Origin of the sequence: Chryseobacterium sp. SIMBA_028 (assembly GCF_046535285.1) — a bacterium.
Taxonomy (GTDB): domain Bacteria; phylum Bacteroidota; class Bacteroidia; order Flavobacteriales; family Weeksellaceae; genus Chryseobacterium.
Genome location: NZ_JAWRWZ010000010.1, coordinates 1 through 115,343 on the forward strand (window position 1 = coordinate 1; position 115,343 = coordinate 115,343).

Sequence of the window (115,343 nt, forward strand, 5' to 3'; positions counted from 1 at the left end):
TTAGTAGCGGGAACCGGACTCGAACCGATGACCTTCGGGTTATGAGCCCGACGAGCTACCTACTGCTCCATCCCGCGATATTGGATTGCAAAGGTACAAATATTTTTTACAAATCCTAATTTTTCTTTTAAATAAAGGACTTTTACAGAAACTATTTTATTATTTGTATCTTTGTTCTATGGCAAAGATATTGAAAATTTACCCAGACAACCCTCAGGAAAATCTTGTGAATGAGGTTATTAAAACATTAAATAACGGCGGACTAATTATCTATCCTTCAGATACAATTTATGCGCTAGGCTGTAACATTTTTGATATAAAAGCCATGGAAAAACTGGCCCAATTAAAAAAATTAAAGCTGGAAAAGTCAAAATTCTCTATCATTTGTAATGATTTGAGCCATCTTTCTGACTTTACCAGGCCCATTGACACTTCCGTTTTTAGGTTTCTAAAAAGTCATCTTCCAGGTCCTTTTACATTTATTCTTGAAGCTAATAAAAGTTTACCATTGGCTTATAAAGGGCACAAAACAATTGGTATTCGTGTTCCCGATCATCCGATACCACAGCTTATCGTTGAAAAACTAGGCCACCCTATTGCATCAACATCTATTCATGATGATGATGAAATCATTGAATATTCTACAGACCCTGAGCTTATCGCTGAAAAATATGATCACCTTGTAGATATTGTCATTGATTCAGGATATGGAGATAACGTAGCTTCAACCATTGTAGACCTTACCTCTGGGGAACCAGAAATCATCCGTCAGGGAAAAGGAATTATTTAGTTTAGGAATTAGATTTCAAGGGTCGCGATAGACAGAATTAGGATTATGGGGCTTAACGGGAAATATTCTATAGGAATTTTACTCACTTTTATTCTTTTAGCTGCAGTAATGCTGTATGTCTTTCCTGTTATCAGAATGGTTACGGGAATAAAAAGTATTACGGCAAATAGTTTTTTTCTAAGCCGGCTAGGCATCTGGAGTGTTCTGTTCATCGTATTTTTGTATTCATACTTTATTGAAAAAGGATCTTTTCTACTAAAGGATGAAAAGAAATATTCCCTTGGGTTTTATATAAAGGCTATTATCTGCTTATACTTGATTTGTGCAATAGGAGGTGCATTCATAAATGTATTGCTTCAATTATTGTTACAGGAAAAAATCAGTAATAAGCTCCTCCAACTTACCTCAATTTTTAAGAATAATTATTTTTTAATTATTTTAACATGCCTTACAGCAGGCATTGTAGAAGAATTTCTGATGCGGGGCTACATACAGCCCAGAATTGAGAAAATATACAACAGTCCTCTTTGGGGAGTTGTTGTATCTGCATTACTATTTGGAATTCTTCACAGTACTTACGGAACAATAGGCCAGGTGGTCATACCTTTCTTTATTGGAGCCGTTTTTGCTATGTTTTATAAAAAATATTCAAATATTAAAATTCTGATCATCTGCCATTTTATGTTTGATCTGGTATCCCTGATGATTATGAACTTTATGGATTTTAAACACTTATCTGTATTTTAACATTATGAAAATTATAACATCTCCTGCAAAATTAATGAACGTAGAAAATTCAACAGATCTATTGAAATCTACTACTCCAAAATTCATTGAAGATGCAGCATTTATACATTCTTATTTAAAAGAAAAATCTCCAAAATATCTTTCCGAATTGATGGAAATATCGCCTAAACTGGCTGATGAAAACTGGGAAAGAAATCAAAGATGGAAATCTAAACCTACTGCAAAGGAGTCTGCACCGGCTATGTTTGCGTTCACGGGCGAAGTGTACAGAGGGTTGGATGCAAAGACACTTGACAAAAATGCTGTTGACTATTTACAGAAGAACTACAGAATGCTTTCCGGGTTGTACGGATTACTAAGACCATCTGATAAAGTAATGCTGTACCGATTGGAAATGGGTCGTCATTTTGAGTTTGAACAATATAAAAACCTGTATGAATTCTGGAGAGAAAAAATTACAGAACAGCTTAATTCTGAGATGAAAAAAGGAGAAATTCTGCTTCATCTGGCCAGCAATGAGTATGGAAAAGTAATCGACAGAAAAAAATTAAACCATAAGGTAATTGACTTTGATTTTTATGAGTTAAAGGAGGGCAAGCTGAAAACTATTGTTGTTTATACAAAGCATGCAAGAGGGCTTGTGGTAAGATTCTGTGCTGAAACCAATGCAAAAACACTGGATGATGTAAAAGCTTTCAATTACGAAAGATACAGAATTGATGAAGAGAAGTCTACTGATACAAAACTGGTTTTCACAAGATAATGACAATCTCAGCCTATAAAAAATATTTTAAAGCAGAACTTTCCGACCTTTATACTGAGTCGGAAAGCGCTTTTTTATCATCTTTGTTCATTCATAAAATTGTTGGTTTCGATAACTTTCAGCAGAGAAGATCCTCTGAACAGGAACTTTTAATGGATGATGAGAAACAACTTTATCATTTGGTTTCTGAATTAAAGACAGGAAAACCCTATCAGCAGATTCTGGGTGAAACTGAATTCTATGGAATGAAATTCTTCGTAGATGAAAATGTTCTGATTCCTCGCCCCGAAACTGAAGAACTGCTTGAAATAGCGATCCGTGAAATTCAGGGACTTGAAGTTAAGGCCCAAGAATTAAGAATTCTGGATATTGGAACCGGTAGCGGTGTGATTCCTTTAGTTTTAAAGAAACATTTCCCGAACGCTAAAGTTTCTTCAATAGATTTTTCTGAAAAAGCCCTGAAAACGGCTCAGCAAAATGCTGATTATCATCAATTGGAAATTCAATTCATTCATGGGGATTATCTTAGTTTTGAATTGACTGAAAATTATGATATTATCATTTCAAACCCTCCATATATAGGAATTGAGGAAGAAATTGAAATAGCAGATTCTGTGAAAGAATTTGAGCCTAAAATGGCCCTCTTCTCTCCTACTTCTGATGCTTTAATTTTTTACAGAAAAATTGCAGAAGATGCTAAGGATCACTTGAATAATGACGGACTTCTATTTTTAGAAATCAACCAAAAGCTTGGACCTGAAACCCTTGAATTGTATATGTATTTTTCCAATGCTCAATTAATAAAGGATTTATCTGAGAATGACAGATTTATCTACGGAAAGAAATAAGTACATTGATCTCCCATAAAACATAACCATTTCATTGAAACCATGATCATCAAATCACATAATATCAACAATATAAAAGTTGCAGAAGTAATTTCTGATGAAGTAATCATTCAATCGGTACAGGATGGGCTAAATCTAATGGGAGATATTTATTATCAGGGCTTTGACAAAATAATTGTCTATGAAAAAGATATTACCCCCGATTTCTTTGATTTAAAAACTAAAATGGCAGGAGAAATCCTGCAGAAGTTTTCCAATTACCGTATTGGATTAGCCATTATCGGTGATTTCAGCAAATATGAAAGTAAGAGCATGAAAGATTTTATTTATGAAAGCAATAAAACAAGACATGTCAACTTTCTAGAAACATTGGAAGATGCTTTAGAAAACTTTCTAAAATAAATATTTCTATAATATTAAGCTTTATTCTAAGTTTTATCTATGCTAGTCAGGCGCTCTTCTTACTGACCGACGTACACTCTGCCCATCTTATTTCTACAATATGGGCTAACTTCCTATAACAGAACAAAAAGTATTATTTTTTTGAAAAGCTAATGGTAAAACTTTTGAAAGAAAACTCAGTGAAATAGTCTTTCATCTTCACCAAATCCACACTTTGACATCGAAATTGCATCCAAATTTTCTTTAATAATTAAAAAAAACTATGCATTTAGTTCATTTGATAGATGCATTATATAAAAATAAAATCAACAAAATTACTATATGAATAAACAAAACCAAATAAAAATCAATTATTAATTAAAAAATAAGGTCAATGAAAATTTAATTGACAGAAAGTGATGAAATAATATAATTAATTCATATTTTTGCATAAACACAAGCATTATGAATATCATTATTTTAAATACTACAACTACGATTTCGACGTAGTTCACTATTTGCTAATCACATTTGAATTTCTTAGCAAAATCAGCATAACAAAAATAATATTATAACAATAAAAGCCTTTCTTTTTATTGCTGCTATTATTTTACGCTCACAATCTGACGATTCATTATTTTCAAAGAAGTTGATATGCCTATCAATTTCTAAGATGAATATGTGATCTGAAAATCAAAAAAAACAATATCCATTTTTAAAAAATTTAAAAGTACTACAGGTATTTTTAGTACTTAATATTGTTAGCAACTATTATTAACACACAAATAAATTCACAAGCAATGAAAATTTTTCTTTTACAAATTTCGATTTTTTTAGTTAGTATTTCTGCACATGCTCAGGTAGGGATAAATATTCCTAATCCGGACGAAAGTGCAGCTTTAGACGTTTATAGCCAAAATAAAGGAATGCTAATCCCCAGACTTACTACAGCGAAAAGAGATGCTATATCTAAGCCTGCTAATTCTCTTCTTATTTATGATACGGATAAAAAGTGCCTGAGCCAGAATATAGGAACTCCTACCGCTCCGGATTGGTTATGTATCAGTAATAATGCTGTTAAGATGTTTTATATGCCGAGTGTTTCTTTCGATACTTCCCAGAATGCTAATGCCCAAACAAAAGATTTATATACCCTTTATAAAAATCAATTTGGATCTCCGAAAGCAAAAAGTGCAAGCGCACCAACCTCAATTCCTTTTTTTCCATCAAACAAAGACCTTTATTATTATGTGACGGATGCAGATCCTAATGTATTCAGTAATATTTCGATTTCGGATTCTGGTGTAATGACCTATGATGTGAGAGCGGCAGCAACAGATTGTTCTTTTATTAATATTGTTTTTGTTGTAAAATAAGTAAGCTATGATAAAGAGCAACCTAATTATACAACATAAAAGATTTTTGTTTATTTTTTTACTGTTTATTTTTTCTCAACATATTTCAGCACAGAATGAACAAGGGACAGGTTATCCGTACTTCGTAAGCTTCACACAGGGCTTGCAGCCACAAGAGGCTTATAAAGTATCCACAAACGGAGTTCAGAATGATGCAACCTTTACTACTGATGGTTTACGATTAACCCGAAATGTAAACAATACATCCGGAGGAGTAATATTGGCTGACAAAATATTTAAAAGCAACCAGGGAATTAAGTTTGAATTTGAATATGCAATTTATGGCGGAGACTCTAATGGTGGAGATGGTATATCTATATTTTTAGTAGATGGGTCGATTCCTAAAGATCAACTTAATATTGGATACTTTGGAGGAGGTTTAGGCTATACCTTTGTTCTGAGAAACTCAAACCAAGGGGGAAATCTTGAGGGATTAAGAGGTGCCTATCTAGGAATTGGGCTGGATGAGTTTGGAAATTTTAAAACGAAATTCCGTCAGGGAGACCGGACGAGAAATGGACTTTCTGACGCATCAATAGCCAATTGGCGGAGTAATGTAACTTTAAGAGGAAAACGTGGCAATCAATATCTTTCGTCTTCTGAGCCTGCAGGATACAATGGTTATCCGTTACTTTACAGTACAGCAACCAATGCAGCTCCCTCAAGCAGTAATCGCTCAGTATACCTGGATGTTCAAACAGGAAAGCATATTGCTACTCAAAATTCAAATTTTAAGCAATTCACTATAGAGAGTGGCGGAAATACAATTCCTCAAAATGACAGTGATGTTAGATACCGTAAAGCGTTTGTAACATTAGTTCCGAACCCTTCCGGCGGTTATAATGTAACTCTAGAAATACAACATGGAGATGTTAAGGAAAAAGTTATTGATAATTACTATTATCCCACTTCTTTAAAATATACAGAGAATGCAACACAAACCAGTCAGGTTAGAACTCTGGATACTTCTCCACCTGCAACTTTTAGAATTGGTTTTGCTGCATCAACAGGAGCTGCCAAAAATATACATCTATTAAAAAACTTAGGGGTTAGCAAGCCTTATGCTGCTGAAGTAACAGATGATTTATTTGCGGGATGTCCAAAGATAAAATCCATGCATGCTCCCCTACTCAATGATGTTGCCTATTCTTCCATCAATGGTCAAAACCCGCCAACACCATCTTATAACAACATTGATTTTAATTCATTCCGATTTTTAGATATCAATGGTGCTGTGATTCCCAATATAGTGGGTGGTGTGTATACCAATAATGAAGGTACGTGGACGTATTACCCATCGACAGGAAAAGTTTCTTTCAAGCCAGCTAATGGATTTACCGGAACGGCTAAAATAAGATATGATATCAAAGGAGGTGGCAGAAATGGGACCGAAAGTCCTTACAATAATGAAGATTACAGATCAATGCCGGCACTCATACAGGTTAATGTATCAAGCTCCAATAACTGCAGCAAGGCTTGTGTTATTTCTAACAAAAATGTAACTCAAAAAATAGATTATCCTCGTTAAGACAAACCGGTTAATACTAAAATATAATAACTAAATGTAATAAAACCAGCTTTTTAAAGGCTGGTTTTTGCATTAGCAATTATTATTAAAAATCAATGGATATTCTTTTTAATAAAATATTGAATCGCTTCTTCTATGGCATTATCAAGGGCTCTATACTGAATACCCAGTTTCTCTACTGACTTTTGATTGGAATAATAATTATAGATCTGAAGTGCTTTCATATTGGAAGTGCTGAGCCCTGTTTTTATTTTTAACAGCCTCATGCTATCTCCTATCAAACCAAGAAAACTCAAAACTTTATTAGGAATTGGGATCATCATTGGATTCTGTCCTGTAATTCTGCTTACTTTTTCGAAAAAATCTTGATAGCTTAGATTTTCACCGGCTAAAAGATATCTTTCACCATTCTTTCCTTTATTTATAGCGTCTACTACTCCATTGGCAACATCTTCTACATGAACAAAGTTTTTCCCTCCTTTCGGATAGAAAACCAAATTCTTTTTCCAGGCCCAGAAGATCAGTTTTCCGGAGCTTGGCTTCGTATCGTAAGCACCAATCATGAAAGTGGGGTTCAGAATAATCACATCAACGTTCTTACGATTTTGTAAAAGAAAATTTTCAGCTTCAAGTTTACTTTGGGCGTAAAAGGTTTTTGTAAAAGGATACTTTTGTTCTTTTTCTTCGTTTCCTAACTGCTTTTCATCTCCATAGCCTAATGTATTGGCAGAACTTATGAACAGAAATTTTCTTACTCTGCAGGCTTCTGCCTGAATCAATAAATTCGCTGTCATTTCATAATTTACTTTTCTGTAATCATCATAACTGAGCAAATTTTGTCGTGTTTCTGCAGCAATATGAATCACGCAATCCGTTTCCTTAAGAAATATGGAAAGATCGGATGAAAAGTCTGCTTCTACCAGCTTCAGATTCTCATTTTTCTCGCCCACATAGTTGCTTTTCTTGCGCACCAGAGCAATAACAGTATAACCATCTTTTAATAATTTAATTATAACATTGGTTCCCAGAAGTCCTGTAGCTCCGGTTACAAAAATGTTTTTCATGCTTCGATCTCTCTTTTTATGGCCTGGGTCATCAATGGAAGCTTGATCCATATCGGAACGAGCTTCATCACCAACCAGCTTATTGGATTCACCATAATTACGGAATCTTTTTTAAATAACTGCTGAATACAGCGGGAAGCTACTTTATCAGGATTTAAAAGTGTCATTTTCCCCCAGAAGCCTTGTTTTTCAATTCTTTTGCAGACATCGGCATTGGTTTTCATAGCTCCGGGATTTACAACGCTTACAAAGACATTGGTATCTTTTAATTCTTCATGCAATCCTCTTGAGAATGAATGGATAAAGGTTTTTGTTGCCGGATAAACTGTCTTAAAGCCTATAGGAGAAAAGGCAGCCATGCTGGAGACGTTTAAAATATAAGCCTTGGGCTGTCTTAAAAGATTAGGCAGAAGTTGATGAGTAATGAGTGAGGTTGCCGCTACATTGACCTGAAGAATTGTATTGATATAATCTGAGCTTGCTTCTGTAAACCTTTTAGTTCCGCCAAGTCCTGCATTATTAATCAAAATATGGATATTGAAAGACGAATTAAGCCATTCTGTAAGTTTCAACACATTTTGATTGATGGAGAGATCTACTTCGTAATAATGTGCCTTTATTTGATATTTTTCTTCAAGCTGTTTGGCAAGTTCTTTTAGGTTCTGGTTGGGCAGACTCACCAATACGACATTAATGTTTTTCATTGCCAGATTTTCAGCAAATGCTTTTCCTAAGCCTTGGCTTGCTCCTGTAACTACTGCGTACGATTCCTTGGTATCCATAAGATTAAATTTTACAGTACAAAGCTATCGCAGAAATACCCCTTTAATGTTCCGAATTATCTGAACGAACCTATTTCCCAATCAAAAGACAACAAATACACAATTAATTAAAAACCAATTACTTAAACACAAGTAAAAGTAAAACTTTATAAACTTGAACCTATTTTTTGAACTCAGAAGGAGTTTGGCCGGTCAATTTTTTAAAAGTTGTATTAAATGAAGTTTTGGAATTGAATCCTGATTCATAGGCAATCCCTAAAATTGATAATTTGCTATCAGCTTCCTTTAAAAGCTTTTTAGCATACTCTACTCTAAATTCATTAATGTACTGGAAAAAGTTTTTTCCAAATCCGGTATTAATTACATAGGATAAATGATGAGTGGAAACGGATAGCATTTCTGCCAATTTAATCAAATTCAGTTCACTGTCAAGATAAGGTTTTTGGGTGTTCATTATCCTTTCCAGCTGGGTTTTAATCTTTAATAATTCTTCATCAGAAATCAGTTTTCTTTTTAGATCTTCTGAATCTGAATCTTCATTAATGGAAATGAGTTCCTCCCGTTGTTTTTCTTCCAGGGGATAAATCTCTTTTTCTTTCAGGGAATAGTAACCGACACAGTAAATAACAAGTAAAAAAACGGTGTTGATAAAGAAGTTTAATGATTTGGGATCATAAAATAGATTATAAATTACATAGATAATATTCACAGCAAAAAGCACCAGAATAATATACTCCAGCCAATTCAGATCAATACCTTCTGTATTGGAAGAAAACTGTTGGATTTTTCGTTGATGTTTTCTGATGGTAATATAGGAAAGTCCTGTATAAAATAATGCCTGAACTAAAATAAGAATGACAGCCAAAGATTCAAACGGATTCTTGTAGCCAAGTCTTACTAATATTAGACAGGCTAAAAATGCTGCTGGCAGCAGTAGAAATTTAAAATCTGTTATTTTAAACCTAAAGGACGGGTTGGTATAGAATAATACACTTAGGTAGAAAAAGATAGGGGTAAGATATTGTATAGACCTTATCACAAAAAGGGAATGAAATTCAATAACTGAACCTGTAATAAGGAAAAGCACCTCGTCCATCCAAAATGTGGACCACAGGAAAAGAAAGAGCCCAAACCAAAAGTTAGCTTTTTTATTAACTTTTAAAGGGTTAGCCAGCTTTAATAAAGAAAGCAAAACCAATGAACCATAGATAAGTATCACGATGAAACTATTAAATTCTGATGTGTTCATTGGTTTTGATATTTTAATTAAAAATAGCTTTTATCCTATTCGCTTCCTTACAAAGATCTGATAGCCCAGATAAATTAATGGAAGTGACATTACGCCAAGGTAGAACAAATTGCTCATTGCCAGCTGCGGATGCATTACTATAGAGTAAACAAGTCCGAAAAAGGCACCTCCTAAGTGAGCTGCATGCCCAAGGTTATCCCATTGCTTTGGATTCAGCATCATGTACACGGAATATCCGAAATACAGCGTTCCAAACAGCCATCCCGGTAAAAAGTTGACACTAATCTCATTCGGAGCCATTGCTATGGAAGCAAAAATAATACCTGAAACGGCTCCTGATGCTCCGATTGCGGAATACCAAGGCTGCTTTTGATAAATCTGTAAGCTAAATAGATTACCCAAAATCATTGATCCGAAATAAACGATTAAAAATCCTATTTCTCCAAAAAAATGGATCACCACTCCCTGGAAAAAATAGAGGGAAAGCATATTGAAAAACAAATGCATAAAGTCTGCATGTAAAAATGCAGAGCTGATTAATCTTATATATTCTTTTTTGTGGGCAATTGCACCAACATTGAATTTATATTTTTCAAATAAACTGGTATTGTTGAATCCCATGTAACTAAAAATACATGTGATTGCAATGATAATCAAAACTACTATACTCATCTGGTATTTTTTATTTTATTCTCTTGAAAATACGAAAACTGCTTTTCAATATATTCTATTCGGTTTCGTTATCTCCACCCCCCTGAAACAAATCTCCGATGATCCCTCCATCTTCATCTATGTCACCTGTTGGTTCCGGATCTTCATATACTTCCGGCTCTTCCTCTACCGGTTCCGGAATGGTAATATTAATGGCCTTTACCTTGAATTTTGTAAACTGGTTTCCGATGGCCTTTATCCCTTTTACAGCAATAAATTCATCGATATTTATGGTTTCCGGATCACGTTCCTTGCCCTTATCTTTTGCAAAAATGATTTCTGCAGTGACGTCATTGGCAATAATCACATTTTCTATGAATGATTTTGGATGTTCAGAAGGCATAAAGGTTTGTAAGTTAACCGTATTTTCCAACAGGAATCTCTTGATAAAGTAAATATCCTTTTCCCCATCATAGTAAATACAAGTAATAGGCTGTGAAGGTCGCCATTTTTCAAGTACCAGATATTCATCATCAAAACGGTTCCCCAAATCGAATGAAACCAGCTTCACTTCTCCATTGGTATTAATCGTCAGAATCTTGTCATCTCCTTTAAAGCTTCCCAATAATGTTCCCCTTGCATCAGCATTCAGTCTTCTTACGGTATCATCAAACCAGATTCTTCTTGGAGCGAGTGTAGAAACCCCCTCTTCTTTCATATCTACTTTCTTTACAGCATATTTGGTCACCAGATTTCCTTTAGAGTCACGTCCTTTGATGGCTAGCTCAGAGAAATTGATCTCCATTTTATTCTTTCTGATTCTTGGATTTGGCTTTAAAAGTACAGTTACCGTTTCCGCTTCTCCATTAGGATTGGCTGAAAAATACAGTGTTTCTGAACCTTTTTTATCGGAAGCCAAAGGATAATCTGTATTTCTGGTAACTCCTGTTACAGAGAAACGCTTCATATAGAACGGACCTTCTCTTCCTTCACGGTAGATCATATTGTAAACCGTTCTCTTATCGTTTTTCTTCCAAATAGCAACGTGAAGAATATCTTTTCCAATGAATGTTTTAGCCTCCACTTTTACCACTTTCATGCTGCCATCTTTTCTGAAAGTAATAATATCATCAATATCCGAACAATCGAATAAATATTGATCTTTTTTCAATGAGGTTCCAATAAAGCCTTCTTCAAAGTTCGCATAGAACTTCTCATTGGCAACAGCAACCTTAGTAGCATCAATGGTATCAAAAATTCTAAGCTCGGTTTTTCTTTGCTTGTCTTTTCCGTATTTCTTCTGAATATTTAAATAATAGTCAATGGCATACGTGATCAGGTTTGCAAGGTGGTGTTTTACCTGCTCTATTTTGCCTTCAAGAGAAGCAATGTTTTCTTTAAATTTATCTAAATCGAATCTTGAAATTCTCTTGATTCTGATTTCTGTTAATCTTAGAATGTCCTCTTCTGTAACCGCTCTTAAAAGATGTCCGGTATGAGGCTTCAGTCCGGCATCAATTGTTTTCAAGACATCTTCCCAGGTTTTCACCTCTTCGATATCATGATAGACTCTGTTTTCTATAAAGATCCTTTCCAAGGATGAGAAATGCCAGCTTTCCTGAAGTTCGTGAAGTTCTATTTCAAGCTCTTTTTTCAGCAATGAAACCGTGTGATCGGTATTCATTCTCAGAATCTCGGAAACGTTCAGGAACATAGGTTTATCGCCTACAATTACACAAGCATTGGGAGAAATGGTTACCTGACAGTCGGTAAATGCATATAAAGCATCAATCGTCTTATCTGGAGAAACATCATTATGAATATGAACCAGTATTTCTACTTTATCAGAAGTATTATCCTCAATCTTTTTGATCTTGATCTTTCCTCTCTCATTGGCCTTTAAAATAGAATCAATAAGATCACTTGTCGTCTTGGAATAAGGAAGTTCTGAAATCACCAGCAAATGTTTGTCTGTCTGGGTAATTTTTGCTCTTGCTCTTACTTTTCCTCCTCTGTGACCGTCATTATACTCAGAAACATCAAGATATCCGGCTGTTAAAAAATCCGGATACAACTCAAATTTCTTTCCTTTTAAATAGGCTACAGATGCGTTGATCAGTTCATTGAAGTTGTGTGGAAGTATCTTGGTGGAAAGCCCTACCCCAATTCCTTCTACCCCTTGAGTAAGAAGCAATGGAAACTTAACCGGAAGATCAATGGGTTCATTATTTCTTCCGTCATAGGACTTCGTCCAATCGGTTGTTTTAGGATTGAATACTACTTCCAGAGCGAAAGGCGTCAATCTGGCCTCAATATATCTTGCTGCTGCTGCGGAATCTCCTGTATAGATATTCCCCCAGTTTCCCTGAGTGTCTATCAGTAGTTCTTTCTGACCGATCTGTACCATGGCATCTGTAATGGAGGCATCACCATGAGGGTGATACTTCATGGTATTTCCCACGATATTAGCTACCTTATTGTAACGGCCATCCTCCAGTTCCCGCATAGAGTGCATGATTCTTCGCTGTACAGGCTTCAACCCGTCATATACGGAAGGAATAGCCCTATCCAGAATTACATAGGAAGCATAATCCAGAAACCAATCCTTATAAAGACCGGAGACTTTCTTTAAGCTTTCACCCTCATGCGAATATTCTTCTGTCGTCATCTGTTATATTAATCTTTTTTCTCTTTATTAGCTTTCACTACTTTATTCAGAGAGAGTTTTAAATCGTTTACTTCTTTTCTGCTCAAGTAAGAAATATGGTACTTCAGGATAGTGGAACCATTATTTTTACTTGAAAGTGTAATGTATAATCTTTTGATAAAGAAAATACTGACTACATCATATTTTATCAGTTTATATTTTGGAAATTCATCATGAAGGGGTTGATTAAAAAAAGGAATGATATTTCTATTTTTAAAATTCAATGCTTCTCCATCACTGTCATATTCGAAGATTTGTCTTCCACTAAGATAAAAAACAATCAGCATCAATACAGGAATAATAATGAGTAAATAACTCTCATTTCCTAATGTATTAAATCGATATTTATTAGCCAGAAACCCAAGTATTCCAAAGACCATTATCATGAGTAGTAGAGTACTTAAAGAATTATAAACTGATATTTTATTACGGTTACTTAGTCTCATTTGATTCTTATGTTGTTGCCAGTCTATAAACTGTCTACGTCATTCAAAATTTGTTTTTTATCAATATCCGTATCATCTTCTACCACTAGATTTTCAAGGATAAAAGCCTGTCTGTCCGGGGTATTTTTCCCCATATAAAACTCCAATAGCTGTTCTATGGTCTGATCTTTTCCCACTACCACTGGTTCCAAACGGATATCTTTACCAATGAAGTGTTTAAATTCATCCGGCGAAATCTCCCCTAATCCCTTAAATCGAGTAATTTCAGGGTTTTTACCCAGATCATTCAGTGCTTTTACTCTTTCTGCTTCTGAATAGCAATACCTTGTTTCTTTTTTATTTCTAACCCTGAATAAAGGAGTCTGAAGAATATAAAGGTGATTATTTTTGATCAGGTCAGGGAAAAACTGAAGGAAGAATGTGATCATCAATAGACGAATGTGCATTCCATCCACATCGGCATCGGTTGCAATAATTACCTGATTATATCTAAGGTCCTCCAAGCTTTCCTCAATATTTAAAGCAGCCTGAAGAAGGTTAAATTCTTCATTTTCATATACCACTTTCTTGGTAAGGCCATAGCAATTCAGAGGCTTACCTTTTAATGAAAATACAGCCTGTGTTTCTACATCCCTGGACTTTGTGATAGATCCTGATGCAGAATCTCCCTCGGTAATAAAGATCTGTGTATCTCCTTTTCTTTCGGCTTTCTGATCGTTATAATGCTGTCTGCAGTCACGAAGTTTTTTATTGTGCAGAGATACTTTTTTGGCCCTTTCCCTTGCCAGTTTCTGGATTCCGGAAAGTTCTTTTCTTTCTCTTTCTGAGATTAATATTTTTCTTTGAATTCCTTCTGCAATTTCTGGATTCTTGTGCAGGAAGTTATCTAGCTTGCTTTTAAGAAAATCAATGATGAAAGTTCTTACGGTAGGTCCATTAGGTCCCATATCGTTAGATCCCAACTTTGTTTTAGTCTGAGATTCAAATACAGGTTCTTCAACATTAATAGAAATTGCTGCAATGATAGATTTTCTAATATCGGAAGCATCAAAGCTTTTATTAAAAAACTCACGGATTGTCTTCACATAGGCTTCACGGAAAGCATTAAGGTGTGTTCCACCCTGTGTTGTATTCTGTCCATTTACGAATGAGAAGTACGTTTCTGTCTGAGATTTGTCAGAATGGGTAATTGCAACCTCAATATCTTCATCTTTCAAATGAATAATCGGATAAAGGATATCGCTTTCTAATTCTTCTTCTAACAAGTCCTTAAGACCATTTTCAGAAAAATAAGTTTCTCCGTTGAAAAGAATTTTCAGTCCCGGATTCAGATAAGCATAGTTACGCAGCATTCTTTCGATATACTCTTTTCTATACTTGAAATGCAAAAATATTTCACTATCGGGAATGAATGAAATTTCAGTTCCATTTCTGTCAGAAGTTTCCTTTTCATCAAAGTCTTCCTGGATCATACCGCGTGAAAACTCTGCTGCTTTCATCTTTCCATCACGGAAAGAGCGTACCTTGAAATACTCTGAAAGAGCATTTACGGCCTTGGTACCCACCCCATTCAGTCCGACAGATTTCTTGAACGCCTTGCTGTCGTATTTACCTCCGGTATTCATCTTGGAAACAGCATCTACCATTTTCCCCAGCGGGATTCCACGACCGAAGTCACGAATGGTAACCTTGCCATCGTCCAGTTTTATTTCAATTCTTTTTCCAGATCTCATTCTGAACTCATCGATCGAGTTGTCCAGAATTTCTTTAAGTAAAATGTAAATACCATCATCCGCGGAGGAACCATCACCGAGCTTCCCGATGTACATGCCGGGACGCAGACGGATATGTTCCTGCCAATCGAGGGTTCTGATATTATCTTCGGAGTAGGTTGGATTTATTTCTTGTGACATATATGATTTCAGCAAACATACAAAAGTACGAAATTGTACAAAATTATCCGAATTTTAAAGTTCATTTTTTTATCAACATTCATCCCAAAATTAGTATTGATCTATCAAAAAAGTGGACTTAAATAAATTAAGAATGACGAGCAAGCGTTCCTACTCTGATTTATTTTATTTTACAGCTTGCAAAGAATCGTAAAGACAATAGAGAAATTTATCAAAAAACTACTTCCTACTTTCCAATTGACCTATCATATTCTTCAGCATGGCAGGCACAATGAGCTTATGAAAAGGACGAACAGGCAGAAAATATAACATTCCCAGCCAGTTATGATATTTTACAGTCGTGGAGATGGTAAGAAGATCCACATTTCTCTGGTCCTTATTTTTATCGAACAAAAGGGAAATCCTGAAATCCAGATGTTTATCATCTTCTCCCAAAATAATCTCGTTATTTGTTTTATTAAATATTTTAAAAAGCCCGATACGTTCACCTACCTCATAGGTAAAACTTTCAGAAACTTTCGCAGAGTCAGCTTCCATACCGGTTTTCAATCCGAACAATGAAACAACCTTGTTTCTGAATGCAAACATCTTCTTTCCCCATTTTGGTCCGCTTGTAAAGAAAGCTTTACCCACTTCAGCAATGTCAATGCTATGGCCTGTATCTTCTAATTCTCCCTCAAAGCTATCGATATAATCAAAGTTTCCTTTTCCTTTGGATAACACTGATTTTGCAGGAAGTTCAATCTTTTTAATATTCATGTTCATTGGGTTTTAATTTGGTTATTTGTCTAACAAATGTAGGGATCCCTGCAGGTAATAAAAAGTAAAAACCACGCTTTTCTAAACAATTGTTTAAAAATCATATTTTCTGGATAATGGCTATTGAAAACCTTTACTGATTTTACAGATCAGTAAGACTCCCATCTTTTACACCTGTTTTTTATATTTTAATCTTAAAATATTCAATCTTTTTCTCAAATCTAGCCTCAAGCTTTCTTAAATTCTCCAATAAATTCAAAAATGTTTTAAATATTTCATTAAATTCGGCTTCATAAAATCGTTTTTATGATACAACTTCCTTTGTCTAAACTTTCCAATGTAGGAACTACTATTTTCAGTCAAATGACACAGCTGGCCAATGAAAATGAAGCCATTAATCTATCGCAGGGCTTTCCCGATTTCATGCCGGATCCTGAACTCCTGAATTACGTAGACCATTTTATCAAGAAGGGCTTCAACCAGTACGCCCCGTTGGGAGGAATGATTGCTTTGAAGGAGGAAATTGCAAGAAAGATTGAAAACAGCCATCAAACAACCTATCATCCGGATTCGGAAATAACCATTACCGCAGGAGGAACCCAGGCTATTTTCACCGCCATTGCCGCCTTCATCAAGAAAGAGGATGAAGTGATTATCTTTGAACCGGCCTATGATTGCTATGAACCCACCGTTGAGCTTTTCGGAGGTATTGTCAAACGATTTGAAATGAAAGCTCCGGATTATCAAATTGACTGGACCGCAGTAAAAGGGTTGATTAGTGACAAAACTAAAATGATCATCCTCAATAATCCAAACAATCCATCTGGAAAAATATTAACGGAAAAAGACATCCAAGAGCTGATTCAACTGGTAAAGGGAACTTCCATTCTCATTTTAAGTGATGAAGTCTATGAGAATATTGTTTTTGACGGAAAGCAGCATTTAAGTATCTGTAAATATCCCGAACTTAGAGAAAGAAGTCTACTCGTTGCCTCATTTGGCAAGCTTTTCCATGTCACAGGCTGGAAAGTTGGCTATTGTGCTGCTCCAAAAGCATTAACAGATGAATTTCGAAAGGTACACCAGTTCAATGTTTTCTGTGTGAATACGCCTATTCAGCTTGCGCTAGCGGAATATATGAAGAATGACGAGCATTATACTTATCTTAATCAATTTTTCCAAGAGAAAAGAGATTTTCTAAGAAAAGGACTGAGCGGAACATCCTTTGAACTGCTGGATTGTGAGGGAACTTATTTTCAGGCGTTGAAATACAATAAAATTTCAGATAAAAGTGATTTTGATTTTGCTACTGAATTAACGATCAATCATAAAGTAGCCAGTGTTCCATTCTCTTCTTTTTACAAGAATAAACTTAATGAAAATGTGATCCGACTATGTTTTGCTAAAAAACAGGAAACTTTGGAAAGAGCTATTGAAAATCTATCAAGGATTTAATTAAAAAGATAAACAATAATCGGGTATTATATTTACATTTTATCTTTAATAAGTGATTTACTATTAAAACTTTTCATATATTCGTGACACTAACTTATTAAAAATCAGAATTATGAAAAACAAGATTTCATTAATAGGAAAAAAACTGAATACAAAAGAGTTAAAAACAATTGCCGGAGGAATGCTGAACTGCATGCCTGCCCAGGTAATCTGCCCGCCTCACCTTGAACCTTGTGAGTCTCATGTTGACGCCAACGGCTGTTCTATGATTTCTCCTCATTGCGGACAAAAAATATGCAGACCATAATCATATCCGATTAACTTATTTAAAACTAAAAACCATGAAAAATTTAAACAAAGGAAAAAAATTAACAAAGAGTGAACTGAAAATAATCAGCGGGGGTAATGGCAATGTAAGATGTACAACCTCTTCCGGATACTGTAAGTTTATAGGGCCGGGATGTAAGGAAGATAAATGTCAGCTACCGGAACCTTTGGAGCCTATCGATCCTGATGGTCCTGTTATTTTTCCTGATCCCGTAAGTTTATAATAGACTACAATAAAAAGAACCAACCTGATACGGTTGGTTCTTTTATTTTTTAGGAAAGATAAAATCCATCGCCAGAAAAACCCTATAAAAACATCCCTCCTGAAACTTCTATCCTTTGTCCGTTGATCCAGCCTGCATCTTCAGTACATAAAAATGCCACTACTCCACCAATATCATCAGGAAGACCTACTCTTCCCAAGGCTGTAGCATTGGCTACCACGGTATTGATATCCTTATTATCCCTTACTCTTCCACCTCCGAAGTCAGTTTCAATCGCTCCCGGTGCTACTACATTTGCTTTAATCTTTCTAGGGCCTAGTTCTTTAGCCATATATTTGGTCAGCATTTCTACCCCCGCTTTAATGGAACCGTAAACAGAAGATCCCGGAGTCGCAAACCTTGCCAGTCCTGAGGAAACATTAACGATTCCACCGCCATCATTAATGAAAGGCAATAATTTTTGTGTCAAAAAAAACACTCCTTTGAAGTGAATATCCACCATATCATCAAGCTGTTCCTCGGTAACTTCGGGAATGGGTGAATACAAAGCCGTGCCTGCATTATTGACCAGGTAATCAATATTGGAACTTCCTGTTGTCTCTTGCAAGTGATTCGTAACATTTTTTACAAAGACATTAAAACTTTTATGATCTTTTGTATCCAGTTGAAACGCAACAGCATTTCTCCCCATGCCTTTGATTTCGTTAACAACAGCTTTAGCTTCTTCTTCATTCCCTCTATAGGTAATGATGACGTCTAATCCTTTCTCGGCAATTTTAAGGGCAGAATTTTTACCTAATCCACGATTAGCTCCGGTTATCAATGCAATTTTTGTTCTTGTGTCCATTTTTATTTTGATTATTTTGATGATACAAAGTTGGTGTATTTTCTATAGGACTTGTTTGCTTGAATCAATCTGAAATTTGCAAGATTCAAATCATGAACGAAATTCTAACGGGCTATATGAGGTTTTTCTTTTAAAGAAGTTTGAAAAATGGGCAATTTCTTCAAAACCCAGCGCATAGGATATCTCAGAAACGTTCCATTGGGTTTGTTTTAAAAGTATTTTCGCCTCCTGAATGATACGATCTCCAATAAATTCCGTTGTGGTTTTTCCTGTACTTTCTTTTAATCTTTTATTTAAATAATTAACATGTACAGCCAGTCTTTCTGCGTAGTCCTTGGCAGTTTTCAACTGAAGTCTCTGCTCCAGAGATTCAATGGGAGATTGCCTCTCCAACAATTCAATAAATAAAGAAACCACTCTGAGGGAAGCATCATTTGAAGTAGAAATTTTTGTCGCCGGCTGCAATTTTTGTCCATAATGGATCAATTCCAATACATAGTTTCTGATCAGATCATACTTGAATACATAGTCTGAATCAATTTCCTTTTTTATTTTTTTAAACAGCAAACTTATTTCATCCGCCAGCTCATCATCAATTTCAAATACAGGAATACCTCCAGGCTGGAAGATAGGCAAGTTCTCCAAGCCATTGTAAGACCTGTCCTTAATGAGAAAATCCTCTGTAAACACACAGAAACTTCCGGACTGTTCATTATCTTCAGGTATCCAGTGGTAAGGAACCTTTGGCGTAGCAAATAATAAGGCGTTCTGCTTGATGGATATTACTTTATCTGCATATTCTGCCCGATTGTTCCCTCTGATCAGACCAATCTTATAATATTTTCTTCTGTTATAAGGCATTTCTGAGGTAGTTTTTACCCTTTCAATAGTTTGTGCAATATCAAATACATTGAAGTGTCCGATATCCTTATGAAGACCTTTAGGAAAGATATCTTCAAGATTCTTACCCAACTTGGCAGTCATCTCCCTATAAAAGTCTTCCAATGAAGAATGGGCAATTTTTTCCATGACAGATGATTTGTAAAATTCAAATATACAAAGTTGATCTTTAATGAATGAAAATAAAAACTTCTTGTATTTTTTTCTATAGTAAGTGATGTATTAAAATATTTTCCTACTTTAGTAACCGTTAACACATTAAAAACCAAACCAATGAGAATTCAAATTTCACAGATCGGCAAAAAGCTAAACAAAAAAGAACTGAAAACCATTACCGGTGGATTAACCAGATGTATTGATCTCACCACAGGCCGATGCAGAATGACAGGGAGTAGTTGTGCAGAGCGAGAATGCAGATACGTTCCGGAACTTCCCTTTCCATTTGATTAATAATATCACAAATAGCTTTCTAATATTAGGAAGCTATTATATTAATCATCAAAAAGCATCAACTTACATACCTGTTCACCTATCACTAAAAGGCAAAAAACGCTCCCAAATTCATGGAAGCGCTTTTTTATAAACTAACTTTAATATTTTTTCTTTTATACGTTGAATCTGAAGTGCATGATGTCACCATCCTGAACGATATATTCTTTACCTTCTACAGAAAGTTTTCCAGCTTCTTTGATCTTTACTTCAGAACCATACGTCATATAATCATCATATTTGATAACTTCTGCACGGATGAATCCTTTTTCAAAGTCTGTATGGATTACACCAGCCGCCTGAGGAGCTGTCCAACCTTGTCCGATAGTCCAAGCTCTTACTTCTTTAACACCTGCTGTAAAGTAAGTCTGAAGTTTTAATAAATCGTAAGCTTTTCTGATCAAACGGTTTACTCCAGGCTCTGTAAGACCTAGTTCTTCAAGGAAAATCTCTCTTTCTTCGAAAGTTTCAAGTTCATTGATATCAGCTTCAATCTGAGCCGCTAAAACGACAACTTCAGCGCCTTCATTTTTAGCCATTTCCTCAATTTTCCCAATCCAGTCATTTCCGTTTTTAATAGAGTTTTCATCTACATTACAAACGTAAAGCACTGGTTTATTAGTTAAAAGCTGAACTTCGCCAATGATTGACTTTGCAAAGTCATCTACTGCAAATTCTCTTGCATTCTTCCCGTCTTCAAGGAATTTTTGCAGATTTTGAAGCGTCTCGTAAGTTAAAAGATCTTCTTTCTTACCGGACTTGATGAATTTTTTAGCTTTTTCAACTGCTTTCCCTACTGTTTCAAGGTCTTTCAGTTGTAATTCGATATCAATAATTTCTTTATCTCTTAGTGGATCTACTGAACCTTCAACGTGAATGATATTTCCGTTATCAAAACATCTTAAAACATGGATGATCGCTTCACACTCACGGATATTAGCTAAGAACTGGTTCCCCAATCCTTCTCCTTTGCTGGCTCCTTTTACAAGTCCTGCAATATCAACGATTTCAACTACAGCCGGTAAAACTCTTTCCGGTTTTACTATTTTTTCCAATTCAAATAATCTCTGATCTGGTACGGAAACCGTTCCAAGATTAGGTTCAATAGTACAGAAAGGATAGTTTGCTGATTGAGCTTTTGCGTTACTCAAACAGTTAAAAAGTGTTGATTTACCTACATTCGGCAGGCCTACGATTCCACATTTCATATTGTAAAATTCAAAGTTTAAGGTTTAGGGGCTAAAGTTCAATATTTAGAGTCTAAGGATATTGTTCCTTTTACTTAAAATTATTGAGCCTTTAACTTTCAGCGTGCAAAGATAGTGAAATTAAAGGGAGTTTCATAATAAAAAAATCTGCCCGTATTCTGACAGATTTTCAAATGGTTTTGGTTCTATGTATAAATTTTATGGACGATCTCCTGTAGCTTCCTGAGCCAGAGGAACGTCATTGGGTGCTTCCTGTAAAGTTTTATCCAGCGTAAATAAAGATTCGTCCGTTGCACGATCTCCACCTGCAATTTTTAATTTATCAATTAAGTTATGCGCAAGGGTTTCTTCTTCAATCTGTTCCTGAACGAACCATTGCATAAAATTCCATGTTGCCCAGTCTTTTTCCGCCATGGAAAGGTCTACTATTTTGTAGATTGCTGTTGTATTGTCTACTTCATGTTTAAAAACCCCATCAAAACAAGCGGTAAGTGATTCCGGATCAGCTGGAGGTGCAGGAATGGCATTAACTTTAGGCTTTCCACCTCTATTTAAAACATACTCCATAAACTTGATTGAATGATTTCTTTCTTCCTGAGCGTGTCTGTAAAGAAAATTGGCAATTCCCTGATAGCCTTTATCGTCAGCCCAAATTCCATAAGATAAAAAAACGTGGGATGCATGAATCTCCTTGTTCATTTGATCGCTAAGTGCTTTTTCCATTTTTGCGGAAAGTCTGTTAGTATTCATAATGTTATATTTTGGTGATTATGAGACTATTCATACAAAAATGGTTCCGCTAAGATTTCTGATTTACACAAAATGAAACGAGAATTAAATTTAATTTACTGATTTTAAGAAACTTAATGTAATAATTTATAGTTATTCTAAAATATTACACTTCTATATATTATTCTTTTTTGAGCAATAATAAAATACTATAAATAAATAATTTATATTTTTCAGCCATAAAAAAGGTTCAGCTTTATGCTAAACCTTTTTATTTATTTTAAAACTTTGATGGTGTCCAATTTTAAAACATCATCGCTATTTTAGTTTGATTCTATCTGATCTTTTTTGCCGTGTAATCACTTTCATTTCCTAATCTGTCAATAGCTTTAATGGCTACTCCATTTAATTTTTTACCATCTTTAGATTTGGGAACTTCTTTTGAAAGAGTATCCAGCGTTAAAATCTCTGTCTGCCATACTCCGTTATATTGGGTAAAAAGTACCCATTGGAAAACATCAGCTGCATTTTTTGTACTCCAACTTACCTGGGCAGAGCTTCCATTGTCTGTAATGAACAATGTTGGCGTTTGCAGAGGTACAGCCTTAATCCATGGGGATTTTGGAACTAATGCCTTTTCATTATACGGACCATTTTTCAAAGCAGGAAGCATACCTGGATTTTTTGTAAGCCCAGCAATACTCCAGTGAATTTCCCCGGCATCATTTTTTAGAATTTTTCTGGAAATTTCAATTTGGTTCTTAATTTCTGTAGGACGGTCAGATACTTTAATCTCAACTGTATTTAAGCCTGGCCATAGGTGTCTCTTCATTGTGTTTTCAGACTGCCACCAGCTTAATAATGACTCAAATGCCTGCCCTTTTGAATCAATAGGCCAGTACAATTGTGGAGAGAAATAATCTACCCATCCTTTGTTTAGCCATAATTTGGCATCTGCATATAGCTCATCATACTGTGAAGATCCTACAACCCCTGCAGGATAACCCGGCTTCCAGATTCCAAACGGACTAATTCCGAATCTTACATTATTTTTCTCCGCATGAATCTCTTTATAAATACGTTCTACAAATTTATTAACATTGTCTCTTCTCCAGTCTGCTCTTGATAAGCTCCCGCCATTGCTCACATACGTATTCCAACTTGCATGGTCAGGAAAATCGGCACCTCTGTTATAGGTTGCATATGGATAGAAATAATCATCAAAATGAATAGCGTCAATGTCATATCTTTTTACAATATCCTTTACAACATTGGAAACATGTCCTTGTGTTCTTGGATTTGCCGGATCAAACCAATACATTCCATTCTTTAATCTTACTACAATATCAGAAAGCGTATTGGCCATTGACAGTTTCGTCACTGAGCCTCCGTTGGTATGGTGAGCACGATAAGGGTTTAACCAAACATGCAGCTCCAAGCCTCTTTTATGTGCTTCTTCAATCCAAAACTGAAGTGGATCATAATTGGGGTAAGGTGGTTTTCCTGTTTCTCCTGTTAAAAAGTACGACCAAGGTTCAATATTACTTGTATATAAAGCATCTGCTGAGGGTCTGATCTGAAAGATAGCTGCATTGAAGTTATTGTTCTTCAACATATCCAGCATATTGATGGCTTCTGTTTTCTGCTGCTCTACGGTAAGATCATTTCTTGAAGGCCAATTAATATTGGCTACACTGGCAATCCATGCTCCACGGAATTCTCTTTTAATTTCCGGAAGATTGGTTCTAAAGTTTTCATCAGTGGGAGACACTGCAGTTACAGGTCTGTTCGGAGTAACCGGCTCTTTAGTTTTGGGTATATTGCTGTTTGGCTTTGCCGTATTTTTTGCCGGTATTGTTTTTACGGTATTGCTCTGTACGGAGCAACTGGTATATGATGCAAAAACTCCGGCCAAAACAGTAAGCTTAATAATATTCATTCTCATCGTGTACAAACTACTTTTAATTTATTTTTTTGGAGATTAAAATGCAAAACTAATGATATAAAGATAATTTATCCGAATTTGAAAAGTTATTTTTTTACTAAAAAAACAGTACAAATAAAAATATCTGTACTGTTAAAGACAGCTCTGTATTTTTTAAACCGTATCTGAATCTATCGTACGATGATGGGGATCATCTCCATTATCCTTATGATCATCTGTAAGATCCGTCTGGTAGGTTTCAGGAATAAACAGAATATTGACAATAAGTGCCAAACCTACAAGAAATATCGGATAAACCAACCCGATAAAAGGAGCCAGTACAGCACTTACTATGAAAGAGGTCTTAATAAATTCTGTTATGAATGTTGTGGCACCACCTATGAAACCATTTCCCATATTTTGAGCAAAGCCCATACTTGTGTATCTTATTTTTGTTGGAAAAATTTCAAGCATAAATGCTCCCAGCGGGCCATACGTAGCAGCGCCTGCTAACGAAAGCAGAAAACTTACCCCCATCATCTGTAAAACCGCAATATTACTTATCTTGTGTACTGTTGTAAGTCTATCCGGATTTCCTATTTCCATAAAAAGATAGAAAGAAAGTGGAATTAAGATGAGACTTGAAATTAGCCCGCCAATCAAAACTTTTTTCCGCCCAATTCTATCACTTAACGCCCCAAAATACTGATAAAAATAGGCACTAAAAAGAGTTACTACTCCCGTAATCATCAAAACAGTAGTTTCTTCCAACTTTACTGCACGCTGCATAAAAAACAACGTCACAAAAAGACTGGTCTGCATTACTGAACTTTGTGCAGCATTACCTCCAAAAATAGCTTTTAGCATTGTTTTCACATTCCCTTTTGTAGTAAAAGCCTCTTTTACAGGCGATTTGCTGGTTTTTCCAGCTTTTTTCAATTCTTCAAACACCGGACTTTCGTGAAGCTTTTTCCGTATGATATAACTTAAGATCACCAAAACAGAACTTAACAGGAATGGTATTCTCCAGCCATAGCGGGTAAAATCTTCTTCACTCATACTATTTCTTGTAAGGAAAATAACACTTAGGCAAATTAAAAGACCCATTGGAACAGTAGCCTGAATAAATCCTGTATAAAATCCCCTTTTATTTGTTGGCGCATGTTCAGCTACATAGATGACGGCCCCAGCATATTCACCACTGATTGCCAGCCCCTGCATCAACCTGCAAATCAACAAAAGAATTGGAGCAGCCCAACCAATACTTGAAAAGCCAGGAATACACCCAATCAAAAATGTGGAAGCTCCCATTAAAATTAATGAAATAAGAAAAGAATACTTCCTTCCTATTCTATCTCCAATATTCCCGAATATAAGGGAACCAATGGGTCTGAACATAAAAGATGATGCGACCACTGCAAGGGTTTCTAAAAAGTGTGATCCCTCTGTAGGAAATAAATTTACAGCGAGAGAGCTGGCAAGAATTATCGCAAGAAACATATCATACCATTCAATCAGAGTTCCAGCAGATGAAGCAATAATTACAGTCAGGATATTATTTTTTTGTTTTGCCTGTTTTGTATCCATATTATTTTTTACTTAAGTTTTTTTATTTATTTTAATTTCTAGAACATAAAAAAAGTCGCCAGATGAAATCGGTTATTTTTTGCAGTAAACTCGTTTCCGATTCCTCTACCGGTATTCTGTGCATCGCCCCAAACCGCCACAGTATTTTCCACTTCAAATCTTAACTTGATGGTATTACTGAGAGACCAATCTACACGTGGAACTATACGCCAGAGGTGATCTACACTTCTTCCGCCCTGAGTTGCAGAAACAGCTCCCCAGGATGAAGTTACTCCGTAGCTAGTGGCGGTTCTTCCCTCTATAGGATCATTTGTCCCTTGATTTTTCACTATTCCTGCAAAAAATCCAAATGTAATTTTCTTATCTGTTAGCTGTTGAAAATCAATCCATGCGCTTTGGGTATTCATTGTACGAAAAAGGTCTGCCTCGCCAGGTGTAGAATATCCAACAAAACCACCGAGCATAACAAATGAAGCTGCATTCTGAGCCATCATTGCAGAAGCACTAATCATTAAAGGTTTAGTAATTATTCTGGCATAGACTGATGTAGTGAAGCTCTTTAACCTATTGTTATTTACTAAAGGTGGTGTTCCTGAGGATAATTGAGGTCGAAGAACTTCATATTGTCCAGCGATACCTGCAACAAATTTTGGTGATTTATACTGAAACTGAAGATGAGAGGATGGTATACCGCTGTCTCTGTAAGGGGACGTGTTGGGTGTAAAATCCCTTTGTGAATTAATGGCAGCAATTACTTTAAAGCGATCAGTGATTTTTTGAGTGAGCCTTATCTGAGGATTTCTGTTCAGTGCAAATATAGGTGACCCCGTACTGTAGTTGACTACGTTGGGTAAGCAGTCTAAAATCACCAGTGGATGCCAGTACTGCCCTATTCCCAACTGTGTTTTTTCCCAATCAAGGGTTACATAGGCGTGTCGGAGCCGAAGTTCATTGATCCCGGCTTCGGTAGAGCCAAAGAACTCGGCTTCTAATATTCCTGCCGTTTTTGCATGAAGTATATCAGGTCCTTTTACATTGATTCCCGCCCTTGAAACAACTGAAAGCATGTGAAATTTTGAAGCCTTATTGATATCATTTCCATTGACATCAGAGAGCCGGTCTCTGGGATATAAAGGAACTATATTTTCTCCAGCACCTATATTTTGTCGGGTGTCATAAAATATATCATTTCTTATAAATCCATAAAAGTTCACTTTTACCCTGTCTTCTTTTAATTCTTTTGGGAAAGCGGATGGCTTTACAAATGACATTGTATCGGATTTTACCCTGACATCAGCTTGAGCTGCTATCTGAGCTGGGGAAAATATTCCCAAAAGGGAAAATAGAAATAAAAATTTTCGCATTGTATGTTTATTTAAGTTCGTATCACTTTGTAAACAAACATACAATTAATCTTCACACTAACAAACGTTAGTTAGTGCATTTTAATGAAATAAATAAATTATCCTAATTAAAACATACGAAACAAAGTAGATTATTTAAAAAAATAGCCAAAAACAACGAAATAACGTAAACAACAAATCTTATCATCAGAGAAAACAACTTTTGATATAACAAAAAATCCCCGAAAAAATTCGGGGATTTAATTTATATTGAAAAATTGGATTAAGCTTTAGCTGATCTTTCAACTCTTTTTCTTTCTTCTTCAGAAAGGATTTTCTTTCTCATTCTGATGAAGTTTGGAGTTACCTCAATGGCTTCATCACCTTGGATATATTCCATACACTCTTCAAGAGAGAATAAGATTTTCGGAGCAACACCAGTATCTTTATCTTTTCCAGAAGCTCTCATGTTGTTCAACTGTTTTGCTTCTACGATGTTTACGACCAAGTCTCCTGGTTTGTTTTGCTCACCAATGATCATTCCTGCATAGATTTCCTCACCCGGATCAACGAAGAACTTCCCTCTGTCCTGTAGTTTAGCGATAGAATATTCTGTAGCTGGGCCTTGAGTCTTGCTGATTAATACTCCATTATTTCTTCCAGGAATAGCCCCTTTGAAAGGCTTATATTCTGTGAAACGGTGTGCCATAATAGCTTCACCTGCAGTAGCTGTCAACATTTGAGAACGTAATCCGATCAAACCTCTTGAAGGAATTTCGAATTCCATGTGCTGCATTTCACCTTTAGTTTCCATAATGTGAAGATCACCTTTTCTTTGAGTAGCTAAATCGATAACTCTTGAAGCATATTCTTCAGGAACATCTACTACTAAAGATTCATAAGGCTCACATTTTTCACCATCAATTTCTCTTAGGATAACCTGTGGCTGACCAATTGTCATCTCATACCCTTCTCTTCTCATTGTTTCAATCAAAACAGATAAGTGAAGAATACCTCTACCGAAAACTAAGAAAGTATTTGCATCATCAGTTTGTTGAACTCTTAATGCTAAGTTTTTCTCTAATTCTTTTGTTAATCTTTCTTTCAGGTGATTAGATGTTACATATTTACCATCTTTACCAAAGAAAGGTGAATTGTTGATAGAGAACGTCATGTTCAATGTAGGCTCATCAATTGCAGTTCTTTCCAATGGTTCAGGGTTTTCAAGATCTACGAATGAATCTCCGATCTGGAAAGCATCAAAACCTACTACAGCACAGATATCTCCAGCTTGTACTTCAGTTACTTTTTTCTTTCCTAATCCTTCGAAAACGTAAAGTTCTTTTACTTTTCCTTTTACAACTTTACCATCTGCCTGAGCTAAACCAATCCACTGAGATTCTTTAAGCTCTCCTCTTGTTACTTTTCCAATTGCAATTCTGCCTAAGAAAGAAGAGAAATCTAAAGAAGTAATCTGCATCTGAAGGTTTCCTTCAGTTACCTTTGGTTCAGGAACATATTGTAAAATCCCATCTAATAATGGTAAAATATCTTCAGTTTGTTCTAATGAAGTGTTGAACCAACCTTGCTTAGAAGAACCATAGAAAGTTGGGAAATCCAACTGCTCTTCAGTCGCTTCAAGGTTGAAGAATAAATCAAATACCTGATCGTGAACTTCGTCCGGACGACAGTTTGGTTTATCTACTTTATTGATAACAACTAGAGGTCTTAGACCTAATTCCAAAGCTTTCTGAAGTACGAATCTTGTTTGTGGCATTGGTCCTTCGAACGCATCCACCAACAAGATAACTCCGTCAGCCATTTTTAATACTCTTTCTACTTCCCCACCGAAATCCGCGTGACCAGGAGTATCAATTACGTTAATTTTTGTGTCTTTATAAGTAACAGAAATATTCTTGGATAAGATGGTGATCCCTCTTTCTCTTTCAAGATCATTGTTATCCATAATTAATTCTCCACTCTCCTGATTTTCTCTGAAAATATTGGTAGCGTGAATGATTTTGTCAACCAAAGTCGTCTTCCCGTGGTCAACGTGTGCGATAATCGCAATATTTCTAATGTTTTGCATATAGGATTTTTACGGGTGCAAAAATAGTGATTTAAAATGAATTAATTAAAATGTTTATGCAATATTTAACAATTTCATAATGAGAAATTTAGATATTTCCCTCTTAAAATACCAAAAAAAATATGATACGTGAAGTTCTACTACTGGTTTATTTTAACTTTATTTCAATAAAATTTTTCGCAAAAATAAATTGTGTTAATTAACACTCTCAAAAAGCAACAAATAACCTCATTAAGCATTTCCTTATCAATGTCTTATCAACCGATACAATAAAACAAGATCTATTAAAACCACCAAAATAAATTTTACCAGAAATGATTTTTTAGAAACCTTATGATTAAAGATCATCATTCCGAAAGCAGCACCTACAGCTCCAATTAATGAAAGCGCTAAAAGAGCGTTCTCAGAAATCCTCCATTGATGTCTTTTGGCCTGTAGTTTATCAAATCCAAAAACTCCGAATGTAATAAGGTTAGCGATCAGCAGAAAAGGAATCATTTTACATTTAATTTGCTGCAAAAGTAAAGTTTAATTTGATGATAGAAAAAGTTTAGAATTTAAAGTATTGTTCGTTACAAATAATTTGTGATATTTATCAAAATAAGATTTTTTAAATTTGCCTCCCATAAAAACGAATCAATGACAGTATATGATTTGGCAGGAACTTATTCTATCAAAGGAAGCAATCAGGAAGAATCTGATCAGGTATCTTATCAAGGTACATTAGTTTTATCAGTTGATGAAAATGCTCGTATTATTGCTCTATGGAGGATTGGGGATCATATTCAGAACGGAACAGGATTTTATAAAGACCGCATCTTAGTGCTTAATTTTAATTATAAAGATGATGACCATAAAATCTATAAAGGTGTTGCGGTATACCGTTGTCTAAGCGAAAATATATTGGACGGATTCTGGTCTGAAAAACATGGTAATCCTTTATATCTGGGAAGTGAATATTGTGTGCGTATTCAGAATTCATGGGAGCTGAATTGATTGCTTTTGTAGAATTTTAAAATAAATAATCTAAACAAATACACAACAAAAACACCCTAAACTCACTTTAGTTAGTATATTGTTTCATTTGTGAATGGTAAGATTTTCAAATAAAAAAGAGCTGCCTTATTCAGACAGCTCCATAATTATAATATATCCGGCTAATTATTTTTTAGCTTTTACATCGATTGCGATCTCAATATCTTTGCTGATCATCCATTCTGCAGGATCTGCTTCAGAAGTACCAAACTTAATTCCCCAATCTGTTCTGTTTACAGTAAATTTAGCCTGAACAGCAGCCGTGTTATCTACTACGTCTACTTTAGCAGGGAAAGTAACATTCATTGTTTTTCCCATTAATGTAAGGTTTCCGCTTACTGTTTTGTTAGCACCTGCAACAGCATCCTTTGGAGCCTCCTTAAGATCTGCTACACTTGTGATTTTAAAGTCTGCAGCAGGGTTTTTCGCTACATCAAAGAAATCAGGATTTTTAAGGTGAGCTTCAAGATCTGCCGGTTTTTTATCTTTTTCAGTTACTGAAGCCGGGTCAACTTTAATGGAAGTCATATCAATATTGAAGTTCCCAGCTACAACCTGTCCGCCTTCAATGCTTAGATCTCCTGACTTTACGTTAAGAGTTCCCCAACGAGGCGCAAAACCTCCTTTATGGAAAGCTTTCCAGTTAACGATAGAAGTTGCTGCATCTACAGCCAACACTTCTCCTTTGCTTTCTGCAACGGCTTGCTCAGTAGCTACAGCTGTATCTGTTTTTTCTTTATTATTACAAGATGCTGCTAGCAATCCTACTCCTACTAATGCAATTACACTAAGTTTTTTCATATTATTGAATTGTTTAAAAAAGTTTAATCGAAATTTTTCTTGTTGTTTTTCGGTTACAAAAATAGAAAAACCATATTTCTATCATCTTAACATATATCAAGAAATGGCTTTTTTTAGATTTTATTATTCATTTGAGAAAAATAAACAGCAAAATAGTGAATTTATAGCTTATTACAATGATAATAGAAAATTTTGAATAAAGAAAGATTTGTGAAAACATTTCCTAAATTATTATCTTCGTGATTAGTCACAGCGAGGGGCTTACGTATCTTATTGAACACTATGTTGTGAATTGCTTTCAAAAATTATTATCTTCGTGATTAGTCACAACACTCCAGCCCTCGCGAATCCGGGAGTAAAAGTTGTGAATTGCTTTCAAAAATTATTATCTTCGTGATTAGTCACAACTGGTTGCAATTATCTACTATTGGGACGAATGTTGTGAATTGCTTTCAAAAATTATTATCTTCGTGATTAGTCACAACAATCTAAAATTTTTAGAGGTGGAGAGGAGAGTTGTGAATTGCTTTCAAAAATTATTATCTTCGTGATTAGTCACAACCTCATTTGATTCATGGGTCTGTAAAGACATGTTGTGAATTGCTTTCAAAAATTATTATCTTCGTGATTAGTCACAACTAGGGTTATGAAAGAACTATATCCTTTAGCGTTGTGAATTGCTTTCAAAAATTATTATCTTCGTGATTAGTCACAACAGAATCATCCATAACACTTTCACCACCAATGTTGTGAATTGCTTTCAAAAATTATTATCTTCGTGATTAGTCACAACTAAAGAATCAAATTATCAACCACTTCCGGAGTTGTGAATTGCTTTCAAAAATTATTATCTTCGTGATTAGTCACAACTCGAAATTAAATGTCAAACACGGCACAACAGTTGTGAATTGCTTTCAAAAATTATTATCTTCGTGATTAGTCACAACAAAAGAGGTTTTAACAAACGAGGTTAAAGAGTTGTGAATTGCTTTCAAAAATTATTATCTTCGTGATTAGTCACAACCATTATCATCAATTCCCCATGTAAGGAATAGTTGTGAATTGCTTTCAAAAATTATTATCTTCGTGATTAGTCACAACCTTGATTTAGTTTAAAAGTAAAGTTATTAGGTTGTGAATTGCTTTCAAAAATTATTATCTTCGTGATTAGTCACAACAAGGATGGATTTGAACCACCGCCCTTTCCCGTTGTGAATTGCTTTCAAAAATTATTATCTTCGTGATTAGTCACAACAGGGGTTTATGAATGTTGATACAGGAAAAGGTTGTGAATTGCTTTCAAAAATTATTATCTTCGTGATTAGTCACAACTAACGACTTTGATGGCAAAGAAGTACACATGTTGTGAATTGCTTTCAAAAATTATTATCTTCGTGATTAGTCACAACCTCAAAAAACAATCTACTGAAAATCAGTAGATTGTTTTTGTTTTTAGGATTCAAAATTTAGAATAATTCAAGCTGTTGAAAGGTTGGAGGTGGCTCTTCTTTATTTCTGGCAAAGAATATTTCAATATCTCCGAACTGCTTGTCAGTGATGCACATAATAGCAACCTTACCTGCTTTTGGAAGCATCAACTTCACTCTTTTAATATGAACTTCAGCATTTTCACGACTTGGACAGTGCCTCACATACATTGAAAACTGAAATAAGGTAAAGCCATCATCAAGCAAGGATTTACGAAAGCGGTTGGCGTCTTTCATATTGGCTTTAGTTTCTGTCGGTAAATCATATAATACTAAAACCCACATAATTCGGTATGCATTAAACCTTTCGGCATTCATATCAGTTCAGGATAAGAGATCAGGCGTTTTTCCCCCGTATAACATTTATACAGTGATGTAACAGTTGTTTTTACCGCAACCAATAAGGGTCTGGTTTTATCATCTATTTTTACATCTTTGGTTGCAATCTGTAAAATGAAAGCTTTAAATTCTTTAGTTAATTCTTCAGTTTCAGGATTGATGGTCAGCCATTGCATGACTAATAAATCAACAAAAGGACGATAAGGCTCCATCAGGTCATCGGCCAGACAGTAAGGATTATATTTATTTTTATGGAAAATTCCGAGAACGGGAAGCAATCCAGTCTCTACAATTGATCTTCCAACAATGCTTCTTAGAACTGAATATCCGAAATTAAAAAACTGATTGGGTGAATCTCCAAAACGTTGTCTCAAAAAATCCAGACTAATGAGGTACTTCCAGTAATGTTGTGCAGCAATACCTCCCATATTGGTAATATCACCGCTTTTCACATTATTCTGGTAATCAATCATCGGTTCATAATAATTACCTAACCGTTTTAAAACTTCTTTTTGGTTTTCAATTTTACATTCGACAGTTTGTTTCCAAAGTTGCTTTTTGAGGGGTTCACTGGCTTCTAACTGATCTTTGATCCGGTCAGAATGTTCAGTGTGGCCATACAACGGAAGCATAATTCCGTGCGGCAAATGATGCCCATCGCAACTGACCACTACCACATTGTTTCCCATCATTTTCTGAATTAACTGATGAGAAATAATAATCTGGAAATGATCCAACATCAGCAATCCCAAATCTTCCACCGGAACTTTACCCTTCATTTCTTTAGTGGAGGGTTCTAAAATATACATTTGCTCATCTTTGAGTTTAAGATAAGCGGGGTTGCCAATATAGATAGAGCGGGTAATCATTTTTATACTAATTTATTATTCTCCAATTTTTACAATGTCTCCAAGATGATTAACTCTGATTTTTATTAATCTTTCTAAATAAGAATTTGATTGAATATTAATCCAAGTCATCTCTTTAATATTTCTATTAATGGATGTTTCTAAATGATGTCTAAAATGAATATCAAAAGTTCCATTACTTTTTTTACTCATTTTCTGAACTCTAAACAATTTATTAGAAATCAACTTTTTGTTTTTCACATCAAAAAAGTCGATTTCATTTTCTTCCTGAGGATTATCAGAATGTTTCAAATCAAATACAAATAAATCATTGATTTGTATAGAAAATTGAAAAATCCCAAGTTCATAATTATCATTTCTATAGATAATCGGATAAGGATTATTGTGTTCCGCAATGTTTAACAATCCAATTTCTACTGCTTCCCAAAAAGAAACTACTCTATCATTGTATTTCCCGTTTTCATCTTTATATATTAAAGCATGATGATTTCCGCCTGTTTTTGCATAACCATTTCTTACCCTCTCGACCTTGCTTTCATCATAAATTGTTACATTTTTAACAGTCATCCCATTTTTGGTAATGATAGGATTTTCAAATAAATTTTTGAATGCTTCCTTATAATCTCCGTTAAATTCTTTTAATCGTTTTTCTAATAAAATTCCTATTCCCCTATCTGATTTTAAAACATTTTCTATAAACTTATCTTTAGCAGATTTTGTTTTTTGATTATCTGTTAAAAAACTTTCAATATCTACTCTTTTCGTATTTGCCCATTCATAGACATCAACTTCTTTTACTTCATTGCCTTTGTAAGAAATCGGTTCGCTTTTCAGAGTTTTTACCGCAAAAGCAATTTTCAGATGATTATCAAATTTAGCAATATGCTGATAAAGCGTTTCTTTGATTTTAGGATTTACAATCATTTCGATTTCTTCCATTGAAACCTTATCACTGAGTTTCATTTTCTTTTCGGAAATACGCTTTACGCGTCCCATTACAGTATCTTCGTGCAATCTTGCACGAGGAACCCAGGTTATTTTCGGTTCTACATTTTTAGGTGCATTGATATTTTTTGAAAGAACCTTGCTATTCTCTTTTTTAAAAGAAATAAAAATCTCTTCAAGATGCTTTTTGGCTTCTTTGCGAATGTTTTCTATAGAGCATTCTATCACATTTCCTCTCTGTGCCGAAAATTCTTTCAGAGAAAACTTTCCCTCCAAAAATTCTTCAATCTCCTCTATTTCTTTTTGGCTCAATGCATTTCTTTCATATTGATAAATTTTGTTGAGATTATTGAGTTTGAAAATTATTTTTTGATCGGTTAAAGCACAAATCAAAGCATCAACAGCGTGATGTCTATGGTCATCTCTTTTGCTCCAATCCGTAATGGTTTCAAACGTTTTTGTTTGCCCGTTATTTGTCTTGATTGTTTTTTTCTCAACCTGACCAATTGCCTTATATTTATCAAAAGTTAATTCTTCCAACAGATTTTTCAACTCCCATTCTTCACGTAAAAAATCAGTTACTTGCCCTGTTGTAGTATAAACATTCGGACAAACAGTTTTCAACATTTTTACCGCTTCTTTGGCTATGTATTGGGAATCCTTTTTCATTCTTTCCACAAAATCTGAAGGAATATCTTCTCCTTTACAGAGTAAATTATCAAATTTAGATTTTGAAATACTTCCTTTTCCGTCATTATACAAAGCATTTACTTTTTCTACATATTGGCTTAATGCTTCTTCTCCTATAGATTCCATAAAATCATAAGCCGTTTTCTGCCCTTTATTGGAATTACATTTTCTGTGAGCAATAATATAATTATTCATCGCATTACTGAACGAACGGGATTTTGGTAAAATATGCTCTAGGTCAGCATTCCCTGTGAGCATATCTGTCCCATTAATAGGATTATTACAGTACAAACATTCGTGAATAGTTTCTTCCCAAAGGATATAGCGCTTTACATCTCGTCCATTCACTAACTTGAATTCATACTCTTCTATGAGCTTTTTCCTTATAGCATCGTTATTTTTCTTATTTTTTGAATTTGCTTGGAAAATATTTTTTCGGGTTTTTGCACTATTTCTTAATTCTCTTGCTAACTCAACTCTTATTTCATCAATTTTACCATATTTCTCAATCACAAGATTTACGATATTTACAACCTGATTTAAAATCTGTTCCACAACAGGGTTTCTCAGTTCATTCTTTTTGAGTTGCTTTAAGTTTGGTTTAAGTTCTATTTTTGTTTTATATCCACTGTGGTCATAACCAACCTCATCGCAAGCCTCACTATAACCTAATCCTTTTTCTAAATGTGGAAGTAATTTTCGAATAGCACGAGTTGAAAGACTTCCATAATCAGAAGGATACCCAACTTTTTTAGCGATAATTTCCGATTGGTTTTCAGAAAATTCAAAACGACTTTTTAACGCATTTACAACTTCTTTTTCTGTTGATAATGAATAAGTAATATGCCACAGTTCAAACAAACCGCCTTTTTCATCGTTAACATCCAAATTAAAGAATAAGTATTGTTTAGTATTTTCTATTCCTGCTTCTTCCAAGGCTTTTTTTAATATCACATAAGTTCTGCTTCCATCTAATTCAGTAAAATTCAGATATATTTTTTCATTTCTTCCGTAACCTAAAAGTTTTTTGATTTCAGTTATTGACAATTTATATTTTGCATTCAGATTTTCCCCATTCCACAAAGCATCTTTCAACTTTTGTTTTTGCTCCGGCGTGGGTTTAAAAGTTTCTCCACTTGGAGTTTTCCACGACAAATCATTTACTTTTGACCAAATCCTAAATAATTCAAAATAAGGAGAACTTTTTACTGTTGCTTTATGATATTTTTCAAAAGAACATTCTGAAATTAAATTTTTCTGACTTTTTAAAGGGCGCTGATAGTAAATAATTCTGTTGTGGATTATATCATACAACATTCCTTTATTATCATCTTCATTTATACCTCCTGTTAAGACAGAATAATACTTTTTTTGCTCATCCCAAATTCTGTTAAACTCTTCTATATATGAACTCCTTTGGTAAGTACGTTCTCGCAACAACACTTCAAAAGTATTCTTGTTGTACTGCAATTCTGAATATAACTTTTGCCCAATAGTTCTACCCGCTAATTTTTTTTCAAGTGTAGCAATCCGTTCTTTATATTCGGTTGAATTCTCTTCTTCTGAAATAGATTTTCGATTACTTAAAAAACCTCTCCGTTGATTTAGTAATATAAAAACTCTACCTAATTCTTCCAAAGAAATCTGTTCCGAAACAGCCTTTGCTCTCAATCCATAAAGTTCATTTGCAGAAATATTGAATAAATTATCTGTTGGAAACATATTATTTTCTCTCAAAGTCTGATAAAGCTTATCTCGTCTTGCTTTAAATCTTTGATTATCTCTTCTGATTCCTCTTTTAATAGTTCTATCAAAGTTTTTGCTCGCTGTATTTCCGGAATAGAATTTACCATGAAAATCAGGATCTTCAGGAACAATTCTTACAGATAATTTTTCGACTGATAATGTCCCGTTTTCTTCTTTTATAACAGCAGCACCAACAGATGAAATCCCTACATCTAGTCCAAGTATATTTTTAATCATCATTCTAATTTTTGATACTACATAAAAATAGAAATAAAAAAAATATTTAAAATGAGGATTCCCGTAATTATAGTAAAGATTTTTTCTTCTATATTTGCCTTAATAATTTTGAAAGCAATTCACAATAAGGATTATTCCGTTGTGAAAACATTTAAGTCCCCTCGTCTTCAAATACGGGGGATTTTTATTTTTATCCATACAGCTTCAGTTGTCACAGCCCTCAAAATTCACTATCTTAGTAAACAGTTACAACACAGATTATTTTTAACAGTTCAGGATTTAGATCTTAAGAACACTCCTGTTTTTCGCGCCAAATTGAGACTTTAAAATCTATACCTTTTGTGCTCAAACAAAATAGTAGTAAAGCCTCCTCTGTTACAATAATCAATCACTAGAATTCAATTATTAATTTAAGAAAAATGAATCAGCAATTATTCGAAAAAGTAGATCAGTACATCAGCAATCTGATAGCCCCTGAAGATACCGTTCTTCAGAAAACGATTCAATCATTGGATGAGGCTTCAATGCCACAAATCAGTGTAACTCCAACTCAGGGTAAGTTCCTCCAGGTGATGCTTCTTACCTGTAAAGCTAAACGTGTATTAGAATTGGGAACTTTGGGAGCTTACAGTACTATCTGGATGACCAGAGCACTTCCTGCAGACGGTAAAGTGATTACCGTAGAATTTGATCCTCATCATGCTAATATTGCCAGTCAGAATATTGAAAAAGCAGGACTTTCCGATCAAATTGATTTACGAATCGGTAAAGCAATGGATGTCTTAAAAGAACTCATTGCTCAGCGTGAAGAAGCTTTCGATTTTATTTTTATCGATGCTGACAAGCCTCCCTATACGGAATATTTTGAATTGGCATTACAGCTTTCACATCCGGGAACGGTCATTATTTGTGACAATGTCATTCGCGAGGGCAAAGTTTTGGATGAGAATACTCATGATGAAAAAGTGAAAGGTGTACAGCGTTTTAATAAAATGCTGGCTAATAATCCAAAAGTTACAGCTACTATTATGCAAACGGTAGGCGCAAAAGAATATGATGGAATGGCAATAGCAATTGTCAACTAAAATAGAAAGTAACCTACTATTTCTCATCCCAAAACCCTATTTTAGCCATCCGAAAACAGAACAATGACGACCGTAGAATTCATACAGAAACAGCTCAATATTTCAGAAAAGAGCATTAACAATACCTTACAATTATTAGCAGAAGACTGTACCATTCCTTTTATTTCCCGTTACCGAAAAGATAAGACAGGAAATCTGGATGAAATACAGATCGAACAGATTTCAAAGATCAGTAAGCAGTTTGAAGAGATTGTTAAAAGAAAAGAATCTATTTTAAAATCTATAGAGGAGCAGGATGCATTAGCTCCTGAACTTAAACAGAGAATTGAAGAAAGCTTTGATATACAGGAATTGGAAGACTTATATCTTCCTTTTAAAAAGCGTAGGAAAACCAAAGCTGACACTGCCAAGGAAAAAGGGCTGGAACCTTTAGCCAAGATCATTATGAGCCAGAAGAACGATGATATTCAGTTTTTGGCTTCAAAGTATTTAAATAATGATGTTCCGTCTGAAGAAGAAGCTCTTCAGGGCGCCAGGGATATTATGGCAGAGTGGATCAACGAAAATATGTATGTTCGTAAGAATCTTCGTCGGTTATTTCAACGTAAGGCTATTATTACTTCAAAAGTTGTGAAAGCAAAAAAAGAGGAAGAAGACGCCCAAAAGTTCTCCCAATATTTTGAATGGGGGGAAAGCCTTTCCAGAACTCCATCTCATAGGCTTTTGGCCATGCTAAGAGCTGAAACGGAAGGTTATGTAAAAGTAAATATCGGTATTGATAAGGAAGAAGCCATTGACTTTATCGAAAAGGCCATTATCAAATCTAATAACGAGAGCTCGGAACAGATTGCTTTGGCAATCAAAGACAGCTACAAAAGACTTCTTGAACCTGCTATTTCCAATGAAACATTACAGGAAGCTAAAGAAAAGGCTGATAAAAAAGCCATTGAAATCTTTTCTGAAAACCTAGGTCAGTTACTTTTGGCTCCACCATTGGGAGAAAAAAGGATTCTGGCTATAGATCCGGGATACAGAAGCGGCTGCAAAGTGGTTTGCCTTGATGAAAAAGGAGATCTTCTTCATAATGAAACCCTCTACCCTCACGCTCCACAGAATGAAACAGGAATGGCCATGAAAAAAATCCGCTCCATGGTAAATGCCTATAATATTGAAGCCATCTCCATTGGAAACGGAACCGCCAGCCGCGAAACAGAATTTTTCATAAAAAAGATTGCCTTCGATAAACCATTACAGGTTTTTGTGGTTTCTGAAGCGGGTGCATCCGTTTATTCGGCAAGTAAAATTGCAAGGGATGAGTTCCCAACTTATGACGTTACTGTGCGTGGCGCAGTGTCTATCGGAAGAAGACTTTCTGATCCATTGGCAGAGCTGGTAAAAATTGATCCAAAATCTATTGGTGTTGGGCAGTATCAGCATGATGTAGATCAAACTCAATTGAAGAATGAATTGGATTCTACTGTGATGAAATGTGTAAACTCGGTGGGAATTAACATCAATACGGCCAGTAAATCTTTATTAAGCTATGTTTCAGGGATTGGAGAAAAAATGGCAGAAAACATCGTTAATTATAGAGCTGAAAACGGGGCCTTTGAAGATAGAAAGCAGCTTAAAAAAGTTCCAAGACTGGGAGAAAAAGCATTCCAGCAGGCAGCTGCTTTTGTAAGAATCTCCAATTCTAAAAATCCTTTGGATAATTCTGCCGTACATCCTGAAGCGTATGGAATCGTTGAAAAAATAGCCAAAGATTTAGGAATTAAAACCGATGAGCTCATTGCCAATAAAGAAAAAATAGCCTTGGTAAAACCTGAAAGCTATGTTACAGAAGAAATTGGAATTCTGGGAATTAAGGATATTTTAAAAGAGCTTGAAAAGCCAGGATTAGATCCAAGAAAGGCAGCCAAGGTATTTGAATTTGATCCTCATGTAAAAAGCATTAAAGATTTAAAGGCAGGGATGATTTTACCAGGAATCGTTAACAATATTACCGCTTTTGGATGCTTTGTAGATCTTGGAATTAAGGAAAGTGGACTCGTTCACATTTCACAATTGAAAGAAGGTTTTGTATCTGATGTTAACGAAGTGGTAAAACTACATCAACATGTCCGTGTAAAGGTAACGGAAGTGGATGAGGCAAGAAAAAGGGTTCAGCTGAGCATGATTTTGTAACTTCTTAATTTGAAAACTAACCCCGTTAAACATAAAATAGCAGTATACTTTGAATACAAAAAATTTAATCTTCGATCTGGATGGTACATTGTGGGACCCTAGAGCTACCATTATTGGGATATGGAATGAGGTCTTAGGAAAACATCAGTTGATAAAGCCAGAGCTGAAACCTGAAGACATGGATCAGTACATGGGCCTATTGGCCAAAGATATTGTGAAAGATATTGTTCCCAGAATTTCAGATGAAAGAGCTAAGGAGATTCTTTCCGAGATTGTGGCTCAGGAAAACAAGGTGCTTCGTGTGCAGGGTGGAATCCTTTATAATGATGTGGAAGCTACTTTAAAAAGCCTAGCCAATACACACAACCTATTTATCGTCAGCAACTGTCAGGATGGTTATATTGAATCTTTTTTAGAATATTATCAATTCAATGATCTCTTTGTAGATTTTGAGTCTCACGGACGAACGCAAAGGCCAAAATCCGAAAATATTCAACTCGTGATGGGACGAAATCATTTATCTATTGAAGATTCTGTATACATTGGTGATACACAGACGGATTATGACTCCGCAAAAGCCAATGGATTGCCTTTTATCTTCTGTGAATATGGCTTTGGTAAACTAGACGCGCCACATTCGTCCTCCATTTCAAAATTCTCAGACCTGGAACTTTATGTTTAATTACAATCGAAAGGTTTCTTTAATAAAAAAAACAAGGCTGCCTCCATGGAGACAGCCTTTTGTATTTGTAAGTTTTTATCGTTTTTTTATTTATAATCCTTAGAACTTCTTTTTGGTTCTCTTGCTTCCGGCCATTGTACCGTACCGCCTTTTTCATCCTTAGGCATTACTCTTTTTTCTCTGTTGGTAAATTCCGGATCCTCAGAAGCCATATACGCTAATGCAGCCGTTAGGATAACATTGTTTTTCACCTCATCGAAGACAATTTTGTCATAGGTATCTTTTGTGGTGTGCCAGGTATATCCAAAATATCCCCAGTTCAAAGAACTTAGAGAAAAACCAGGTACACCCGCTGCTACAAATGAAGCATGGTCTGAACCTCCACCTCCAGGCATTCCCGGGAAATCAGTTTTTATATGGCTTCTCACCGCCTTTGGAACTCCGTCAAGCCATTTCCCGATGTAGTCATATGCTTTCACAAATCCCTGACCACTGATATTGATCACACGTCCCGTTCCATTATCCTGATTAAAAGCTGCCTGCACTCCTTTTATAATCTGTGGATTATCTGCGACAAAACCTCTGGATCCGTTTAACCCTTGTTCTTCGCTTCCCCAAAGCCCTATAACGATTGTTCTTTTATTATTTGGATAATATTTTTTCAGAATTCTCATGGTTTCAAGCATGGTAAGCGTTCCTGTTCCGTTGTCTGTAGCTCCTTGAGCACCATCCCAAGAATCAAGGTGAGCAGAAAGGATTACATATTCCTCAGGTTTTTCCTTACCCTTAATCATTCCAATCGTATTGAAATTTTTGGCATCAGGAAGAACTTTGGATTGTGCATCAATCTTAATTTTAGGCTGAGCTCCTTTTTCGGCCATTCTATAAAGCATTCCATAGTCTTCCACGTCAATATCAACCATTGGAATTTTAGAGGTCTTCGCTCCAAAAATTCTGTTAGCACCCATAATTCCTGTCCAGTTTGAAATAGCAATCCCTGCTGCTCCTGCCTTTTCTAAAGCTTCGGGAAGGGTATTGTTATCATAGCCGATATTTTTTACATATGCTGTAAAATCCTTGGTAGCCTGATCTTTTTCTGCTTTAAGTTTTTCATACAGCTCCGGGGTTGCAAATTCCTTGATCTGTTCATCAGAACGTCCTATCTTCTGATACTGAGCCATCAGTACTATTTTTCCCTTTACAGACGGAAGCCATTTATCAAATTCAGCCTTGGAAGACACCTTTGGAAGAACAACCACCTCCGCCTCTACAGCCTTCTTAGTTGCAGGACTCCATGCCAATTGCGTTGCTGACAATGACTTTACACGTGGAAATACCATATCAACATGGGTAGTTCCTCTTTGCCATCCTTTCCATGTTCCAAACTGCTGAAGATTAGCATCAATTCCCCATGAACGAAGCTTTTCTGCACTCCATTCGTTGGCAGCAAGCATTTCCGGAGTTCCTACAAGACGCGGTCCTATACCATCCAGAAGCTCGTAAGCCATACCCTCTAGCTGAGAATTATTATTTACTTCATCTACAAAACTTTTTACGATAGGGTTAAGGTTTTCTTTTGGATCCACCTTTACCTGAGCCCATGAAAATTGGACAGCCAACACTACAGCTGGTACTGCAAAAAATCTATTTATCCTCATAATATTTATTGATTGGTTTAAAGATAAAAGAAATTGTGGAGATGGTAAAGGAATAGGGTTAAAATTTGCTTTATCTGCAAGAGTTTTCGCCTTTAATGTGAAAGTGCAAGAACATAAATATAAATATCTCCTGAAAATTTACAGATGAGAAGATATAATTTATTTTAAAAGGAAACTCAAGGAAAAATCATTTTATCTGAGATAGTTCCATACTGTTCGTTCACAAATTCCTGTTCTTGTTCGGAAAGCAAAATGGTATTATTTTTATCTTCCTTTACCTGAACATTATCCCAAATATTTTTACTAAAATCTACTTTGGGATTAAGCCCATCCGCATCAGATTTTTTAAAGGTATTATAAATGAGCTCTCTGCTTATTCTCTTCTCATGTTTTATCCCCTTGTAGTAAGCGATATACTTATTTCCTTCAAGTCGGGTTAATGCAGGTACATACACACCTCCATTTTTATAGAAATCAAAAATAAGCACTGCATTTCCAAGCTGATAATCATATTCTTCACCGGTTGCCGTTTTTCTCTTAACCATCGGGAAGTTTTCCTGTAAATAGTGTATTTCAAAATAGGTAATTACCTTATCTGCTTTATTAAACTTAAATTCTCCTTTCACATCAATCCCCTCTGATGATTTAATTTTAAAAGTAATTAACTGCTCGTCACCCTCTTCAAAGATCATCCATCCAGAATATTTTGTTTTTTTATTCTTTAGATGAAATAGGACGCGGTTCAGTTCAAAATTGAAAAAATAATTCCCCATGTATTCATGTGAAAATTCATTGGTACCGGGGATAAAAATCTTGTCTGACTTTATGTTTTTCAAATATTTTACATTGTTCAGCTGCATTTGTAGAATTCTGTCATAATCCTTTTGAAATCCATCCTTATAATTGTAATAATTACTTTTACTCCATAGCTTAGCCTCTGCAATAGTCAGAAAATAAAGTTTATTATTATCACTTTTTTTCTCTTTGTATACCACATCATAAACAGATGGTTCTCTATAATATCTTTTCTTATAGTTTTTATTTACCTCCTCAAAGATTTCCCTGATGTCTACACTTGCCATTTTTACTTCATCAATATTTTTATAGGCTCTTTTCAGCTTTATTGAGGAATTAAATTCAGGGAATTTAGCATTTTGAAAGCCTGAAGCTGAAACGTTAAAATTGACAGCGCTCTGAGATACAGGAGCATAGCCGTCTTCGTTGGTATAAACAATTTGATCTTGTGAAATAATTCTTGCATTGGGAATCGGACTGCCTGTTTCCGAATCTACTACCCTAATTTTTTGAGCAGAAATAAGTCCAAAATACAGGACCAAAAAGAAGAAATAATGTTTCATAATAACCTATACCATTGATGTTTCTAAAATACAAATTATCTACAACGTTCTCACTATACGGTGTAAAAATTAATATACAACAAATTAAAGGGTGAATAATGAAAGCTAAAGATAAGTCGGCTGGAATAGAAAAGTGAAAATCACCTTATGTACAATATCTGTCTGAGGTAACATCAAGGCATAAAAAAACCGGCTACAAAAGCCGGCTAAAGGAGAATTACTTCTTAGCTTCTTCTACAGAAACTTTTCTGAAATCCTTGAACAATTTGCTTAGTTCTAAAGCTGATTTACGAGCTCTTGTTCCAGCTGCCTTGTTTCCTTTTTCCGCTTGTTGGTTTGCCTCAGTTGTAAACGCTTCAAATTCCGCGTTGATTTTTTCAATTAGTTCTTTCATTTATTTAAAAATTTAGGCTGCAAATATAGGTTTTATGGTGATTCGAGCCTAACTACAGTGAAAAAAATTTGAGGTAAAAAGCTATTTTTTCAACATATTTCTATGTAAGAGTCGATTTTTCTCTAGTTAACACCCTCAGAATCTTTTAAAAAGCACGTTTTATCACCTGAGAGCAGGTTCTCAAGAGATTTGGAATGTTTCAAAAAGAACTTCTTTTTACTCATCAAGACAACATAAAAAGCATTAAACAAGTCAGATCAACTTTTTCTCATGACCCTTAAAGAAGAAAATCTTGTGCTTTTTCACCCATTTTCCTCAATAAAATAATTCTTTCAGAAGTAATTCTTTCTGCAAAAACAATCCGAAAATGATGACTATATTGACCTGTACGTGAGAATGTACCTCCGGGTGTAAATAGAACCTTATGATCTTCACAGTACTGATAGAATTTCTGCATATCCATATTTTCCGGCATTTGCCCCCAAATGCTGTATCCTCCTTTTGGTTGCTGAAAGTATGAATCTTGAGGAAAGTATCGCCTTAAAACCTCCAAGAGCAGAACTGCCTGCTGATGTAATTTTTTCCTGAATGAGCGCAAGTGTCTTTCATACCTGTTTTCCTGCAAAAGCTTAAGAACAAGCTCCTGATAAATCGGGGAAACTGTTCTTCCTAAGGCAAACTTTGTTCTCTCTGCTTTCGAATAATAATTGCCTGCATAAAGCCACCCCAAACGAATACCGGGTGCCAGTGTCTTTGAAAATGAGGAATAGATCATTACCAATCCTTTATGATCAAAGCTTTTAATACTGGATGGCCTTTCCTCTTCAAAATAAAGATCAGAATAAATATCATTCTCAATAATGCATAGCTTATGAACTTCTGCAATTGTTAGTATTTTCTTTTTGGCCTCGTCACTCATCATGATACCTGTAGGATTATGAAAATTAGGAGTAACAACCAGAGCACGCACATCATTTTCAACACAAGCCTTTTGAAAATACTCTACATCAAAACCATTGCAATTATTCATTGGAACTTCAATCACCTTAAGCCCCAGATTCGTGATCACCTCCAATACGGAAAACACACAAGGGCTATCTACCGCAACAATATCTCCGGCCTTTGTTACAGAGCTTAATGCAATTGTTAAGGCTTGTAAGGCTCCGTCAGTAATAATCAATTCTTCAGGATTTAATGTACAGCCATATATTCCCATCCGTTGGGCAATCTGTTTCCTCAATGACTCAAGTCCGCTGGAGGGATAATACCTGAGTAATGATGCTCCTTTTTCACGAATTACCTGCTGCATTGTCCTGAGGATCAATTTTTGTGGAATCAGGAGGTCTCCAGGCACTGTATTATTAAAGGAAGCCGCCTCGGAATTTGGTTTGGAGGTCAGCATCATATTCTTCATAAACACCTTATCCCTTACTACCGGCGAAAGTGTTGTCTTTATCTCCGGAATACGCCTTTCTTTCATCTCAGTAACAAAATATCCTGAACGCGAACGACTCTCAATTAATCCCTTAATCATCAGAGATTCAAAACCACTTTGTATGGAACTTGTACTTAGATTATACCTTTCCTTTATCTCGCGGACAGAAGGCAAACGATCTTTAGCCTGCAAAATTCCTTTGCGGATTTGCTCCTCAATCCCCTTTGTAAAAACTTCATATTTATAAGACTTCACCATGCTATCTGAATCTGTACTGAACAAATTTACAAAATACCCATCTGTATCGGTTATATTTTAACAAACTGTACCTATTATGAATAGATTAATCTTATAATTTTGATAAAAAAAGAATGGAAGTCATTTCAAAATTTACCATAGGTTCAGACCAGGGAGTTGATGATCTTTTTACAGTCATTACATCTTCGATTAGCAATACTTACAAAAACCTTATTTCAGAGGAAAATCTCAAAAAATACATTGAGAACTGGGATCCGAGAAAAATGATTAATGAACTGAATAATCTATCTAATCAGCTTATCATTACCTACGCAGATCAGAAGCCGGTGGGATATGGCATTTTGAAAAGTGGTTCCGCTTATCCTGGCTTTTCAGAAGACAAAAGAATTACAGAACTTAATTTTGTTATTCTTCAGGAATATAATTTATCTGAAATTAGGGAATCTCTTTGGAAAAAAAGCAAATCTGCAACAGCATTTACAGATATATTATGGACTAATATCTTTACAGAAGATCCTTTATTGGAATTTTTCAAAGAGTCTGGTTTTGTTATTAAGGAAAACTCGCAAACAAATCCATTTCTCCTGCCGTCTTATATTATGGAATTACAAATCACTAAAAATTAGAAAAAACCTTAAAAGAATTCGGATCATATACAACTTATTCAAAGGCAAATCTAAAGACAAAAGATTTGCCTATCTTTGATTTTCATAATTTAAAAGTAATGAGTGATCAACTGGAAACCATAGAAGATTATTACAAACGCACCCGTAAGGATCTGTTGGAAATGTCATATTCAGATCTTGAAGAAGGAAAGTCTCATTTCAATATATTTCCCCGGAAATACTGTGGCTTTAAAAGTCCTTACAACCGACGTGATTATTATAAAATCTGTTTTATGATAGGAAAAGGAACGGTTCATTATGGCTCACACAAACTCTATATTGACCGTCCGGTTCTTTTTTTTCCATCACCCAATATTCCTTATTCGTGGGAATGTGGGGATACTATTCAGGAAGGATATTTCTGTTTGTTCAATCAGGAGTTTTTTAATGGAAATTCGGAGTTTAATTTATTTAAAAAGACTTCGTTGTTTAAGGAATGGAGCAAGCCTTTTATTTTTCTGAATGAGGAGCAGACACAGTTGGCCAATATGTATTTTGAGCAGATGCACAAGTTGAACCATTCTGCTTATCCGTTTCGATGCAGCGGCATTAAAAGTAACCTTGCCTCTGTGTTACATCTTGCTTTAGAAAGCCGTGTGGAGGATATAAGTCTTAATGAACTTCCAGCTAACGTCCGACTGTACAGATTATTTGATGAGCTGCTTAATAAACAATTTCCTCTGGATTCACCTGCGTATCCATTAGCCCTAAAAACGGCTTCTGACTTTGCAGACCATTTGAATGTACACGTCAATCACTTGAACTCCTCAGTAAAATCAGTAACCCATCTCACTACAACACAAATCATTAAGGACAAAATGTTTGAAGAATCTAAAAACCTCCTCAAATATACTAACTGGGACATTGCTCAAATTGGCTACACTCTTGGTTTTGAGCAACCCTCCCATTTTAATAACTTCTTTAAAAAACATGCTCAGGTTTCACCATTAAAATTTAAGAACGCTATTTAAATATTTGAATTTTGTAATTTTTACTTTGTCTTTTAAAATTGGTTTTTCTATTTCTTGAACTATTTTTGCATTGTAAAAAAGAATGAATATGTTGAGAGAAGCATCTGAACAACGCATCAGATTAATAACCATTGTGGCCTTTGTGTCTATTCCACTTTCGGGATTTGTCACTGATATTTACTTACCCTCTTTTCCCTCCATGGCCAAGGAGATGATGGTTTCGGAAAAAGATATCCAGATTACGTTAACGTCTTATCTGCTGAGCTATGGGATTTCCCAATTGTTTGTAGGTGGAATTCTGGACAGCATTGGACGTTATCGCCCTAAGCTGATTGCTTTATTTATTTTGATACTGAGTAGTATTTTAATCACCACAACCAACAGTATTTTTTTAATATGCCTGCTCCGTATTCTTCAGGGGGCTGCTGTTTCTGTTCTTGTAGTAGCTACCCGTGCTATTTTTGTAGACCTTTATGACTCAGAAAAAGTAAAGCATTACCTGAGCTACTTTACCATTGTATGGTCCTGCGGTCCTATTCTGGCTCCTTTTCTAGGAGGTTATCTTGAAAAACTTTTCAACTGGCATGCTAACTTTTATTTCCTTGCTTTTTATGCAGGATTTTTATTCCTGTTTGAGTGGTTCTTCAGTGGAGAAAGTCTTCCACAGAAAAAGAAACTGGATCTTTCGGAAAATATCACCCTATACAAGATGATGCTTAAAAACAGAATCTTTATGCTGGGAATTTTTATTTTAGGACTAAGTTATTCCATTGTGATGCTGTTCAATATTACAGGACCGTTTATTATTGAAAACACCTTTAATTTCACCCCTGTAGTGATAGGATATTGTACCTTAATTCTGGGATTCTCATGGATGATTGGTGGTTTTATTGGAAAGCGCAGGCTGACATTGGATTTTAAACCCAGAATCCTACAGCCAATTTTGCTTCAATTGATCCTGATTGCAAGTTTAATTATCACCAGTTATTTTGCAGAAAGTCTTTTCATTATGATTCCTTTTGCCTTTTTTATTCATATCTGCTCCGGAATTTTATTTACCTCATTTTTTACAACAAGTATGTTATACTTCCCTAAAAATGCAGGAACAGCAGGTGGTTTAATGGGCGGTTTGGTTTATGTAATTACTTCAATAACCAGTTTTATTATTTCCATAAGCGGAACTGTTACAGAACAAAAAGATCTTTCCTGGCGTTACCTCATCATTGCATGTCTACTCCTCGGAATTATTCTTGTTATGCATCGAGCTGTAAAAAAAGAAAAAGCAGAGAATTAATCTCTGCTTTTTTATTCCTTATCGCTTATTTTTGAATTAATTAAGCATTAATACGTCCCAATTTGTACGGATGACACTCCTTTCATTTTCACTTTTCTTCCCACTCTTTTCAGCAATCCGGTCTCAAGATTCCGTTTAAATACAGTTGCTGTTCCACTTACTGAGTTTGTTGTTATTAAAAAATTTCCAGTGCTGTCAATAGCAAATACCCTTGGATGTTTTCCTCCGGTCGGTTGGTATCCTACATTTTTCAGAGTTCCGTCATTTTGAATTGAAAAGATGGCTATATTGTTCTCCTGACCTCTATTTGAAGCGTATAAATAACAGCCATCGGGAGAGATATGAACATCTGAGCTTTCAAAACTATTCTTAATTTTATCTGAATGAGTATTTATTCTCTGAATACTTTCTAATTTTCCACTTTCATACTTAAATACACTCACCGCTCCCGCCATTTCCTCAATACAATAGGCATAGTTACCATTGGGATGAAATGTAAAATGCCTTGGTCCACTTCCTAAAACAGCTTGTGTAAAAGGTTTTTCAGTCTCTATCAATGGTTCCCTCTGATCATTGTTAAAGCTATAACTTCTTATTTTATCTGCTCCCAGATCGGGTAAAAACACATAATCAAAATTAGGCGAAAACACAGTTGAGTGAATATGGGAACGCTCCTGTCTGTTCGGATCAATACTTCCCTCTGAAAATTGGAGATTCTGAACGTACGGTTGTATAAATCCATTCTCTGAAACCAGATAGACTGAAGTACTTCCCTCGGTATAATTCCCATTTATCAGCCATTTACCATTTTTGTGAGCAGCCAGATACACAGGATTTTCGCCTCCACTTTTTTGGCTATTGATAAAAGTCAGTGTCTTTTTCCGGGGATTAAACTCGAAACTGCTTATGCTTCCTGCACCTTTAGTTTTACTTTCAGTACAGGCAAAAAGATATTTTTTGTTGGGGGACAAAGTCAGAAATGATGGATTTAAAATTCCCTTAACAGATGTTACTTTTGATAGTTTACCTTTAATGGTATCCAGTTGATAGACATAAATTCCCTCGATTTCTTTATCACGGTTAAATGAGCCAAAAAATACATATGTATCCTGTGCATATAGGTTGATAGCTGATAGGATAACAACAAGCATACTACTTATCCTTTTTTTCAATTTTATTAGTTTTTGGAAATGTTTTGAAAAATACTGCGAACGAGCTGCAAATGTATGTATTAGTTACTATTCAAAATACTGAATCGTTATGGTTTTTTGAGAAAAAATCAATAAGCTTTATTAAATAAAGATAGACTTTAATCTAACCTTATTACTAAGAGAAAACAAGGATATTATAGATCCTCTATTAGAAAGGTTTTTCCTAAGATTATTTTTAAAATAAGAATACTGAATGATATGCAATTATCATAAAGATTTAAAATCATCATCAATAATATAAAATCAAGAGGCATTCATTTACCTCTTTTTTGATTTTTCATAACTATCAACTTCTAGTGTAGATATAATTTTATCTACAATTAATACTGACCACCTTTATTTTAAGATTTTTAAAGTATTATTTTCTCTGAAAAAGCCAACTACCACTCTCTTTATCACCCTGATTAACTGTTCAATGATAAAAGGGTATAAAATTTTTCACAATTTTTAGACACTTATTAGTGTCTTATTTTATATATTTGCACAAACTAACAACCATTCTATATATTTTAACACTACGTTGAGAAAAAAAAAATTTCGAATACTAAGGTAAAAGCACTAAATGTAACAGCATCATTAGAGTTCTAATGATGCTGTTTTTTATTTCTTTATAAAAGGATCCATTCTGATCGTTGGCACAAGCAGAGGCGTTTACTAACTATTGAGATTATTAGTATGATAAATTATCATAGGCTTGCCCTATTAAAAAAGACACCGCTCTTTTGATGTTATCACGTCCATCAGTAGAAGTAACATCTACTCCACAAAAAATATTGCTATTCACAGAAGACCTCAAATTCAAATAATAAAGACCCGAAACTATGATTGCCATTGTAGCACGAAGATCTTTCGAATTCTCCTTAAAATAAGGATCCATCATTAATTTAAATATGTATTCTCCGTTTTCCTCCTGGGTATCTGTGAGTTTTTTTAATGATTTTCGAGACTCAGATAATCTCCATAGTAGTAGTTTTTGTGCTTCCTTATTTTTATATATATAATCAAACTGCGAGTGTAACATTTCTTCCATGAATGATCTTCCTCCGTCATCTATCTTCGGCTTCATTTTTTCAATTTCTTCGGTTGTAATTTTGCTCCAGTAATCGTGTGACCGAATATATTCATCCATCAACCCATCCATACCACCAAAATAAACGTAGATCATTTTTTTATCAACCCCGGCTGTAGAAGCAATATCATTAATTTTTAGTCCTGCATGGCCTTTTGTTTTTAGAATTTTTCCAACGGCATCCAAAAATTTTTTTTTACTACGCTCCCTGTTTCTAATACTGCCTGCTGTTGATTTTCTTTCCATGCTTAAACATTCAATTGTACAAGTTTAAGAAAATTTAATCATTTTAAACACTAGTTAGTGTCTTATTTTGTATATTTGCACCAACTAACAACCATTCTATATATTTTCAAACGCGATCTGGGTGAAAAAAAATGTAAAAAATTTCGAAACACTAAGGTAAAAACACTAAAAGTAACAGCATCACTAGATTTCTAATGATGCTGTTTTTTTATTATTTAAAATAGGAATATTTTCCTCAATCTTCTTGAGTATTCAAATTTTCATAGGTTTGCCCTACCATAAAGGATATTGCTCTTTTAACTCTTTCACGTCCTTCAGGACTATTCATGTCCAGACCACAAAAAACACTACCATTTACTGATGCAAACATATTCAAATAATAAAGCCCGGAAACCATGATCGCCATAATTGCTCGAAAATCTTCTGAATTTCCTTTAAAATAAGGATGGAAAATATATTTAAAAATATGTTCTCCGTTTTCTTCCTGGGTATCAATTAGTTTTTTTAATGACTTTCGAGGTTCAGATAAACTCCAGAGTAATAATTTTTGGGCTTCCTTATTGGTATAAACATAATCAAACTGGGAGAGTAGCATTTCTTTGATAAAGGATTCTCCACCGTCTTTTATATCAGGTAATATTTTGTCTGTCTTATCTGTTGTTGCATTAATCCAATAATCCTGTGAGCGAATGTACTCGTCTATCAAGCCATCAATGCCACCAAAGTAGGTGTAGATCATCTTTTTATCTACACCTGCTGTAGTAGCGATGTCATTTACCTTTAATCCTGCATAACCCTTGGTTTTCAGAATTTTCCCAACCGCATCCAAGAATTTCTTTTTACTGCGTTCCTTGTTTCGGATACTGCCCGCTGCTGATTTTCTTTCCATGATTAAACATTCAATTATACAAGTTTATGAAATTTTTAATTATTTTAGACACTAATAAGTGTCCTAATTTCATATATTTGCACAAACTAAACCATTCTACATATATAAAACACTATTTGGATTAAAAAAAATTATGACTAATTTTGAAGACGTTATTGTCCATTTTAGAACCTACAACATTCAAGCATAAGGAAAATGGGAAACATTGAAGTTTCTATTCCAAAGGTTATACAAATGCTGAAACTAAAATAGTAATTGCTCAGAATTCCAGATTTCGTGTAGGGTCAGCCAGTAAAAACTTTTGCCACAGCATTAATCCCAAACGCTGTATAAGTTGATAAATCTAAACTGAATGACCCTCTCGTTAAAAGGCTTCTTTAATTAAAAGCTACAAGAAGTATAAAATATTCAGAGACTAAAAGGTAAAAACACACAACACTAGCAGAAACACAAAGTTTCTAATGATGCTGTCTTTATACTTCCGAACGAAATATTAAAAATTATTCGGTTTACACATTACAATATCAATATTTTTATCTTTAGTTAAAATTATAACACTAATAATTAATTTAAACAAATTAAATCATGAAGAAAATTTTGGTACTATGTGGCCTGGTATTTCTAACAGCCTGCTCAAATCCAACAAGCAAAAAATATAATGAAGCTACCATGGCTGAAGACCTAAAAGAAATTGGGGAAAGCAAAAAATGGAACGAACAAGATGCAGGATTATTTGCAGGATGGTTGATAAGAGCTAAACTGAAAGGTGAATCTTTAGAAAACAAGACCTATCAGGGTATTCTGGACGAAGCTAAAAAATTTAAGGCCGAAGAAGAAGCTTTGGCAGCAAAAGCAAAAAAGGAAGCTGAAGCAAGGAAACAGAAAATGAAAGAAGCGCTTATTGTGACAATATTTGATAAAGAATATGTTCCGAGTAACTTTGATGTCGGGAGATTAGATGATTATAACTTATTCAAATATGCTATTCAAAATAAATCTACAAAAGAAATAAAAGCTGCTAAAATTAGCTTCAAAATCTATAATGCATTAGGAGAACAAATTGGAGACTCTTATAGCATGGATTTTACAGATGACAGAATTGCAGGTAACGCTACTTTTAAGGGTGATGCCGCTTTTGACTATAACCAGTTTTCTAATGAAGATAAAAAAATAGCCGCTGCAAAGCTTGAAGACTTAAGTTTTGACTTTGATGTTCAGAAAATTGTATATTCTGATGGTTCGATACTTGAATAACCGCTTTAAATTAAGTTACAACCTACTTTTCAGGTTTCAAATAAATTAATAATGAATAAGTTATGATTTTTAGAATTAATTTCCTTAATTTTGCACCCCGAAAATAGGGATTCAAATTATGAAAAGAGTTGGTGAGCATAGAAAGCTTCTTGGGGTTGACAAAAATGTAACTTTAAAAGAATTAAAAGTAATTTACAGAAATACGATGAAAGATTCGCATCCTGATAAATTTGTTAATGATGAAACTGGAAAACTGGAAGCTGAAGAAAAAAGTAAGGCTGTAATTGAAGCCTATCATTTTTTGGTAAGCATTAATGAGGAAACTCAGGAAAAATATAAGGAAGAATATACTGAAACAATAACAAAGTCTAATATTCATGATTTCTATTTTGAAAAGCAGATTTTGAACATTCAGCATTTGAATGGAAAAATGTATGAATATCTAGGTGTACCAAGAAATACGTATATAAAAATGGTGAATGCAGATTCACCAAGCCGTTTTGCAAGAAGACATATCTATGGAAATTTTATCTACAGAAAGTCTGGTGAGGCTATGGAAGATTAATTTTTCAATAAAAATAAAAAAGACTTTCGATTTATTCCGAAAGTCTTTTTTTATACAAAAATAAAAGGAAGAAAAAGTTATACAACTTCCTACTTCACATTTAACTGAAAAATTATTATTTCATATAACATTTTAGGTCCTCATTTAAAATCCCACTCTGAATTCAATTAGAATCCTATATTTCAATTAATTATCAATAGAAACTATATTTTTTTGGTACCTTGTTTATGATGTATTGAATAAAATTCAATCATTATGATGGGAACCTTCTATTAAAATACGCTGTTATTTGTTATAATTAAGCCTATATTTACCAAAATTTAAAATAATGAATTATAAGCTTGAGCTCAATACTCAAGAGCCTAACTCTAAAATTGTTTTTCATAACATTTTATTTGATGCATTCAAGATTAATGTTGTTGAAAGATTTATTGGGTCTATGAAGTCTCGTCCAACACTATGTGAAGTATTATTTAAAGTCAGAACTATAGACAATGAGCTCATTAAAAGAAAGGATGATAACATCAGGGTGAAGATTAAAGGAGATGATTTTGAAACCTATCAAAAGCTAGCGAGGGTTTTGAGTTCTTACGAGTATAAAAATAAACTGATCAATAGAAAAGATGCTGAACAGAATTATGTTCATTTCATTTTGAGCTTGGTCATTGCTAATTATAATCTGAATTAATATTTTCAGTAATTAAATTCTATGGCACGAGCTTAATGCTCGTGTCTTTTTTCATTTCTTTTCTATTTTTATGTCTGCTATACTCTGATTATTAAATTAATATTCGGGATATTTTTACGCATCCTATTGCTGATTAATTTTATTACAATATATGTGTCCTATTGCAAAGTAGAGTTTTCAATACATAAAATTGAAAGCAAGAAGCTTTAACAACTATTTATTATAGAGGAACATTCGTAAATTCAATAAAAAAAATTGTTCCTATATTCATCTTACTCTCGACGGAGACCTTAGCTCCTAAACGATCTGCTATTCTTTTGACAATCGATAACCCAATCCCTGCCCCTTCAAATGCTGTAGTATTTGGCATTCTTCTAAAAATCTCAAATATATTGGCCCCATGGCTCAAATCAATACCAATACCATTATCCCGAATTTCATAAATAACCGACAAATCTCTTCTATAACTTTTAACCTCTACAATAGGATGTTTCTCTTGGGAACTATATTTAACGGCATTCCCAATAAGGTTTAAAAACATTTGATAAAGTAATGTTCTCTCTCCCGGAATTGCTATTGTTTCACCAAGAATAAATTTAAGATTTTTACTTTCATATTCTTTCTTTGTGTTTTCCAGAATGTCCATTATTTTTCTTTGCGGATTAATCATTTCAAGCTCAAAATGAATGTATGTAGACTGGGAAAGTTCATAAACCTTATCCATCATCTCTGTCATAAGGTGAGTTGAACGAAGAATATTAGCTGCCAACCTATGGAATAGTTTGTTTTTGTCCTCTTCACGACTAAGAATCATATTTGCTGACAGGTTAATCATTGCCATAGGGTTTTTAAGATCATGAGTAAGTATATACCCAAAGGTATCTAACGCACTATTTGCACGGATAAGTTCTCTGTTCAATTTGAAGATTTCTCCACCTCTTTGGGTAATTGTCTGTTGTATAACGTATGCTATTTTTTCAAGAAATGCAAGCTCTCTTATTTTCCAGCTTATAGCCTTCCCTTTCGTCATTTTTTTCCAGCTTTCAAAAGATGTTCGTGGACTAGGATAGGAAATCTGGCTTCCCTCTGGTTTTATAAAAAATTTCTCTGGTTTTCCGGCCCACGTTTCCTCAACAATATTTTCTTTTCGAAAAAGGTAGATAAACCATTGACTTCCAGAAATTAAATTAATCCTAATCACCCCAGGAAAGTAAATATCTTCATGATATGCTGGTTGAAAGTAATTAAATTGGTTTGTAGAGAAAAAACGTTCTTCTTCATTATTCAAAAGAAAATTATCTATTATTTTTATTCCGCTTTCATCAGGAGTCTCTCCTATATAGCTCAACTCGCCATTATACTTCACCACAAGTCCATCAGCAGCAATAATATCCATTATCTTAGGCGCATATTTTTTTAGAACATCCTCAAAATCATATTGCATTAAAAGTTCAGCTTTAAGATCCCTTTCAATAGCTCCCATAATTTTATGAGCAGCAATCAATTCTTTTTGATGTTCCAAAAGGTGATAGTTTGCAGCATACTGCGCTAAGAAAGCACATAAATTTCTCTGTTCAAGATCAACATGTTTAGGTTCCGTATTTTGACAGGTAACCAATCCCCAAAGCTTTTCTTCAATTATAATCGAAAAGCTAGCACTGGCATAGGTATTTGTATTACGTAGATACTGCAGATGTATAGGCGAAAAAGCTCTAAGACTACAGTAACTTAAATCCAGTTTATCAGGAGAAACTCCAAGAATATCAAATATTTCCCCATCTACATTCGCAGCATTGCGGGCAGGAAACCTTACATATAGCTCGCGTGCCTGTATAGGAATATCAAATTCAGGATATCGATATGACAAATATGAAGGTAATTCTTCATTTTTTGATTCTGCAATTACCTGTCCGCTATTATCCTCAAGAAATCGGTAAACCATTGCACGGTCAAAACCCGTTATTTCTTTGACCAGATGGGTCAATAACTGCCAACAATCTTCACTACTCCCAAATTCACTGGCATAATTATTTAAATCTGTTGGTTTTACAATGTAATTATTACAAATTTCAATCTCAAAAAATATTTTTTTATCATATTGATAGATGCAGAGATAGTATTCTTGATTACGAACAGAGATACGTTCTGTAAACCTTTTAAGTGGGACAGATATGTATTTCTCTATTTCGGAGATCACGGATCTGCTGTCATCAACAATCAAATTCAGCAATTGATCTATTGTAAGCCCCAATATTCTTTCAAAAGAAAGCTTTGTAATTTCAACCACGTTACTGCTGGCTGCAATGCATTTATCGTTTTCAAAAACAAATAGATAACCAAAATACTGGATTTTTCCGCAAAGATGTATTTGCTCTTCATGACATCCAACCTGAAGCATAATTTCCTTATTTAAAATAAAACTGTAATATTCAGAAATCTTTAAGAGCGTTATTATTAAGAATACAGGTAAACGCCCTGAATAAAAGATATCGAATAGATTTACTAAAATACTAAACTATAACTAAAATACAGAAATTTATTTCTTCAATTGAAATCTTGATATCACTAACAGTAAAACTCACGATTAATTTGAAAACTTGATTGTTATTTATTTTCGTTTCTATTTCTATAAAATCACAAACAGAGTTTCTATAAAAAAAAGATTCATTATTACATTTTGCTTCAACGTTATTATCTTTCATTTCCCTCAAGAACAACTACATGCTTAAATCACTAAATTTCGATTTTTAATACAAACAACTCCATAAAAAGCAATTTATTCAACGAAATCCACACCCATAATACACTTAAACCTGCTTAATACACAATGCGACAATACTAATATGAGACAGGATAAAATTGAAATTATATGATTCCATGCGTATGAAATTCCTTTATAGAAAGGTAATTAAGTTAATGTAGTATCTGTGTAGATATATCTTAATCTTAATTTACAAAAGAAAAAAAGAGGGGGCATTATTTTTTATTATAAATTTAATTCACACATAATTGATTATCTATTTTGTTAATCGTTAAAAAAACATTAATCAACATAAAACACCAACATTATGGAATTACACAAGAAAATTTTATTAGGATCATTTATTTCAATGGCTATAGTATCATGTAATACTACCAATGATACTGTAGATGAAAAAATCCCACAGGACCAACAATTACTTTCAGCACTACAAGCTACTCCTCAAGCAGACATCCCGGCAGGTTTTGAAAACACACAAATGTGTAAAGATGTTTATGTTCCCGGAGAGGATTATATTCCCGGAACAGCTTCAAAAGGTGCTGTTGTTACTAATAAAAAATGGACCAATGGCAGCGTTATCACTGTAGGTCTTTACGGAGGTAGTACTTACGTTCGCAACAAGGTGATACAATATGCCAAGGAATGGTCCAAATATGCCAATATTACTTTTAATTTTGTTACCACTGGAACACCACAGATTCGTGTGACATTCACGTCCGGTGCCGGATCTTATTCATATATAGGAAAAGATGCTCTTAGTATAGCATCCAATAAAGAAACCATGAACTTTGGCTGGTTTACTGATAGTACAAGTGACACCGAATTCAGCAGAACTGTCATTCATGAATTTGGCCATGCTCTTGGGATGATTCATGAGCACCAGCACCCTTTAGCAGCTATTCCATGGGATAAGCCAAAAGTATATGCCTATTATGCAGGTGCTCCAAATTACTGGACTCAAGCCCAGGTAGATAATAACCTTTTTGCAAAATATTCAACTTCACAGACTCAATATAGTGCTTACGATACCCAATCTATTATGCATTATAGTATCAGCTCAACACTGACCACCAACGGATTCAGTGTGGGTAGCAATACTGTTTTATCTGCAACAGACAAACAATTTATCGCTACAGTATATCCAAAATAAGAAATCCACTTATCTCAATACCAGTCTACCTTGTGTGAAATCGAGGTAGACTTTACTTTTGTTTATAATTGAGCAAAATAGATTTTCTGATTTATGTTCTTATATTTATACATTAAATGAATCTAGAAAAATACATAGAACTATCTATCTGCAACACTCAAATATAAAAACCCAAATTAAGAAAAATAGAAATAAAATTATCATTGGCTAAGCTAAAAAAAGCACCCCAGTGAATGGCTAGAAAACAATAATAATAACATACTTATGTTCTTTGGAGAATTAAATTTTACAACTGAAAAGCCAACTGAAAGCGGTTACTACTTCGTAATTTGGAATAAAAACGAGGAAAAGCTTTTATTATGGATTGATTACACGGTTACGAATGGAGAAAAGCTCTGGTTTTGGCGATATACTCAAACGGATGAACCTATAGACATAAATTTTGATGCTCACAATACTGAACATCCTCAATTTTCTGAGAGAATTCATACTTCTGATGAATAAAAAAAGCCCCTGAAAAGGGGTTAAAAATGACCAAAAAGGCACAGTTTCCGAACACCTTTATGAGGATTTGACTAAATTTTTAAATATCAGCTACATTTTGCAATACTACCAGCTAGTATCATGAAATGAAATATTTCCACAAAATAGTAAACTCAGCAAATAAAAAAATAATATTTGTTATCTATTAATTTTTAATATAAATACTAAGAATCCCTAAATGTATATTCATTATGCACTGTATTGATGAGCTGATCAGAATGAATATTTCGTGAAAAAATAGGATAGTGAAAGCGATCCAGTTTATTTAAAATACGTATAAGCTCCATCTTTTCATGATAGTTGAGATTTCCAGCTACGATATTGGTTGCCTGACGAATCTTTTCCATTTGATTTTCCAAGATCAATAATCCTCTTTCAGTAATACGGATTAACTTACTGCGTTTATCCAAATCAGAATCTGTCTGTTCAATAAGTCCCTGACGTAGCAGCCTGCCAATAATAAGCATACCCACGGGCTTATCATGAATATTTTTTTTGATAAGTGCCATCTTAGTCATCTCACCAAAAGCTTTCAGATTAATCAGATAAATAAAGTCTTCCTGGGTAGAGAATTCTGAATCGGAGATTGCAGACTTTGAGTATGTTTTCGCATATCGGTTAAGATGAACAAGCAATGTACTTATAGCACTTTCAGCCGTTCTTCCATTTTCTTTCCCATCCCAATAAGGTTCTTCAGGATGATTTTCCTGCTTACTATTATCCTTATCAGAAATCCATTCTTTAAAACCCTGAATAGTTTCCGGATACAAATCAGGATAGGCGTGGGCCTCGGTTTCAAACTCCTGTAGTAAGTCTATAAAATCTTTAATAAGTGTAACATTCATATCCGTTAAATAGTTTACAAAAATACCTAATTCCTTAAAGAGTTACGCAATATATGATCAAAACTATACTAAATAGAATTGATTAAGTTGTTCTTCACATAGGATACGGACAACTTCAATCCAACGATCCTCATCATTCAGACAAGGTATATAGGTGAATTTTTCACCACCAGCTTCCAGAAACTGCTCTTTTCCTTCAACGGAAATTTCTTCCAGGGTTTCCAGGCAGTCTGAAACAAATGCAGGGCAAACAATCGCAAGATTTTTAATTCCTTTTTGTGGAATAGTTTCTAATGTATGATCCGTATAGGGCTCTATCCATTTGTCTTTTCCTAATCTGGACTGAAAAGAAACAATAACTTTATCTTTTGGCAATTCAAGCTTCCTGATAACACGATCGGTGGTATTAAAGCACTGGTGACGATAACAAAATGAATGACTGGGATTCGTATCTTTATAACAGCAATCGTTCATATTACACGTCTTTGTTGGATCTGTTTTGTAAATATGCCGTTCAGGAACACCATGATAAGAAAACAATAAAGCATCAAAATTTTCTGGAAGCTTCTCCCTGATACTTTCCGCCAAACAGTCCGTATATAGATCCCGGTTATAAAAAGGCTGTACGTAGTTGATTCTCACACCTGGGAATTTTTTCTTTCTGATCTCTTCCGCTTTTTCAATAACACTTTCAGTGGTACTCATCGCATATTGCGGATAAAGAGGAAACAGTACAATTTCCGTGATTCCTTTTTCAACAAGATTCCTGATACCCGCCTCAATGCTTGGTTCAGCATATCTCATTCCTATTTCCACAGGGACGTCCATCAGTTTTTGAAGTTTTTTCCGAATCTTTTCTGTAATAACGATCAATGGTGAGCCCTCATCTGTCCATACCGTTTTATAGGCTTCAGCAGATTTGGCAGGTCTTGTTTTCAGGATAATTCCCTGAACAAGAAGTGCCCGAAAGATCCAACGGTAGTCAATTACCCTTTCATCCATCAAAAACTCATCTAGATATTCCCTTACATCGTCTACCGCAGTAGATCTCGGAGAACCAAGATTGATCAATAAAATTCCTTTTTTAGCCAATGTTGTTTATTTATTAGTGAATAATATGCTATCGGTTATTCTGCCAAAGCTTCTTTGTAAGCCTTTAATGCTCTTTCTCTGGCTTTTGTATGTTCCACGATGGGCTCCTCCCTATAATCTTCCGGAAGCCACTTTCTGATATATTGAGTATCTTTATCAAACTTTTTTGTTTGTTCATAGGGGTTGAATATCCTGAAATAAGGCGCAGCATCGCAACCACTGCCTGCAGACCACTGCCAGTTTCCATTATTGGCAGCCAGGTCATAGTCTAGCAATTTTTCAGCAAAATAAGCCTCTCCCCACCTCCAATCAATAAGCAGATGTTTAGTAAGAAAACTTGCGGTGATCATTCTTACTCTGTTGTGCATAAATCCGGTTTCATTGAGCTGCCTCATTCCGGCATCTACAATTGGATATCCGGTTTTACCCTCACACCACGCCTTAAATTCTTTTTCATTGTTCCTCCAAGCAATATTCTCATATTTCTTTTTAAAGCATTGATGAACAACACTTGGAAAATGATACAAAATCTGCATGAAGAATTCCCTCCAGATCAATTCATTAAGCCATACTTCGTTATGCTTAGCTGCATATTGTACACATTTCCGGATCGAAATGGTCCCAAAGCGAAGGGCAATCCCAAGATGACTCGTATGATCCATTGCAGGAAAATCCCGGTACTTACCGTAAGAATCTATTATACTACTGTCCAGCTCCGGTATTATAAATTCAAAATCTGTTTTCTCAAATCCAATCTCTTTTAATGAAATAATTTCCGAAGCTCCACTATAATTTGCAAAATGAGTACAGTTTGTGGTAACCGTTTCTATATTTTTCAAATTTTCTTTCCATTTCTTTGAGTATGGGGTAAAAACAGTATAGGGAGAAAGATCATTTTTCAAAATATTATCTTTTTCAAAAATGACGTGATCTTTAAAATTTTTAAATTGAATATCATGTTTCAACAGCAAATCAGCCACCTGTCGGTCACGCTGTATGGCTTTTGGCTCATAATCCCTGTTGCTAAAGACGGCATCAACATTAAAATCCTGAATTATTTTTTCAAAGACCTCCTTCGGATTGCCATAATAAACATACAGCCCACTATTGTATTTTTTCAGCTCTTTATGAATCTGCTGTAAAACCTGATGAATATAATCTACCCTTTTGTCATTTCTATGCTGAAGTTGGTTCAGTATATCAGTATCAAAAATAAAAACCGGAATAACCTTTAATCCTGAATTAAGTGCATGATGAAGCCCAGTATTATCTTCCAGCCTAAGATCTCTTCTGAACCAAAAAACATTCACCTTATTCATGATTTTATCGTTTTAAAAAAATTGATATTCGTATTTTTATAATAGATCACAAATATACTAATAACAAAATTAAAAAAGAATATTAATAAACTAATATTCGCATACTATCCATTAAGAAATAAGTACGAGACAAAAAAAACAAAATGAATAGATGAAGAGATAAATTTATAATCTAGAAATAGTTTCAAATTAAGACATAAATAAACTAAATACTTGACTAAAATAATAAATGCCCGGAACTAGAAGTTCCGGGCATTTATTAAACTAACATTAATTGGTTTTCTTTTTCCATTCTGCTTTCACATCTTCCGCAGCATCTTTGGTACTTTCCCAAGCTTCATCAGCCTTATCTTTAATATCTTCCCATGCATCAGAAAAGTTTGACTTCACTCTATCTAACCAGTCTTCCTGAGTTGCTTCCTGATCATTATCTCTTTTTTCATTGATATAATCTTTAGCTTTATCTGCTAAGTCATTGATTTTCCATTTTGCCTCATCAGCCGCATTTTTTAAAGAGTTTTTTGTTTGATCTACTGCATTTTCCGCTTTGTTGTAATCTGAATTATTCATAATATAATATTTTAGTAATTAGTATATAAATACACAATTTTCATGCCTAAAAAATAATTATGGTGTTAAAAAAATATTAAAGTCACTTCCTTGATAAACCTTCCTGTTTTTGAAGACTTTCCTTTTTCAAACAGTCGATAAATATAAAATATACGCTAATTGCTCAAAGATTCTTTAGCATACACAAGGACTAAGTGCATTTAATGATTTATGGGATGATTACTGTTGTACTATCGATCTGCCACTCGTAAGTAATAGCATTTACTCCTATTAGAGAGCCAAACACATATGCATCCAAAACATCTTCTCTGAATATACGGCTTAACCGTTTAATATATGCATTTTGTGCAGGCTTTCCCGGTTGTATATATTGCAGTTCGACGTCATTATCCTTACAGAAGTCCACAAAAACCTTGGATAGAAATTCAGGACTGATACGCTTAAACACAAAAAAAATAACCTACTGAAAAACAGTAGGTTATTTTTTTAACGCTGTGACCGCAGAAGGATTCGAACCCTCACTGTCGGAGCCGAAATCCGAAGTTCTATCCATTAAACTATGCAGCCGATTTATGAGTAATAAATGATAAGCAATCTATAGGATCACTTATCATTCATTATTTTATTCTGATGATTAGAATGTAATCTTCACTCCTCCCAGAATTTGAGCACCAAGAACTTTATATCCTTTGTACGTCTGGTATTTTGAGCTTAGAAGATTATTTCCGAGTGCGAAAATACTGAAATTTTTGTGAATTTTATACTCTGCAGAAAGATTTAAATCAGCATAGCCACCAACTTTATCATTGGTATTCTCCGTAGATTGGAAAATCATACTCGGGCTACCTACCCCCTCTATTGCATAAGAGTTTGTTGTTCTGTCACTTGCGAAAATCCCTTTGAAACCTAGCAACAATTTCTTGTCAAGCATAGTATATTTTGCACCGATGCTTGCATTCACTAATGGAACATTATAAATGTTGTCATAATTCTTTAAACTATACTTGGTGAACCTTACTTCTCCATCAATAATTAAATTTTCCAGTGGGAAATACTGTACACTCCCTTTGATATCGCTCACATTTCCGTCATCGTATACCGCAGAAAATGTATTGGCAAAATCATAGGCAGAACGGTTCAGCGTATAGTTGTTATCAAAAAGATTATTTGCCTTAAAGAACATAATATCCTTCATCTTTCCAAAACCTGCAGAGAAGTCATATTTCAGCGTTTCATCGATGTCTCCTCTCAATCCTACATAAAAATGATATTTAGTTTCTGTTGGCTTTAAATACTGGTCAGATAAAGCATATGGATTTGCTTGTAAAAGATCTCCGTAGGTATTAAGTTTCAAACCTCCATCTACCCCACCATAGAATTTAAATTCTTTGGCTGCAGCCACCTGAAACTCAGCTTGCGGAAACCAGTAGGTTTTATGATTCTTCATTTGCTCCATCTGAATATTTGAGTTTTTGGCATTCAGGAAAGAGAATGAAGACCCAAGCATCAAATAAGATTCTCCTTTTCTAAAGGTTACCTTTGGAGCCAAATTGGTATTAAAGAAATTAGATGAGTTCTTATTTCCTATTTCAAAATCTGTCTTCACAGCTTCTAACCCTACTCCTAAATCAGCATTCAGATTGATCCCTGATTTACCTAGTTCAACAGCATGTTTGGATAGGTTGGCAAGAATGGAAACCTGATTTTCCTGAGCATCGAAATGATCTTTTAGGAATGAAGACTTTACTCTTACATCATTTAAAATCTCGTTAGAGTAAAAATCATAATACCCGTTTACCTTAAACTGATTTACTTTTTGCTTCAAATCTACATCAGCAGCCGGTTCAAGGGCATAAATACCATAATAATTATAATTATTCAATCCATATTCAGCATTCAAATTGAATTTCCCTTTTTCTCCATAAGAATTAAGGAAAGCTCCAATACTTGCTGAAGTCTGCTTTGATTTCCAATCGTAATCCTTTTTAAGACCGCTGGTTGAAAGCAAATGCACATCTGCTCCTACTTCAATCTTATTCTGAAGCACCTTAGAAACATTTCCGTCTAACAGAATCTTTCCATAGTTACCCATTCCAAACTGAACATAGTTATTCTGAGCGGTACCATCAAATTTTGGAGCCACATCTTCTCCCTGAATCGTTGAAGTTTTGAAGTCTGAAACCGCAGGAACATCCGTAATGGTATATTTCACAGGATTCTGAGACTTCTCTTCTGGCGGATAGTTTTTAATGGTTTCTACAGAAGTCTTCTTCTTCTCGATCTTCTTCACCTCTGGTTCTCTCTTTTTATTAAGAACCAGTTTTTCCTCCTTGATTTGGGAAAACGCGAACTGCGAAACCCCTAAAAATAATATGGATAATAATTGAATTTTCTTGTTCATATTTTCTTTATTTGAAAAATATAACGGGATCTATTTATTGGAAGCTATATAATTTCCCAACAAAGCCTTCCCTGACTGTTTTGAAAAAGTTTTGCCTAATCTGAATATATTAAACAGCCAAAGGCTCTGATAAACTTTTAAATTGTATTGATAATTTTTCGTTGTATTCTTCTCGGCAATATCATAGCTGTAAGAAATATCATACGGAAACCTTGAGGGCATCAATCCTAATGTAATCATACTTCCAATCATTGGATTCCCACAGAAAGGAGTACGGGTTGTCATAGGATGCAATGTTATTTTTACGGCATTGGTACTGTCATCTACAATTTCATAAATTTTGGAATGTTTTAAAATATCAAATTCTTTCTTAAGATCCTTATTTGCCACAAAAGCTTTCTGTTTTGTGAAGTCTGCCTTTGCGTTTCTGTACTCTTTATTAGAAACAGTATAAGCAGGAATACAACTCCACAGCGAAGCAGAAACTAAAAAAAAATATATTGTTATTTTAAACACCTTCAATTCTTATTTCTTAATCTGTTTTTTAACTTCTTTTGCTTCTGCAATAATTTCAGGGAAATCCTTGTAGTTCGCAATGATCTGGTCACAGGTATAACTTGCCTGATAATTATCTTTCAACCCAATATAGTTCTTAGCCATTAGCACCAATGCTTTAGCTCCCCAATATTCTTCTGAAGCATAATTATTCGCCAGCTTAAAGATGGTCTCATTAGAAGACTTGAATGCCTTACCTTTATTCTGATAATAAGCCTTTGCATAGAATGCTTCTGCTGCTACAGAGGTATTAGATGATTTTTCAAGGGAAGTATAAGCAGACTGAGCGTCTTTATCCTTTCCTGAATTCATTAAACTTCTTGCCTTGATCACTTTTGCAGTTTCAATTACAGCAGCCGAATTTTTAGAATTTGCAATTACCGCATTGGCTAATTTTTCAGCTTCAGAAAAGTTCTTTTCATCTGCGTACAGCTTCATTAGTTCAACATTCGCATAGTTTTTAATATTGATATTGGAAGAGTTCTTAATACCCTCCAGATACTTTTTCGCTTCCGTGGTATTCCCTTGCGTAATGAATATTTGAGCTAAACGAGTTTGTGCATCATCCTGGTAATCATTCTGAATTCCAGCAACTTCCTGCAACACAAGTAAAGCTTTAGTTGAATTATTGGTTTGATAGTAACTTTCTCCTAATTCATATTTAGCCTGATACAATCCTTCGCCTGTTGGGTTCTGCGTCAGATACTTTTCGTAGTAAGAAATAGCATTTTTATAGTCTTTCTTCGCAAAATATTGTTTTCCGGTAGATAAGTTGATTTCATCAATTTCAGAAGCATCAACATTCACTCCGATATTTCTTGCAAAACTTTCATATCCTGAAACATCACCATTCTTTGTAAAGATTGGTTTTGCAGCCTGGACTATTTTTGTAGCATATGCTGTATTTTTATATTGTTCACCCAATGACTTCAACTCAGAAAGAGCTTTATCATTCTGGTTTTGGTCAATATAATTTTGAGCTCTGTAGATAGAAGCATTGGCAATCAAATCCTTGTCTGAAGATGTTTTAATTACCTTTCCAAAAAAATCATTGGAGTTGGCAAAATCATCCTGAGCCGCATAGGCAGTTCCAATTTCGTATTGTGCATCATCGTAATACTCGGAATCCGGATATTTCGATAAAAGATTTTTTAAATTATTGATTTTTGCCTGAGTATCCCCTTTAAATCCTAAAGCCATTGCTTTTTGATAAACGGTATAATCTGTAACATCTTCGTTTTTGTCGTAGATGGCAATGGCTTCATTCAGATCATTATTGGCGTAGTGAATATCTGCGAGACGAAGCTCTGCATCATTTTTAAATTCAGATTTTGGATTCGCCAGGTACTGTTTGAAATACGTTTGTGCCTGATCAAATTTCTTAGATTTAAAATAAGCATATCCTAAATCATAAGGCAATTGTTGTTTTTCAGGGAAAGTCTCGTTAAGAAGCTTTTCGTAACGAACAATGGCAGACGGATAGTTTCCTTTCTGGTAATATACCTGAGCAAGCCAGTATAAAGCTCTGCTGTTAAATTCTTTATTGATATTAAATCCTAAACTTCTCAGGAAATATTTCTCAGCTTCATCATAATTCCCTTTATTGAATTCTTCTGTTCCCAATAAATAAGAAACTTCCTGATCTACTTTATTGATCTCAGGAGTAGAACCCTGCAGTTTGTCAATAGCATTCAATGTTTCTTTATAATTTCCGGAATACAGGTATGATTTCACCAATAATGATCTCATTTCTGAGGCATTGGATCCATTCTGATTATCGTTGATATAACTTTGAATAACAGTAGATGGATTTTCAAACGGGTTACCGATATCATATCCTAATTTGGCGTACTGCTCATGAGCCAGTTTTTTCACTTTCGCATCATAATCCATCTGATAAGAAGAACGGAATGCAGAAAGAGCTTCCTGCTTTTTATCAACAGCCAGATAGGCATTTCCTAATTGATAATAAGCATTTTGTGATAATGCAGAATTACTGTTAAGAAGCTGGTTATAATAAGAAACGGCTTCGTCATACTTTTTAAGCTGTGCTGCAACGAATCCCATTTCATAAAGATCATTTTCAGATGGATTCTGCTGTACATTCAGATAATCTTTCAGATGCGGGTAGGCAGAAGTATAATCCCCTTTCATAAAGTAACTTTCTCCAATGATCTTGTGAACCTCTGCTTTATAGGATTCTGAAATATTTTCGTTCAGCAATGTATTTCCTTCGGAAATAGCCTTATCATAGTTCTTGTCATTGTAGTACATCTGTACATAATAAGGACGTACCAGCTTTGAAAACTTATCCTGATCCTTAACGGAATCAAAATACTGGAAAGCCTTATCATTTTGTCTGTTGCTGTAGTACAAATGCCCAAGCATATAGGCAATATCACCTTTTTGAGACTGGTCAGCTGTTTTATAGGCTTCTTCGAGAGCATCGGTGGCTCCTTTAGAATCTCCCATCATGAATTTTGCGTATCCAAGCTTCAGAATATATTGTGTATTCTCCTCTTTTGAAAGCTGGTACTGGTTAACCTTTTTCAAAGTTTCCAGTGCTTTCTCAAAATCCTTTTTCGCCAGATAATAATCTGCCAAAGGAAGATTAGCCTGCGCAAAATAAGCAGAATTTGGATATTCTTTCATGAAAGCCGTCAATCCATCCTCAGCATGATTTTTCTGAAGAATAACCCCTATCACATTGTCAAAAAACTGAGCCGCTTCCTTTTTCGAACGGGACAAATTCTGATTATAGAAATATTGTCTTGCATATTCGTATTGGGAAGCGTTGTATATTTTGGTCTGATAAAGATTTTCAGCTAGATTGAATCTATAATTTTCTTTCTGTGTAAAATATTGGGACTGTTGAGCATCGGAAATTCCGAAGTATATGACCGCAGCCGCTAAAAGTATTTTTTTTGATTTCATTCTTCTCGTATAAGAAAATTAGTCTAAATAAGTTAACGAAAATATTAAAAACTTATTGTTTAAGCAAGTTTTAACAGATTTAATACTCTAAGATAAATATTTAACAATAATGAAAACATTTCACTATTACATGATAAAATTTATTAATTTCGTCTGATAAAATCTAAACAATTTTAGTAAACAGTTATCAAAAATACATTTTGATCTGATACCTTTTCAACAGAAGCTAAAAACATACCATAAACATACTATAATATGAAATTTAAGATACTTTTAGCATTAATTTTTGTAAACCTCATGCAGGCTCAAAAATTTTATTTTCCAAAAACAGCAGTCACCGATTCTCTTGTTTTAGAAAAACACATACCCGGACTGGCTGCACAAGTGATCTCTAATCTTCAGACGGTGAAGCATAAACCCGAAAACAACATCGATTTTCTAGATAATCTTTTCCGTTTGCAAATCCTAGCCAAAGATTATAAAAAGGCAATAATAACCTTGTCTGAATATCGTAACGAATTTGCTGACCATAATATGGGAGGATACAAATTGATGGGGTATGAATTGTACAGTCTGGCTAAAATAGCTCAAACAGAAACCAAGACCTCTTTTCCTAATGCTCTTCAGACTGTTTTTAACAAAAAATATGAAAATCTTGATGAAAAACTGATTCCCAGAATTGGAACAGCTATTGACGGCGATGTTAATGATTCCAGAAGACTTCTGAAAAAAGTACTGAACAAGCAACAAGGAAAAGATAGCATAGATTACAATTCTGCGTTAGCTTTATGTAAAACCTATCTCAACTATAAAACCTACTCCAGTATTGTACCTCAGGCTTCAAAACTTCTTGTATCAAAGGACCAGGAAAAATTTATTATTGAAACCAAAGACCTTACAACAAAATACGGGAATACCTTAACGATTACCATTGTCAGGAAAAAGGAAAGCAAGTCTCCTCTTCCAGTTATTCTTGCCAGTAATATTTATGCAGGACAATTTGATAGCTTCTTCGGAAAAAGAGCGGCCATCTATAATTACGTAGGAGCAGTGGTAAATACCCGTGGTAAAAGAAACAGCAATGATGAGAATAATCCGTTTGAACATGAATCACAAGACATCTACGAGGTTATAGACTGGATCAGTAAACAGCCTTGGTGCAATGGAAAGGTAGGAATGATGGGAGGAAGCTATCTAGGATTCAGTCAATGGGCAGCTGTAAAAAAACTGCATCCTGCACTAAAGACAATTGTACCACAGGTTGCAGTAGGAATCGGCATTGATTACCCTGCCCAGAACAATATATTCATGAGCTATATGCTGAGATGGATTCAGTATGTTACCAATAATAAGTATACGGACGAATTGGATTTTGGCAACTTTACAAAGTGGGATTCCATTAATACAAAATGGTATAAAAGTGGAAAATCATTCAGAGCATTGGACTCCATAAGTGGTAAGCCTAGTAAAATATTCCAAAGATGGCTGGATCATCCGGGGTATGATCAATATTGGAAGAAAATGGTTCCTTACAAAGAGGAATTTGCCAAAATAAATATCCCGATCTTAACTACCACCGGATATTATGATGATGATCAGATAGGCGCATTATATTATTTTAAGGAACATAATAAATACAATAAAAATGCTGAGCATTATATGACAATAGGCCCTTATACTCATGGTGGGGCACAAAGCTTCGGGTATACCTATGTGGAGGGAAATCCTATAGACCCATCTGCCAGAATCAGTATTGATGATCTTGCTTTTTCATGGTTTGATTATATTCTTAAAAATGGTAAAAAACCGGAAATCTTAAAGGATAAAGTTAATTTTCAGATCATGAACACCAACACATGGAAACATGTACCAACTCTTGATCAGATGCATACTTCCACACTTAAGTTTTATCTGCAGAACAGTAAAAACAATTCTTCTGTTTTTAATAAACCCGGTAATTTGAGTTTCACCAAGCAAACTGTTGATTTCAAAAACAGAGATGATAAAGACATCTATTATGTTGTAAGCAAAAAAGACAGTATTAAAACCACAGACTTTATTTATTTTGAAAGTGAAGTATTGGATAAAGATCTTATTATGAGTGGAAATCTCTCGGGCATTTTCAATATTTCCATCAATAAAAAAGATGTAGACACCAGTACTCTTCTTTACGAAATCAAGCCGAATGGGAAATCTTTCTGTCTATCTACTCATCTCGCAAGGGCCAGTTATTCTAAGGATAATGAAGTACGTCAACTTCTCGAGCCCAATAGAATTGAACAAATCCCAATCAAGCAGTCCATATTTATGAGCAAGAAGATTGAAAAAGGAAGTAAACTGCTGTTATTGGTTGGGGTCAACAAAAATTCCGCTTGGCAAATCAATTATGGAACGGGTAAAGATGTAAGTGAAGAAACCATAAAGGATTCTGGAGAACCGTTGGAAGTAAAATGGTATAACGACAGCTATGTGGAAATACCTGTTTATGAAGACTAAAGGCATTTCGTTAAGTATTTTTACCTAAATGTTCTTAACGACTGTTAACATCAAAATAAAAAATCATTACATTTGTTTTTTTCAAATCAAATATAGTTATTGAATGAGTCAACTTTTTAGAAGAAAAATCTATTCGGATACAGACACATCGACGGGACTTTTAAGAGTTTTAGGTGTATGGGACATTGTATTTTTTGGTATTGCGGCGATTATAGGAGCTGGAAGTTTCAGTAGTTTGGGAGAAGCCGTTTTTAGAGGTGGTCCCGGTGTTATCCTTTTATATTTGATTTGTGGTTTTGCCTGTGGGTTTACTGCTTTATGCTATGCTGAATTTGCCAGCAGAATCCCTACAGCAGGCTCTGCATACACGTATGCCTACGCCAGTTTCGGGGAACTGATTGCCTGGATAATCGGATGGGCTTTGATCATGGAATATTCTTTCGGGAATATTTATGTAGCCTTTTCCTGGTCGGATTATTTCACTAGTTTTTTAGGCCGTCTTGGAATGCATATTCCCGATTATCTGACCTGCAGCTATACTGAAGCAAGAAAAGCCTTTCAATATGGTTCCGAAAACAAAGAACTGTTAAGTGCATGGAATACTGCTCCGTTAATCGGAAGTTTGAAATTCATTGTAGATATTCCGGCATTGGTGATCAATGGTTTGATTACGTGGCTTTGCTTTGTAGGAGTGAAAGAAAGTAAAAATTTCAATAACTCACTGGTTATCTTAAAATTAGGAGTTATCGTATTGGTTATTTTGGTTGGTTTTGCTTATATCAATACTGAAAACTGGACACCCATAAGCCCTACAACAGGAACACCCTCCTTCATGCCAAATGGTTTTGCAGGTGTAATGAGCGCTGTGTCTGGTGTATTCTTCGCTTATATCGGATTTGATGCCTTAAGTGTACTTTCTGAAGAGACCAAAGATCCACAGAAGACCTTGCCAAAAGGAATGATCATCTCTCTTGTATTGTGTACAGTGATCTATATTGCACTTACCTTGGTATTAACGGGTATGGTAGATTATAAGAAATTTGACGGTGTGGGAGATCCGCTTTCTTTCATATTTGAAAAAACGAATGCTAATGTAGCCTGGATGGAGCTTGTCGTTTCCTTTGTTGCAATTGTTGCCATTACCACTGTATTATTGGTTTTCCAGATGGGACAGCCTAGAATCTGGTATGCCATGAGCCGTGACGGACTGATGCCTCAGAGGTTCCAGAAAATACACCCAAAATATAAAACACCATCGTATGCAACTATTGTTACGGGGATTGTGGTAGGTATTCCTATCCTGTTTACAGATAAAACTTTTATCCTTGATTTTACAAGTATCGGAACTATTTTCGCATTTGTACTGGTGTGTGCCGGAGTACTTCTTCTTCCTGCCAAGGAAAAAATTAAAGGTAGATTCCACCTTCCTTATGTAAATGGTAAAATTATTTTCCCTGTTATTTTTATTGGGGGATTAATTGCTTTTTATTATTGGCAACCGGAATTTTTCGACACTCTTATGAACTGGGGAGATCCTAAAGAAGGAGAATTCAGAGCTTCTATTTTCTTCTTCATTATCATCAATCTGATCCTATGCGTTGTGACCTTCATCAAAAACCTATCATTAATTCCATTGATTGGATTAAGTTCATGTCTGTATCTTCTTACAGGTATGAGTCACGAGAATTGGTTCTGGTTCGGAATGTGGTTCCTGATCGGTATGGTAATTTACTTCTGCTACGGATACAAAAACAGTAAATTGGGAAAAGAATTAAAAAATAGCTAAATAAGCAACAAATACAATTGCAGAAAGGCAAAATAGCAAAGAGGTTAAATCCGAAGGAAAGACCGATAGGCTATTTTGCCTTTCTGCTTTTTTATCCTTTCGTAAAAATCGGCAGAATTATTGCTTTAACTTCAATAGAATCAACAAACTAGACCGCCATGACTGAAAGAATCAAAACATACAGAGAATTTTATCAGTTTTATCTTACTGAGCATAGTAAAACAGGAACCCGAATTTTTCACTTTATCGGAACACTACTCATATTTTTTGTGATAGGCTATGTTATCAGCTCCGGAAAGGAAAGATTTCTATGGTACATCCCGATTGTAGGGTACGGGTTTGCCTGGTTTAGTCATGCAGTTATTGAAAGAAACAAACCGGCAACCTTTAAGTATCCGTTATGGTCTTTAATCTCAGATTTCAAACTGTTTTTTGAGCTTTTAATCGGAAAGCAGAAGTTTATCACAAAGACTGGCAGCCAACCCCATTAAACTTCAATTTTTCAACACTTTACAGGATTAACTTGATTACCAATGGAGTCCTACGCTTTGAAAACTCCAAATATGAAGAACCTAGCACTTCTAATCTCTATGTTGAGAATATATCTTCTGTCCTATTAAATATCCTAAAGATGGAAGTATAAAGGATAGCAGCAATGGTACCACTAATGAGAAACCACTTCCCTCCAACACTACGATTAAAGGAAATACAAATGCATTATAGGCAATCAGTGCCAGGGTAAACATAAAACTATTACCACCTGCTGTTGAAAAAAGATTAAAATCATTTCCAAAATGATCAAACAATCCAGACATTGAAAACAATAAAACATTTACAAAAAACACCCACAAAACAGATCTGTACGTCATTTTTTTCTTTGCGTTAAGATATCCGGCAAGGATTAAAAGAAGTGACATGATTGCAGAAATCGTGTAATCTACACCAGACATACTCACTTCACTTCCACTCTTTTCAAAGAAATAAATGGCATACAACAACACATTGGTGAGATAGATTACTGTAACATAGTTCATCGGTTAAAAATTTAATATTTATAATTAATATTGCTTTTCGAGAATACTGTAATGAATGGTGTTCAATATCGCTTCTACTTTTGCATCACTATTCTTGGCAGGAATTGGAATATAGCTGGAGAATAGCATTGTCTTATCTTTGTTGAAAGTTACCACTACTTCCTCAAGAATATTTTTATCATCCACAAAAAACTGAATTCTATTATCTACAATTCTCCAGAAAGACAGTCGGGGCTCAGATGGCATACAATCCCCTACACTTCCTCCTACATAATTATAAATAGCAAAACCATCCTCTCTGAGAGCATAGTTTCTCATTAGACGACAATTGTCAAAATCTTTTTTAACCTTTGTTTTACCTTCATAAAATCCTGATTCTTTTAACTTCCAGAATCCCAATACATCATCTTTCTTTAATTTCTGTGCACTCATAAGAGAGGAAGAAGCCAGAATAAAGGCAGTGGATAATATCATTCTCATCATTATTTTTTCTTTTTCTTTTTGTTTATTTTCTTATTATTTGATCGTTCAGGTTGTTTATCCATATCTTCTCCAAGATCAATAAGGCCCATGGAAAGCATAGATGCCGGATCTCCGTTTTTCTCACCCTCTTTCCAGGTTTCAAAAGCCTTATCCTGAAGTCCTAAAAGATGATAATAAGCTCCCAAAATATTATACCCTTCTGTTTCACCAAGGTCTATTATTTTTTTGGAAAGCTCGATCAATTCCGGATGAGGCTTAAGTTTTTGAGCCTTAAGTTTTTCATGATCTCCTAAAAAACCGGGAGTATACTCCATCATTTTTAATCCAAAGGTATTGAGGCATGCCTTAGCCAAACCTTGATTGCAGAAGCTTTCACTAATAGCAGTAAAGTCATTGGAAAACAAGGCGTCCAGCCCAGACATATCTTTCGTCTTATCATAATATGCAGCCAGTAAAGCCGCTCTTTTTTGAGACTCTTCAGGGTTCACTCTATTATTAACCTCTGTGCTGTCTTTTTTACGAACCCATACTCCATTTTTAACCCAATCTGAAATACCAATGAGTTTATCTTTTTTAATTTTAAAAATAAAAACACTTTTATCAGGAATGATCACCAAGCTGTCATTTCTGGTAAAATAATAGCTGCTACTCATTCCACCAATTACCTTTCCGTTTCCATCAAAATTGAATCCCTTATAAAAGGTTTCATTCCCCTCCTCTTCAAAATATCCCTGCAAGGCATTATCTACCTTTTGAGCTGACATAATGGTTATAAAAAAAGTAGAAATAAGTACGAATAATTTTCTCATTTGTTATTTTCTTAATAGCAATATAACGAAATCTCTTTTATCTTTAAATTAATGTTTTATTTAAATCTCTTTTTAAAACTAAACTTAAGCCTGTTCATCAATCCAGGTTCTATAATGTCAACGCCCAACCCGAAATTACTGTCAGCTACCGTATGGTGGTCATTTCTGAACTTCTCAAATTCGCTTTGTGGAATTTCAATATTGACCAATGGATTGCATTCAATATTCACCGTTGCTCCATTTTTAGTTACTTTCTTACGGCTTTTATACTCAAAATAAGGATTATTAATGGTACTTTCCTGAACTGTATATTTTTCTTCAGTATCAATCTTCTGATCAGTATACAGATTAATTTCATACTTCTCTCTGTCGAAATTATGCCAGAATGGTAAATCTTTATGCATAAAATCTCTTGCACTGGCTTTCACTACATTTCTGTCAAAGTACATCAGGAAACGATTATTTTGTGGATCCGTATAGTAAGGATTATCAACAGTAGCCGAGTATTGAATCTTTATTTCATTTAATTTTTTATCATCACTTACCACGTCTATTACTGCATCCTTAAATATGTTTCTTACATCAGTCCCGTTTCTGTCATTAGAATAATTAAGACCATAAAAAAGGAAATTGTTCCAACTGTCTATGATTTCTCTTTTATTAGTAGTTTTAAAATACCTTCTCATCGCGTTGGCACGATTCCCCTTATAAGTAGTTTCCAGGTTCAATTTTCCTGTTACCCCTTGTACATTGAAATCTATTTTTTCATTAAGACAGAAATAGGGAAACTTAAATGGTTTTCTCATCTGAAGTTCCTGATCTCTTTTCACTTCAAGATAATGCATAAAATAGATAAAGCCCCTGTTTTCAATCAATCCGAACTCATCTCTAATGGTAGCATCAATAAAGTATTCCTCACCTTTGTAGTTTACCTTTACCACCACATGATTGAAGTTCAGCAATGAAGGCAGATAATATTTAATATAATAATCTGTGTTGAAATTCACCAGTACAACAGAGGCATCCACTCCGATATAATCAAGGATTACCTTTAATAAAACAGATTTTGCCTTGCAGTCTCCCTGCTTGTTTTCATAGGTTATTGCAGGCTCTTGCGGCTTATGCCCATTCATTTCATCTGCATTAAATATATAGTAGATATGGTTCTGAACATATTCTATAGCAAACCGAAGTTTTTCATCCTGATCATGAATGGCATCCAGTTTTTCCACTACATTGGGAGCAAAATCCTTTAGGGAAGACTTATTGAAAATTTCTTCATAAAAAGGAACAATATAATTGGAAAGATCTTTCCAGTTGCTGTCTGTGGCAAAGTCTATATAAGGAAAAATTTCACGGCCGGCATCTACGGGGTTGATATAATTCTGCTCTTCAATAACGAAGCGCTCACCTTTCTTTAAGTGATTAATTTCCGGTTCCAGCACATTTCCCTGTTCATCTCTGAAAAATGTTTTTTTATAGGCAATGGTCTGTTCACGCTCATTAATAAATGTAAACTTAAAACTACCATACGCCCAGTAATTATCCGGACTTACCCAAACGTATTTTGAAAATTCCTTTCTCAGAAAATCACGATCTGTAAAAGCCTTAATTCTTGAATCCTCCAGTACCAAGACATCATACAGTCTAAGGTCTTTAATGGTAATATTAATTTTTTTATTACTACTCAGAACTCCTCCACTACTTTGATTTTCGCTGTCAAACACCTTAATCTTCGTATCCGGAATCTTATCTATTAAGACCCCATCTCTCAAAACACTAATCCTGTGAATCTGATATATCTCATTTTCTTCTACAATAACATCAGAAACAGAAGCTCTTTCTAAATTTCCCGGTTCATTTAAAGTATAAGCCATGCAGGCATACTCACTATTTTCCTTGTTGCTTGTATAATATTTTTTATCTAAAAAGTAGCAGTAATCCCTCCTTTCATCCGTTTGTTTTCTGGCAAATTCGGAATCTTTGATGCGATCTATAATCTCCTGGTCCCCAATATTCCCCGCCCACATTTCAGGCTTCTGAATCCTGTAGTTTTCAACTTGAATTTGATTATCCATATTTATATTTACGTATTATGTTCTTTGATTATGATTATTAAGAACCTCAAATTAAATGATTAAAAAACTAAAAAACAATAGAAGAACTGCGACAATTCCCGAAAAAGTTCGGCATGGTAATTGCCAAGTATGGTTTAAAATCAAGTTTATGAAAAGTATAGCAACAATTCTAAAAGGGGCAGCACCTGCATTAGCATTATTCGCAATGACACAATGTACAACTACCGCAGGAGCATCCTCAGCAGATGAAAAAACATTCATCGTAGGACCACAAACCGCAGATTGTACAGGAGTAGCTCCTATGAAATGTCTGCAAGTAAAGGAAAAAGCATCAGAAAACTGGACTAATTTCTACACAAACATCGATGGATTTACCTATGAACCCGGATATGAATATGTTTTAAAGGTAAAAACAGAAAAAATTGCCAATCCACCCGCTGATGGTTCTTCCATCAAATACACTTTGGTAAAGCAGGTTTCCAAAACTAAAAAAGAAACGGCAGCCAATGAAAAAACATTTATCATAGGATCACAAACGGTAGATTGTTCTGCAGGAGCAGGACGTATGAAATGTATGCAGGTAAAAGAGAATGCTTCTGAAAACTGGAGCAGCTTCTACAGCAATATTGAAGGATTTACTTATGAGCCAGGTTATGAATACGTTTTGAAGGTAAAAACAGAAAAAATTGCCAATCCACCGGCTGATGGTTCTTCTATCAAATACACATTAATCGAACAGGTTTCCAAAACCAAGAAATAATAATAAAAAACTCCGAAGAAATTTCTTCGGAGTTTTTTTATCTGTAAATCTGAAAAAAAGCTTTTATCAAATAATAATTATGTTCCTTTTATTCAGTCTTTCTGTTTCTTTATTAATATCCCTGTTCTTTTTGAGGGGGTTCAGGATATTTTCCTTTACTTACTTCTCCTACCGTATTGGCTGTAGTCATAGCCACTACAAGATCATTCAGCATATTACTTGCTGCAGTAGGCGAATTGGGAAGAAGCACCAAATTACTTCGGGTACTTGCCCCTACAGAATGTAAGGTATCATAATGCTGCGTTACAACAATAAGTGCAGATGCCTCATGGGAATTGATATCCACATTATTCAGCATTCTTACGGATTCTTCAAGACCTTTTGCAATTTCTCTTCTTTGATCTGCAATCCCCTGCCCTTGTAGCTTTTTAGATTCTGCTTCTGCCTTTGCTACAGCAACAATTCTTATTCTCTGCGCTTCAGATTCATATTCTGCAGCTGTCTTTTCTCTTTCGGCAGCATTGATTCTGTTCATGGCATGTTTTACCTGTTCATCCGGATCAATATCTGTTACCAGTGCCTTGATAATATCATATCCATAGCTATTCATTGCTTCCTGAAGTTCGCCTTTTACAGCTACTGCAATATCATCTTTTCTTACGAAAACATCATCCAATTTCATTTTAGGAACTTCTGCACGTACTACATCAAATACAAAGGATGTAATTTGGTTTTCAGGATTTTCCAAGCGATAAAACGCATCTCCCACCTGATTTCTGATTACCTGATACTGAACAGAAATTTTCATTTTAATGAATACATTATCCAATGTCTTGGTATCAATCATCACATCCAATTGCTGAATTCTAAGATTCAGTCTTTTAGCAATCTGATCGATGATAGGAAGCTTAAGATGCAATCCGGAGTGCTTTACTCCCTGAAATTTCCCAAAACGTTCAATAATAACAGCAGTTTCCTGCTTCACTACAAAGAACGATGCAAATAAAATGATTAGCCCGAATAAGATAACGGGCGCTAGAAAAATACCCATAGTTTAAGTTTTTATAATAAGTAGTAATAATATATGCTTTGTTAAACTATTCAAGCTCATTTTAGTAAGTTGAAACAGTTTTTCATAAATATACTACTTATTTTCAAACTAAACCGTCATTCCGATGTCTATTCCTTTAATTTTTCGATATAAATCTGTCGCATAGTTATCCGTCATTCCTGAAACGAAATCGATAATTCCTAGAACTTTCTGATAGTCTGTACCATGATCATATACAAACTGTCTTGGAAGAAGCTTCAATGCTTTTTTATCGTAGGATTTTCTTTCATCTTCAGGCTTCAGAATGGATGGAATAAAGTGATCCAGTAATTCGTACATTACATTGTACCCTGCATTCTCAATTTCCACAACGGCCTTATGATTGTAAATTTTTTCAATGGAGAACGACTCTATATCTTGCAACGCATTGTTTTCAGATTTATAGATATCCAGAAGCCCTTTATCCAGATTACCTTCCAAAATTGTTTCAAAGTTTTGCTTATAGATCTCAAGGGATTTATTGATTAGCGCATTGATTGCTTTGGCTCTTAAATAAGAGATCTTCTCATTTTCATTGGAAATCGAAGCCAGTTTATTTTTAACCTTATTGATATCATTACTTTCAGATTTTACCAGTTCAAAGAAAAGGTTTTCACAGTCTGAAGTGGATACAATTCCTAATCTGTGAGCATCCTCCATATCAATAATATTATAGCAGATATCATCGGCAGCCTCTACCAGCCATACAAACGGGTGTCTTTTAAAGATATGAGGTTCTTCGCTTTCAGAAATAAGCTGGGTTCCTTTTGCTATCTCTAGGAAGATATCTTTCTCATTCTGGAAGAACCCAAATTTTTTACGATGAATGATTCCTTTTTGTTTGGCTACGGCTTCACATGGGTATTTTGCAATACTTGCCAATGTAGAAAAGGTAAGCTGGATACCTCCCGCATCTTTTCCCTGCTGCTGCTGGGCCAATACTCGGATAGCATTTGCATTTCCCTCAAAATTGACCAAATCTGCCCATTCCTTTTCATTGAATTTTGATTTCAGATCCTTTTCATTTCTTTCAAAATAGCTTGCAATGGCATCTTCACCAGAATGTCCGAAAGCAGGATTTCCCACATCATGGCAAAGACATGCTGCGGCAATTACATTTCCTAAATTATATAGATAAAAATTCTTTGAATCCTCGGTAAGGTCATTTTTATAATCCTCAACAATAAATTCACCAATAATACTTCCTAAACTTCTTCCTACAGAGGATACTTCCAGAGAGTGCGTAAGCCTGTTGTGTACAAAAACACTTCCGGGAAGAGGAAACACCTGGGTTTTATTTTGCAGTCTTCTGAAAGCTGAAGAGAAGATTATTCTATCGAAATCTCTTTGAAAATCAGTTCTTGAAACCTTAGTTTGTGGATTGTTTCCTGTACGTTGATTGGTGAAAATCTGGTTTAAATTCATCATTTTTCAAAATTACTCCAAATTTTGATTTTATGGAATAGTATTTAGATTTTTATTAAAGAGATCTTTCATTCAAAAAATCTATTGCAGTAAATATTTTTCATGGCCAGAAACCCCAAGAAAATAGTCTACATTTGATGTGATACAGCAGAATGAGAAATATTCTTTCATTCCTGAAAATAATTTAAATACATCATTAAAATTCTTTTGTAAATGACAGACAATACATGGCTCGACAGATGGGATGAGAGATACGACAGCGAACAGTTTGCGTACGGAACAGATCCTAATCATTATCTAAAAGAACAACTGAACAAATTAATCCCCGGCAATATCCTTTTCCCAGCAGAGGGTGAAGGACGAAATGCTGTTTTTGCAGCTACAAAAGGATGGAATGTTTCTGCTTTTGACATCAGTGCCAATGGCCAGAAGAAAGCTTTTCAGCTTGCTGAGCACAATCATGTGAATATTGATTATCAGGTGGGAGAATTATCTACTTTAAATTATCAGCAGGAACAGTTTGATGTTATCGCTCTTATTTATGCCCATTTTCCGGCATCCGTTAAATCTTCGATACATCAAATGCTGAATCAGTATCTGCGCAAAGGCGGTTTTATTATTTTTGAAGCTTTCAGTAAAAATCATCTTGAATACATTGCCAAAGATGAAAAAGTAGGAGGCCCAAAAGATATTGAATCCCTATTTTCTATAGATGAAATTAAAGCTGATTTTCCAGATTATAATATTGTGGAACTTTCAGAAACAGAAATCGATCTTAATGAAGGCTTATTTCATAACGGAACAGGCTCTGTTATTCGTTTTGTGGGCCAGAAAATGTAGAGTTAATTAAAGTCTTTATTGATGATTTTATAAGTCAGAATTGAGAAATCCGCCGGCATATTTAGCAAAAAACTCAGCCCTATATACTTCACCAATTGGAATCTCAGCTTCTTCAATATATATATTATGATTATCAAATGAATCAATATATTCTGTATTCACAACATATGATTTACTCACCCGAATAAAGTTTTCTCCGGACATTTTCTGATGGATTGTTTTCAGATTCATTGCGGTGATGAGTTTCTGCTGCTTCGTATGCATTACAACATAATCTTTCAGGCCTTCGATAAACTTGATATCCGAAAAACTGATCTTGTAAAAACGTCGGTCTGCCTTGATGAATAAAAAATCTGCGGTATTGGATTCTACTGTGTTTTTTATCGTATCCTTAGATAAAAGCTCTGTATATAAGATTGCTTTATCTATCGCCTTTTCTAATCTTTGGGGATCAATGGGCTTCAATAGATAGTCTACCGCTTCAAGTTCATAACTCTTTAATGCATATTGGGAATAAGCTGTAGTAAAGATAATCAAAGATCTCTTGGGAAGCATTTCAGCAAACTCCAGCCCTGTTACCATCGGCATTTCAATATCCAGAAAAATAAGGTCTACATCATTGTCTTTAAGATATTCTAATGCTGATGGTGCATTAGAAAATTCACCGAGGATATCAATCTTTGAGGCTTCTTCAATCAGCGATCGCATTTCTGATCTTGCTAAAGGCTCATCATCTACTATAATACAGTTCATTATACAGGGATTTTTAAATTAACGGTATATTCTTTATCTTCTGAGTTGATATTCAGTTCAAAGGTATCATTATACAGCAATTCCAGTCTTCTGGTAATATTGGCAAGTCCAAGTCCGCTGTTTTTCTTATCTGAGACAACATAATCTGGGTTTCTGGAATTTACACATATAAAGTGAAGGAATTTATCTTCAATACTGATCTCTATTTTCACATAGGATTCTTTTCCACTGATATCAACGCTATGTTTTACCGCGTTTTCCACAAAGGTGGTAAATAGGTTTGGAGGTATAAAAGTCGTATTGATTATTCTTTTATCAGTTGCTGTATGAATATCAAATGAAAAATGTTCACGCCTAATTTTTTCAAGGTTCAAAAAATTGGATAGAAAATCAATTTCCGAAGTCAACAAGGTTTTTTCTTCGCTGTTTTCATACAACTGATATCTGAGAAACTCTGAAAGTTTTACAATAACCACAGATGCTTTTGCAGGATCTGTTCTTATTAAAGCCTTTACATTATTCAACATATTGAACAGGAAGTGAGGATTGATTTGGTTTCTCAGCTCATTCAGCTCCATATTCAAAGTAAGATTGCTCAGTTCATTGATTCTTTTGTTATCATTGATCCACTTTTGTAAAAGCTTGATCGTAGTGGTTGTCAGAATAATAGGAATACACATCAACACTCCCTCATAGATTCCCCCTTTTTCATTTTCCCGATGAATATGATCAATCCTGAAATCAGCAAAAAGAGTTCTTAAGCCATATCCTATAATATTAAGCCCCACCACTCCTAATACAACGAGTAATACCAGATAACTGAGGTATCGTGTTTTAAAGAAAAATCGAGGAACCAGTATATAGGTATTAATGTAAACCATGACAATCAATGCCATATAGACAAAGAATAGTACATAAAACTGAACGGTTTCTGAATAAGGATGCCAAAATCTGGAGCTATACAGCAAAAGGAAAAAGAAGATAAGGAATAACAGATGTCTTCGAAATCTATATTTTCTTTCCACCAGAAAGTCCATTACAAATGTTTCTTTAAATTTCCACGGGCTGTATTTCATAGTATGAGGCTAGCTTTATCATTAACAAAAATAGTCATTAACGTAAATTACAACTATTTTATTATACAAAAGCCCGGTTTTATTATACTAATTATGAACATCCTGGATTTTGTATAAAATACCAGCCATTTTGTATAAAAACAAATTCTCAGTTGGATTTTCTCTATTTCTTTGTACTGCTTAAAAAATGCGCATGGAATTAACGACTTTTCACGAACTAACAAAGGAAATATCATTGGAATGTTTTTTTATGACAGAATCTCAAAAGGAAGAAAAAGTAATACAGCTTATCGATTTGCACCACTTTGTAGAGTGTTTTGATCCGAAGATAAAAATTCTGAACTACATTCACCATTCTATTAATATTATAGAACAAAACGGGGAGAAAAAAGGAATTCTGTTTTGTGACCTAAACCACTCTCCCGTTCCGGACAGCAATGCTTCAGAAGAATTCAGAAGAAGACATGAGCTCTCTGAAATCTGGTTTGTTTTTGTAGAGGAAACGTCTGCTTCCAATATGGCAAGCTATACTGATGCTATTATTGAAAACAGTCTGGATATTTTCTATGATAGGATTTTTTCATTTAATTTTTTCCAATCTATAATAAAGAGGTTGAAATAAATGACAGGTAGCAACCCTGAACTGCTGACGGTTACGATATACTAACCTTAATAGATTATAAGTTCATTAATGAATTAATGTGTTCCCATTTTTGAAAATACATTAATAACCACTACCCCAATAATGATAAGCGCTATCCCAATAATGGCTGGTAAATCCGGAACCTGCTTGAATGCTATAATTCCTATCATTGTTATAAATACAATTCCTACTCCTGACCAAATAGCATAGGTAATCCCTACAGGAATCTGGCGAAGCGTTAAGCTCAAACAATAAAAAGCACAGGCATATCCTATTACGGTAACAACAGATGGCCACAGTTTAGAAAATTCTTCTGACTTTTTCAGAAAAGTAGTGGCGATAATTTCAAATATAATAGCCAAGGCAAGAAAAATATAACTGCGTCCCATACGATGTACTCTTTTATACAAAAGTAATAAAACCTATTGCGTTTTTCTCCTTATCATCAATAAAGAATCTATGAAAAGTTAAACGACCTTTTTACATTTCCAATCTACACAAGGTTTTATTGATGAGTCTACACTTTCTTCAAAAACCACATAACAACCTGTTAATAAATATTTTAACCTCAAAAAGGATTAGCATTTATATTTTACCTTTTACAAATATCTCTAAATTAACGCCATAGAGACCAGCAGCTTTCTTTCAGGTTTTGGCACCAATACTTATGTCATGACAGATTATGAAACCTGACAACTGCCAAAAAGATCACCACAAAAAACCACCGGTAAAATAAATTTTGTTAACACAGAAATCTGTTTCTCGCTAAAATTTTACAATCCATTAAATCATTTTACATCGATATTATGCACCGCATTATTTATTATTTGTTTTATCAAGTCTAATATAGAAGTCTGCAAACCGTTAACATTTTTATATTTTTTTCAAGGCATAACAATAAATATATTAATAAATTCATAATAATACATTAACACATTGTAAACAAAAAACCAACATAAAATTAATTAAAATACCTATAACACACTGACATACATCATAGTATTTTACTTTGGCACGTGATTTGAAAGCTGTAATATTGCAATTGAAAGATTGATAAAATAAAGTCAAATAATTAAAAATAATACAAAATGGTAACTTATATCGGTATCGCAACATGTTTAGTAGTATTCTCATCATATTTCATGACAGTAAGAAGAGAAAGAAACTAATCATTAAAACAAAAAGCCTATAGCAAAACTATACTAATTATATTGTTTTATGTTTTTACTCTGAGAAATCAGATCGCTCTTTTACCACTAGGGTAAAAGGGCCCAAAAACATAACAAAAAGATCTTAGTTTCATAACAAATTTTAATATCCAAATGAGAAAAGCCAGACATCTGTTTGGCTTTTCTTTTTGTTTACATGTACCATACGAGCATTAATACTTTCTCTATCCGCTGGCCTATGTATTTATTATCAATCAGGATTTTCAATCACATTTAATAAAGCTTTATCTTTGTTCATCCAAGAATTATTTAATCGTCATCATGAATCTTTACAACCTCATTATTCAAGACAAGGAACAGGTAACCCTTAATGAAGTATTTCTCGATAAAAGCAACAGGGATCATCTTGTACAACTTATTAAGGAAAATACTTACAGCAAGGAGCTTCAGGAATACGGCCTTCCGGTGAATAACAAGATCTTGCTTCAAGGAAGTTCAGGATGCGGAAAAACAATGACCGCAAAGGCTATTGCCAATGCTCTGGGGAAAAATATCATCATTTTAAATTTAAGCAATATTGTTTCATCCCGTATTGGCGAAACCTCCCAGAATATTAAGATGATATTTGATAAGGCTTCAAGAGAAAGATCTGTTCTTTTTCTGGATGAACTGGACCAGATTGGGAAAGCTAGAGGCAGTGACGACAAGGACGTAGGAGAAATGAGAAGGCTTGTGAACACTTTAATCCAGCTTATCGATTATTATCCCGAGGACGCTCTTCTTCTCTGCGCTACCAATCACCCTGAGATCATTGATACAGCTTTATTGAGACGTTTTCAGCTCAAGATCAATTATGAAATGCCATCCAATGACTTTTTGGATACATTCTATGATAAACTGCTTACCCAGTTTCCTGAAGATATGAGGACTATTGAAAGAAAATACTCAATTTCTTTTGCAGAGGCTAAGGATCATGCACTAACATCGGTAAAAGCAGCCTTAATAAAAAAGCTGGAGGCCAAAGAAACCATTAAGTCATGAAAGAAGACATTCTCCATAATCTCGAAATCATTAATATCCGGATAAAAAAGGCGTGTGAAAAAGCAGGAAGAAACCCTCATGAGGTTAAATTATTACTAGCCACCAAAACCGTTTCCGCAGAACGTATCAAAATTGCCCTGGAAAGTGGACAAACCTTAATTGCTGAAAATAAAGTACAGGAACTGAAGGAGAAGTATGAAGATCTAAAGAGTATTCCGCATGAGAACCATTTTATTGGCCATCTTCAGACCAATAAAATTAAGGATATTCTAAAGTATGATGTCTCGTGCATCCAGTCTCTTGACCGTCTGGAATTGGCAGAAAAACTTCATCAAAAGCTTCTGACTGAAAACAAGACCATAGAAGTTCTTATTCAAGTCAATACCTCCAACGAGGAAAGCAAGTTTGGAGTAGATGCTGATAAAGCTATTGAATTGACTAAAAAGGTCTCCGAATTCTCTACATTAAAAATAAAAGGATTAATGACCATCGGGCTTTTCAGTGCAGAAACAGAAAAGGTAAGATTATGTTTTAAGATCCTAAAAAACCTACAGCTGAAAATCCTCCAAGAAAATATTCCTAATGTTGAAATGAATGACCTTTCTATGGGAATGAGCGGAGACCTGGAAACAGCCATTGAAGAGGGAGCAACAATTGTACGTGTAGGAACCGCTGTTTTTGGAGCAAGAATCTATCCGGACAGTTATTACTGGGACGAGGGAAAAATTGAAAATAAAGGAATTTAATAGTAAAAAATCACGATGCCATTCTACTATACATTTGAAGGAGAAATAAAGGTAAGAAAAACATTAAAAGATGTTACTGATGCTGTACAGAATTCTTTTATGGAAAGAGAGGTAGATCATATAAACATTGACGGCAACATCATAACAGGAAAAGACAGTCTCGTGAAACTGGACTTTTCAAACAGATCCCCACTTGTCCTATCTCCGGGTAAGGAATATTTCATCTATAATGAGGATACAAATATTTTAACCTACAAGATAGAGTCCTTTTATCCTATCCTGTTTAATTTGATATACACTGTTATTCTTTTCTTAATTTTACATTTCCTAGTCGGCCATTTGATCATAGAGACTGTAATCCCTACCTTATTTTTTATTCTGATCACAATTTTCAACTACTTTGAATATCAGGCTGTCATTGATAAAATATCCAGAAACCTAAATGAAAAGCTTTAAAATAGCTTAAAATTTAGTCTACAAATTCGGTATACTTTTTGATCATAAAACTTTAAGAACCAAATAAATGCATTTTATGATTAAAAAATTACTCTCGGGCTGTCTATTGATGACGGTATTATTCTTTTTTTCATGTGAAAAAGAAAACACACAGATGAAAAGTGGAATTTCAATTGAAACGATTTCAATGATAACAGTACTCATTATGGGGGTAGCAATCCTGGTTGCCTACAGCTATAAGAGGAGATAGCAAAATAAATATAACAAACAAAAGAATCACCTTTCATTTTTTGGGAGGTGATTTTCGTTGTTATACACAAGGGTCTTTGTTTATATTTGGCTCTTGATATAAAATTAATTTCACATGAAAACCAAAAGCTTTATTATAACTCCATAAAGTACCAAAACTGATACTGAAAGATAAACACATTTTTTTTCATGAGATCTTGCTTAAAATTCACATATAAACAGGTTTTTATATAGTAAAATCACCTGTGTATCAAGTCTATAATTTCTGTTATTTTCTTACAGACATGAAAAATATTCTAACGAACTGCGTGAGATCTTTATACTGTTCTTTATCTTACTGTTTCTATTGAAATCATATGTTTTTCACTAATAGTAAACGGATTATTTGCTATCTTCCTTTTTTAGAAAACATAAAAAAGAAAGTATGAAAACAATTGGCTTAATCGGAGGAATGTCGTGGGAAAGTTCAGTTTTGTATTATCAGATTCTGAATAGAAAAACACAGGAAATTTTAGGAGGAAGTCATTCTTCCGACTGTTTGATGTATTCGGTAGATTTTGGTGAAATTGCGATGTTACAGCATAAAGGTAACTGGGAAGCTCTTGAAAAAAAAATGATCGCGGCTGCCCAAAGATTGGAGCGGGGCGGTGCTGATATGATCCTGATCTGTACCAATACCATGCATAAAATGGCAGAAGCTATTGAGCACAATACAAACATTCCTTTACTGCATATTGTTGACAGTACTGCGGAAGCAATTCAAAAGAAATCATATACAAAATTGGGAATGCTGGCTACCAAATTTTCAATGGAAGAGGATTTTCTGAAAAACCGATATCAAACAAAATATGGTATTGAAACTATTGTTCCCGAAGCGGAACAGAGAAATGAAGTACATCGTATCATATACGAAGAACTCGTACAAGGAATTATTAAAGAAAGTTCCAGACAATACTATTTGAAAACTATCAATGATTTAGTCAATAACGGTGCAGAGGCTATTATTTTGGGCTGCACAGAAATTGAATTATTGATTAAACCGGAGGATTTATCGGTAGATATGTTTCCCACCGCAAAACTGCACGCTGAAAAAGCAGTTGAACTGGCTTTGGCTTGATGTAATTTGAATTCTTTCACTAGTATAAGTTTCTAAGTTGCTGAAATAAAAGTTCTCAATTTCCGAAGTACAATAATGATGATAAAAATAGCTGCCAAAGTCGGAAGACTTTGCACAGCTATTACACGATCTAACGAATTAAATTAGTGAAAATTTAGATTAAGCTTGGAAGAAAAATTCCCTCTTTCACCATAATTTTCTATCTTTACTATTCTATATTTACAATTAAAGCTTTCAAGAAAACGACAAATGGAACGAAAAATACATCAGGGAAGAAATCTAAAGAGATTCAGAGAAATGTTAGGAATCAAGCAGGAAGCTTTAGCTTTGGACTTGGGTGATGAATGGAATCAAAAGAAAGTCTCATTATTGGAACAGAAAGAAACTATCGAAGATCCTTTGCTTAAAAGGATATCTGAAGTATTAAAAATTCCTGTGGAAGCGTTCCAGAATTTTGACGAAGAAGAAGCTATAAATATTATCGCAAGTAATTTTCATGATAACGCAACAGGTGTAATTGTCAATAATTATAATCCTATTGATAAAATCATCCAGCTTCACGAGGAGAAAATTGCTCTTTACGAAAGAATGCTAAAAGAAAAGGATGATATGATGTCCAGACTTGAAGAACTTATTAAAAGGAAGTAAAAGATCGTTTTGAGCTTTGAAATTCTTACGCTTTGTCAGCAATGATATTTTCTCAACAGAATAAAATCAAAAATCCCTTTCATTGCTGAAAGGGATTTGTTATATCTAAAAAAACTCAGATTACATATAAGCTTCAATAGGCTCACAAGTACATACTAAGTTTCTGTCTCCGTAAGCTTCATCTACTCTTGATACAGAAGCGAAGAATTTGTGGTCTCTTACCCACTCCAGCGGATAAGCTGCCTTTTCTCTGCTGTAGGGTTTATCCCAAGAATCAGAAATCACCAATTGTTCTGTGTGAGGAGCATTTTTCAATACGTTATTTGCTACATCAGCCTGTCCATTGGCAATCTCATCAATTTCATGTTTGATCGCAATTAAAGCTTCTGCAAAACGGTCGATTTCAGATTTGCTTTCAGATTCTGTTGGCTCAATCATTAATGTACCAGCTACCGGGAAAGAAACGGTAGGAGCATGGAAACCATAATCCATCAATCTCTTCGCTACATCAGCCACTTCAATTCCTAAAGACTTGAATTGACGGAAATCTACAATACATTCGTGAGCTACTCTTCCATTCTCGTTTGAATATAAGATTGGGAAATGCTCAGCTAAAATTTCTTTTAGGTAGTTTGCATTCATGATAGCATGTCCTGTCGCTTTTTTCAGGCCGTCAGTACCTAACATCTTAATGTAAGCATAAGAAATGTTAAGGATTAGACCAGAACCGTAAGGAGCTGCAGAAATACCATCGATAGCTTCTTTAGTTCCTATTCTGATATTTGCATTAGATGGTAAGAATGGTACCAAGTGCTTAGCAACACAGATTGGACCTACTCCAGGACCTCCACCTCCGTGAGGAATTGCAAAAGTCTTGTGAAGGTTAAGGTGACAAACGTCTGCACCAATGTTTCCAGGACTTGTAAATCCTACCTGAGCGTTCATATTTGCACCATCCATGTATACCTGTCCACCGTGTTCATGGATTAGGTTGGTAATTTCCTTGATGTTAGCATCAAAGAATCCATAAGTAGACGGATAGGTAATCATTACAGCTGATAAATTAGCTGAATGCTGTTCTGTTTTAGCCTTAAGATCTTCGAAGTCGATTTCCCCATTTTCAAGGTTTTTAACAACAACGATCTTCATCCCTGCCATTGCAGCAGAAGCCGGATTGGTTCCGTGTGCAGACTGAGGAATCAATACTACATTTCTGTTGTGGTCTCCTCTTGAGATATGATATTCTCTGATTACCATTAGTCCTGCATATTCTCCCTGAGCTCCTGAATTTGGCTGTAAAGATGTTCCTGCAAAACCAGTAATTTCAGCAAGATCTTTTTCAAGTTCTGCAATCATCTGCTGATAACCACCTGCCTGATCTACTGGCACAAATGGGTGTACACTTCCCCAATCTGCCCATGAAAGCGGCAACATTTGAGTAGCAGCATTAAGCTTCATTGTACAAGATCCTAAAGAAATCATTGAGTGAGTCAATGACAAGTCTTTTCTCTCAAGACGCTTGATGTAACGCATCAATTCTGTCTCTGTATGGTATTTGTTGAATACTTCTTCTGTAAGAATCTCATCCTTTCTAAGGTTTTCTTCCGGAATACTGTATCCTTCTTTTATTTCTAATTTGAAAGTCTGCTTGTCTTTAAACTGAGCGAAAGAAGCCATTAGATAGTTTAATTTCTCCAATGTTGTACTTTCATTGATTGCAATACTTACAACTCCTTCTGTAAAATAGTTAAGGTTAAGTCTGTGATCAAGCATCAACCTTACCAATCTTGCTTTTTCATCCTCAGCCATTACAATTTTCACTGTATCGAAGATAGGCTCTTCTACAGTCTGATATCCTAATGCATTAAGACCATTCTTTAATGCATTAGCTTTAAAGTGAATCTGATCAGCAATATAGTTTAATCCTTTTGGACCATGGTACACAGCATACATACCAGCCATTACAGCCAATAGAACCTGAGCGGTACAAATGTTAGATGTTGCTCTCTCTCTCTTAATGTGCTGCTCTCTTGTCTGTAGAGCCATTCTTAATGCACGTTTTCCGTACATATCCTGAGAAACTCCAATAATTCTTCCAGGAATATCTCTTTTATAATCTTCTCTACAAGCAAAGAATGCTGCGTGAGGACCTCCGTAACCTAATGGAATACCAAATCTCTGTGAAGTTCCCACCGCACAGTCAGCACCCATTTCAGCCGGTGACTTTAATTTTACCAAAGCCATTGGATCACAAGCAACAGCTACCTGAAGATCAAGTTTCTTATATTCTACAATGTTTTCAGTATAGTCAAGAACAATACCGTTTTTCCCTGGATATTGTAACAGCACTCCATAGTAAGAAGCATCAAATGCATGAGTCTTATGGTCTCCTACTACAACTTCAATTCCAAGTCCTTCAGCCTTAGTATTCAAAACAGAGATTGTTTGAGGCAATACAAGGTCCGAGATAAAGAATTTATTAGCTTCCGCTTTTTTCTGATCTTTAGTTCTGTTGTTGAAGAACATATGCATGGCTTCAGCAGCTGCAGTTGACTCATCCAATAGAGAGGCATTTGCCAATCCGAAACCTGTAAGATCACATACTACAGTTTGGAAATTAAGAAGCGCCTCCAGTCTTCCTTGTGCAATTTCTGCCTGATAAGGAGTATATGCAGTATACCAACTAGGGTTTTCAAAGATATTTCTCTGAATAGCTGATGGTAAAAGCGTGTTGTGGTATCCGAAACCGATATAACTTGTATAATCAGTGTTTTTTGATGCCAAGTCCTTAGAATGGTTTAGCATTTCGTATTCCGAAAGCGGTTCTGAGATCTCAAGATCTTTTTCTAAACGGATAGAAGAAGGGATGGTCTGAGAAATTAACTCTTCAATACTAGAAACGCCAAGTTTTTCTAACATCGCCAGTTTATCGGCTTCATTAAGAGAAATGTGACGGCTCACAAACTGTTCTGTATTCATTTTTATTTATTAGATTTTGTTTGTAAAAAGATGCGTAAAATTACAATTTTTTACACGATTGTACAACATCATAAAACCCTAGATAATTCACCCTATCGTTCAGTTATTTTAGATCAATTTGTTTTTAACAGCCATCAGATAGGGTTTTGTTTATTTTAAACAGCAATTATATAGATTATATAAATAATACTTAATAATACTCCCTATTTGTTGTCAATAAAATAGTGAAATATTCATTAAAAAAATTTAAATAATTTTCACTGATTTTAAATGAATCGGGAAATATATTAATTTCATCATTTTACAGTAAATAATATCTTGAAATGATTAAATATGGAGAATTTAAGTTCGAATTATGTTAATTTTTCAAAGTTTTTTAAAGGTCTAAAAAGCCATCCACACTGCTATTGATCAGGTTTTAAGATTTTTATGAAATTTTATTAATTATATTTATTCTAAATTAATATATTTGCAACATGAATATGATTGTCCCGTTTAAAGTTCAGCCTTTGGCTCCTGCATATGCATTCAATAATGAAGAAATGTTCTGTGAAAAGAAATCTTGCTGTAAAAAATTCAAGAAAGGGAAAAGATGTAAGAAGTGCCCGGGAAGAAAGAAAATGGCCTAAGCTATATAAGCTCTTTTATTAGGACGTATAAAGCAATTGCTAAAATTACAATTCCCCAGAACAACATTATAATTTTAGGTTGTCCGCTCCTGTTCACAGCTGTTCTCGGCTGAGATTTAAACATATCCTCTACCGTGTTTTTGAATTTCTCAGTATCATTTTCAAAAACCTCTGTAATGGTAATTCCCTGAACTACGGTTTTATGCAGAAGTGAATTCGTTGCATGAAGTAAAAGTTGGAATTTTCCATCCTTAAATTCCGTGACCTTAAAGATCCTTTCACCATACGGTTTTTCCAATCCGAAAGGCAATACCTTTACTACATCAGCATTACTGGTTTGCCAGTTGATAATAATCTCCTCTCCTTTTTTCGCATGAATTTTACTGGCTGTAAAAGTCTTTATTACGGGCGGAATGTTATATCTGAAACTTCTCTGATGGCTTTCTAAGTTTTGGTCATAGGAATACCTTCTGCTTTGATCACTCAACGTTTCATAAGCCTCCTGAATTTCGCGAAAACGGTCTGCAAAGAAATCATCATTCTCATTCTTGTCGGGATGGTATTTTAAAGACAGCTTTCGATATGCTTTTTTGATGTCTTCTTCTGAAGCATCTTGGGATATACCGAGAAAATAGTAGTAATCTTTCATTGAGCACTACAAAAATAAGGATTTATTTTTTTTTACTTTGTGTTTACTGAAAAAATAAGATCTGTTTTAACCTATCAATATCAACTTTATAATCTAATCAGTCAATTGTTTGAAAGCGTACGAGCGCAAAGTATTTAAAGTAATTGGGTAAGTAAGATATGTGGATTTCATTTGCAATAAAAACCTTCAGATAACATCCGTAACGTTCCATTGAATTTACAGAATCTCACAGATAGTTCCGATTTCAAAATGCAAGTAAATTATAAGCTGAGTTAGAAAAATTTTCAACCATTTGTTTTCATCAGCAATTTTCTGCTTATTATAATATAGAAAAATTCCGGCGCGGGAAGCTCTGCTTCCCGCGCCGGAATTAAACAATTTCAATTTAGTTTTTTACGAATTATGCCTCGCAGGTATTATCTTTTCTGCAGCATTTTGAAGCGAATTCCTTTTTGAATTTTCCTTTTAATGCCTCATACTCTTCATTATTCATTTCTCTAATCTTGTCAGCTAATCCAAAAGGAGATTTTTCTTTGATTCCATATTCATCAAAAATACCTTTGATAAATCTTTTTCTTTGTACTGCTTTTTTAGCGATTAAAGCTACACCCACAACGGCTAGTGCTCCAAGAGCACCTTTTAATGCTGAATTTTTCATTTTTTCAAAATTTTAAATTTTACTACTTCTTGTTTTTTATATAGACGAATGAATTTTAATTTTACTTTACTACTTCTTTAAAATTTTCAAATTATTCGTTGTTTCTGTTGAAGAATCCTCCTGAGCATTTATTTTTCCATACTTCCTTGAATTTTTCTTTTTCTTCGGGTGACCATCCCTCCATGCTCTGTCTCATTTTTCTTTCCTTGAAATCTCTCATTCCTTTACCAAAATGAAAACCTCCGAAAAGGATCTTACTCAAGATCAATATTCCCATCGACTGCCAGAATGTAATGGCCTTTACTCCTAATATTTCCGGAAGTAAACAATTCCACAGCATCATTACAATCCATGTAACGGCTAATAAAATTAATGGTGGACATAAGAATAAAAAAATCCAGCCTTTCTTGTGTTTATGATTCATAATTTCTTTTTCTAACTTTTTAAATCTTCGTATAGTCTTCTCAACCTGTTTCTCAAATGCTTCACAGCATAGTTTTTTCTACTGATGATGGTTTTGATGTTTTCTCCTTGTTCATCAGCGATCTCCTGGAGAGTTTTGTCGTTTAGTTCATTTTCTACGTAAACCAGCCTTTGTTTCTCAGGAAGTTCATCCAGTGCTTCAAACAGTTTTTTCCAAATTTCATCCTGAAACATTTTCACTTCAGGACCTGCGCTGTCATCCATCAATAAAATATCCTTGATGGAAAAACTTCCGTCTTCATCTTCATAAACAAAATCTTCAAGATTTTCTGTTTTCTTTTTACGATAACGGTCCGTAATTTTATTCGCGGTGACCCTGTAAAGCCAGCCTCCCACATTCACAATCTCGGAAAGATTGGTAATGCTGCTGAACTGATACCACACTTCCTGCAGAATATCTTCCGCATCCTCTGTGTTTTTCACTTTGGGACGAATATAGGACATCAGCTTTCCTCCGTAGTTGGAAACGGTCTGCGAGATGATGCTTTCTTTCTCTTTCTGTGGCATTGTTATTTTTTCGACAACCTCCATATTGCTATGACGACTGTCTTCTTGGTTTTACTTTAATAAATTTATAATATTTTTCTTAGAATTCAATTTTTCTTGTATCCATCGGCCTTCCATTTCAGAAAATATTTCCCTTGCATTTATATACTTAGCCCCCTGCATTTCTTCCAACTTCTAATTTCCCAATAATAACAAAAAAAGAAACGGAAGACACAATATCCTCCGTTTCCATCATTATAAAAATTTTAAACTTACTTAGTCTTATTGAAATTCTCAGCAAAGAATCCTAGCATCGACTTATAAAATTCAATTCTATTCGGCTCCTTTCCAAATCCGTGCCCTTCGTCATATTTTACCATGTAAGGTACTTCAAATCCTTTAGCACGCATAGCCTTTACAATCTGATCAGATTCATTGATATTTACTCTAGGATCATTGGCTCCCTGAACTACAAACAATGGTTTCTTGATCTTATCAATCTGGAAAACAGGTGAAACTTCCTTGGCAATTTTAGCTTCTTCAGGGTTATCCAAATCATACCAGATTTGTTTTACCATTTCTTTGTAAGGTTTCCAGTATTCCGGGAACGATTCGAAAAATGTAAAGATATTAGAAACTCCTACATAATCCACTCCACAAGCATATAAATCTGGTGTTTTGATTAAGCCCATTAAGGTAGCATATCCTCCGTGACTGCCTCCATAGATTGCGATCTTATCTTTATCTACCCATCCTTGGCTGATGGCATATTTCACACCATCTTCTACATCATCCATTGCTTTTCTTCCAATCTGCTTATACCCTGCTTTTTGAAATTCTTTTCCATAGCCCCCTGAAATTCTAAAGTTTACCTGAAGGGTAGCATAGCCTCTGCTTGCAAACAGCTGGCTTTCCGGATTGAAGCCCCAATCATCTCTGATTCCCTGAGGCCCACCATGTGGATTCACAATTAAAGGAACCTTCTTGCCTTCCAATGCTGCTTTAGGCAGGGTAATATAACCACGAATTGTTAGCCCGTCTCGGCTTTTGAATTCAATTGGTTTCATTTCTGCCATATCCTCTTCCTTCAACTGTGGCATCAGGTTATAAAGAAGCTTTGTCTGCTTGGTTTTTGTATCATACTCATAGTACGTTCCATATAGCTTATCGCTTCCCACTACTACGAGAAGTTTATCATTATTATCATCTGAAGAAACGATACCAAATTCTTTGTCTCCAAACTGAGATTTTAGCTTATCATCAATTTCTTTATAGAATTTACTTACCGGAACAGTTTCTCCTTTTACGCCATTATAACTAACGTAGTCCAGTTCATAATTTCTGTTTTTACCGGCAACATTTATTGAGCTTACATCATATACCGGATTGGAGTAAACTTCTTTGATTATCGCATTTTTCTTTAGATCATATAAAACAATTTTTGCTTTATCACCGTCAAGATTAGTAACTACATAAGCTTCGTCCTTGTTCTTGGAATTATCATTAAACCTGATTATACTGAATGTATCAGACCAATCTGCTGACTTAATCAGATTGAATTTTCCTGTCTGGAGGTCTTTATAGTAGGTTTTTGTTGTTAATCCGTTTTCAAGAATAGTATACCCTCTTAAATTTCCATCTTTATCAAAAATATAGTCGTCAATAGGGCTATTGGCATCTTTATTTTCATACAATTGAGTTATGTCTCCCGTTACGAAGTTAACTTTATAGGGTTCAAAGATTTGTTTATTGTTCTTATTCATTGTAACTACAACGAAGTCTGTGTCTTTTATAGGAATAATTGAACCTAATGTAATTCCGTCAAATGGAGTTAAATCCTTAAGATTACCCCCATTAATATCAGCTGCATAAAGGTGTATATTTTCATTACCTCCTTTGTCCTGAGTATAGAATAAACGATTCTTATTCAACCAGCCATAGGCTTTTATCAAATCATCTTTTTCCACAATGGCCTTGGTAATTTTTCCTGTACCTAATTCTTTAACATAGACATGATTTTTACTGTCTTTGTCTTTTTCTTTATAGGAAAGGAATTTTCCATCTGGTGATATTTTAAATTGGGAAGCTTTTGGTCTCGCAAAGTAATCTTCAACTTTATACTTAAAATTTCCTTTGTCAGAAGAAACAAGTTTCTCAAGATTAGCCTTATTAGACGGAAGTGTGGGATCTCCCGGAAGTTTTGATGTAGAACTCTGTGCATTCATCATAATAGCGGAAAGTACAATATAAGCTGTACCGAAAATTTTGGAATTTAAATTCATAACTTATGCTTTAAAGTTAAAACTATTGGCTGCATTTAATCTTTTAATTGAAAAAAATTAAAGCTTTTATATATAAGACAACTTAAACCTCAAAACGTTACATAATTTAAGCATTATTTTCTAAAAAAAAAATCAAATAAATAAAAAAGACAGCTTTAGAAGCTGCCTTATATCTAATGTAAATAAATTCCAAAGTACCACGTCCATGCTATTAAAATGATCTGCATAGGAATCCTTTGAACATACAGATACCGCATCCCCGGGCCAGTATAATCAGCCTTAAAAATATTAATATCCTTTTTGGAGGAATTGATGTTAGCCATAAAAACCAATACGTAAAAAATGATCAATAAGATTGCAGTCATCTCCCGAATGGATGGAATCATTAAACCTATTCCTGCAGCAATTTCTAAAAGTCCTGTAACATATACCCAAAACATTTTGCCTGGAATAAAATCAGGGATCATCATTGCCATCCCTTTCTGAAACTTAAAATGTGAAAAACCTGTACATATGATAAATACAGCCATACCAAGGTTTCCTGAGAATAAAAAATCCGGCTTTCCCTGAAACACCGTGGTTCCAAGCAAAGCCAATATAAATATACCGAATAGGATTACTAATAATTTCATAGGTATTTAAAATCAAAGAATGTAAACTAAACTGAAGTAAGATTGACTCCTTCTGCCAGGCTTTTTACCACGATCAATCCTTTTGTAAAACCTGTATTCATATGGTCACGCCATTGTTTTTCAACCTGAACCTCAGCATGAAGTTTTGTTTTTCCCTCATAGTCGGTGAGAAAATACTTTTCAAAGCAGCCATTCCACTCCATTACTTCTTTGCTTTGGGTATCTTCTATTCCGTTTTCTATCATTCCCAGATGTTTAAAAACTATTTGGTTAGGTTCATCCAGACTGTCTATAGTAGAGACCATTCCATCTCCCTTGTCATTTAGAAAGTACGTTTTACCGTCTACTTTCCAGTCAGACTTCATGACAGATGATCCTGCACCGAAATACTGCGTCCATACACTATATGTTTCAGGGCTCCAAAGAATATCCCATACTTTCTGTAAGGGCGCATCGATTATTGTTTCGTAAGATAGGGTTTCCATATTTTAAAATTTTGTGATTAATTACCATATTTCCCAACCCATCTGACTTACTTTCAACTGATTTAAAGTTGATTTTCCGAAAGATGCTTAATAATCATTTGTGCTTTGGGAAATTTTTCTTCAAAAAACGCCTTAAACTCCTCAGGGGAGTGAATTTCTGTTCTCAATAAGGTTCCGTTATCATTTTCTACTAAAAAGTAGGTTTCTGTAGCATCTCCCCAATTCTTTGGAACCTCAATACCATCATAAATCTCACCCAGATGTAGAAACTTTATTTCCTCATTAGGTATAATTTTTTCAATTCTACTGTACATCCCATTATGCTTGGGATCAAAAAACTTTATGATATTATTTTCTTCCAGAGTTCCCTCATAAAAAGAGCCTTCTGCAAAAGCAGTTGACCACTGTCTGTAGGTAATATCTCCCCAAAGAACACTCCATACTTTTTCAGGTTCCGCATTGATCTCTATTTCATATGATAATATTTCCATAAATATAAATTTGAATTTAATGTTAAAATAAATGATAACTCATTGAAGCTTAACCTCCGACAAAGTCACCCCCATTAATATGAATAACTTCCCCGGTAATATAACTGGCATCCTTAGAGGCAAGGAAAACATAGGCTGGGGCTACTTCAGAGGGCTGGCCTGCGCGCTTCAATGGAGTATCTTTTCCAAATGTTGAAAGATCATCAAAAGCTTCTTTTACAAGCGGGGTCCAAATAGGTCCCGGAGCAATTCCGTTGACCAAAATTTTCTTTTCAGCAAGATTATCCGCCAATGATCGGATGAAAGATAAAACAGCTCCCTTTGTAGCGGCATAATCAATTAGATGATTGCTTCCGCGATAGGCTGTAACAGATGTGGTACAGATGATTCGGCCTCCGCTTTCCATCAATGGAAGAAAATTTCTGGTGAACGAAATCATAGAAATGATATTGGTATCAAATGTATCCTGAACCTGTTCATCAGAAATTTTTTCCAGACTGTTTTTCGAGGTATGAATTCCTGCGTTATTGACCAGAATATCAAGCTTCCCCCATGTTGATTTGATCTTTTCTGTACATTTATTCCTAAATACTTTCCTTGTAAGATCTCCTTTCACTAAAAGACATTTTTGTCCTTCCTTTTCAACAAGTCTTTTGGTTTCCTTGGCATCACGGTCACTTTCCTTATAAATAATGGCAACATCTGCACCTTCTCTTGCAAAATGAACAGCCACTGACTGCCCTATTCCGCTATCTCCTCCTGAAATAACAGCCTTTTTGCCCTGTAATTTTCGGCTTCCCTGATAGTCATCCCGGATTATCTCCGGAAATTGCCCGTCTTTAGGGACCTTTGATTTAGATTTTGATTTGTTCTGTGTTTTCATATGCAAATCTTTTTCTAAATAGTATCAAACAGTAAGCCGAAGTTTTTTAGGAATTATATGCGTCTTCTAAATCCTGAATAATTATTTTCTGCATTTTCATCATGGCCTGAACTACGTTATAAGCTTTTTCCTGATTAGAATCGTTCATTAATTGGATAAGTCTTTTAGGAACAATTTGCCAGCTTACACCATATTTGTCTTTTAACCAACCACACATACTTTCTCTTCCGCCATTTGCGGTAAGCGTATTCCAATAGTGATCGGTTTGTTGCTGATCATCGGTCATCACCACCAATGAGGTTCCCTCATTAAAGTCAAATTGATGATCATAGGAATTATCCATACAGAATAAAGTATAGTTGTCAATTACAAAATTGGCATGCTGAACATTTTCTGCAGGCTCCGGAATAGGATGTCCCTCGCTTCCATCACCATATTTTAAGACATTTCCAATGCTTGAGTTCGGGAAAGTTTGGGTATAAAGTTCCATTGCTTCTTTGGCCTTACCATTGTTTTGATGAATAAACATCATAGTGGGAACTATTTTTTGGCCCCCAGATTTTTCTCCCAGAAACAATTGCCACGTCACCCCATATTGATCCTGAACCCATCCATATTTTTTACTCCATGAATAAGAGCCTAGTTCCATCAAGGCAAGCCCTCCATCCAATAACTGATCCCAATATTTCTGAACCTCATCTTCTGTATCACAGATTACCATAAATGAAATGGAAGGATTCTTTTTAAACTGCGGCCCTCCATTCAAAAGCATTATTCTTTGCCCGAACAGATCAATGTTCATCACAACCGGGGTATCTGCAGTAATCTCTCCTCCAAAGACTTTGCAGTAAAATTCTGCAGATTGTTTGGCATCTCCGTCATACCAGAGGCATGGGAAAATATCTTTATTCATAAGTTTCAATTTTAAAATTGGCTTTATATAGTTTAATTATTTTGTCTTGTCTATTATTAAGTTCAGAAAATCAGTAATATTATAAATCTGTGCAATCCGTAAAACCTATGTACAAATAAAAGAATAGAAATTTTGTTGCAGATCAAACCCATGCATCTTACCACGATTGATTCTTTTCTATGAAAACATAAAGCAAGAGAAATCTTATGTCTTTACACTTAAAGAAATAATCTCTCTTTATTTGCAACGACACAATAAAAAATTTGACTTTACTTTTTATGCTTCCTTAAAAAAAAACTGATTCTCCTTCATATGGTCTTTTAATTTCATCATTGCGTTTTTTCCAAAACCATGAAGCTGCAGAATTTCCTTTTCGGAATAGTCTGACAGTTTTTCCAAAGAATCTATTTTTTCTTTTTTCAAGGCTTTTCTTGCCGGGATTGCAATCACACCAAGAAGAAAATCCTCTTGGGGATCATAATTAATAGCATAAATGGAATTCAAACTCTTTGACATGATAACTAAATTGATCATGGCTACACAAAATATTTTTAGTGATTCTCTACATATTTATGGAAATTATTGAGAATAGCATACCAGCCATCTCTTTGCATTTCCACAGAATTTTGTTTTTCCGGATCGAAAATTTCAATAACCTTTGTTGTATTTTCATCAATCTTATCAAAGATTACTTCAACTTTTCTTCCATCTTCCATATGGTACTTAATTTTCTCATGAGGAACAACTTCATCATACACTCCTTCAAAGTCAAATGCGAAGCTTTTATCCTTTGCTTCCATCCTGTTTTTGAATTTACCACCTACTTTCAGATCATTCTCTGAACTGGGACACTGCCAGGTTTCATGGGCAAAGTTCCATTTTGTAATATGCTGAGGTTCATTGAAATAATTCCATACTTTCTCAACAGGAGCTAAAATTGTAATGTCTATTTTAATTGGATCCATTGTTCTACTTTTTAGTGATTGGAATAAAAGAGCTGCCCACAACAGGCACCTCTTTTATGGTTAGTTAAATATAGCAAATATAAGATTACTTTGTATACTCTTCATTATAATTCACCATCCAATGAACGCCATATTTATCCTGAAAGCTTCCAAAATAGTCACCCCAAAACTGATCTTCAAGGGGCATTTCTACATTCCCGCCCTCAGAAAGTCCTTTAAAAATTCTTTCTGCATCAGTTCTTGAATCAGGGAAAATAGAAACATAATTGTTATTTCCTACCGTTAAGGTTTGACCAAAGCCCGGAACAATATCTGAAGCCATTAAAAGGTCACTTCCTATAGGTAGCGCAATATGCATCACTCTGTTTTTTTCTTCTTCTGAAAGATTTTCGGTCCCGGGAGCATTTCCCATTTTATGAACTTCCCCTACAAACTCTCCTCCAAAAACAGATTTGTAAAAGTTGAACGCTTCTTCAGCTGTTCCATCGAAATTTAGGTACGGATTTAATTTTGCCATGATTTTTAATTTTACGTGTTATTGTTTATTTGAAACACAAATGACAAGGATCATTCTATAATTATATCAATGCCAGTCATGTTATTTATGATTTCAATTGGTTAAAAACTGCTCTACTTTTGTCACTGTAAAGTCGATTAAACTTTTATTGATACTCTCATCAAAGTCAGCCATCATATACGTTCCATGAGTCGCGGGAAGTATCATTAACCTCGAATCTTTTACCAAACGCCACATCGCCATTGTATGTTCCGGCTTCATCACATCTTTATCTCCACTAATGAACAAGACTGGTGATTGTATCGATGTAAGGACTTCATCTTCCCAATCTTCAAAGGTTTGCATCCTTTTGCTATCCTTATCAAAAAGGTTTTCCAGTTTTGAAAAATCAGGATTGAGATTTAAAAAATTTATTTTAAATGGTTCAGGCATTGATTCAAAAGTGGCTTCCTGCATCGCCTCAAAGAAACCATCCATCATGCCTTCTTTTTTATAAAATGCAGATGCAACAATCAATTTTTCTACAATATTCGGATGACGGTGAGCAATCTGCATCACGGTGTTTCCACCATTGCTGAATCCCCAAAATGAGGCTTTATGAATGTTTATTTCCGTTAAAAGAGCGGCAATATCATCTGCATCCTGTTCAAATGTTTCGGGAATATCGCGATGCTCACTTCGTCCGTGATTTTGAAGATCAATTCCAATAAGCTGAAACTTATCTTTCAGCCTTGTGATGACTTCTTTAAAATCATACACAATAGAAGAACCACCACCATGAATAAGCACTAATGGCTTTCCAGCTCCATATATTTCATAATACAACTGTATTCCATTAACCCTTTTATAACCTTTTTCTACAGGATTCATAGATTAGTAATTAAGGTTTTCATCCACATCATACTTCATTCCCGGATAGTTTAAGATTCTACGCATTAACCCTATCTGCCCGCAGAGATAGTCTTCACGCCCAATACACATGCCTGCAAAATTGAGCTTTGTTTCTTTTATAAAAGGAATGTTCATTCCTATTTCAAAGATCTCATCCAGTTCTTCATCAGTTACTTCCCATAGTTTCTGATAAACTTTTGGAGAAATCTCATGGAAATTCTTCTTCAGATCTGCCAGACTTGGATATTTAATGTTTTCATCCAACGCTTTTCCTTGAAAGAAAAGATCATTGTTTGGATCCTGTTCCTGCAGTCCAAGAACCCAGCCCAAGCCGTAGCGCATATTTACAAAGTTCCCTGCCATCCAAACAATGTGATTGGTTTTGTTTTCAATTCTTTTCAAGCCATCTTCTTCCGAAATACCATCCAAAACATTCATAAAGCCTTGGGTATGCATTCTGTAAGCCGGAATGATGAGTTCTATTTTTTTTGATTTTGGTGTGTCCATTTTATTATTTTTTATGGATTTAAAACTAGATAATGGAGAACGTAAAGACAGAGATTTCATTTCCAAAAAATCTTTTATTCTTTTATTCTATCGTAGATTTTATACTATCATCGTATGGCTCCGGGTCTTCCTAGGATTCTTCGGAGATACCCCAACTGCCCGCCATGATAAATTTCGTGGAGACAGAGTGTTGAAATATCTTTAACATTCTCTTCCTTAAAACTTTCAAGAATATTCAATTTTGCTTCAAGTTTATCTTGTGATTGCTGAAGATATGATTTGAGTTCATCAAAATTTATAAACTCTGTTTTTCTGTCCCAGGCAATTTCTCCTCTATTGTAACAGGAAAATTTTTCGCTGTCCCAAATTGACTCTTCTCCTAAAATATTCAATAAGCTGTTTCTGATGTAGATCAAATGTCCCAGTATCCAATTCATACAATTAGCCTCATCGTTAGGAAAAATCATTGATTCTTCATGGGTAATTCCCTCTGTATTTAAAGAAACAATTTTGAGGCTGCTAAATATTTGGTTTTTCACCAATTCTATCTCATTCGACTTTGTTTCCATATTTCTAATGTGATGTTGAGAACTGATAAATTATTCTGTAGGGATCTGAGAAGCATCTGCATGCATCACCTCCCACTGATGACCGTCAATATCTGCAAAAGCACTTTGATACATCCATCCATGATCCATGGGTTCACTATATTTTGAGCCTCCGTTTTCAACGGCTGTCTTCACGATCTGATCGACTTCTGCACGGCTGTCTACTCCAATAGCAAGAAGTACCTGCGTGGTATCTCCTTTAGCATAAGGCCTATTGGTAAATGTTTGGAAAAATTCTTCTTTCAAAAACATGGTGTAGATATAATCTTCTTTCATTACTACACATATTGCTTTGTTATCTGAAAACTGCTCGTTAATGGAAAACCCAAGCTTCATCCAGAATTCTCTGGTTTTTTGTACGTCTTTTATCGGTAAATTGACATAGATTTGATTGATTTTCATTTTTATAATTTTTGGTGTTAAACTTTATATCAAAATTACCAAGGTGTTATGAAAATCTACTTGTCATAGGGCAAGAATTAATTTTTCTTGGGATGCGAGACCAATTCTTTACGTATTCTGCTGAGGGAAGTATCTGTTACTCCAAGATACGAGGCGATCTGCTTCAAAGGAGCAAACTGTACTACTTTGGATTTCTGTTCCAGTAGATTCAGGTATCTTTTGGTAGCAGAAAGGGTAAACATTTCTACAGACCGCTGCTTATAAGCAAAGAGTTCCTTGGACATCCATGATCTCCCCCACTCTCTTAGATTTGGAATTTTATGGAATAATTCCTGAAAGGTATCGTAATCCAGCTTCCAGCATTCGCAATCTGTAATGCAGACAATATTTTCCTGAGACGGAATTCTTTGAAACATAGATAAAACCTCAATAATCACCTCATTTTCTACAAAAAAGTGGGTGGTTACCTCATTTCCGTTGAAATCATTAACAAATGAGCGGGCCAATCCGCTATCCAGAATATAGTATTCATTGGCTGTTTTTCCTTCTTCAAGAATAAAGTCACCTTTTTGAAACGATGTTTTTTCATGTGCCTGAAATATTTCCTCAAGCTCTTCCTGAAAGAAAAATGGAAAATCATAGCATATTTCTAAGGATTTATTAGTCATCAGGTCAAATTTTTTAAGACTTTAAAAATAGAATTTTTAATTGAAACGAAGAAAACAAATATTAAACAAAATAATTTTTTATCCTATTTAAAATTACATATTATGCTGAAAATAAATTATTTTTATAAATAAAAATAATTAAACAGACGTTTTATTATTTTATAAAAGTAATATCATAGTGACGTTTAACCACTCTGTCAAATCTGTAATTTGTCACCCTCAGAGGGTATGATTGGTTATGCATTTTTTATCTTTAGTAGAAATCTATTCTCTCTAAAACAAGGATAGCTGAATACCATTAGAAGAATTGGGTTTCTTAGCATCTCCAAATACTGTCTTACCACCAAAGCGCCATGAATTTTGTCTTTCTTCTTCAATGACTTCCTGAATATCAAAATCCGGGGTAAAGTCTTTCTCCGCAGTGGTTATTATTTGATGAAGCTTATTTAATGTATTCAATTTATCGGAGTTGCCGAGTTTGGACTTTTCTATTCCTCTTCTTAGGATACTGATACTTTCATCATAAGTATTAATCGGAACCGGAAAAGGATGACCATCCTTACCTCCATGGGCAAAGGAAAACCTTGCCGGATCAGCAAATCTTGCCGGAGCACCATGAATTACTTCACTCACTAAGGCCAATGACTGCATTGTTCTGGGGCCTACTCCCTCCAACATCAACAAATCCTCAAAATTCTGCGGCTGTTGCTCTCGGGTAACATATAAAAGCGCTCCCAGGCGTTTAAGATCAACATCGGAAGCCCGAACATCATGATGAGCAGGAAGAATCAGCCTTGAAAAATCTTTCATTACCTCTACAGAATCTGTGTGGGAGATATCCAGAATTCCTTTTCGATTTCCTGCCGCTTCTGAATCGGTAAGGTTTAAAATATGCCCTCTTGAAACTCCACTGATTCCTGTATGTGGCTCTTCTACAAATGAATTTATGTTTTCGGAATGCCAATGATAACGTCTTGCTGTTCCGTCAGATTCATGCATTCCCTGTTGAATAACACTCCAGTTCCCATTATCTGACAGGACAAAATTATGCAGGTATAATTGATAGCCATCCTGAATCGCTGTATTATCTACCTTAGCAGAAAGCTTACTGGCTCTTACCAGTTCGGTACCGTTGAGACCTGTTTTTTCGGCAATTTGAATGAGTTCTGATGGGGTTTCTCTGGAGAACTTCCCTTTCCCACCACAAATATAAAGCCCCAATGATTGAGAATTGGGGTTAATGGAGCGTTTCAAGGCTCCCATAACAGAAGTGGTAATACCTGAAGAATGCCAATCCATTCCCATTACTGCTCCAAAACTCTGGAACCAAAACGGATCTGCCAGACGGCGCAGCACCTCATCTTTACCGTAATCCATAAGAATAACTTCAATAATAGAGAGCCCAAGAACAGACATACGCTCATACAGCCACGATGGTACTTTACCGTAGTGAAGAGGCAGATCTGCAGTTCCTGAACGTTTCATTCTATTTTTAAAATGTAAAGGTAGGTTTTATTCATCTTAATTTTTAATGATCAGGATCATTTATTCTGCCATAATTCATCAACTATCGGATCAGGCTTGTAAAAGAAAAGTTGACATCTCTCATTTCCAATTCATTTTTACTGGACTCAAGTTGTGCTTCTTTGGCATAGATAAACATTTTTTGTTCATAAGCATTAATGGCTTCGGATATAGTTTGGCAGTTCCTTTCTGTTAGATTTTCTGATAAAATTAAAGCATCCCTTAGTCCTGTATTTACTCCTTTCCCAGCAAAAGGAGGCATAAGATGAGCGGCATCTCCAATAAGTGTTACAGGCAAAGAACGATTATTTTTCCAAGGTTTGTCTAATGAAATTTTCCTCGTTGGTAGCCCCACAAAAAAGGAAGTTGAAAGAAATAACTGCTGATAAAGCTCATTCCATAAGGAGAATCTTTCGGAAAGAAATCTACGAACCTGTTCTGTATTCTGAAAATCCAAATCACAACCATCTTTCCACTCTTCAGGCTTTTTGAATATGACTCCATAAGTCAAGGCACCGTTATTATAAGGGTTGGCTACCAATAAATTCCCTTCATGGGCTGCCATTGGTCTTTTCCCGTCACACCAATCGAAAAATTCGGGACATGTTTTCTCAGGCTGTGGAATATCTCCCTGAATAATAAAAGTTCCGGTTTCTTCTACTTCAGCATCTGTCACATATTTTCTTACTTTGGACATTCCTCCGTTGGCACCAATAACAAGATCGGCATTCACATCAGGTTTGTCTTTAAAATGAAGCAGCCATTCCCCGTCATTTTCTTCCATTCCGGTAAAATTCATATCCCAGATTACCGTATGATCCGACAAACTATCAAGCAGTATTTCTCTCAAATGATTTCTGTTGATTTCGGGATTGTCATATTGGTTTTCGGGCGTAATTTTTTTTGTAAAAAGAATATTCCCCTGTTCATCAGCAATATTGATTCCCATAGGTAATGCCGCAGCATAATATTGATCAAGCAGTCCTGCTTTTTCCATTGCTTTCTGCCCTGACTCCTGATGAAGATCGAGGGTACCACCCCAGACTCTTGTCTGTGCATTCACCTCTCTCTCATACACGTTTACTTCAACACCTTTCTGTTGTAATAAAATTGCCATTGTTAAACCAACTGGTCCGGCACCGATGATGGCTATTTTTTTATGATTAAGTACCATAATGTTGTAATGTATTATTATGTTACAAAATTCCGGAATACAAGGGTATCATGCTTGTACAAATGCGACAAAATCATTGCTTAAGGTTTGTTTTCTTTTTTTGGCTTCCCTCGCAAAAACAGCAGGTGTAATACCGCTGTACCGCTTAAACTCTCTGCTTAAATGAGATTGGTCTGTATATCCAAATTCCTGTGCAAGTGCTGCAATAGAAGTCTTGGGAGCATGCCATAAATGGTTTCTTATCTGTTCAAAACGCATAATTCCGGATACCTCTTTTACCGTATGTCCGGAAGACTGTTTAAATTTTCTTTCTAATGTTCGGGTTGTTGTATGAGCAGAATCAGCCACCTGATGTACAGAAATAGCACCATCGTTTTTTCTCATAGCCGCTCCTGCTTTGAAAAGGAGACTGTCTATTGTAAGGTGTGCGTGTAATTTTAGAAAATATTGTTCTACCTTAGAAATAGCTTCTTCAATTTTTCCCTGAGTAATATAATCATTCAATACAGATTGAAGCTGTGCAACAGGATGTTCGAATGTATGGACTCCGTTTTGAGTTTTTTCTGACGAAAGCCGCAGTAAATCAAAAACAGCCCATGGGAAGCACCGGATCCCAATAATTTCCAGCTGGTTCTGAGCATAAAAAAGAGCAGGCTGATTGAGCAGCCCCATAATAAACGGAGAAGGTAAAGTCTGTAGTATTCCCTGATGAGAAATACTGCATCCACTACCAAAATGAAAGATAATTTCGGCATAACCATCCGGTAGTACGGTAAATACGGACGGTTCTTCACCATAATCTCTTCTGTTATACCAAAAGCATTTTATGGTATCCTTAAGTTCTTGGGGAACTTCAAATTCCTGATGTATATTGGAGAACATAGTATATTGACTATCAGTTATGCATACAAGCAAAATCAATCATGGGAGTAGAATTCCAGATCTTTATGTTTTACTTCATCAAACTTTTCATTGAAAATAATTTTATTTCCAAAAGGATCATTTACAGTGAAAGATACTGCCTCATAAAAGGTTTTTTCAAGTCCGGGACGATTGTATTTATAATTTTTATCGATGAGTTCTGTGTGATATTCCACAACGCCTTCTCCCCAGATAAAGATACTACTTCCTGGGCTTGCATCGCCATGATGCTCACTCAGGTGAAAAACCATGTTCTCTTTTTTCACCTCAATGTAAACAGGAAAATTTTCTTCGAACCGGTGTTCCCAGATGATTTCAAACCCTAGCCAGTCAACATAAAATTCAAGCGTTTTCTGGTAATCAAAAATTCTGAGTACAGGGATAATCTGCTCTGCTTTCATACGATGATGTATTTATAGATGAGAAAGAATATTAATTAATTTTCCAAACGGATCTTTTACAAAAAACCTGCGAACCCCCCAATCCTCTTTGGTGATTTCATAAGTGATTTCGAAGCCTGCATTTTTCATTTTATCATAGAGTTCATCTACATTATCCACTTCAATGGAAAGATCGGGAACTTCCGTATTATTTCCTCCTTGTTCGGCAAAACTGATTTGAATTTTTGCATCTTCATGGTTACCCAATGTTTTGATCCAGCCATGATCCATCAAAACATTCAGTTCCAGAATATCCTGATAAAATTGATTTGCTTTGGAAAGATCATCCGTTTTAATATTGGCTACAATTCTTTTTACCATTTTGCACTCGTTTTTCCATTAAAAAAGGTCTTGTGAAATTACGTAAAATTTCACAAGACCTTATAAATTATTGTGTCGTATATTGTATTAAATTGAAGCAGCAGCTTCTAAAATCAACTGAGTAACTTCTTCAGGATGTGATGCCAATGAAGCATGTCCTGCATCCAGCGTAATTATTTTCTTAGGCTGAAGGCGTTCTGCCATTTCTTTTTCTGTTTCAGCCGGAATCATACGGTCATTCGATGAAATTTGATACCAGCTTGGTTTTGTTTTCCATGCCGGTTCTCCAGCCACATCACCAAAACACTGCCCGTGAATCGGTTTTTGTGACAATGCCATCACCAAGGCTTTTTGATCATCTAAATCTTGACAGAAAGCAGATTTAAATTCATCATATTTGATCCATAAAAATCCTTTGTTATCAGGATAAATACTTGCCCCACCCGGAGATTCTCTTCTTCCTAAAAGGGATCCTAAACTATCTCCTGCATCAGGGGCAAAGGCTGCAATATAAACCAGTCCTGCCACTTTCTCATGATGTCCCGCTCCTGAAATTACAGCTCCTCCATAAGAGTGTCCTACCAAAAGTACTTTTCCATCCTGAGCATCGATAAGATCTTTCGTTTTATCAATATCGTTCTGCAAAGAAGTTAAAGGGTTTTGAACACTTCTTACTTTATAACCTGCCTTTACCAGTGACGGGATAATGTATTGCCAATGAGAGCCATCTCCCCAGGCTCCGTGTACCAAAATAATAGTTAAATCTTTTTGTTCCATAATGATTAAAATTTGATAATAGTAAAACTACGGCCTAAAATTTCATCTGACGTTAACTTAAGTTAATTTATAATTCTGCCACGAATCCGACTAAGAGATTGTTCTGTAACTCCCAGATAACTTGCAATGTGTTTTTGGGCTATCTTCTGGAAAAGAAGGGGTTGTTGCTTTAAAAGATTTAAGTATCTGTTTTCTGGAGACAGGCATAGTAAATCATCAATTCTTTTTTTGGCGTCCAAATAAATCTTTTCGCTCATTACTCTTCCAAATTTTTGCCAGTATGCTTCTTTTTCATATAATGCCTGCAAATGTTCTTTACTCAGCAACAGTATTTCACAATCGCCCAAAGCCTGAATATTCATATTGGAGACTGTATCACAAAGGATGCTTTCATAATCGGTAAAAAATTCATTTTCAAAATAGAATCCGAAATTAATTTCGCGCCCCTGATCATTGATATAGAAAGATCTGATGGTTCCTTTTTTGATAAAGCCCAGATATTTACATTTTTCCCCCTGTTTCAAAAAAAAGTCTGATTTTAAAAGCTTAGTATCTTTAAGTAGTACATAAAATTCATCAAAATGTTCCTGATCTACCTGAAACAGCTCTCCGTATTTTGTGTAATGGTCTGTCATCATTTATGGTGTGTTTTAGATTCAAAAAAGCCTTGCAAAATTTCATTTACAAGGCTATGTACAAGATTATTTCTATTATTGATTCAATGCTGTAAGCGCTGCATCATAATTAGGTTCGTTTGCAATTTCTGAAACCTGTTCTGTATAAATTACTTTATTGTTTTCATCCGTAACAATTACGGCACGGCTTAATAATCCTTTCAAAGGAGAATCTGTAATCGTCACTTCGTAATCATCACCAAAGCTGCTTCTGAAGTCAGAAAGAGTCTCTACATTGTTCAATCCTTCTGCTGCACAGAATCTTCCTAATGCAAACGGAAGGTCCTTGGAAACATTAATAACTACTGTATTATTCAGTTTTGAAGCTTCTTCATTAAATTTTCTGCTAGAAGCGGCACAAGTAGGAGTATCGATACTTGGGAAAATGTTGAATACTTTTTTCTTTCCTGCAAAAGTGTCAAGAGTCTTTACATTTAATCCTGAATCTACCAAAGCAAAATCTTTAACTTTAGCTCCTACTGATGGTAATGTTCCTATAGTGTGTACTTCGTTTCCTTTTAAAGTGATTGTCGTTGACATAATATTTATTTTTTTAGTTTTTCAAATTTAATCAAAAATAGATTTTTTTTCTGTGTAATTAAGGTTAAATTAATCTTAAAGTGAAAAATCTAGGCATAGTATTCATCCCAAAATTTAAATTTTAACTAAATTTGTAGGACTTAAAATTTCAAATAACAAATAACAGTATAATGTCAGAAAAATCAAAAATTTACTACACGTTAACGGATGAAGCTCCAATGCTGGCTACCCACTCGTTTTTACCAATTGTAAAAGCTTTCACTAAATCAGCAAATATTGAGATCGCTGTTCCAGATATTTCTTTGGCAGGAAGAATTTTAGCTAACTTTCCTGAGTTTTTAAAGGATGACCAAAAAATTGGTGATGCTTTGGCTGAATTAGGAGAATTGGCAACTAAGCCTGAAGCTAATATCATCAAATTACCAAATATTTCTGCTTCTGTTCCTCAGCTTGACGCTGCTATCGCTGAACTACAAGCTAAAGGTTTCGCAGTTCCAAATTATCCTGCAGAGCCAAAGAATGATGAAGAGAAAGCAATTAAGGCTAAATATGCAAAGGTTCTGGGAAGTGCTGTAAATCCTGTATTAAGAGAAGGGAATTCTGACAGACGTGCTCCAAAGGCTGTTAAAAACTATGCTAAAACAAACCCTCACAGAATGGGTAACTGGGCATCTGACAGCAAAACTGACGTAGCTCACATGAACAATGGTGATTTCTACGGAACAGAAAATTCTACTACATTAGAAAACGCTACACAATATAAAATCGTATTCAAAGGAAATGACGGTACTGAAACTTTACTGAAAGACTTCGCAGGTCTTCAGGCTGGTGAAGTAATCGATTCTTCTGTAATGAACTTAAATGCATTGAAGGTATTCGTTCAGGAAGCTATTGAGGAAGCTAAGAACAAAAATGTACTTCTTTCTGCGCACCTTAAAGCTACGATGATGAAAATCTCTGACCCGATCATTTTTGGAGCTATCGTAGAAACTTTCTTCAAGGATGTATTTACTAAATATGCTGAGACTTTCAAATCTTTAGATATTAACCCAAATAACGGTCTTGCTGATCTTTTTGAAAAAATCAAAGGAAATGCTCAGGAAACTGACATTAAGGCTGACATTGAAAAAGCTCTTGCTAACGGACCAAGAGTGGCAATGGTAAATTCTGACAAAGGAATTACTAACTTCCACGTACCTTCTGATATTATTGTTGATGCATCTATGGCTGCCCTTGTAAGAGGAGGAGGTAAAATGTGGAACAAGGAAGGAAATGAGGAAGACACTGTTTGTATCATTCCAGACCGTTCTTATGCTGGTTTCTATCAGTCTGTAATTGATGACATGAAAGCGCACGGAAAACTAGACCCTACTACAATGGGATCTGTTCCAAACGTAGGTTTAATGGCTCAAAAAGCGGAGGAATATGGTTCACATGATAAAACTTTCCAATTATCTGCTGACGGAACTGTAGAAGTTCAGGACGAAGCTGGAAATGTTCTTCTTTCTCAAAAAGTAGAAAAGAATGACATCTTCAGAATGTGTCAGACTAAGGATGCTCCTATTCAGGACTGGGTAAAACTAGCTGTAAACAGATCTAGACTTTCTGATACTCCTGCTATCTTCTGGTTAGATAAAGATAGAGCTCACGACAGAGAGATCATCAAAAAGGTAGAAAAATATCTTGCTGATTACGATACGACAGGTCTTGACATCAGAATTCTTGATGTAAAAGATGCAATGACTGAAACTTTAAAAAGAGCAAGAGAAGGTAAGGATACAATTTCTGTTTCAGGAAATGTATTAAGAGATTACTTAACTGACCTTTTCCCAATCCTTGAGCTTGGTACTTCTGCAAAAATGCTTTCTATTGTTCCATTGATGAATGGTGGTGGCTTATTTGAAACAGGTGCCGGAGGTTCTGCTCCAAAACACGTTGAGCAATTCCTTGAAGAAGGGTACCTAAGATGGGATTCTCTTGGGGAATTCTTAGCACTACAGGCTTCTTTAGAGCATTTAGCTCAAACCCAAGGAAATACAAAATCTCAGGTTTTAGCTGACGCATTGGATGAAGCAAACGCTAAGTTCTTGGCTACAGATAAATCTCCTGCAAGAAAAGTAGGTCAGATTGATAACAGAGGTTCTCACTTCTATTTAGCAATGTATTGGGCTGAGGCTCTGGCTAGCCAAACTGCTGATACTGAATTAGCAGCTCAGTTTGCTCCGGTTGCACAAGCAATGCAGGAAAATGAAGAAGTAATTAATGCAGAATTAATTGGTGCTCAAGGCAAACCTCAAAACATTGATGGTTATTACAAAACTGATACTTATAAAACGTATTCAGCAATGAGACCAAGCACAGTCTTAAATGAAATTGTTGACTCAATTTAATTTCTGATACTAGTATAAATGAAAAGCTCCTTTTGTAAGGAGCTTTTTTATTTTAAAAATGAAAGAATTGAACCATCCTGTCCGGTCTTTAATTTGTCATCCGATACCTAATTCATAAAACTCTCCGGAATCCATTCAAATGCACCGGCTTTCTTTTTTGCAAAGCCTAATCCCGGCCATGGCAAGTGACAGGCAAATGCTCTGGTTTTAGTATCCGCCAATTGTTGGAGAAGCTTCTTTCTTGAAGCTGTAGCAATATCCAGATCTGTATCACCGGAAAATCCCCATTCAGGGTGAGGAAAAAGAATAACATCAGAATGAATGAGGTCAGCAATATAGATGAGTTTTTCATTCCCCGAAGA

Annotated in this window: 110 protein-coding genes, 2 tRNA genes and 1 CRISPR repeat array (1 of these 113 running past the window's edge); of the genes, 36 read left to right on the top strand and 76 right to left on the bottom strand. The window is 34.9% G+C overall.

Translation table 11 applies throughout. The annotated features are described in order from the left end of the window. Window positions 1–4 precede the first annotated feature (4 nt). Window positions 5–77, bottom strand: a tRNA-Met gene (locus SCA31_RS14075). 101 nt (window positions 78–178) lie between these two features. Here SCA31_RS14075 and SCA31_RS14080 point away from each other — a divergent pair. From SCA31_RS14080 to SCA31_RS14110, 7 genes are all read left to right on the top strand, one after another. Then, on the top strand, window positions 179–790 hold the full coding sequence (locus SCA31_RS14080; protein WP_273005363.1) for an L-threonylcarbamoyladenylate synthase: 612 nt from the start codon (window positions 179–181) through the stop codon (window positions 788–790). A 45-nt stretch (window positions 791–835) separates the two neighbouring features. Next, a complete protein-coding gene (locus SCA31_RS14085; RefSeq protein ID WP_410697602.1) occupies window positions 836–1,537 on the top strand; it encodes a CPBP family intramembrane glutamic endopeptidase in 702 nt (233 codons plus the stop codon). A 4-nt stretch (window positions 1,538–1,541) separates the two neighbouring features. Continuing rightward, complete coding sequence (gene yaaA / locus SCA31_RS14090) at window positions 1,542–2,300, top strand: peroxide stress protein YaaA (RefSeq protein WP_410697603.1); 759 nt, start codon at window positions 1,542–1,544, stop codon at window positions 2,298–2,300. Then, a complete protein-coding gene (prmC, locus tag SCA31_RS14095) occupies window positions 2,300–3,148 on the top strand; it encodes a peptide chain release factor N(5)-glutamine methyltransferase (RefSeq protein WP_410697604.1) in 849 nt (282 codons plus the stop codon). The genes yaaA and prmC overlap by 1 nt, the downstream gene beginning before the upstream one ends. 42 nt (window positions 3,149–3,190) lie before the next feature. Beyond that, entirely contained in the window at window positions 3,191–3,550 is a 360-nt protein-coding gene (locus SCA31_RS14100; RefSeq protein ID WP_410697605.1) for a DUF4180 domain-containing protein, read from the top strand. Window positions 3,551–4,329: 779 nt separating this feature from the next. Further along, window positions 4,330–4,905 carry a hypothetical protein gene (locus SCA31_RS14105; RefSeq protein WP_410697606.1) on the top strand — a complete coding sequence of 192 codons (576 nt, stop codon included), beginning with the start codon at window positions 4,330–4,332 and terminating at the stop codon, window positions 4,903–4,905. Window positions 4,906–4,912: 7 nt separating this feature from the next. After that, window positions 4,913–6,472, top strand: a complete 1,560-nt coding sequence (locus SCA31_RS14110) for a lectin-like domain-containing protein (protein ID WP_410697607.1) — start codon at window positions 4,913–4,915, stop codon at window positions 6,470–6,472. Window positions 6,473–6,564: 92 nt separating this feature from the next. On the opposite strand, the gene SCA31_RS14115 is transcribed toward SCA31_RS14110, so the two are convergent. The 8 genes from SCA31_RS14115 to SCA31_RS14150 form a co-directional block, all read right to left on the bottom strand. Continuing rightward, complete coding sequence (locus SCA31_RS14115) at window positions 6,565–7,536, bottom strand: NAD-dependent epimerase/dehydratase family protein (RefSeq protein WP_410697608.1); 972 nt, start codon at window positions 7,534–7,536, stop codon at window positions 6,565–6,567. Next, entirely contained in the window at window positions 7,533–8,318 is a 786-nt protein-coding gene (locus SCA31_RS14120) for an SDR family NAD(P)-dependent oxidoreductase (RefSeq protein WP_410697609.1), read from the bottom strand. The genes SCA31_RS14115 and SCA31_RS14120 overlap by 4 nt, the downstream gene beginning before the upstream one ends. A gap of 160 nt (window positions 8,319–8,478) precedes the next feature. Then, window positions 8,479–9,567 (bottom strand): helix-turn-helix domain-containing protein, encoded by a 1,089-nt coding sequence (locus SCA31_RS14125; protein WP_410697610.1) that lies wholly within the window; start codon window positions 9,565–9,567, stop codon window positions 8,479–8,481. Between the two features lie 30 nt (window positions 9,568–9,597). Continuing rightward, complete coding sequence (locus SCA31_RS14130) at window positions 9,598–10,239, bottom strand: rhomboid family intramembrane serine protease (protein ID WP_410697611.1); 642 nt, start codon at window positions 10,237–10,239, stop codon at window positions 9,598–9,600. Window positions 10,240–10,294: 55 nt separating this feature from the next. Beyond that, entirely contained in the window at window positions 10,295–12,886 is a 2,592-nt protein-coding gene (locus SCA31_RS14135; protein WP_410697612.1) for a DNA gyrase/topoisomerase IV subunit A, read from the bottom strand. Window positions 12,887–12,894: 8 nt separating this feature from the next. Further along, on the bottom strand, window positions 12,895–13,305 hold the full coding sequence (locus SCA31_RS14140; RefSeq protein ID WP_410697613.1) for a hypothetical protein: 411 nt from the start codon (window positions 13,303–13,305) through the stop codon (window positions 12,895–12,897). A gap of 89 nt (window positions 13,306–13,394) precedes the next feature. Further along, complete coding sequence (locus SCA31_RS14145) at window positions 13,395–15,284, bottom strand: DNA topoisomerase IV subunit B (RefSeq protein ID WP_410697614.1); 1,890 nt, start codon at window positions 15,282–15,284, stop codon at window positions 13,395–13,397. Window positions 15,285–15,503: 219 nt separating this feature from the next. Then, a complete protein-coding gene (locus SCA31_RS14150) occupies window positions 15,504–16,043 on the bottom strand; it encodes a DUF2867 domain-containing protein (protein ID WP_410697615.1) in 540 nt (179 codons plus the stop codon). A 306-nt stretch (window positions 16,044–16,349) separates the two neighbouring features. Here SCA31_RS14150 and SCA31_RS14155 point away from each other — a divergent pair, with 306 nt between their 5' ends. The 3 genes from SCA31_RS14155 (at window position 16,350) to SCA31_RS14165 (ending at window position 18,049) form a co-directional block, all read left to right on the top strand. Beyond that, window positions 16,350–17,498: a methionine aminotransferase gene (locus SCA31_RS14155; protein WP_410697616.1), complete on the top strand. Its 1,149-nt coding sequence runs from the start codon at window positions 16,350–16,352 to the stop codon at window positions 17,496–17,498. A gap of 112 nt (window positions 17,499–17,610) precedes the next feature. Then, window positions 17,611–17,805: a hypothetical protein gene (locus SCA31_RS14160; protein ID WP_410697617.1), complete on the top strand. Its 195-nt coding sequence runs from the start codon at window positions 17,611–17,613 to the stop codon at window positions 17,803–17,805. 34 nt (window positions 17,806–17,839) lie between these two features. Continuing rightward, window positions 17,840–18,049: a hypothetical protein gene (locus SCA31_RS14165; RefSeq protein WP_410697618.1), complete on the top strand. Its 210-nt coding sequence runs from the start codon at window positions 17,840–17,842 to the stop codon at window positions 18,047–18,049. A gap of 82 nt (window positions 18,050–18,131) precedes the next feature. On the opposite strand, the gene SCA31_RS14170 is transcribed toward SCA31_RS14165, so the two are convergent. Continuing rightward, window positions 18,132–18,896: an SDR family NAD(P)-dependent oxidoreductase gene (locus SCA31_RS14170; protein WP_410697619.1), complete on the bottom strand. Its 765-nt coding sequence runs from the start codon at window positions 18,894–18,896 to the stop codon at window positions 18,132–18,134. 90 nt (window positions 18,897–18,986) lie between these two features. After that, window positions 18,987–19,925, bottom strand: coding sequence for a helix-turn-helix domain-containing protein (locus SCA31_RS14175; protein ID WP_410697620.1), 939 nt, complete (start codon window positions 19,923–19,925; stop codon window positions 18,987–18,989). 144 nt (window positions 19,926–20,069) lie between these two features. Between SCA31_RS14175 and SCA31_RS14180 the strand changes: the two genes are divergently transcribed. Continuing rightward, the gene (locus SCA31_RS14180; protein ID WP_410697621.1) at window positions 20,070–20,246 is read left to right on the top strand and encodes a bacteriocin; all 177 of its coding nucleotides are present in this window, start codon (window positions 20,070–20,072) and stop codon (window positions 20,244–20,246) included. Between the two features lie 155 nt (window positions 20,247–20,401). Here the strand turns inward: SCA31_RS14180 and ychF are convergent, their stop codons facing one another. From ychF to SCA31_RS14215, 7 genes are all read right to left on the bottom strand, one after another. Next, on the bottom strand, window positions 20,402–21,493 hold the full coding sequence (gene ychF / locus SCA31_RS14185) for a redox-regulated ATPase YchF (RefSeq protein ID WP_410697622.1): 1,092 nt from the start codon (window positions 21,491–21,493) through the stop codon (window positions 20,402–20,404). Window positions 21,494–21,691: 198 nt separating this feature from the next. Continuing rightward, window positions 21,692–22,243, bottom strand: a complete 552-nt coding sequence (locus SCA31_RS14190; RefSeq protein ID WP_410697623.1) for a ferritin — start codon at window positions 22,241–22,243, stop codon at window positions 21,692–21,694. A gap of 313 nt (window positions 22,244–22,556) precedes the next feature. Continuing rightward, complete coding sequence (locus SCA31_RS14195; RefSeq protein ID WP_410697624.1) at window positions 22,557–24,161, bottom strand: glycoside hydrolase family 10 protein; 1,605 nt, start codon at window positions 24,159–24,161, stop codon at window positions 22,557–22,559. 159 nt (window positions 24,162–24,320) lie between these two features. Further along, window positions 24,321–25,733, bottom strand: coding sequence for an MFS transporter (locus tag SCA31_RS14200; protein WP_410697625.1), 1,413 nt, complete (start codon window positions 25,731–25,733; stop codon window positions 24,321–24,323). 38 nt (window positions 25,734–25,771) lie between these two features. After that, entirely contained in the window at window positions 25,772–27,097 is a 1,326-nt protein-coding gene (locus SCA31_RS14205; RefSeq protein WP_410697626.1) for a DcaP family trimeric outer membrane transporter, read from the bottom strand. 262 nt (window positions 27,098–27,359) lie between these two features. Then, window positions 27,360–29,165: a translational GTPase TypA gene (gene typA / locus SCA31_RS14210; protein WP_076351471.1), complete on the bottom strand. Its 1,806-nt coding sequence runs from the start codon at window positions 29,163–29,165 to the stop codon at window positions 27,360–27,362. Window positions 29,166–29,411: 246 nt separating this feature from the next. Continuing rightward, window positions 29,412–29,663, bottom strand: coding sequence for a DUF1294 domain-containing protein (locus SCA31_RS14215; protein WP_410697627.1), 252 nt, complete (start codon window positions 29,661–29,663; stop codon window positions 29,412–29,414). Window positions 29,664–29,804: 141 nt separating this feature from the next. On the opposite strand from SCA31_RS14215, the gene SCA31_RS14220 reads away from it, so the two are divergent. Next, window positions 29,805–30,161, top strand: coding sequence for a hypothetical protein (locus SCA31_RS14220; protein WP_410697628.1), 357 nt, complete (start codon window positions 29,805–29,807; stop codon window positions 30,159–30,161). Between the two features lie 165 nt (window positions 30,162–30,326). On the opposite strand, the gene SCA31_RS14225 is transcribed toward SCA31_RS14220, so the two are convergent. From SCA31_RS14225 to cas9, 4 genes are all read right to left on the bottom strand, one after another. Next, the gene (locus SCA31_RS14225; RefSeq protein ID WP_410697629.1) at window positions 30,327–31,001 is read right to left on the bottom strand and encodes a YceI family protein; all 675 of its coding nucleotides are present in this window, start codon (window positions 30,999–31,001) and stop codon (window positions 30,327–30,329) included. 207 nt (window positions 31,002–31,208) lie between these two features. Continuing rightward, window positions 31,209–32,410: direct repeats of the CRISPR family, unit length 47 nt; unit sequence GTTGTGAATTGCTTTCAAAAATTATTATCTTCGTGATTAGTCACAAC. A 57-nt stretch (window positions 32,411–32,467) separates the two neighbouring features. Further along, window positions 32,468–32,806, bottom strand: a complete 339-nt coding sequence (gene cas2, locus SCA31_RS14230; RefSeq protein WP_045497873.1) for a CRISPR-associated endonuclease Cas2 — start codon at window positions 32,804–32,806, stop codon at window positions 32,468–32,470. Continuing rightward, window positions 32,803–33,696, bottom strand: a complete 894-nt coding sequence (gene cas1, locus SCA31_RS14235; RefSeq protein ID WP_410697630.1) for a type II CRISPR-associated endonuclease Cas1 — start codon at window positions 33,694–33,696, stop codon at window positions 32,803–32,805. The genes cas2 and cas1 overlap by 4 nt, the downstream gene beginning before the upstream one ends. Before the next feature lie 15 nt (window positions 33,697–33,711). After that, on the bottom strand, window positions 33,712–37,314 hold the full coding sequence (gene cas9 / locus SCA31_RS14240; RefSeq protein WP_410697631.1) for a type II CRISPR RNA-guided endonuclease Cas9: 3,603 nt from the start codon (window positions 37,312–37,314) through the stop codon (window positions 33,712–33,714). 419 nt (window positions 37,315–37,733) lie between these two features. On the opposite strand from cas9, the gene SCA31_RS14245 reads away from it, so the two are divergent. The 3 genes from SCA31_RS14245 to SCA31_RS14255 all read left to right on the top strand — a co-directional run bounded on the left by SCA31_RS14245 (window position 37,734) and on the right by SCA31_RS14255 (window position 41,268). Next, window positions 37,734–38,399, top strand: a complete 666-nt coding sequence (locus SCA31_RS14245) for an O-methyltransferase (RefSeq protein WP_410697632.1) — start codon at window positions 37,734–37,736, stop codon at window positions 38,397–38,399. 63 nt (window positions 38,400–38,462) lie between these two features. Continuing rightward, window positions 38,463–40,586, top strand: a complete 2,124-nt coding sequence (locus SCA31_RS14250; protein ID WP_410697633.1) for a Tex family protein — start codon at window positions 38,463–38,465, stop codon at window positions 40,584–40,586. A 49-nt stretch (window positions 40,587–40,635) separates the two neighbouring features. Next, window positions 40,636–41,268: an HAD family hydrolase gene (locus SCA31_RS14255; protein WP_410697634.1), complete on the top strand. Its 633-nt coding sequence runs from the start codon at window positions 40,636–40,638 to the stop codon at window positions 41,266–41,268. Between the two features lie 86 nt (window positions 41,269–41,354). Here the strand turns inward: SCA31_RS14255 and SCA31_RS14260 are convergent, their stop codons facing one another. The 4 genes from SCA31_RS14260 to SCA31_RS14275 all read right to left on the bottom strand — a co-directional run bounded on the left by SCA31_RS14260 (window position 41,355) and on the right by SCA31_RS14275 (window position 46,395). Then, window positions 41,355–42,926, bottom strand: a complete 1,572-nt coding sequence (locus SCA31_RS14260) for a M20/M25/M40 family metallo-hydrolase (protein ID WP_410697635.1) — start codon at window positions 42,924–42,926, stop codon at window positions 41,355–41,357. A gap of 176 nt (window positions 42,927–43,102) precedes the next feature. After that, window positions 43,103–44,284 carry a hypothetical protein gene (locus tag SCA31_RS14265; protein WP_410697636.1) on the bottom strand — a complete coding sequence of 394 codons (1,182 nt, stop codon included), beginning with the start codon at window positions 44,282–44,284 and terminating at the stop codon, window positions 43,103–43,105. Between the two features lie 217 nt (window positions 44,285–44,501). After that, window positions 44,502–44,678 (bottom strand): histone H1, encoded by a 177-nt coding sequence (locus tag SCA31_RS14270; protein ID WP_076351451.1) that lies wholly within the window; start codon window positions 44,676–44,678, stop codon window positions 44,502–44,504. A gap of 277 nt (window positions 44,679–44,955) precedes the next feature. Continuing rightward, a complete protein-coding gene (locus SCA31_RS14275) occupies window positions 44,956–46,395 on the bottom strand; it encodes a PLP-dependent aminotransferase family protein (RefSeq protein WP_410697637.1) in 1,440 nt (479 codons plus the stop codon). Window positions 46,396–46,484: 89 nt separating this feature from the next. On the opposite strand from SCA31_RS14275, the gene SCA31_RS14280 reads away from it, so the two are divergent. The 3 genes from SCA31_RS14280 to SCA31_RS14290 all read left to right on the top strand — a co-directional run bounded on the left by SCA31_RS14280 (window position 46,485) and on the right by SCA31_RS14290 (window position 49,301). After that, window positions 46,485–46,997 (top strand): hypothetical protein, encoded by a 513-nt coding sequence (locus SCA31_RS14280; protein ID WP_410697638.1) that lies wholly within the window; start codon window positions 46,485–46,487, stop codon window positions 46,995–46,997. Between the two features lie 98 nt (window positions 46,998–47,095). Then, window positions 47,096–48,007, top strand: coding sequence for a helix-turn-helix domain-containing protein (locus tag SCA31_RS14285; RefSeq protein ID WP_410697639.1), 912 nt, complete (start codon window positions 47,096–47,098; stop codon window positions 48,005–48,007). A gap of 88 nt (window positions 48,008–48,095) precedes the next feature. Then, window positions 48,096–49,301: an MFS transporter gene (locus tag SCA31_RS14290; protein WP_410697640.1), complete on the top strand. Its 1,206-nt coding sequence runs from the start codon at window positions 48,096–48,098 to the stop codon at window positions 49,299–49,301. A 47-nt stretch (window positions 49,302–49,348) separates the two neighbouring features. Here the strand turns inward: SCA31_RS14290 and SCA31_RS14295 are convergent, their stop codons facing one another. From SCA31_RS14295 to SCA31_RS14305, 3 genes are all read right to left on the bottom strand, one after another. Then, entirely contained in the window at window positions 49,349–50,473 is a 1,125-nt protein-coding gene (locus SCA31_RS14295; protein ID WP_410697641.1) for a lactonase family protein, read from the bottom strand. 709 nt (window positions 50,474–51,182) lie between these two features. Beyond that, window positions 51,183–51,827 (bottom strand): TetR/AcrR family transcriptional regulator, encoded by a 645-nt coding sequence (locus SCA31_RS14300; protein ID WP_410697642.1) that lies wholly within the window; start codon window positions 51,825–51,827, stop codon window positions 51,183–51,185. A 235-nt stretch (window positions 51,828–52,062) separates the two neighbouring features. Further along, window positions 52,063–52,716 carry a TetR/AcrR family transcriptional regulator gene (locus SCA31_RS14305; protein WP_410697643.1) on the bottom strand — a complete coding sequence of 218 codons (654 nt, stop codon included), beginning with the start codon at window positions 52,714–52,716 and terminating at the stop codon, window positions 52,063–52,065. A 585-nt stretch (window positions 52,717–53,301) separates the two neighbouring features. Here SCA31_RS14305 and SCA31_RS14310 point away from each other — a divergent pair. The 3 genes from SCA31_RS14310 to SCA31_RS14320 all read left to right on the top strand — a co-directional run bounded on the left by SCA31_RS14310 (window position 53,302) and on the right by SCA31_RS14320 (window position 55,223). Beyond that, window positions 53,302–53,970 carry a hypothetical protein gene (locus SCA31_RS14310; RefSeq protein ID WP_410697644.1) on the top strand — a complete coding sequence of 223 codons (669 nt, stop codon included), beginning with the start codon at window positions 53,302–53,304 and terminating at the stop codon, window positions 53,968–53,970. A gap of 118 nt (window positions 53,971–54,088) precedes the next feature. Continuing rightward, a complete protein-coding gene (locus SCA31_RS14315; RefSeq protein ID WP_410697645.1) occupies window positions 54,089–54,535 on the top strand; it encodes a KTSC domain-containing protein in 447 nt (148 codons plus the stop codon). A 328-nt stretch (window positions 54,536–54,863) separates the two neighbouring features. Then, entirely contained in the window at window positions 54,864–55,223 is a 360-nt protein-coding gene (locus tag SCA31_RS14320) for a prevent-host-death protein (protein ID WP_106915504.1), read from the top strand. Window positions 55,224–55,443: 220 nt separating this feature from the next. On the opposite strand, the gene SCA31_RS14325 is transcribed toward SCA31_RS14320, so the two are convergent. Continuing rightward, a complete protein-coding gene (locus SCA31_RS14325) occupies window positions 55,444–57,621 on the bottom strand; it encodes an ATP-binding protein (protein ID WP_410697646.1) in 2,178 nt (725 codons plus the stop codon). Between the two features lie 670 nt (window positions 57,622–58,291). Between SCA31_RS14325 and SCA31_RS14330 the strand changes: the two genes are divergently transcribed. Both SCA31_RS14330 and SCA31_RS14335 read left to right on the top strand, forming a co-directional pair. Beyond that, window positions 58,292–59,134 carry a M12 family metallopeptidase gene (locus tag SCA31_RS14330; protein ID WP_410697647.1) on the top strand — a complete coding sequence of 281 codons (843 nt, stop codon included), beginning with the start codon at window positions 58,292–58,294 and terminating at the stop codon, window positions 59,132–59,134. A 264-nt stretch (window positions 59,135–59,398) separates the two neighbouring features. Next, window positions 59,399–59,638, top strand: a complete 240-nt coding sequence (locus SCA31_RS14335) for a hypothetical protein (protein WP_410697648.1) — start codon at window positions 59,399–59,401, stop codon at window positions 59,636–59,638. A 203-nt stretch (window positions 59,639–59,841) separates the two neighbouring features. On the opposite strand, the gene SCA31_RS14340 is transcribed toward SCA31_RS14335, so the two are convergent. The 9 genes from SCA31_RS14340 to SCA31_RS14380 all read right to left on the bottom strand — a co-directional run bounded on the left by SCA31_RS14340 (window position 59,842) and on the right by SCA31_RS14380 (window position 69,393). Beyond that, a complete protein-coding gene (locus SCA31_RS14340; protein ID WP_410697649.1) occupies window positions 59,842–60,522 on the bottom strand; it encodes a MarR family winged helix-turn-helix transcriptional regulator in 681 nt (226 codons plus the stop codon). A 63-nt stretch (window positions 60,523–60,585) separates the two neighbouring features. Next, window positions 60,586–61,614 (bottom strand): ferrochelatase, encoded by a 1,029-nt coding sequence (hemH, locus tag SCA31_RS14345; protein WP_410697650.1) that lies wholly within the window; start codon window positions 61,612–61,614, stop codon window positions 60,586–60,588. Window positions 61,615–61,649: 35 nt separating this feature from the next. Continuing rightward, window positions 61,650–62,933, bottom strand: a complete 1,284-nt coding sequence (locus tag SCA31_RS14350; protein WP_410697651.1) for a cryptochrome/photolyase family protein — start codon at window positions 62,931–62,933, stop codon at window positions 61,650–61,652. Between the two features lie 270 nt (window positions 62,934–63,203). Further along, a complete protein-coding gene (locus SCA31_RS14355) occupies window positions 63,204–63,503 on the bottom strand; it encodes a hypothetical protein (protein WP_410697652.1) in 300 nt (99 codons plus the stop codon). 208 nt (window positions 63,504–63,711) lie between these two features. Beyond that, window positions 63,712–63,951: an integrase core domain-containing protein gene (locus tag SCA31_RS14360; protein WP_410697653.1), complete on the bottom strand. Its 240-nt coding sequence runs from the start codon at window positions 63,949–63,951 to the stop codon at window positions 63,712–63,714. Between the two features lie 47 nt (window positions 63,952–63,998). After that, window positions 63,999–64,070: transfer RNA gene (locus SCA31_RS14365), tRNA-Arg, on the bottom strand. Between the two features lie 67 nt (window positions 64,071–64,137). Next, the gene (locus SCA31_RS14370; RefSeq protein WP_410697654.1) at window positions 64,138–65,904 is read right to left on the bottom strand and encodes a TonB-dependent receptor; all 1,767 of its coding nucleotides are present in this window, start codon (window positions 65,902–65,904) and stop codon (window positions 64,138–64,140) included. A gap of 30 nt (window positions 65,905–65,934) precedes the next feature. Further along, window positions 65,935–66,420 carry a hypothetical protein gene (locus tag SCA31_RS14375; protein ID WP_410697655.1) on the bottom strand — a complete coding sequence of 162 codons (486 nt, stop codon included), beginning with the start codon at window positions 66,418–66,420 and terminating at the stop codon, window positions 65,935–65,937. Window positions 66,421–66,429: 9 nt separating this feature from the next. Then, entirely contained in the window at window positions 66,430–69,393 is a 2,964-nt protein-coding gene (locus tag SCA31_RS14380) for a tetratricopeptide repeat protein (RefSeq protein WP_410697656.1), read from the bottom strand. Window positions 69,394–69,648: 255 nt separating this feature from the next. Here SCA31_RS14380 and SCA31_RS14385 point away from each other — a divergent pair, with 255 nt between their 5' ends. The 3 genes from SCA31_RS14385 (at window position 69,649) to SCA31_RS14395 (ending at window position 74,166) form a co-directional block, all read left to right on the top strand. Further along, entirely contained in the window at window positions 69,649–71,889 is a 2,241-nt protein-coding gene (locus SCA31_RS14385) for a CocE/NonD family hydrolase (RefSeq protein ID WP_410697657.1), read from the top strand. A 103-nt stretch (window positions 71,890–71,992) separates the two neighbouring features. Continuing rightward, a complete protein-coding gene (locus tag SCA31_RS14390) occupies window positions 71,993–73,675 on the top strand; it encodes an APC family permease (RefSeq protein ID WP_410697658.1) in 1,683 nt (560 codons plus the stop codon). Window positions 73,676–73,833: 158 nt separating this feature from the next. Further along, on the top strand, window positions 73,834–74,166 hold the full coding sequence (locus SCA31_RS14395) for a DUF962 domain-containing protein (protein WP_109617869.1): 333 nt from the start codon (window positions 73,834–73,836) through the stop codon (window positions 74,164–74,166). A gap of 90 nt (window positions 74,167–74,256) precedes the next feature. Here the strand turns inward: SCA31_RS14395 and SCA31_RS14400 are convergent, their stop codons facing one another. The 4 genes from SCA31_RS14400 to SCA31_RS14415 are packed head-to-tail and all read right to left on the bottom strand — an operon-like array spanning window position 74,257 to window position 78,079. Continuing rightward, window positions 74,257–74,709, bottom strand: a complete 453-nt coding sequence (locus SCA31_RS14400; RefSeq protein WP_410697659.1) for a hypothetical protein — start codon at window positions 74,707–74,709, stop codon at window positions 74,257–74,259. Between the two features lie 24 nt (window positions 74,710–74,733). Beyond that, a complete protein-coding gene (locus SCA31_RS14405) occupies window positions 74,734–75,192 on the bottom strand; it encodes a lipocalin family protein (protein ID WP_410697660.1) in 459 nt (152 codons plus the stop codon). Further along, on the bottom strand, window positions 75,192–76,001 hold the full coding sequence (locus SCA31_RS14410; RefSeq protein WP_410697661.1) for a hypothetical protein: 810 nt from the start codon (window positions 75,999–76,001) through the stop codon (window positions 75,192–75,194). Before SCA31_RS14410 ends, SCA31_RS14405 begins: the two co-directional genes overlap by 1 nt. Before the next feature lie 56 nt (window positions 76,002–76,057). After that, window positions 76,058–78,079, bottom strand: a complete 2,022-nt coding sequence (locus SCA31_RS14415) for a DUF3857 domain-containing protein (protein ID WP_410697662.1) — start codon at window positions 78,077–78,079, stop codon at window positions 76,058–76,060. A 148-nt stretch (window positions 78,080–78,227) separates the two neighbouring features. On the opposite strand from SCA31_RS14415, the gene SCA31_RS14420 reads away from it, so the two are divergent. Next, window positions 78,228–78,839, top strand: coding sequence for a DUF4377 domain-containing protein (locus SCA31_RS14420; RefSeq protein ID WP_410697663.1), 612 nt, complete (start codon window positions 78,228–78,230; stop codon window positions 78,837–78,839). Window positions 78,840–78,951: 112 nt separating this feature from the next. On the opposite strand, the gene SCA31_RS14425 is transcribed toward SCA31_RS14420, so the two are convergent. Together SCA31_RS14425 and SCA31_RS14430 are read right to left on the bottom strand one after the other, a co-directional pair. Further along, window positions 78,952–79,890, bottom strand: coding sequence for an SPFH domain-containing protein (locus SCA31_RS14425; RefSeq protein WP_410697664.1), 939 nt, complete (start codon window positions 79,888–79,890; stop codon window positions 78,952–78,954). A gap of 108 nt (window positions 79,891–79,998) precedes the next feature. Further along, the gene (locus SCA31_RS14430) at window positions 79,999–81,354 is read right to left on the bottom strand and encodes a deoxyguanosinetriphosphate triphosphohydrolase (protein WP_410697810.1); all 1,356 of its coding nucleotides are present in this window, start codon (window positions 81,352–81,354) and stop codon (window positions 79,999–80,001) included. 213 nt (window positions 81,355–81,567) lie between these two features. On the opposite strand from SCA31_RS14430, the gene SCA31_RS14435 reads away from it, so the two are divergent. Then, the gene (locus SCA31_RS14435) at window positions 81,568–82,194 is read left to right on the top strand and encodes a class I SAM-dependent methyltransferase (RefSeq protein WP_410697665.1); all 627 of its coding nucleotides are present in this window, start codon (window positions 81,568–81,570) and stop codon (window positions 82,192–82,194) included. 27 nt (window positions 82,195–82,221) lie between these two features. On the opposite strand, the gene SCA31_RS14440 is transcribed toward SCA31_RS14435, so the two are convergent. Both SCA31_RS14440 and SCA31_RS14445 read right to left on the bottom strand, forming a co-directional pair. Then, on the bottom strand, window positions 82,222–82,947 hold the full coding sequence (locus tag SCA31_RS14440; protein WP_410697666.1) for a LytR/AlgR family response regulator transcription factor: 726 nt from the start codon (window positions 82,945–82,947) through the stop codon (window positions 82,222–82,224). Continuing rightward, entirely contained in the window at window positions 82,947–84,023 is a 1,077-nt protein-coding gene (locus SCA31_RS14445) for a sensor histidine kinase (protein WP_410697667.1), read from the bottom strand. The genes SCA31_RS14440 and SCA31_RS14445 overlap by 1 nt, the downstream gene beginning before the upstream one ends. A 193-nt stretch (window positions 84,024–84,216) precedes the next feature. Between SCA31_RS14445 and SCA31_RS14450 the strand changes: the two genes are divergently transcribed. Then, window positions 84,217–84,645 (top strand): hypothetical protein, encoded by a 429-nt coding sequence (locus tag SCA31_RS14450; protein ID WP_410697668.1) that lies wholly within the window; start codon window positions 84,217–84,219, stop codon window positions 84,643–84,645. A gap of 74 nt (window positions 84,646–84,719) precedes the next feature. Here SCA31_RS14450 and SCA31_RS14455 read toward each other — a convergent pair whose 3' ends face one another. Beyond that, window positions 84,720–85,055, bottom strand: a complete 336-nt coding sequence (locus tag SCA31_RS14455) for a DMT family transporter (protein WP_410697669.1) — start codon at window positions 85,053–85,055, stop codon at window positions 84,720–84,722. A 1,101-nt stretch (window positions 85,056–86,156) separates the two neighbouring features. Between SCA31_RS14455 and SCA31_RS14460 the strand changes: the two genes are divergently transcribed. The 5 genes from SCA31_RS14460 (at window position 86,157) to SCA31_RS14480 (ending at window position 90,092) form a co-directional block, all read left to right on the top strand. Continuing rightward, window positions 86,157–86,876: an AAA family ATPase gene (locus tag SCA31_RS14460; protein WP_410697670.1), complete on the top strand. Its 720-nt coding sequence runs from the start codon at window positions 86,157–86,159 to the stop codon at window positions 86,874–86,876. Next, the gene (locus tag SCA31_RS14465) at window positions 86,873–87,622 is read left to right on the top strand and encodes a YggS family pyridoxal phosphate-dependent enzyme (protein ID WP_410697671.1); all 750 of its coding nucleotides are present in this window, start codon (window positions 86,873–86,875) and stop codon (window positions 87,620–87,622) included. The genes SCA31_RS14460 and SCA31_RS14465 overlap by 4 nt, the downstream gene beginning before the upstream one ends. A 15-nt stretch (window positions 87,623–87,637) precedes the next feature. Then, window positions 87,638–88,078, top strand: a complete 441-nt coding sequence (locus tag SCA31_RS14470; RefSeq protein WP_410697672.1) for a hypothetical protein — start codon at window positions 87,638–87,640, stop codon at window positions 88,076–88,078. A gap of 673 nt (window positions 88,079–88,751) precedes the next feature. Further along, the gene (locus SCA31_RS14475) at window positions 88,752–89,444 is read left to right on the top strand and encodes an aspartate/glutamate racemase family protein (RefSeq protein ID WP_410697673.1); all 693 of its coding nucleotides are present in this window, start codon (window positions 88,752–88,754) and stop codon (window positions 89,442–89,444) included. Between the two features lie 249 nt (window positions 89,445–89,693). Beyond that, window positions 89,694–90,092 carry an XRE family transcriptional regulator gene (locus SCA31_RS14480; RefSeq protein WP_410697674.1) on the top strand — a complete coding sequence of 133 codons (399 nt, stop codon included), beginning with the start codon at window positions 89,694–89,696 and terminating at the stop codon, window positions 90,090–90,092. A gap of 120 nt (window positions 90,093–90,212) precedes the next feature. Here the strand turns inward: SCA31_RS14480 and gcvP are convergent, their stop codons facing one another. Beyond that, the gene (gene gcvP, locus SCA31_RS14485) at window positions 90,213–93,071 is read right to left on the bottom strand and encodes an aminomethyl-transferring glycine dehydrogenase (RefSeq protein ID WP_410697675.1); all 2,859 of its coding nucleotides are present in this window, start codon (window positions 93,069–93,071) and stop codon (window positions 90,213–90,215) included. Window positions 93,072–93,547: 476 nt separating this feature from the next. Between gcvP and SCA31_RS14490 the strand changes: the two genes are divergently transcribed. Then, the gene (locus SCA31_RS14490) at window positions 93,548–93,700 is read left to right on the top strand and encodes a hypothetical protein (protein ID WP_162926100.1); all 153 of its coding nucleotides are present in this window, start codon (window positions 93,548–93,550) and stop codon (window positions 93,698–93,700) included. A 1-nt stretch (window position 93,701) separates the two neighbouring features. On the opposite strand, the gene SCA31_RS14495 is transcribed toward SCA31_RS14490, so the two are convergent. From SCA31_RS14495 to tpx, 26 genes are all read right to left on the bottom strand, one after another. Beyond that, on the bottom strand, window positions 93,702–94,349 hold the full coding sequence (locus SCA31_RS14495; RefSeq protein ID WP_410697676.1) for a J domain-containing protein: 648 nt from the start codon (window positions 94,347–94,349) through the stop codon (window positions 93,702–93,704). Between the two features lie 400 nt (window positions 94,350–94,749). Beyond that, window positions 94,750–95,007, bottom strand: a complete 258-nt coding sequence (locus SCA31_RS14500) for a hypothetical protein (protein WP_410697677.1) — start codon at window positions 95,005–95,007, stop codon at window positions 94,750–94,752. A gap of 91 nt (window positions 95,008–95,098) precedes the next feature. Then, window positions 95,099–95,431 (bottom strand): hypothetical protein, encoded by a 333-nt coding sequence (locus tag SCA31_RS14505; RefSeq protein WP_410697678.1) that lies wholly within the window; start codon window positions 95,429–95,431, stop codon window positions 95,099–95,101. 11 nt (window positions 95,432–95,442) lie between these two features. Then, window positions 95,443–95,997 (bottom strand): RNA polymerase sigma factor, encoded by a 555-nt coding sequence (locus SCA31_RS14510; RefSeq protein ID WP_174567008.1) that lies wholly within the window; start codon window positions 95,995–95,997, stop codon window positions 95,443–95,445. A 251-nt stretch (window positions 95,998–96,248) separates the two neighbouring features. Continuing rightward, entirely contained in the window at window positions 96,249–98,258 is a 2,010-nt protein-coding gene (locus SCA31_RS14515) for a prolyl oligopeptidase family serine peptidase (protein WP_410697679.1), read from the bottom strand. Window positions 98,259–98,431: 173 nt separating this feature from the next. Further along, a complete protein-coding gene (locus SCA31_RS14520; RefSeq protein WP_410697680.1) occupies window positions 98,432–98,890 on the bottom strand; it encodes a hypothetical protein in 459 nt (152 codons plus the stop codon). Window positions 98,891–98,916: 26 nt separating this feature from the next. After that, entirely contained in the window at window positions 98,917–99,375 is a 459-nt protein-coding gene (locus SCA31_RS14525; protein ID WP_410697681.1) for an SRPBCC family protein, read from the bottom strand. A gap of 62 nt (window positions 99,376–99,437) precedes the next feature. Further along, window positions 99,438–99,866 carry an SRPBCC domain-containing protein gene (locus SCA31_RS14530; protein ID WP_410697682.1) on the bottom strand — a complete coding sequence of 143 codons (429 nt, stop codon included), beginning with the start codon at window positions 99,864–99,866 and terminating at the stop codon, window positions 99,438–99,440. Window positions 99,867–99,915: 49 nt separating this feature from the next. Beyond that, window positions 99,916–100,749, bottom strand: coding sequence for an SDR family oxidoreductase (locus SCA31_RS14535; protein ID WP_410697683.1), 834 nt, complete (start codon window positions 100,747–100,749; stop codon window positions 99,916–99,918). Window positions 100,750–100,795: 46 nt separating this feature from the next. Continuing rightward, a complete protein-coding gene (locus SCA31_RS14540) occupies window positions 100,796–101,662 on the bottom strand; it encodes a VOC family protein (RefSeq protein WP_410697684.1) in 867 nt (288 codons plus the stop codon). Window positions 101,663–101,938: 276 nt separating this feature from the next. After that, a complete protein-coding gene (locus SCA31_RS14545; RefSeq protein ID WP_410697685.1) occupies window positions 101,939–102,196 on the bottom strand; it encodes a hypothetical protein in 258 nt (85 codons plus the stop codon). Window positions 102,197–102,213: 17 nt separating this feature from the next. Then, the gene (locus tag SCA31_RS14550; protein WP_410697686.1) at window positions 102,214–102,627 is read right to left on the bottom strand and encodes an SRPBCC family protein; all 414 of its coding nucleotides are present in this window, start codon (window positions 102,625–102,627) and stop codon (window positions 102,214–102,216) included. Between the two features lie 85 nt (window positions 102,628–102,712). Next, window positions 102,713–103,144: a VOC family protein gene (locus SCA31_RS14555; RefSeq protein ID WP_410697687.1), complete on the bottom strand. Its 432-nt coding sequence runs from the start codon at window positions 103,142–103,144 to the stop codon at window positions 102,713–102,715. A 93-nt stretch (window positions 103,145–103,237) separates the two neighbouring features. Next, window positions 103,238–104,014, bottom strand: coding sequence for an alpha/beta fold hydrolase (locus tag SCA31_RS14560; RefSeq protein ID WP_410697688.1), 777 nt, complete (start codon window positions 104,012–104,014; stop codon window positions 103,238–103,240). 3 nt (window positions 104,015–104,017) lie between these two features. Continuing rightward, the gene (locus SCA31_RS14565; protein ID WP_410697689.1) at window positions 104,018–104,542 is read right to left on the bottom strand and encodes a DinB family protein; all 525 of its coding nucleotides are present in this window, start codon (window positions 104,540–104,542) and stop codon (window positions 104,018–104,020) included. Window positions 104,543–104,649: 107 nt separating this feature from the next. Beyond that, the gene (locus SCA31_RS14570; RefSeq protein WP_410697690.1) at window positions 104,650–105,111 is read right to left on the bottom strand and encodes a hypothetical protein; all 462 of its coding nucleotides are present in this window, start codon (window positions 105,109–105,111) and stop codon (window positions 104,650–104,652) included. Between the two features lie 30 nt (window positions 105,112–105,141). Further along, window positions 105,142–105,552, bottom strand: coding sequence for a VOC family protein (locus SCA31_RS14575; RefSeq protein WP_410697691.1), 411 nt, complete (start codon window positions 105,550–105,552; stop codon window positions 105,142–105,144). A gap of 77 nt (window positions 105,553–105,629) precedes the next feature. Continuing rightward, window positions 105,630–106,220, bottom strand: coding sequence for a Crp/Fnr family transcriptional regulator (locus tag SCA31_RS14580; protein WP_076351300.1), 591 nt, complete (start codon window positions 106,218–106,220; stop codon window positions 105,630–105,632). Between the two features lie 273 nt (window positions 106,221–106,493). After that, window positions 106,494–107,705: a DUF763 domain-containing protein gene (locus tag SCA31_RS14585; RefSeq protein ID WP_410697692.1), complete on the bottom strand. Its 1,212-nt coding sequence runs from the start codon at window positions 107,703–107,705 to the stop codon at window positions 106,494–106,496. Between the two features lie 82 nt (window positions 107,706–107,787). Further along, window positions 107,788–108,918, bottom strand: coding sequence for an FAD-dependent oxidoreductase (locus tag SCA31_RS14590; protein WP_410697693.1), 1,131 nt, complete (start codon window positions 108,916–108,918; stop codon window positions 107,788–107,790). A gap of 48 nt (window positions 108,919–108,966) precedes the next feature. Further along, complete coding sequence (locus tag SCA31_RS14595; protein WP_410697694.1) at window positions 108,967–109,800, bottom strand: helix-turn-helix domain-containing protein; 834 nt, start codon at window positions 109,798–109,800, stop codon at window positions 108,967–108,969. A gap of 35 nt (window positions 109,801–109,835) precedes the next feature. Beyond that, window positions 109,836–110,240, bottom strand: a complete 405-nt coding sequence (locus SCA31_RS14600; RefSeq protein WP_410697695.1) for a glyoxalase superfamily protein — start codon at window positions 110,238–110,240, stop codon at window positions 109,836–109,838. Between the two features lie 12 nt (window positions 110,241–110,252). Continuing rightward, window positions 110,253–110,600 carry a VOC family protein gene (locus SCA31_RS14605; RefSeq protein WP_410697696.1) on the bottom strand — a complete coding sequence of 116 codons (348 nt, stop codon included), beginning with the start codon at window positions 110,598–110,600 and terminating at the stop codon, window positions 110,253–110,255. 87 nt (window positions 110,601–110,687) lie between these two features. Further along, on the bottom strand, window positions 110,688–111,377 hold the full coding sequence (locus tag SCA31_RS14610) for an alpha/beta hydrolase (protein WP_410697697.1): 690 nt from the start codon (window positions 111,375–111,377) through the stop codon (window positions 110,688–110,690). A 62-nt stretch (window positions 111,378–111,439) separates the two neighbouring features. Then, the gene (locus tag SCA31_RS14615; RefSeq protein ID WP_410697698.1) at window positions 111,440–112,015 is read right to left on the bottom strand and encodes a Crp/Fnr family transcriptional regulator; all 576 of its coding nucleotides are present in this window, start codon (window positions 112,013–112,015) and stop codon (window positions 111,440–111,442) included. 72 nt (window positions 112,016–112,087) lie between these two features. Then, on the bottom strand, window positions 112,088–112,591 hold the full coding sequence (gene tpx, locus SCA31_RS14620) for a thiol peroxidase (RefSeq protein WP_410697699.1): 504 nt from the start codon (window positions 112,589–112,591) through the stop codon (window positions 112,088–112,090). 170 nt (window positions 112,592–112,761) lie between these two features. Between tpx and SCA31_RS14625 the strand changes: the two genes are divergently transcribed. Then, window positions 112,762–114,981, top strand: coding sequence for an NADP-dependent isocitrate dehydrogenase (locus tag SCA31_RS14625; protein WP_410697700.1), 2,220 nt, complete (start codon window positions 112,762–112,764; stop codon window positions 114,979–114,981). 107 nt (window positions 114,982–115,088) lie between these two features. On the opposite strand, the gene SCA31_RS14630 is transcribed toward SCA31_RS14625, so the two are convergent. Further along, window positions 115,089–115,343, bottom strand: partial view of an MBL fold metallo-hydrolase gene (locus SCA31_RS14630; protein WP_410697701.1) — the final stretch only. The gene runs 738 nt beyond the window's last position; 255 of the gene's 993 nt are visible here — the last part of the coding sequence; its start codon lies off the right edge, out of view; its stop codon occupies window positions 115,089–115,091.

What these genes read in the sequence shown, in the direction of transcription:
- SCA31_RS14515 (WP_410697679.1), bottom strand. Translation starts at nt 98,258, where the DNA reads ATGAATTTAAATTCCAAAATTTTCGGTACAGCTTATATTGTACTTTCC.
- SCA31_RS14200 (WP_410697625.1), bottom strand. Translation starts at nt 25,733, where the DNA reads ATGGATACAAAACAGGCAAAACAAAAAAATAATATCCTGACTGTAATT.
- SCA31_RS14250 (WP_410697633.1), top strand. Translation starts at nt 38,463, where the DNA reads ATGACGACCGTAGAATTCATACAGAAACAGCTCAATATTTCAGAAAAG.
- SCA31_RS14145 (WP_410697614.1), bottom strand. Translation starts at nt 15,284, where the DNA reads ATGTCACAAGAAATAAATCCAACCTACTCCGAAGATAATATCAGAACC.
- SCA31_RS14400 (WP_410697659.1), bottom strand. Translation starts at nt 74,709, where the DNA reads ATGAACTATGTTACAGTAATCTATCTCACCAATGTGTTGTTGTATGCC.
- SCA31_RS14190 (WP_410697623.1), bottom strand. Translation starts at nt 22,243, where the DNA reads ATGAATACTAACAGACTTTCCGCAAAAATGGAAAAAGCACTTAGCGAT.
- SCA31_RS14335 (WP_410697648.1), top strand. Translation starts at nt 59,399, where the DNA reads ATGTTCTTTGGAGAATTAAATTTTACAACTGAAAAGCCAACTGAAAGC.
- SCA31_RS14265 (WP_410697636.1), bottom strand. Translation starts at nt 44,284, where the DNA reads ATGAAACATTATTTCTTCTTTTTGGTCCTGTATTTTGGACTTATTTCT.
- SCA31_RS14105 (WP_410697606.1), top strand. Translation starts at nt 4,330, where the DNA reads ATGAAAATTTTTCTTTTACAAATTTCGATTTTTTTAGTTAGTATTTCT.
- SCA31_RS14405 (WP_410697660.1), bottom strand. Translation starts at nt 75,192, where the DNA reads ATGATGAGAATGATATTATCCACTGCCTTTATTCTGGCTTCTTCCTCT.
- SCA31_RS14260 (WP_410697635.1), bottom strand. Translation starts at nt 42,926, where the DNA reads ATGAGGATAAATAGATTTTTTGCAGTACCAGCTGTAGTGTTGGCTGTC.
- SCA31_RS14595 (WP_410697694.1), bottom strand. Translation starts at nt 109,800, where the DNA reads ATGTTCTCCAATATACATCAGGAATTTGAAGTTCCCCAAGAACTTAAG.
- SCA31_RS14085 (WP_410697602.1), top strand. Translation starts at nt 836, where the DNA reads ATGGGGCTTAACGGGAAATATTCTATAGGAATTTTACTCACTTTTATT.
- SCA31_RS14410 (WP_410697661.1), bottom strand. Translation starts at nt 76,001, where the DNA reads ATGAGAAAATTATTCGTACTTATTTCTACTTTTTTTATAACCATTATG.
- SCA31_RS14220 (WP_410697628.1), top strand. Translation starts at nt 29,805, where the DNA reads ATGACAGTATATGATTTGGCAGGAACTTATTCTATCAAAGGAAGCAAT.
- SCA31_RS14530 (WP_410697682.1), bottom strand. Translation starts at nt 99,866, where the DNA reads ATGGAAATATTATCATATGAAATAGAGATCAATGCGGAACCTGAAAAA.
- SCA31_RS14420 (WP_410697663.1), top strand. Translation starts at nt 78,228, where the DNA reads ATGAAAAGTATAGCAACAATTCTAAAAGGGGCAGCACCTGCATTAGCA.
- SCA31_RS14330 (WP_410697647.1), top strand. Translation starts at nt 58,292, where the DNA reads ATGGAATTACACAAGAAAATTTTATTAGGATCATTTATTTCAATGGCT.
- SCA31_RS14440 (WP_410697666.1), bottom strand. Translation starts at nt 82,947, where the DNA reads ATGAACTGTATTATAGTAGATGATGAGCCTTTAGCAAGATCAGAAATG.
- SCA31_RS14475 (WP_410697673.1), top strand. Translation starts at nt 88,752, where the DNA reads ATGAAAACAATTGGCTTAATCGGAGGAATGTCGTGGGAAAGTTCAGTT.
- yaaA (WP_410697603.1), top strand. Translation starts at nt 1,542, where the DNA reads ATGAAAATTATAACATCTCCTGCAAAATTAATGAACGTAGAAAATTCA.
- SCA31_RS14385 (WP_410697657.1), top strand. Translation starts at nt 69,649, where the DNA reads ATGAAATTTAAGATACTTTTAGCATTAATTTTTGTAAACCTCATGCAG.
- SCA31_RS14390 (WP_410697658.1), top strand. Translation starts at nt 71,993, where the DNA reads ATGAGTCAACTTTTTAGAAGAAAAATCTATTCGGATACAGACACATCG.
- cas9 (WP_410697631.1), bottom strand. Translation starts at nt 37,314, where the DNA reads ATGATTAAAAATATACTTGGACTAGATGTAGGGATTTCATCTGTTGGT.
- SCA31_RS14445 (WP_410697667.1), bottom strand. Translation starts at nt 84,023, where the DNA reads ATGAAATACAGCCCGTGGAAATTTAAAGAAACATTTGTAATGGACTTT.
- SCA31_RS14155 (WP_410697616.1), top strand. Translation starts at nt 16,350, where the DNA reads ATGATACAACTTCCTTTGTCTAAACTTTCCAATGTAGGAACTACTATT.
- SCA31_RS14245 (WP_410697632.1), top strand. Translation starts at nt 37,734, where the DNA reads ATGAATCAGCAATTATTCGAAAAAGTAGATCAGTACATCAGCAATCTG.
- SCA31_RS14320 (WP_106915504.1), top strand. Translation starts at nt 54,864, where the DNA reads ATGAATTATAAGCTTGAGCTCAATACTCAAGAGCCTAACTCTAAAATT.
- SCA31_RS14180 (WP_410697621.1), top strand. Translation starts at nt 20,070, where the DNA reads ATGAGAATTCAAATTTCACAGATCGGCAAAAAGCTAAACAAAAAAGAA.
- SCA31_RS14610 (WP_410697697.1), bottom strand. Translation starts at nt 111,377, where the DNA reads ATGGAACAAAAAGATTTAACTATTATTTTGGTACACGGAGCCTGGGGA.
- SCA31_RS14165 (WP_410697618.1), top strand. Translation starts at nt 17,840, where the DNA reads ATGAAAAATTTAAACAAAGGAAAAAAATTAACAAAGAGTGAACTGAAA.
- cas2 (WP_045497873.1), bottom strand. Translation starts at nt 32,806, where the DNA reads ATGAATGCCGAAAGGTTTAATGCATACCGAATTATGTGGGTTTTAGTA.
- SCA31_RS14135 (WP_410697612.1), bottom strand. Translation starts at nt 12,886, where the DNA reads ATGACGACAGAAGAATATTCGCATGAGGGTGAAAGCTTAAAGAAAGTC.
- SCA31_RS14525 (WP_410697681.1), bottom strand. Translation starts at nt 99,375, where the DNA reads ATGGAAACCCTATCTTACGAAACAATAATCGATGCGCCCTTACAGAAA.
- SCA31_RS14150 (WP_410697615.1), bottom strand. Translation starts at nt 16,043, where the DNA reads ATGAATATTAAAAAGATTGAACTTCCTGCAAAATCAGTGTTATCCAAA.
- SCA31_RS14205 (WP_410697626.1), bottom strand. Translation starts at nt 27,097, where the DNA reads ATGCGAAAATTTTTATTTCTATTTTCCCTTTTGGGAATATTTTCCCCA.
- SCA31_RS14125 (WP_410697610.1), bottom strand. Translation starts at nt 9,567, where the DNA reads ATGAACACATCAGAATTTAATAGTTTCATCGTGATACTTATCTATGGT.
- SCA31_RS14355 (WP_410697652.1), bottom strand. Translation starts at nt 63,503, where the DNA reads ATGAATAATTCAGATTACAACAAAGCGGAAAATGCAGTAGATCAAACA.
- ychF (WP_410697622.1), bottom strand. Translation starts at nt 21,493, where the DNA reads ATGAAATGTGGAATCGTAGGCCTGCCGAATGTAGGTAAATCAACACTT.
- SCA31_RS14140 (WP_410697613.1), bottom strand. Translation starts at nt 13,305, where the DNA reads ATGGTCTTTGGAATACTTGGGTTTCTGGCTAATAAATATCGATTTAAT.
- SCA31_RS14580 (WP_076351300.1), bottom strand. Translation starts at nt 106,220, where the DNA reads ATGACTAATAAATCCTTAGAAATATGCTATGATTTTCCATTTTTCTTT.
- SCA31_RS14120 (WP_410697609.1), bottom strand. Translation starts at nt 8,318, where the DNA reads ATGGATACCAAGGAATCGTACGCAGTAGTTACAGGAGCAAGCCAAGGC.
- typA (WP_076351471.1), bottom strand. Translation starts at nt 29,165, where the DNA reads ATGCAAAACATTAGAAATATTGCGATTATCGCACACGTTGACCACGGG.
- SCA31_RS14195 (WP_410697624.1), bottom strand. Translation starts at nt 24,161, where the DNA reads ATGAATATTATTAAGCTTACTGTTTTGGCCGGAGTTTTTGCATCATAT.
- SCA31_RS14215 (WP_410697627.1), bottom strand. Translation starts at nt 29,663, where the DNA reads ATGATTCCTTTTCTGCTGATCGCTAACCTTATTACATTCGGAGTTTTT.
- SCA31_RS14280 (WP_410697638.1), top strand. Translation starts at nt 46,485, where the DNA reads ATGGAAGTCATTTCAAAATTTACCATAGGTTCAGACCAGGGAGTTGAT.
- SCA31_RS14585 (WP_410697692.1), bottom strand. Translation starts at nt 107,705, where the DNA reads ATGAAACGTTCAGGAACTGCAGATCTGCCTCTTCACTACGGTAAAGTA.
- SCA31_RS14560 (WP_410697688.1), bottom strand. Translation starts at nt 104,014, where the DNA reads ATGAATCCTGTAGAAAAAGGTTATAAAAGGGTTAATGGAATACAGTTG.
- SCA31_RS14110 (WP_410697607.1), top strand. Translation starts at nt 4,913, where the DNA reads ATGATAAAGAGCAACCTAATTATACAACATAAAAGATTTTTGTTTATT.
- SCA31_RS14425 (WP_410697664.1), bottom strand. Translation starts at nt 79,890, where the DNA reads ATGGGTATTTTTCTAGCGCCCGTTATCTTATTCGGGCTAATCATTTTA.
- SCA31_RS14495 (WP_410697676.1), bottom strand. Translation starts at nt 94,349, where the DNA reads ATGAAAGATTACTACTATTTTCTCGGTATATCCCAAGATGCTTCAGAA.
- SCA31_RS14545 (WP_410697685.1), bottom strand. Translation starts at nt 102,196, where the DNA reads ATGATCAATTTAGTTATCATGTCAAAGAGTTTGAATTCCATTTATGCT.
- SCA31_RS14270 (WP_076351451.1), bottom strand. Translation starts at nt 44,678, where the DNA reads ATGAAAGAACTAATTGAAAAAATCAACGCGGAATTTGAAGCGTTTACA.
- SCA31_RS14290 (WP_410697640.1), top strand. Translation starts at nt 48,096, where the DNA reads ATGTTGAGAGAAGCATCTGAACAACGCATCAGATTAATAACCATTGTG.
- SCA31_RS14510 (WP_174567008.1), bottom strand. Translation starts at nt 95,997, where the DNA reads ATGCCACAGAAAGAGAAAGAAAGCATCATCTCGCAGACCGTTTCCAAC.
- SCA31_RS14550 (WP_410697686.1), bottom strand. Translation starts at nt 102,627, where the DNA reads ATGGATCCAATTAAAATAGACATTACAATTTTAGCTCCTGTTGAGAAA.
- SCA31_RS14310 (WP_410697644.1), top strand. Translation starts at nt 53,302, where the DNA reads ATGAAGAAAATTTTGGTACTATGTGGCCTGGTATTTCTAACAGCCTGC.
- SCA31_RS14540 (WP_410697684.1), bottom strand. Translation starts at nt 101,662, where the DNA reads ATGAATAAAGATATTTTCCCATGCCTCTGGTATGACGGAGATGCCAAA.
- SCA31_RS14555 (WP_410697687.1), bottom strand. Translation starts at nt 103,144, where the DNA reads ATGGCAAAATTAAATCCGTACCTAAATTTCGATGGAACAGCTGAAGAA.
- SCA31_RS14625 (WP_410697700.1), top strand. Translation starts at nt 112,762, where the DNA reads ATGTCAGAAAAATCAAAAATTTACTACACGTTAACGGATGAAGCTCCA.
- SCA31_RS14350 (WP_410697651.1), bottom strand. Translation starts at nt 62,933, where the DNA reads ATGAATAAGGTGAATGTTTTTTGGTTCAGAAGAGATCTTAGGCTGGAA.
- SCA31_RS14465 (WP_410697671.1), top strand. Translation starts at nt 86,873, where the DNA reads ATGAAAGAAGACATTCTCCATAATCTCGAAATCATTAATATCCGGATA.
- cas1 (WP_410697630.1), bottom strand. Translation starts at nt 33,696, where the DNA reads ATGATTACCCGCTCTATCTATATTGGCAACCCCGCTTATCTTAAACTC.
- SCA31_RS14570 (WP_410697690.1), bottom strand. Translation starts at nt 105,111, where the DNA reads ATGGAAACAAAGTCGAATGAGATAGAATTGGTGAAAAACCAAATATTT.
- SCA31_RS14605 (WP_410697696.1), bottom strand. Translation starts at nt 110,600, where the DNA reads ATGGTAAAAAGAATTGTAGCCAATATTAAAACGGATGATCTTTCCAAA.
- SCA31_RS14080 (WP_273005363.1), top strand. Translation starts at nt 179, where the DNA reads ATGGCAAAGATATTGAAAATTTACCCAGACAACCCTCAGGAAAATCTT.
- SCA31_RS14430 (WP_410697810.1), bottom strand. Translation starts at nt 81,354, where the DNA reads ATGAATTTAAACCAGATTTTCACCAATCAACGTACAGGAAACAATCCA.
- SCA31_RS14455 (WP_410697669.1), bottom strand. Translation starts at nt 85,055, where the DNA reads ATGGGACGCAGTTATATTTTTCTTGCCTTGGCTATTATATTTGAAATT.
- SCA31_RS14565 (WP_410697689.1), bottom strand. Translation starts at nt 104,542, where the DNA reads ATGGACACACCAAAATCAAAAAAAATAGAACTCATCATTCCGGCTTAC.
- SCA31_RS14450 (WP_410697668.1), top strand. Translation starts at nt 84,217, where the DNA reads ATGGAATTAACGACTTTTCACGAACTAACAAAGGAAATATCATTGGAA.
- SCA31_RS14460 (WP_410697670.1), top strand. Translation starts at nt 86,157, where the DNA reads ATGAATCTTTACAACCTCATTATTCAAGACAAGGAACAGGTAACCCTT.
- SCA31_RS14490 (WP_162926100.1), top strand. Translation starts at nt 93,548, where the DNA reads ATGAATATGATTGTCCCGTTTAAAGTTCAGCCTTTGGCTCCTGCATAT.
- SCA31_RS14130 (WP_410697611.1), bottom strand. Translation starts at nt 10,239, where the DNA reads ATGAGTATAGTAGTTTTGATTATCATTGCAATCACATGTATTTTTAGT.
- SCA31_RS14160 (WP_410697617.1), top strand. Translation starts at nt 17,611, where the DNA reads ATGAAAAACAAGATTTCATTAATAGGAAAAAAACTGAATACAAAAGAG.
- SCA31_RS14590 (WP_410697693.1), bottom strand. Translation starts at nt 108,918, where the DNA reads ATGGTACTTAATCATAAAAAAATAGCCATCATCGGTGCCGGACCAGTT.
- SCA31_RS14225 (WP_410697629.1), bottom strand. Translation starts at nt 31,001, where the DNA reads ATGAAAAAACTTAGTGTAATTGCATTAGTAGGAGTAGGATTGCTAGCA.
- SCA31_RS14535 (WP_410697683.1), bottom strand. Translation starts at nt 100,749, where the DNA reads ATGAAAACACAGAACAAATCAAAATCTAAATCAAAGGTCCCTAAAGAC.
- SCA31_RS14100 (WP_410697605.1), top strand. Translation starts at nt 3,191, where the DNA reads ATGATCATCAAATCACATAATATCAACAATATAAAAGTTGCAGAAGTA.
- SCA31_RS14175 (WP_410697620.1), bottom strand. Translation starts at nt 19,925, where the DNA reads ATGGAAAAAATTGCCCATTCTTCATTGGAAGACTTTTATAGGGAGATG.
- SCA31_RS14115 (WP_410697608.1), bottom strand. Translation starts at nt 7,536, where the DNA reads ATGAAAAACATTTTTGTAACCGGAGCTACAGGACTTCTGGGAACCAAT.
- prmC (WP_410697604.1), top strand. Translation starts at nt 2,300, where the DNA reads ATGACAATCTCAGCCTATAAAAAATATTTTAAAGCAGAACTTTCCGAC.
- SCA31_RS14325 (WP_410697646.1), bottom strand. Translation starts at nt 57,621, where the DNA reads ATGCTTCAGGTTGGATGTCATGAAGAGCAAATACATCTTTGCGGAAAA.
- SCA31_RS14435 (WP_410697665.1), top strand. Translation starts at nt 81,568, where the DNA reads ATGACAGACAATACATGGCTCGACAGATGGGATGAGAGATACGACAGC.
- SCA31_RS14470 (WP_410697672.1), top strand. Translation starts at nt 87,638, where the DNA reads ATGCCATTCTACTATACATTTGAAGGAGAAATAAAGGTAAGAAAAACA.
- SCA31_RS14285 (WP_410697639.1), top strand. Translation starts at nt 47,096, where the DNA reads ATGAGTGATCAACTGGAAACCATAGAAGATTATTACAAACGCACCCGT.
- tpx (WP_410697699.1), bottom strand. Translation starts at nt 112,591, where the DNA reads ATGTCAACGACAATCACTTTAAAAGGAAACGAAGTACACACTATAGGA.
- SCA31_RS14575 (WP_410697691.1), bottom strand. Translation starts at nt 105,552, where the DNA reads ATGAAAATCAATCAAATCTATGTCAATTTACCGATAAAAGACGTACAA.
- SCA31_RS14170 (WP_410697619.1), bottom strand. Translation starts at nt 18,896, where the DNA reads ATGGACACAAGAACAAAAATTGCATTGATAACCGGAGCTAATCGTGGA.
- SCA31_RS14305 (WP_410697643.1), bottom strand. Translation starts at nt 52,716, where the DNA reads ATGGAAAGAAAATCAGCAGCGGGCAGTATCCGAAACAAGGAACGCAGT.
- SCA31_RS14500 (WP_410697677.1), bottom strand. Translation starts at nt 95,007, where the DNA reads ATGAAAAATTCAGCATTAAAAGGTGCTCTTGGAGCACTAGCCGTTGTG.
- gcvP (WP_410697675.1), bottom strand. Translation starts at nt 93,071, where the DNA reads ATGAATACAGAACAGTTTGTGAGCCGTCACATTTCTCTTAATGAAGCC.
- SCA31_RS14395 (WP_109617869.1), top strand. Translation starts at nt 73,834, where the DNA reads ATGACTGAAAGAATCAAAACATACAGAGAATTTTATCAGTTTTATCTT.
- SCA31_RS14615 (WP_410697698.1), bottom strand. Translation starts at nt 112,015, where the DNA reads ATGATGACAGACCATTACACAAAATACGGAGAGCTGTTTCAGGTAGAT.
- SCA31_RS14520 (WP_410697680.1), bottom strand. Translation starts at nt 98,890, where the DNA reads ATGAAATTATTAGTAATCCTATTCGGTATATTTATATTGGCTTTGCTT.
- SCA31_RS14505 (WP_410697678.1), bottom strand. Translation starts at nt 95,431, where the DNA reads ATGAATCATAAACACAAGAAAGGCTGGATTTTTTTATTCTTATGTCCA.
- SCA31_RS14370 (WP_410697654.1), bottom strand. Translation starts at nt 65,904, where the DNA reads ATGAACAAGAAAATTCAATTATTATCCATATTATTTTTAGGGGTTTCG.
- SCA31_RS14380 (WP_410697656.1), bottom strand. Translation starts at nt 69,393, where the DNA reads ATGAAATCAAAAAAAATACTTTTAGCGGCTGCGGTCATATACTTCGGA.
- SCA31_RS14340 (WP_410697649.1), bottom strand. Translation starts at nt 60,522, where the DNA reads ATGAATGTTACACTTATTAAAGATTTTATAGACTTACTACAGGAGTTT.
- SCA31_RS14300 (WP_410697642.1), bottom strand. Translation starts at nt 51,827, where the DNA reads ATGGAAAGAAAATCAACAGCAGGCAGTATTAGAAACAGGGAGCGTAGT.
- SCA31_RS14315 (WP_410697645.1), top strand. Translation starts at nt 54,089, where the DNA reads ATGAAAAGAGTTGGTGAGCATAGAAAGCTTCTTGGGGTTGACAAAAAT.
- SCA31_RS14600 (WP_410697695.1), bottom strand. Translation starts at nt 110,240, where the DNA reads ATGAAAGCAGAGCAGATTATCCCTGTACTCAGAATTTTTGATTACCAG.
- SCA31_RS14480 (WP_410697674.1), top strand. Translation starts at nt 89,694, where the DNA reads ATGGAACGAAAAATACATCAGGGAAGAAATCTAAAGAGATTCAGAGAA.
- SCA31_RS14415 (WP_410697662.1), bottom strand. Translation starts at nt 78,079, where the DNA reads ATGGATAATCAAATTCAAGTTGAAAACTACAGGATTCAGAAGCCTGAA.